The organism is Flavobacterium arsenatis (assembly GCF_031456785.1).
Lineage (GTDB): Bacteria > Bacteroidota > Bacteroidia > Flavobacteriales > Flavobacteriaceae > Flavobacterium > Flavobacterium arsenatis.
Map to the genome: position 1 here is coordinate 57,672 of NZ_JAVDVI010000009.1, position 106,747 is coordinate 164,418.

Sequence of the window (106,747 nt, forward strand, 5' to 3'; positions counted from 1 at the left end):
AAGTAACCATCAATAATATTCCAGATATCATTGATGTCAACAAATTGATTACTTTATTGGGTAATCTTGGTGTGAAAATCCAAAGAAATGAAAGAGGTTCGATTACCTTTCAATCGGATGAGGTGAATGTTGGTTATCTTGAAACAGAAGCTTTCAAGAAAGAAGGTGGTTCGTTGAGAGGTTCGATTATGATTGTTGGTCCGCTTTTGGCTCGTTTCGGAAAAGGATATATCCCAAAACCGGGTGGAGACAAAATTGGAAGAAGAAGATTGGATACCCATTTTGAAGGTTTCATCAACCTTGGAGCGAAATTCAGATACAACAGGGAAGATCATTTTTATGGTGTAGAAAAACCAGAAGAAGGTTTGCAGGGAACCAATATGCTCCTTGACGAAGCTTCGGTAACAGGAACGGCAAACATCGTGATGGCGGCTGTTTTGGCAAAAGGAACCACTACAATCTACAATGCAGCTTGTGAACCATATTTGCAACAATTGTGTAAGATGCTGAACTCAATGGGTGCTAAAATCACAGGAGTTGGTTCAAATTTATTGACGATTGAAGGTGTTGAAAGCCTTGGAGGTTGTACTCATAGAATCCTTCCTGATATGATTGAAATTGGTTCTTGGATCGGACTTGCTGCCATGACAAGAAGCGAAATCACAATCAAAAATGTAAGTTGGGACAATCTTGGGGTTATTCCAAATACCTTCAGAAAATTAGGAATTACGCTTGAAAGAAGAGGTGACGATATTTATATTCCAGAACATAAGGACGGATATGAAATCAAAACCGATATCGACGGATCAATCTTGACAGTTGCTGATGCACCTTGGCCAGGTTTTACACCGGATTTATTGAGTATCGTTTTGGTTGTGGCAACTCAGGCAAAAGGAGATGTCCTAATTCACCAGAAAATGTTTGAAAGCCGTTTGTTCTTCGTGGACAAATTGATTGACATGGGGGCCAAAATTATGTTGTGCGATCCACACAGGGCTGTAGTTATGGGACATAATTTTGAATCGCAGTTGAAAGCAACAGTAATGTCCTCGCCAGATATTCGTGCGGGAATTTCCTTGTTGATTGCTGCACTATCTGCAAAAGGAACAAGTACCATTCAAAATATCGAGCAAATTGACAGAGGTTATGAAAACATCGACGAACGATTGAGAGCTTTAGGAGCTAAGATTGTTAGAGAGTAATTTAATTTTAGATTTTAGAGTTCAGATTTTAGATTACAGAAATAAAAAACCCGAAGACTTGATAGTTCTTCGGGTTTTGTTTGTTTATTTAAATTCAGAATATACAATTTTATCTTTTAATTGTAACTGTGTTAAGTGTTTGCTTGTTGTTCCAAGTGGAGCTAATGGTGTCCAGTTTTTAGCATAATATAAAGTTACTTTCTTACCAATGTATTCTTTTTTGGACAAAATAATCCCTTTTTCAAATCCACGGTTGATATAATAGGTTGTTTTGTCATTCTCTAATTCGAACAAAATGTCTTTTGCTCCAGCTTCAGTGATATTTTTTACAATGCCTTCAACTTTTACTGAATTTTCTAAAGAAATATCAATTGGTTGAAAGGCGAAGAATAAAAGGACTAAAAAGAGGAATATGATAGAAACGGTTTTTCTCATTATATATCGTTTAAAGGTTGATTATTAGAACGATAGTAAAAGAAATAAAGTATGGATTATATTCAAAAAAAAAATTAGGATAAAAATTCAGATAGTAGTCCTAATTTGGATGTTAAGCAAAAAATGCCTTTTCAATCGAAAAGGCATTTTTTTATGATAGAAGTTTTGCTTTTTATTTTACGAAGCTATCAATAATTTTATCTGATTCTGCTTTTGCAGCAGTTGGTTTCAAATCGAACAAGTGCATGAAAAGTGGTTTTTTGTTTACGGCAGCCTCAAGATTCAAATCTTTGTTTCTGTCGAAGATTGTCTGCCATTTTGCACGAACGTTTTTCCACAATGCAGCATTTTCTTTCCAGTATTTCTGACCTGCAACACATTTAGAGTCGGCCACTTTTTTGTAGTAATCTGTTCCTTTTTCTTTCGCTAGCAAAACATCTTTTCCGCTGTCGTCTCTAACGATTTTTTCATTGTCCTGATCGTGAGTCCAACCCGCTTTTGTAATTTCATGAACATTTGTTCTTTTCGTAACGTTATAATCCTCTCTGATCGTGTGTTCTCTTCTTGGAAGTGGAGCATCCGTGGTGTTTTCCCAGTAGTGTCTTCCGTCAACGTGAACCCATGTTGCTGTTCCTTCATATCTCGGACTATCATCAACCTGAAACACTCTTTGGGTCCATTGTCCTTTAACGGCATCTTTTGGCAACGTCTGGAATTTCCAGGTTTTATCTTTGAAAAATTGATAGAATTTTGTGTTTTCAAATTCCCAATCCTGTCTCCAGTGCTTGATGATCATCGTGTCGCTCACAATCAAAAGATGTTGCATCACAATTTTATTTGGCGTGTCTTCCACCAATTCAACCCATTCCAAAGCTGTTTCGTGTTTGGTTTTTGACGGTTTGTAGTTTTCGTCTTTCGAGTAGTTAAATGTTTCAGCAAAGTTGAATTCTACTTCATAACAGCCACACATCGATTTGATGGCCTTGATGTCTTCTTTTTTCTTGTCTTGAGCATTTCCGCTAAACGATAATAGGGCAAGAGCGGCTACAGCAATCAGGTTTTTCATTTTATAGATGTTTTAAAAATTTCTGATGCAAAAATATTAAATTTATTTAGAACAAGTAAAAATAACTTATATATTTGCAAAAATATTTTATTAAGATTAAATCTAAATAATGCGAAGCAAATTATTCCTCTTATCCTTTTCATTTTTGTCTTTCTCGGTTTTTGCCCAGGAAAAGGAGCAAGATTCCCTAATAAACAATCTTTCGGAAGTAGTCATAACAGGTCAATATAATGCCCAATCGGTAAAAAAATCGGTATTTCAGGTAAAGGTGATTTCTCGTGAAGACATCGACAGACAGGCAGGAAATAATTTAGCCGATTTATTGAACCAAACTTTAAACATCAATATTATTCCGAATGCTTCATCCGGAAAATCAAGCGTTCAGTTGTTTGGTTTGGATGCCCAATATTTTAAAATTCTAGTGGATAATATTCCAATCATAAACGATGAAGGTTTAGGGAATAACACCGATTTGACGCAAATCAATTTGGATGATATCCAACAAATCGAAATCGTGGAAGGTTCTATGGGGGTTGAGTACGGAGCCAATGCCGTTTCGGGAATCATCAACATCATCACTAAGAAAAATTCAAAATATAAATGGGAAATCACACCTTATATTCAGGAAGAAACGATTGGAAAGGAATATAATCTGGTGGATAGAGGAAGGCACATCCAATCTTTGAAAGTAGGTCATAATTTTAATGAAAAGTGGTATGCAAATGCTTTAATCACTACAAATGATTTCAAAGGTTTTCTGAATGATAAAAAAGGAAAGAATCATATTGAAAATGATGGTTTAAGAGGCTATGAATGGTTGCCAAAAGAGCAACTTAATGTAAAATCCTTAATCAGTTATAACCTAAAAGATCATCGCTTTTTCTATAAATTCGAATTTTTCAAAGAAACTACCGATCGTTTTGATTCTTTCGTTGATGATGGTCATCATACTCAAACTCAAACTACAAGACCAAGATCTGCTGATGAAATTTTTGAATCGGAACGTTTTTTCCATCATTTGAATCTGACCGGAAAGTTCAATTTTATGAATTATGATGCTTCGTTTTCCTTTCAACAACAAAAAAGAAATGTAGAAACTTATAATTATTGGATAAGAACGGGTGAAAAATTCGACGTCAAGAATTTTGAATATGAATCGAGAGACGGTTTTTATTCGAAAGCTAATTTCAGTAATTTCTTGAAAAGCGAAAACGTTGATTTTCAATTAGGTTATGAAATCAGTGAAATCAATGGTTATTTGTCTAGCATAGCCGGATTGTTTCAGGATAATATTGACAGGCGATTAGGTTCGTATGATGTTTACGGTTCAACCGAAGTGAAAATCAACGACAAAATTTCCATTCGTCCAGGAGTCCGAGCTTTGTTTTCTTCTCAATTTTCTACCCAAACGGCTTTGTCTTTAAGCAGTAGATTTTTCCTCAAAAACGATTATGAATTAAGAGCCATTGTGGGAACATCGCCCCGTTTGCCGAATTATGAAGAAATGTACACCTATTTGGTTGACGTGAACCATAACGTTCAAGGAAATCCGGATTTGAATCCAGAACAAGGCGTTTCGGCATTTTTACATTTGAACAAGATATCGAAATTTAAAAGCGGCATTCAATTGAGCAACAAGTTTTCGGCTTGGTATATTGATGTGAAAGATAGAATTGAGCTGATAATTGTAAATCAAACACCATTACAATATCAATACAGAAATATTGATGTGTATAAAACTATTGGAACTTCTTTTACAAGCTCGCTAAACTACAAAAATTGGATTGTAAACGCTGGAGTAACTTTTGCAGGAGTTTCAAAAGTGTTGGACAGTCAAGAAAATCACAGTGATGACTTTTTATATGGCTTTCAATTGAATGCAAATCTCTCGTATAGAGTTGAAAAAATCAATACTGTTTTTTCTGCTTTTGTAAAGTATAACGGACCACAATATCAGTTTGTGAATCAGGAAAATGAAAATGGCGAAAGCATTTTGGTTAGAGGAAAACAGGACGGATTTACTTGGCTTGATGCAACTGTGAAGAAATCATTTTTCAAGAATAATTTTGAAGTTACCGTTGGAGCAAGAAATATCCTTGACATCACAACCATCAATACAACCTCTGTAGAGGGTGGAGCACATTCTGGTCCGCCAACCAATATACTAATGGGATACGGAAGATCCTATTTCATGAAATTATTATACAAACTAAACTTTTAAAGAGATGAAACGCCCAGACCAAATGTCCTATAAAAATAGAATTGAAATTTGGGCGTTCCATCTGACAATTAAAAAACAATAAATGCTTACAGATGAAATTTAGACTTTACGCAACAGCCCTATTTTTTATTCTTTTCGGAATAAACGCTTGCCAAACTGACGATTCAATTCCGTCACAGCCTTTTGTTATTGCATTCGACAAGCTATCGTATGATTTTTCAAAGATTGAAGATATACAAGAAATAAAGCTTGTTTTTTCTGAAAAGGCAAAGACTTCCGGTTCGGTTGTAGTTCGGCTTACGCCAATAGATGCAACTTATGGAACTGATTTTTCGACGCTTCCAATTGCTCAAGATAATAAAGTTGAAATTCCGTTTCAGGCTGGTCAGGAAACACTTTCGTTTACTTTCAAGAATCTTATTTTTCCATTTGACAACGATACCAAATCGATTGAAATGGAAGTAATTGAAATCAGATATGATTCGGAAACTTCCATTCAAGGCTATACAAAATCGGTTATTTCATTTGAGCGTTCCATTGGAGCCGTGGTTTTTCCAGAAGTCGGAGGTCCAAATCAAGGTAATCAGGTTTTTATAGATTTAAGTACCGAGGAAATAACAACAGCCAGAAGAGACAGTTGGGATTTGGGCTTTTATGGTGGAGATGCATTCCGTGTAACCATCAACGGGTCGCTTTATATGGCGGTTAAGCAACTTGAGTCAACGAATATTGATGCTGTTACCCAATCCAGTGTACAGCAATTTCTGGCGACTGTTGCTGTTGGAACTTTTGATCCTACAAATGAAAATTATATCGATAACCCGAACGGACATTTGGACCAAACGGCTATTGCAGAAATTTCGGATACTCCGGAAGATAACAAAGTGTATTTGGTTAATATGGGATACACTGTAGGGACATCAACTCCTCCTGTAGGAAGTGTAGCTGTAGCTGGAGATCCAAGAGGTTGGAAAAAAATCAGGATTTTGAAACAAGGCGAAGGCTATCTGCTTCAATTTGCCGATTTGAACAGTGCAACCCACGAAGAAGTTTCCATTTCAAAAAATGAAGCTTACAACTTTACTTTCTTCAGCCTTGCTACAAAAAATATAGTTCAGGTTGAACCTGAAAAAACAAAGTGGGATTTGAGTTTCACGGTCTTTACCAATATAATCGAAGGGGCAGGTTCCTATGGTTATTCAGATTTTGTATTAAATAATTTGAAGGCTGGAGTAAAATTATATCGAGTAAATACAAGCGTAAAACCTTATGCAGATTATAGTTTTTCAGATGTAAACGATGCCAGTTTCGAAAACGACCAACGTGTCATTGGAGCCGATTGGAGGGATGTTTTTACAGGAGGAGCCTATACCGATAGATATTACATCATCAAAGACATCGACAATAATTATTACAAGATACGAATGCTCGGTTTCCTCAATGATAGTGGGGTTAGGGGCTATCCTAAATTTGAATATCAACTTTTACAATGATTCAATTAAAAATTAAGAATTAAAAATTATAAATTTTAAAAACCCAATATAAATCAATTTAATACTTTATCATTATGAAAAAAGGTTTACTTTTTCTTTCGTCCATATTTTTTAGTGTTGTAATGACAGCACAGGTCACAACCAGTACGGTTACCATGTCGCCAAGTTATGCCAATCAGGTGTATTTTAAATTGGCTACACAAACTTCAACTCCTTTTGCCAATACGCTTTGGGATATCGCTTTCTACAGAAAAAGCAATATGAGCATGGCCATCAGAACCAACGATGCCAAAGGAATTGCCACTTATGAAGCATCCAATAATTTAGCCGATTGGGCAACTATCGATGTTGCCAATGAAGCTAACTGGACTCGTCTTTACAACAGCGAAACCATTTGGGAAAGAGGTGCATTTGATAATGGTAGCGAGACTTCATCTCCTTTCGGATACGGATGGGGAGTGTATAATATGGCTACTCACAAAGTGACGGGAACCATCATCTTTGTTTTGAAGTATGCCAACAACACCTACAAAAAAGTGAAAATGGTTGAATTCTTCGGAGGTTATACGTTCATCTATTCAAGCTGGGACGGAACGGCTTGGAGTGCAGACCAAACTGCAGTCGTGCCAAATACATCAAATCCAAACAATAATTTCAACTACTATTCTTTGGAAACCAATGCTCAAGTAGTGGCGGAACCAGCAAGTACAGATTGGGATTTGTTGTTTACAAAATATATGGCGATGCAACCAAGTGATGTTATGTATTCTGTAACAGGAGTTTTGCACCATCCAGATGTTCAAGTGGCTGAAAATGCTTCTGGAGCAAGCACAGATTTGACGTATTCTGAAGACATCAACACCATCGGTTTTGACTGGAAAACTTTGGATATGGCTACTTTTGCCTATGTTGTAGATACTCAAAAAGCATTTTTTGTAAAGTTGGCAAACGGTACCATCTATAAAATCAACTTCCTAACATTTGCAGGAAGTAGCACAGGTGTAATCACGTTCAATCAAGAAGATGTTACGGCACAACTTGGTAGCGAAACCTTTGAAAACAAAGTAACGTTCGGGGTATATCCAAATCCATCAACCGACAAGAAAATCAATCTGATCTATGAAATGCCTTCTGGAAATAGCGATAAAAACTTGGTGACAATTTATAGCATCACAGGTGCTCAAATGTATCAAACTACAATCGACAGCAACAGCGGATTTTTCAGTAAAGAATTAGATTTGAATTTCTTGAATTCAGGAATGTATCTTTTGAAATTTGATTCAGGAGATTATTCAACCACTAAAAAAATCATCCTTAAATAATAAGGTAAAATATAGAAGACAGTTTTTTTTGTTTGAATTATTTATTGTTTAGTTAGTTGCCAAAAGCCTTCGCCACCCAGCGGAGGTTTTTTTTATGACATTAGATTTCCTTTGATAATCGTTACAATCGCACTCACGATATATTGAATTCCGATGGCAATTACAATAAAACCAACAATTCTAGAAATAGCTACAATTCCCGAAGCTCCAAGGATTTTAGACAAATAATGGGCACTTCTTAAAATAATAAAAATAGAAAACGCTACCGCCAAAATTGCTAAACTTGCAATGATGATTTCATGTGTTTGCTGATGGTCCTGGTAAAAAGCAATCAAGAGCGAAATTGATCCCGGACCTGCTAACATCGGAATTGCAAGAGGCGTCAAGGCGATATCGTTTCGGTTTTGAACATCATCTTCTACTTTTTTATTGATACCCCTAGTTTTTTTGAATTTTCCCGTTAGTAAAGAAAATCCCGAACTCACGATAATCAAACCACCGGCAATTCGCAATGCCTCGATGCTTATTCCGAAAAAATCCAACACATATTGACCCACAAAAAACGATATAATCAAGATTAGGAAAACATCAATCGCCGTCCATAAGGAAATTCTGGAACGTTCCTTTTTATCGTCGTGTTGGGTTAGTCCAACAAAAATCGGAACGGTGCCAATTGGGTTTAATACAGAAAAAAGGGCCGCGAAAATGTAAATGAATAATTCCATAGTTTTTTTGCAAAATTAAGGTTGGATGTTTTGGTTACTCGTAAAGTTATGAATAAATAATTATTACGATATAGGAAAACAACTTTTTTAAAATTATATATTTGTAGAAAGTCATTTACAAAATGAAAAAACACTACAATCCCCTAATTTTTTTCTTGATGATGATGTTTGCAATTCCGTTGCATGCACAAATAATTCAAGGCGTTGTTTTGGATAGCAAAACACAGGAATCCCTTCCCGGAGCTACGGTTTATCTTGATGGGACTACCATTTCTACCATAACCGATGAAAACGGTAATTTTAGCATCAACACCAAAAACAGCAATGCCACTTTGGTGGTGAGTTTTGTTGGCTACACAACAAACAGATTGGAAAATCCTTCACAATATTTCAATAAAAAACTCAAAGTGCTTCTTGAAGAGCAATCCATAAATCTCGATGAGGTTGTGGTTGGCAAGGGGCCTTTCAGCCGAAAGCAAATGATGAAGGTTTTCAGGGAACAATTTCTGGGCGAATCAAGAGCAGGAAGTTCCTGCAAGATTGAAAACGAAGACGATATCGTTCTCTACTACGATGTTTCCAACAATACCCTGAATGCATCGGCAAGAAATCCATTGAAAATAAAAAACAGTTATCTGGATTATGAGGTGAATTTTGATCTTCAGGAGCTAGTGGTTCAATACAATTACAAGAGTCTGGACAAGCACAACCAAAAGCAAAGCTTTTTCTCCGGCACCACTTTCTATACAGACATTTCAAAGAACAATAAAGCCGACAAGAAAAGGAGGGAAACGTTCTACGGTTCGGCAATACATTTTGCCCATACGCTTGCAAATAATGCTTGGGAAAAAGAAAACATCCGGCTTTTTGTGAATGGATTTCAAGTAAACCCAGCCGACTATTTTAAAGTGAAGGATACTTTGGGATGGAAAAAAGTAACGCTGATAAAAGAGCCACAAAAATCAGTTAAGAAGCTCAAAAAAGAAAAAGGTTCGTCAGGTCATATCTTAATATCTGAAACCAATGAATTCGAGATGAAGCCAACCAATTTCAACATCCTCTATAAAAAAGACAAGCAATCGGTGGTAGATTTTGTTCAAAAGGAGATTTTTGTTGACGAAAACGGGAATTACAACCCCATTTACGGCATACTCTATGGCGGTTACATCGGCACCCTAAAAGCCGGCGACATGCTTCCGATAGATTATTATCAGACTATTAAAGAAATGCAAAAACAGTAAATACTTCCATAAGGAAACCCTAATTTTACAAAAAAAAATAAATATGAAAAACAAGAAAACTCTGGTACTCGGTGCTTCCGAAAATCCATCCCGATATTCCAACATGGCCATCAAAAGTCTTCTCGGAAACGAACAATCTGTAGTAGCAATCGGTCAAAAAGAAACCGAGGTAGAAGGCGTGAAAATCCAAACCAAGCAAATTCCTTTTACCAACGTTCACACCGTGACACTTTACCTCAATCCGCAACGTCAAAAAGATTATTACAATTATATTGTCGGGCTTCAACCCAAACGCGTCATCTTTAATCCCGGAACCGAAAACCCAGAATTCTATCAATTATTGAAACTCAACAACATCCAAGTCGAAATCGCCTGTACACTAGTTTTGCTTTCAATGAAGCAATATTAATCAAGTATTTCTATAAGAATTAGGAGCGAATCTTGGTTTTGTGTTTGGAAACCATGTTCCTGCCTTCCTTCCTCTCGTCCCAAAAGACGAGATCCTCCAGTCAGGGCTAGTTAAAAATCCCTGTCTGCCGACAGGCAGGCATTTTTATCCCAGAAACTCAAAACCTCGTTTGCTCGGTAGCCTTTCTGCTAATCAGCATAAGTCCAATAAAAGTCAAGGCTCCATTCAAAATAATCAACTCTTCGGCAAATTCATAATTCCCAAAAATTTCCTTCGAATAAGCACTGATCACGAAAGTTATTGTAGGAGCCAACACGCAAATAATCGGAACAAATTTATCCTTCACGGTTTTGGTTTTCATAAACAATCCAAAGGCATACAAGCCCAAAAGCGGCCCATAAGTATAGGAAGCAATCTTAAAAATCAAGCTCACCACCGAATCGCTGTTCAGCAAATAAATCACCAAAATCACCAAGAACATCAACCCCGAAAAGCCAATATGAACCAAATGGCGTGTCCTAACCATATTTGGATTCGAAGCATTTTCGGCCTTGTCCATTCCTAGAAAATCTACACAGAAGGAAGTCGTCAGAGCCGTCAAGGCAGAATCCGTTGTGGCAAAAGTGGCGGCCGTCAATCCCAAAAGAAAAACAATTGCAGGAATCAACGTCAGGTAATTGAAGGCAATTTCAGGAAAAAGTAAGTCCGTTCGTGGCTTCCCTGTAAAACTATCCAAAGGAACAGAGATTCCATTTTTTTCGGCATACATATAAAGTAGGGCACCAACACTCAAAAAGAAAATGTTGATGATCACGAAAATTCCCGTAAAGGTGAACATGTTTTTTTGTGCCTCGCCAATGTTCTTGCAACTCAGGTTTTTCTGCATCAAGTCTTGGTCGAGTCCAACCATTGCTATCGTTACAAAGATTCCTCCCAAGATTTGTTTTACTACAAAATTGCTCTTGAGCCAATCTTCATAGAAAAATATCTTCGAATAGTTGCTGTTTTTCACGGCTTCAAATGCCTGTGGAATATTGTAATCCAAGCTGTCGCAGATAAAATAAATCGTAAAAATTACCGACGAAACCAGAAAAACAGTCTGTAAAGTATCGGTAATGATGATGGTCTTCAATCCGCCACGATAAGTATAAGCAAAAATCAAAGCCAATGATCCAAAAACGGTAGCCCAAAACGGAACGCCAAAAGCATCAAAAACATAGCGTTGCAGGACAATTACCACCAAATACAATCTCGCTGCCGAACCAATCGTTCTACTTATTAAAAAGATGGAAGCGGCCGTTTTATAGGAAATGGTTCCGAGACGTTGCTCGATATAACCATAAATAGAAGTCAGGTTCATCCTGTAATAAAGCGGAAGCAGTACTTTTGCAATCAAAATAAAACCGATGGCATTCCCCAATACAAACTGAAAATATTTAAACTGAATGTCGGGCGAACCCACCTGACCCGGAACCGAAATAAAAGTAACCCCGGAAAGTGCGGTTCCAATCATCCCGAAGGCCACCAGATACCATTTTGAATTTTTGTTGGCTTTGAAGAATGCGTCGTTTCCGCTGTCCTTTTTGCTTACAAAATGTGAAATCAGGAACAAAACTCCGAAGTATATGATAATTAAAATTAGGATTGAAGTTGGTGTCATCAGCTATTTTTTATAGGAAGCCAAAGTAGAAAAAATATTTTGATAATTTATGGAATCAACAAATTAACAAATCATCTTATTTTCAAATTGATTACTTTTGCAGCTATGGAATTTTCTTCAAAGCTTTTAGAGAAAGCAGTCAACGAAATGTCGCAATTGCCAGGAATTGGTAAACGAACCGCGCTTCGTTTGGTATTGCATTTATTGAAACAACCAAAAGAACAAACTACGTTCTTGTCCCAATCTCTATTAAATATGAGGGAGGATATAAAATTCTGCGAAAGCTGTCATAATATTTCCGACGTTGAGGTTTGCGAAATCTGCTCGAATAAAAACCGCGACCACCAATTGATTTGTGTTGTGGAGGACATCCGGGACGTGATGGCAATTGAAAACACCGGACAGTTTAAAGGAATCTATCATGTTCTGGGAGGGAAAATTTCTCCAATTGATGGTGTTGGTCCGAGCCAGTTGAAGATTTCCTCGTTGGTAGAAAAAATAAAAAGCGGTAACGCCAGGGAATTGATTTTTGCCTTGAGCTCAACAATGGAAGGCGATACAACCAATTTTTACATCTATAAGCAAATTCAGGATTGTGATATTATTACCTCTACAATTGCTAGAGGGATTTCCGTAGGAGACGAATTGGAATATGCCGACGAGGTTACTTTAGGACGAAGTATTCTGCATAGGGTGCCGTTTGAGAACTCCTTCAAAAGCAATTAATTAATTTTATAACACCGATGAATTTTATTATTCTAAATGAAAAACTATATTTGCTAGCTTAAAAAGATAAAAAGACAAAAATGAAGAAATACACAGTGCTTTTTTTGTTAACCATGGGGCTTTTCTTTACCTCTTGTGTTCCTACGAAAGACTTGATATACCTACAAAATAAAAACAAATCTGCTGAAAACAATATAAACCCCGTTGTTCTCAAGCCCTACAGATTGCAAACCAACGATGTTCTAAATATTACTATAAAAGCCATAGACCCTAAACTGGTGGCAATTTTTAATCCAACAACTACTGAAAATTCCAATCCTATGCAAGGACTCAGCGAACAGGGTTTGTATTTTAATGGATTTACAGTCAATGATCACGGGAATATTAGAATTCCTGTTATTGGTGAGATAAATGTTTTAGGATACACATTGGATGAAACCAGAATTAAAATCGAAAAAGAATTATTGGAGAATTATTTCAATAAGGAAGCAAATGTTTTTGTTAGTGTAAAATTATCAGGATTAAGGTTTACGGTTAATGGAGAAATAAATTCTCCAGGAACAAAAATGCTATTTCAAGAGAAGGTAAATGTTTTGGAAGCAATTGCCAATGCAGGGGATATCACAGTTATTGGAGATAGAAAAAAGGTTACCATAATCAGACAATTTCCTCACGGAACAGAAATGCACGACATTGATCTTACCGATGTCAATGTAATGCAATCGCCATATTACTACCTCCAACCTAACGATTATATTTACATAAAGCCATTGCCACAAAAATCTTGGGGAACTGGGAAAACAGGTATCGAATCTCTAGGAACAATCATCACATTGCTAAGTTTGGCAAGTACTACTTATTTACTACTTACAAGATAATAAAATGCTCGATACTAAAGATTTTACATTTTTTGAAGGTCAAAATAATTTTGATTTTAAAGGCTTTCTGCTTAAAACCGCTGGCTATTGGAAGTGGTTTCTTGCCAGTTGGATACTTGCCTTCACTATTGCCTACCAGGTAAATATTAGAAAGGAAAAAATTTACGGGATGTCGAATATGATTTCTGTAAAGGAAGAAACCAACCCTCTTTTTAGTGGTAGTACTAATTTAGTATTCAATTGGGGAGGAACATCCGATCAAGTGCAGACCGTTTCTACAACCTTGAGATCGCGATCCCATAATGAAGTTGTAGTAGAGAAATTAGAGTTCTACATCAATTATCAGAAACAAAGTGAATACAACATTGTTGATGCTTATGGAGAAGTTCCTTTTTACGTAAAGATCGATAAAAAACAAGGCCAATTGTTGGGTCAATTAATAGGCATCAAATTCATAAGCGAATCTGTTTATGAAATCAGTATTCCTTTTGAAACCGAGAATGCTTCATTGATTCATTATGCTGATAATACCTTTAGCAAAACTTCAGTTCAAAATGAAACTTTTACAAAAAAATATAGAGTTGGAGAGCAAGTTGAGTTGCCTTTTTTGAACTGGAAACTAGAAATTATCGATAAGCCCGGATTCTACAAAGGCAATTCATATTTTGTAAGTTTTAATAGTTTTGACGGGACGGTTTCTCAATATCAAAATCTTAGTGTAGTGCCAAATGCACAAGGTAGCTCCATCCTCTCACTTTCTATGCAAGGAACCAACAAAGCCAGACTTGTTAAATATTTGAATACTACCGTAGAAGTATTGAGAGAAAATCAGCTTGCGGCCAAAAATCAATTTGCTCAAAATACCATTAAATTCATTGACAGCACAATGCTGAAAATGGAAAGGGAATTGAACAATAATGGCGATGAGTTGAAAAATTTCACAAAGGATAAAAAAATATTCGACATAGAATCTGGGGGTGCCAAAATTGCAGAAAGGCTAACGCAATTTGATATAGAAAGAGATTTAATAACAAGGAAGATAGCCTACTATGATTTGTTGAAGAAATATTTGACAGAAAGTGTTGATTTCTCAAAATTGCCAGCTCCATCAGTGGCGGGAATAGACGATCCAAATATCGTTGGGAATGTTTCTAAATTGATTCAGCTCTCTACCGAAAGATCAGAAAAGAAATATGCAGTTAAAAACGAGAGGCTTTTTCAAGAGTTTGACAACCAGATGGAAGCCATAAAAAAAGTTCTATTAGAGAATATCAATACAGCAAAGACAGTAATACGATATGATCTAAATAGAATCAATGAGAGGATTGGTGAGGCAGAATTTTCCATAAAAAAATTACCAGAAGAGCAGCAGGAGCTTGTAGGTATACAGAGAAAATATAACCTAAATAGCAGTATTTATAACGATCTTCTTGCCAAAAGAAGTCAGGCCGATATTGTAAAAGCGGCAAACGTTTCCGATATAAAATTCATAGATCCCGCAAAAGATGTAGGTGGTGGCTTGGTTGGTCCTAAAACAGGAGTTAATTATGTATTGGCCATGTTTTTAGGATTTTTAATTCCTTTAATTGTTGTTTTTGGAATTTTCTTTATCAATGATTCTATACAGAATACAGATGATATCAGCAAAATTACAACATTGCCATTGATTGGTGTTATTGGGAAAAAGCACAATGAAACTAACCTTTCGGTATTTGAAAAACCAAAATCAGCATTGGCGGAATCCTTTAGAGCAATTCGATCCTCGTTGCAGTTTTTATATAAAAAACAAAATGTTGATGGAGCAAAAACCCTAATGATAACTTCATCTGTGAGTGGTGAGGGAAAAACATTTTGCTCAATAAACATTGCCACCGTTTTTGCAATGAGTGAAAAGAGAACAATTATTATCGGGTTGGATTTGAGAAAGCCAAAAATATTTGATGATTTTAAAATTTCAAATGAAATTGGAGCAGTAAACTATTTAATCGGTCAGAAATCATTAGAAGAAATCACTCAGAAAACTCAAATATCGTTTCTAGATGTCATAACCTCTGGACCAATTCCTCCAAATCCTTCAGAACTTATAATGAGTGATGCCATGAAAGAAATGTTGGATGAACTCAAGACTAAATATGATTATATCATTCTTGATACACCACCAGTAGGATTGGTTTCGGATGCACTTGAATTAGTGAACTATGTAGATTTGACGCTTTACATTGTTAGACAGAACTTTACCAAAAAAGGAATGATAACACTTTTAAACAATAGAGTTAAACGTGGAGAGCTAAAAAATGTTAGTGTTATTCTTAATGGTTTTGAAAGTAAGGCAAAATATGGCTATGGTTATGGCTACGGTTATGGCTACGGAAATTATTCATCAGGATACCATGAGGAAGACGAAAAGAAAAGCTCAATAAAGGCAATAAAGAGTATTATAAAAAAGAAGTCAGATAAACGAGATTAGATATTTGGCATCATTTTAAGGATATTGGCAATTTTAAGAAAAAAGCAAGGTAGTTCAAGTAGTATTCAAGGGGTTTGAGAAATATAGAATCCTAGTAGAATTATAAATTCTATCTTTGCCGCTGATTTCTAATATTGCGATAAAATCATAACACGGAATTAGGTTTTAAGTATTAGTAATATAAAATTAAGTAATGAAAATAAATAATATTTGCTGTATAGGTGCTGGATATGTTGGAGGTCCCACGATGTCCATTATTGCTCAAAAATGTCCAGACATAAAAGTTACTGTTGTTGATCTTAATGAACAAAGAATAGCATTATGGAATGATGCAGATGTAAATAATATTCCAATTTACGAGCCTGGTTTAAGTGATATTGTGGCAGAAGCTAGAGGAAGAAATTTATTCTTCTCTACTAATGTTGAAAAAGCTATCGATGAAGCTCAGATGATTTTTATTTCTGTAAACACACCAACTAAGACCTATGGACTTGGAAAGGGTATGGCGGCTGATTTAAAATATATTGAACTTTGTGCCAGACAAATTGCTTCAATTGCAAAAGATAATAAAATAGTGGTAGAGAAATCAACTCTGCCAGTAAGAACAGCCGAAGCAATCAAGAATATTTTGGACAATACAGGAAACGGAGTTCAGTTTCAAATACTTTCAAATCCAGAATTCCTTGCAGAAGGAACTGCAGTTACAGATTTGTTGAATCCTGATAGAGTTTTAATTGGTGGCGACAATACGCCAGAAGGAGCAGAGGCTATAAATGCACTTGTTGAAGTTTATGCAAATTGGGTTCCTGAAAAACAAATTTTGACTACAAATTTATGGTCGTCTGAATTATCTAAATTAACAGCAAATGCTTTTCTTGCACAAAGGGTGTCGTCAATAAATGCCATGTCTGAATTGTGTGAAAAAACAGGAGCTGACGTTAGTGAAGTAGCAAGAGCTATCGGAATGGACAGTAGGATAGGCTCAAAATTCCTCAAAGCATCTGTTGGTTTTGGAGGTTCATGCTTTCAAAAAGACATCCTTAACTTGGTTTATATAGCTAAATCTTATGGACTAAATGAGGTTGCTGATTATTGGGAACAAGTAATCATAATGAACGATCATCAAAAAAGAAGATTTGCAAGCAGTATTGTTACCACTTTATACAATACCGTTTCCGACAAAAAGATAGCTTTTTTAGGATGGGCTTTCAAGAAAGATACTAATGATACCAGAGAATCCGCTGCAATATATGTCGCTGATTATCTGTTGAATGAACAAGCAAAAATTTCGGTATTCGATCCACAGGTTAAAGAAAATAAAGTCTTAAATGATTTGAATTATTTAGAATCCAGATCTTCTGACTTAAATCAAAAAGGAATTACAGTTGTTGAAGATCCTTATGAAGCTTGCAAAGGAGCCCATGCAATTGCAATCCTAACCGAATGGGATGAGTTCAAAGAATACGACTGGCAAAAAATCTATGATAATATGCAAAAACCTGCTTTTGTTTTTGACGGTAGAAATATCCTAGATGCAAAAAAGATGGCAGGCTATGGATTTATATTTCAATCAGTAGGAAGTTCAAATTAAAAAGGAAGAACCTTTCATAAAGGGTAAAAAGTGCTACAAATAGAGCATTTAAGAGTGTGAAAAATATTTAATTTCAGCTAATTTAGTATAAAAAAATATTCACCTCTTGCCATGTAACGTATGTGATGATGCAAAGCTGAAAAAAAATAAAATGAAAATACTTGTAACGGGAGCTGCCGGTTTTATAGGCTATCATTTGTGTGAAAGATTATTGAGCCTAAACTATGAAGTCATAGGGCTTGATAACATCAACGACTATTATGATGTAAACCTTAAATATTCAAGACTTGAAAATTTAGGAATCTCTTCAAATGATATTGCATATAACGAGCTCATAATCGGAAATAAACACTCCAATCAATTTAAGTTTATTAAACTAAACATTGAGGACAAAGACAATTTGCCACTTTTGTTTGCCAAAGAAGGGTTTGATATGGTTTGCAATCTTGCAGCCCAAGCTGGTGTTAGATACAGCATTGAAAATCCATTTGCTTATGTAGAAAGTAACGTTGTAGGATTTGTAAATGTTCTAGAGGTTTGTAGAAATTATAAGGTTGGTAAACTTGTTTATGCAAGCAGTTCAAGTGTTTATGGAACAAATGAAAAAATTCCATTTTCAGTAGAGGACAATGTTGACAATCCCATCAGTTTATATGCCGCAACAAAGAAAAGCAATGAATTAATGGCCCATACCTATAGCCACCTATTCGGGTTCACTACAATAGGTTTACGCTTTTTCACGGTTTATGGTCCATGGGGAAGACCAGATATGGCTATGTTCTTGTTTACCGAAGCAATTCTAAACAACAAACCCATTAAAGTATTCAATAACGGAGAATTATCAAGGGATTTTACTTATATTGATGACATTATTAATGGCGTGGTTGCTACTATAGAACAAGAAACAGAAAAGAAATATGCAGTCTATAATATTGGCAATAACAATCCAACAAGGCTTTTAGATTTTATAGAGTTGATAGAAAAGAGCACAGGGAAAATTGTTCAGAAAAACTTTTTGCCCATGCAACCAGGAGATGTAGAGAAAACATGGGCCGATATAAAAGATTTGCAGAATGATTTCGGTTATACACCTTCAATAAATGTTGAATATGGTGTAAAAGAGTTCATCGAATGGTATAAAAAATATTATAATATAATCTAGGCTTACCACATGAATCAAATTACAAACAGTAAAATTTTAGTTACAGGAGGAGCGGGGTTTATTGGTTCTAATCTCTGTGAACATTTACTACAATACCAAAACGAGGTAGTTTGTCTGGATAATTTTGCAACCGGTAGAACTCAAAACATCCAGCATTTATTCGAAAATCCAAACTTTACTCTTATAGTGGGTGATATTCGGAATTTAGCAGATTGCCATAAAGCTGTACATGGGGTTGATTATATACTTCACGAAGCAGCACTAGGTTCTGTTCCACGTTCAATTAACGATCCAATAACCAGCAACGATGTTAATGTTTCAGGTTTCTTAAATATGCTTGTGGCGGCTAGGGATGCTAAAGTCAAGAAGTTTATATATGCTGCAAGTTCTTCAACTTATGGAGATTCTGAAGCTTTGCCAAAAGTAGAGGACAACATTGGAAAGCCATTGTCTCCTTATGCCATAACAAAATATGTAAATGAATTATATGCTGATATTTTTTATCGCACCTACGGGTTAAATACAATTGGATTAAGATATTTTAATGTTTTTGGCAGGAAGCAAGATCCAAATGGAGCTTATGCAGCCGTTATTCCAAAATTCGTAATGCAGTTGATGAATCATGAAAGCCCTATTATTAATGGCGACGGAAACTATTCTCGTGATTTCACCTATATTGATAATGTAATACAAATGAATGTCTTGGCTATGTTAACGGAAAATCCTGAAGCCATGAATACAGTATATAATACTGCTTTTGGTGATAGGACAACCTTAAATGATCTCATGGCTTCTTTGAAAAAATATTTATCAATTTATGATACCAAAATAGGCACTATTGAAACTATATATGGACCAAATAGAGCAGGAGACATTCCGCATTCTTTAGCAAGCATCGATAAAGCAAAACGATTACTGGGCTACAACCCAAAATATTCAATGCAGGAAGGATTGGAACAGGCAGTCAAATGGTATTGGGAAAATTTGAAGTAAATAAAATAAAACATCAGTATAATGAGTATAAAAATAGCCGTTATTGGTTTAGGATACGTTGGACTTCCTCTAGCAAGATTATTTGCTACTAAGTATCCAGTTGTTGGATTTGATATTAACCAAAGCAGAATTCAAGGATTACGCTCGGGAACAGACAGCACTTTGGAAGTTTCGGATGAAGTTTTACAAGAAGTTTTGGTCGAAAACCTAACAGGCAATCAAAATGGATTACTCTGTTCTGATGATCTAAACGATATTGCTGATTGTAATTATTATGTTGTTACAGTTCCTACACCAGTAGACAAAAACAATCGGCCAGATTTGACACCTTTATACAAATCCAGCGAAACCGTTGCAAAAGTTCTAAAAAAAGGAGATATAGTGATATATGAATCGACTGTTTATCCCGGTGTGACCGAGGAAGAATGTGTTCCTGTTTTAGAAAAAATATCAGGTTTGAAATTTAATGTTGATTTCTTTGCAGGCTATTCTCCAGAAAGAATTAATCCGGGCGATAAAGAACATACTGTTGAAAAAATCCTTAAAGTTACAGCAGGATCAACACCAGAAATTGGAATAAAAGTTAATGATTTATATAAATCAGTAATTACAGCCGGAACACATTTGGCACCAACAATAAAAGTAGCCGAGGCGGCAAAAGTAATTGAAAACTCACAAAGGGACATCAATATTGCTTTTGTCAATGAATTGGCTAAAATATTCAATTGTATGGATATTGATACCAATGCTGTATTGGAAGCGGCAGGAACAAAATGGAACTTTTTACCCTTTAGACCAGGATTGGTTGGAGGACATTGCATAGGTGTAGATCCTTATTATTTGGCCCAAAGGGCTCAGGAATTTGGCTATCATCCAGAAATTATCTTGGCAGGAAGAAGGTTGAACGACTCTATGGGAGAATACGTTGCTTCCCAGGTTATTAAATTGATGATCAAAAAAGGAATTACTATTAATGGTGCAAAACTATTAATGCTAGGCATCACATTTAAGGAAAATTGTCCGGATGTTAGAAACACTAAAATTGTTGATGTAATTGCAGCTTTAAAAGATTATGGAGTTGAAATCACAATTTATGATCCATGGGCAAATCCAGATGAAGTGAACCATGAATATGAATTGACCACTACAAAAGAATTGCCATCTTCACAATATGATGCAATTGTTTTAGGAGTTGCCCATAAAGAATTTTTAAGTATTCCATTGGATAATCTACGAAACAGCAATAGTGTTTTGTATGATGTTAAAGGTATCTTGAAAAAAAATGTTGATGGTAAGTTATAATTTAAGATAAATAAAATGAAAAAAATACTTATAACAGGTGGAGCAGGATTTATTGGTTCTCATGTAGTACGCAGATTTGTATTGCAATATCCAGAATATCATATTTATAATTTAGATTCCTTGACATATGCAGGAAATTTAGAAAATTTAAAAGATATTGAGACGGCACCAAATTACACCTTCATTAAAGCCGACATTACAGATGGGTCAAAAATTCAATCCATATTCAATGAATTCAAGCCAGATGGCGTTATTCATTTGGCAGCCGAATCGCATGTAGATCGCTCCATTACAAATCCCTTAGATTTTGTAATGACCAATGTAATTGGAACGGTTAACCTGTTAAACGCCGCCAAGACCATTTGGAAAGATAACTTCGAAGGCAAAAGATTTCACCATGTTTCAACAGATGAAGTATTTGGTGCCTTGGGAGAAACTGGATTCTTTACAGAAGAAACCTCCTATGATCCCCATTCGCCTTATTCAGCCTCAAAAGCATCATCAGATCATTTCGTTAGGGCTTATGCAGATACTTATGGTTTGCCAATGGTTATTACCAATTGCTCCAATAACTATGGTCCAAATCATTTTCCAGAAAAATTAATTCCATTATGCATTCATAACATCATCAATAATAAACCATTGCCGATTTATGGAAATGGAAAATATACTCGCGATTGGTTGTTTGTAATTGATCATGCAATAGCTATCGATTTGGTTTTTCATCAGGGAAAACAAGGAGATTGCTACAATGTTGGTGGATTTAACGAATGGCAAAACATCGATTTGGTGAAAGAGTTGTGCAAACAAATGGATGAAAAATTAGGAAGAGAAACAGGAACAAGCGAAAAATTAATTACGTATGTCAAGGATCGTCCAGGCCATGATTTGCGTTATGCCATCGATGCAACAAAAATAAACAAAGAGTTAGGATGGTCGCCAAGCGTAACTTTCGAACAAGGTTTATCAAAAACGATAGATTGGTTTTTGGAGAATCAAAAATGGCTAGATAATGTAACCTCTGGTGATTATCAAAAGTACTATAACAAACAGTATAATTAATGAAAGCAACTCAAACCAAACTAGAAGGATGTTTCATTCTTGAACCTACTGTTTTTGAAGATGAAAGAGGTTATTTTTTTGAATCATACAACGAAGTTAAAATAGAGCAGATTTTAGGCTATAAACCAACATTTGTTCAAGACAATCAATCAAATTCTGCTTATGGAGTTGTTCGTGGCTTACATATGCAAACAGGTGAATATGCCCAAGCAAAATTAGTACGTGTAGTAGAAGGAACTGTAATAGATGTTGCTGTTGACGTTCGTCATAACTCGCCAACGTATGGTCAATCGATTACCGTTGAATTGTCTGCCGATAATAAGAGGCAATTATTTATTCCTCGTGGATTTTTACATGGTTTTTCTGTTATATCAGAAAAAGCAACTTTTTTTTATAAATGCGATAATGTCTATAATAAAGCTTCAGAAGATGGTGTTTATCCTCTGGATGAAACATTGAACATTGACTGGCTAGTTCCTAAAGAAAAAATGATAATTTCTGAAAAAGATCAAGAAGCACAATCATTTGAAATGTTTACAAATAAATAATATAAAATGAAAGGAATTATTTTAGCTGGTGGCTCGGGTACCCGTTTGCATCCATTAACCTTAGCAGTTAGTAAGCAGTTAATGCCGATATATGATAAGCCAATGATTTATTATCCATTGTCAACCTTAATGTTGGCAGGGATAAACGAAATATTAATTATTTCAACGCCTCATGATTTACCTCATTTTGAAAAATTATTAGGAGATGGTTCTCAAATAGGTTGCAAGTTTTCCTATGAAATACAGCACGAACCAAATGGTCTGGCACAAGCATTTGTTATAGGAGAGCAATTTATAGGCAAGGATAAAGTAGCTTTAGTTTTAGGAGATAATATCTTTTACGGAAGCGGTATGTCGAAATTATTGCAGGACTGTACAAAAGTAGATGGAGGCGTTGTTTTTGCTTATCCTGTTCACGACCCTGAGCGTTATGGCGTTGTAGAATTCGATGCTGATAATAATGTTCTTTCGATTGAGGAGAAACCATTGAGCCCAAAATCAAATTATGCTGTACCGGGATTGTACTTCTATGATAATTCTGTAGTTGAAATAGCAAAAAATATTCAACCCTCAGCTCGTGGTGAGTATGAAATAACCGATGTCAATAAAGAGTATTTAAGACAAGGACGACTCAAAGTGGGAGTCTTTGATAGAGGTACAGCTTGGCTCGATACAGGAACATTTGCTTCATTAATGCAGGCAGGACAGTTTGTTCAAGTAATCGAAGAACGTCAAGGTCTGAAAATTGGAGCTATTGAAGAGGTTGCATATCGGATGGGCTACATTAATAAAGCTCAACTTGACGAAATTGCAGAACCTTTGCAAAAAAGTGGATATGGGAAATATTTAAAAAATTTGCATTAGTGGAATTAGGAAAAACATTAATTATATATGAATCTATACAATATTTAGTACCCTTTATTGAGGAAAAGGGAGTAAAAGTTTTTCATGTTTACAAGCAATTAAATATTTTTGAAAAATTATTGAGAAGGATATCGTTGAAATATGAATTTCATTTTCCTTTTCTTTTTGATCGATGGACCAAAAAAATCGCACAAGTAGATACAGTTATTATATTTGCAACAGCTGTTGACTCTCATATCGCTTATATTATAAAAAACTACAGTCATAAGAGAATAATAATTTGGTATTGGAATCCTGTTTCTAAAAGTTTTGTGCCGTCAAAATTTCAGGGTAATAACGTAGAATTTTGGTCATTTGATCAAGAAGATTGTGAAAAATATAACATACGGTTTAATTCTACCTTCTATATTAAAGATATTCATCCGGCTCAAGATGATAGCTTAAAAAGAGAGATAGATGTTATTTATCTAGGTATGGATAAAGGAAGAAAGAAGAATTTGAAGGATATTGAAAATCAACTAAATGCTCAAAATATTACCACTTATTTTCACATCATTCCTGATTTTAAAGCTCCAAACCCAGAGAATATTAAATCTATGGATTATGGAGTTTATCTATCCCACGTAAATAATGCTAAAGTAATTTTAGATTTTTTGCAAGCAGGTCAAGCAGGACAAACTATTCGGCCAATGGAAAGTATATTTTTAAAGCGGAAGCTTTTGACAAATGATACCACTATTGTGCACATGCCTTTTTATGACCGAAATAATATATTTATCCTTGGACTAGATAATTTGGATGATTTATATAATTTTATAAATTCTCCTTATAAAGACATTGATAAGAGTATTTTAGATTATTATAATTTTGAAAATTGGATAAAGCGCTTTGATCATGAATAATTTCTTTAAATCATTTTTATCATTCGGCTTGGCAGTATCTATTGAAAAATTATTAGGTTTTATTGTTTTACCTATCTATACAACATATTTTAATACTGAGGAATATGGTATCATTGATTTAATTAGCACAATGATGATGGTTGTTGTGGTTTTTGGAATCCTACAATTAGAAACTTCCCTACAGCGATATTATTATGAATTTAATGAAAGCAGAAAAAAATTATTGATATCCACAATATATTTTTGGATAATAGTAGCATCTGTTGCAGTAGCCCTAGTACTATATTTTTTTTCGGGTTTTTTATCTTTCAAGCTCTTTGGATCTTCTCAATATGTAGTACTAATAAAGCTTATGTCTTTGCAGGTACCTCTACAGAATTTAAGTGTTATTGGGCTCGTTATCTTGAGATATGAACGATCAAATTCAAAATTTCTGGGGGTTATCATAACAAAGGTTTTAACATCTTTGTTGGCAATATATATATGTGTTATTTACTTTGAAATGGGTATGAGGGGTGTTTTTATTGCACAATTAAGCTCCATTTTCTGTTCAACATTTTTAGTAACTTGGTTCATAAGAAAATATTTTGTTTTTAAACTGCCAAAGTGGGTTTCTGCAAAAAGTTTTCGGTATGCATTACCAATGTTTCCAGCCCGTGTTGGTAGTATGATTTTAGGGCAGTCTAACAGATTTTTTATATTAGGGTTTTTGTCTATCTCTGCAATAGGAGTATATTCAGTATCCATCAAGTTAGCCTCTATTATCCAAATATTTAATATGGCTTTTAATATGGCTTGGGCACCATTTATGCATCAACAATTTAAAAATGAGCAAAATAAAGATGTTTTTTCAAAAGCCTTTATAATTGTCTGTTCAGTAACATTTTTATGTGTATGTCTTATTAGCTTGTTTTCAATTGAAATGGTCAAAATCTTAACAGCGTCAAGTTTTTACGAGTCTTATAGATATGTTGGAGGACTAACATTATTTTATGCTTTATACATTATTAAAGAAACGGTTGATATAGGGCCTAAATTAAAAGAAAAGACAAAATATTTGTCTTTTACTTTTTTTGTTTCCGTAATTGTGAACGTAATTAGCTTGTATTTTTTAGCACAACATTATGCATTAATCGGAGTTGTTATCGCTATGGTTGTTACTAATTTAGTTTTAGTGATGTTATCATGGGCTGTGTCAAATAGATTGTATTATATTCCTTTCAGTATCTCTATTTTTATAGTATTGCTAATTCCTGCAATTGTTATAGCTTTGGCAATAATGATGTTTGAAATAACCTTTCTATATCGTCTATTAATAGCTCTACTAATATTGACATTTTATATAACTATCCTTTTGAAATATATCAAGGAAATAAAAAAAATAGTAAAATGATTTATTTTTTAGTCTTGTTTTTCTTGATAATTCTGATAATGATTTTCGATATTGGAGGAAGGAAACAAGGACGTAACTTTTTTTATAAATTAACGGGAATAATTTTTGTTTTAATTGCTGGGCTCCGCTGGAAAGTAGGTGGTGATAGTTTGATATATCAGAATGTTTTCGAAAATAATTTAGCCCCAATTTATGATTTTAAGTCTAATTTCATTATTCTTTTGGATTGGAATGTGGGATTTACAGGATTGATGTCAATATGCAAAACTGTAGTGGATGAATTTTGGTTTTTTCAATTTATACAAGCAATAATTGTAAATATTGTGCTATTTAAGTTCTTTAGGAAATATACTGATTATATCTTTACGGCTGTTTTTCTTTATGGTTATTTTTATTTTTTTAATTATAATATGGAGATACTGCGTGAGGTATTGGCTATATGTATATTTTTATTCGTCTATAAATTCTTAGAAGAAAAGAAATTAGCAAAATTTTATATTGGAATATGTATTGCGATGCTTTTTCATACCTCTGCCTCAATCTTATTGCTTTTTCCCTTGTTAAAGCAATTAAAATTAAATGTTTTTGGTATTGGTATTCTTTTGTCCTTATTTATTGTCTTGATGACTTCTGTTGCTTTATTTCCTGTTATACTGGATTTTCTCTCTTTTTCAGAAAATACTTCTAGCAAAATAGCATTCTATTCAAGTCGGGAATTTAGTTTTTTTGGTACGGTATACAATTTTTTATGTTTTGTAGGTTTTCCTGCTTTTTTATATTACTTTAATAAAATAAATAAAATTGATAATAAATTTGACGTACTTGTTTTTCCGTATTTTTTCATTGCTCTTCTTTTGGTTGCAGTGCCAGGATTTGGCAGGTTTATAAATTATTTCGGACCTTTTCTTATAGTTTATTTTGCCAATACTATCTGTTTTGTTATGCGTTCTAAACGTCTGGTAAATGTTAGAATGTTGTTATGCTCAATTTTCTTCTTCTTTCCTATGTATTATAAAACAGTATACTATTTTTCAGAAATCCAAGGTGGATTTTCGGGCAATGTGTATAAAAGATATGAGGGATGGTTGCCCTATTCATCTGTTTTTGATAAGGAAGAAGACGATCGTAGATTAGATATTCACAGTGGAACATTATCTAGGGAATGATATTGATAAAGATGGTTCTTTTAAAATTTGCAAGAATATGAAGTATTTATATAGAACAACAAATTACAAATCATTAATAATTTTATTGATATATCTTTGGAATCCAATGATTTCAATGGGTCAGAATATAGATTCTTTTAAAAATTACGGCTGGGCATCATCTGTAAAAGGAGGAAAAGGAGGGAAAGTAGTAAAAGTGACGACACTTAATGCTAACGGTCCTGGATCATTTTTGGAAGCTTTGGAAAAGAAAGGGCATAGAGTGATCGTGTTTGAGGTTGGAGGAGTCATAGATTTGAAAGGAAAGGCATTTTTTGTAAAAGAACCCAACATAACTATTTTGGGACAGACAGCTCCTTCGCCAGGTATTACTGTTGTAAACGGTGGTTTTATACTTGAAACACATAATTTGATCCTCCAACACATCCGCTTTCGAACAGGGACAGAAATTGTTAAAGGCGATTTGGATGTATTGACAACTTCCAAAAACTCCTACGATATCATTATTGATCACTGCTCTTTCATGTGGGGAATCGATGAAAATTTATCTGCATCTGGCCCAAGATTTGAAGGAAAAGAGCCTGATGAATGGAGAAATAATACTTCACATAGAATTACATTTAGTAATAATATTATTGGTGAGGGACTATCAAAATCTCAACATATGAAAGGTGAGCATTCCATGGGAACACTTGTCCACGATAATGTATCCGATATATTAATTATGAGAAATCTTTTCATCAGCAATAATGATCGTAATCCTTTATTCAAAGGAGGTGCAAGAGGAGTTGTATTGAATAATTTGATATATAATCCAGGGATTCGCGCCATTAGTTATGCCTTGTCTGAACAAGAATGGAAGGGTAAGGAGAAGCAAAAAGGTATGATGACAATTATTGGTAATGTTTTACAGATGGGAAAAAATACAAAACAAGATATTGCAATTTTTGAAACTCTCGGTGGTGAGATAGAACTTTATTTTGAAGATAATATATTGTATGATCAAGCCGGCAAGGAATTAAAAAGAAATTTAAAAGGAAATAATATAATTCTGAAATCAATTAAGCCTATTTGGAATTTTAATATTGCTACAATGCCTTCTTCAGAAGTAAAAAACTACATCTATGAAAATGTGGGGGCTCGTCCTTGGGATCGGGATGAAACCGACTCTAGGATTATTAATGATATTAAGAATAAAAAAGGGAAAATAATTAATTCTGAAAAGCAAGTTGGCGGCCATAAAAAGGTTAAGGCTACATTTAAGGAGTTCGACTTTGTCAAATGGAAATTAAATGATTAGAAGTAAATCCTGAAGTAGATTACTTATGATATATAAACTATATAAATTTTGACTAGCATCCTAATATTAATTGTTGAAAGTATTTCAAATGCCAAATAAAAAAGTATGTCTTATAATTCCTTCTCTGCGGCATGGTGGTGCGGAGCGAGTTATTAGCGTTTTAGCAAATCAATGGGCACAAAATCCCAATCTAGAAGTGTTCCTTCTATTAATGACTAAACAAGATCAATTTTATACTATTGATGATAGGGTTAAAATCATTGAACCAGAAAAAGGATACCAGTCCACACTCCTGGGCAGAGGACTATACTCTTTATGGATATTGTATTTTCTTAGAAAAAGTGTTAACCAGATCAAACCCAATACTATATTAAGTTTTTGCGAACGTTATAATAATATTGTTTTATTATCTTTATTGGGATCCCGCTATCCAGTTTTTGTTTCAGATCGAAGTAATCCAGAGGGTAATCTGGGCTCGTTACATGAAAATCTCAGGAAAACGCTATACAAAAAAGCAAAAGGAATTATAGCACAAACTGATACGGCAAAAAAAGTCATATATTCCAAAACAAAAAATAAAAATATAGAAACCATTCCCAATCCTTTGAGAGATATAAAAGATTTTTCTATAGTACAAAAGGAAAATATTATACTAAATGTGGGTCGATTTGAATGGCAGAAAAATCAAAAAGGGCTTGTAGAGGCTTTTTCAAATTTACAGAACAGAGAAAATTGGAAATTGTTATTGGTAGGAGTAGGATCTTTGAGAGGAGAGCTGGAACAACAAATCCGACAGAAAAATTTAGAAGATCAAGTAATTCTATTGGATTTTCAAAAAGACATAGATAGTTATTTCCAAACGGCTAAAATTTTTGCTTTTACCTCAATTAGCGAAGGATTTCCCAACGTTTTGTTAGAAGCAATGGCTAATGGTTTGGCTTGCGTTTCTTACGATTGTCCAACAGGGCCGTCAGAATTGATACAAAACGAAGAAAATGGTAATCTGATACCATTACATGATCAAGAATTATTTTCGGCTAAATTACAGCTCTTGATGGATGACAACGATAAGCGTATAAAATTTGGAACAAAAGCAGTTGTTGTGAAAGAAGAATATTCTGTAGCAGTCATCAGCGATAAATATTTAAAATTTATTTTAAAATGAAATTAATTATTAATACAGTCAATCTTAGAATAGGAGGAGCTTTTCAGCGATCGATATCTTTCTTGAACGAAATTAAGGAGTTTACCAAAGACGAGTTTCATGTTTTTTATAATGATGAAATAGCAAAGCAAATAGCAATAGACACATTTCCAAGTAATTTTAAGTTTTATTATTTTGATCAAAGCCCTGCATCTTTAAAACACAGAAAAAGAATTATAAAGGAATTTGATAGGATCGAAAAAGAAGTTCATCCCGATGCAGTGTTTTCTTTTGTAGGTCCTTGCTATTGGAGAGCTTCAAGCCCTCATTTAGTAGGTTACGGTATTCCGCATATAGTTTACGATGAATATAAGTATGTAAAACAATATTCTTGGAAAACAAAATTGGAAATGATCTATAAAAAATGGTGGACAAAATATGAGGCAGATTATTGGGTTGTTCAGACAGAAGACGTAAGACAACGTTTAAGTAAAAGACTTAATGTTGATGTAAATAAAGTTTTTTTAGTTTCAAATGGTATAGGTCAACAATATAAAAATGCAGTTCCGCAAAAGAGAAACGATTCTAATGTGAAAAAATTATTGATGATAAGTACATATCGTCCAAGTAAAAATTTTGATATAATAAAAGAAGTAATTCCTTTTTTAGAAAATGATACTTTTCAATATGAATTTCATATAACAATTAATAAGGAAGATTACGATAAAAATTTTAAAGGTTTTGAAAAATCAATTATAAATCATGGGCACGTAAAGGCAAGTGATTGTCCAGCCCTATACAATATGTCAGATGCTATGTTTTTGCCTTCTCATTTAGAATGTTTTTCTGCATCCTATCCAGAAGCAATGAAAATGCAACGGCCTATTTTAACTTCAAACCTATCATTTGCTACCACGGTTTGTGAAGATGCAGGATTATATTTTGATAATACTAATCCTAATGATGTGGCAGATAAAATCAAAAAGCTCTTTCATTCTCCAGAATTATATGACGATTTAGTTATGAAAGGAAATAAAAGATTGAATTTCTTTGATAATTCACGCCAGCAAGCCGAAAAATATTTACATATTTGTGATTTAATTAGAAAGCGACCATGAGAAAAACCTTTAATATTTATGGATTAAGCGGTATAATTCAATTAATTTACTTTAAAGTCAGGACCTTCTTTCTATTCCCTAAAGCCAAAATTGTTCGTTTCCCTATAAGGATTAGGGGAAAGAAATTTATAAAAGTAGGCCATAACTTTACAACAGGATTTAATTGCAGATTAGATGCGTTTTCAGAGTCAAATAAAAATGAGACACTAATCGAAATAGGAAATAATGTTCAGATAAATGACTACGTTCATATTGGAGCAATAGAAAAAATCGAAATACACGATTCAGTACTTATTGCCAGTAAAGTATTCATAACCGATCATAATCATGGAAGTTATACCGGTAAAAATGCAGATTCACCTTTAACATCTCCAAGTTCTAGACCTCTACATTCTTCCAAAGTCGTTATTGAGAAAAATGTATGGATTGGAGAATTTGTTTCAATCCTGCCAGGAGTACGAATTGGAGAAGGTTCAATAATTGGTTCCATGTCAGTAGTAAACAAGGATATTCCTCCTTTCAGTATTGCGGTAGGTTCTCCTGCCAAGATAATCAAACAATATGATTTCAATAAAAATGAATGGATTAAAATTCTGTAAAATTAGTTTATCAGTAGTTTTGTATAACACAAAACAAGAAGATATAGAAAATATTTTAAAATCACTAGAGTATGTTAAAGCCGCTTATCACCTTTATATAATTGATAACTCTTTGACAAATGATTTAAAAATAAACTTTGAAAATAAAGTAAACGTTGAGTACATCCATAATCCGTCCAATCCAGGTTTTGGAGCATCACATAATATAGCAATTTTAAAAGCTATAGAGGCTAATAACAACTATCATTTTGTGATTAATCCAGATGTTTTCTTTGTTGAAGATGTCATTTCTGAAATGGTAAATTTTATGCAAGAACATCCAAGAATAGGCATGATGATGCCTCAAATTTTAAATCTGGACGGCACTATACAGAATTTACCTAAATTACTACCATCGCCCTACAGTGTTTTTTTAAGAAAAATTAAAAAACCAAACTTTTTATATGCCAATTTTATTGCTCAGTATGAATTAAGAGAAGTCCCAAGGGAAAAAATCTATGACGCACCGATCCTTTCGGGATGTTTCACCATTTTAAACCTTGAAGCAATCAAAGAAGTAGGTACCTATGATGATAATTATTTTATGTATTTTGAAGATTGGGATCTTTCACGCAGAGTAAACCAAAAATACCGAACAGTTTACTATCCACTTGTTTCGGTCTACCATGGTTATGAATCAGGAGCAAACAAAAACAAAAAATTATTTAAAATATTTATAAAATCCTGTATTCATTATTTTAATAAATGGGGTTGGATTTTCGACAGGGAAAGGATTAAAATTAATAGAAAAACTTTGAAACAGTTTAAATGAAAATCATTATTACAGGCTCATCTGGATTCGTTGGTCAGAATCTTTCAAAATATCTCATAGAAGAAAAATTAGAGGTATTCTCATTATCAATGCGAAATGAAAAATGGAAAAGCCAAATAGAATCTGGGGCTAATGCCATTATTCATCTCGCCGGAAAAGCTCATGACACCAAAAACGCAGCAAAGCCAAATGAATATTTTAGCATAAATACAGATTTGACAATTTTATTGTTTGATGTATTTTTAAAATCAAAAGCCAAAGATTTTTTTTATTTTAGTTCAGTAAAGGCAGTGGCGGATACTCTAAATGAAGCATTGACAGAAGATGTAGAAGGAAATCCTCAAACCCCATACGGCAAATCTAAATTTGAAGCAGAACAGTATTTACTATCGCAAACTTTACCAGAAGGAAAGCGTTTGTTTATTATACGACCTTGTATGATTCATGGCCCGGGTAATAAAGGAAATCTTAACCTGCTATATAAAATCGTGCAGAAAGGTATCCCTTGGCCTCTAGGAGCCTTTGAGAATCAGAGGTCTTTTTTGAGCATCGATAATTTATGTTATTTAATGAAAGAGATGTTAAAAGATAAAAGTTTAGCTTCAGGAATTTATAATTTTTCCGATGATATTCCCCTTTCGACAAATGAATTAATAATAGCTATCAATGAGGCATTAGGAAAAAAAGCAAAATTTTTGCCAATCAACAAAAAAATTATTGAAAAAGCAGCTTTATTGGGCAACATGATTTATTTACCGCTTAATTCTGAAAGATTGAAAAAACTGACCGAGAGTTATGTTGTTTCTAACCAAAAAATCAAATCGGCATTAGGGATTAAAGAATTACCTTTGACGGCACAAGAAGGAATTATAAAGACAATTAAAAGTTTTAAAAACAAAAAATAATGACACGCATTTTCGATCTTCTATTTTCATTTTTAGGTATTTTATTTTTATGGCCAATTGGGTTGCTTTTATATGTCATCGGTTTGTTTGATACAGGGTCGCCCATTTTCGTGCAAGTAAGAGTAGGTAAAAATAAGAAACCTTTTAAATTGATCAAGTTCAGAACCATGAATGTGGATACAAAATCAGTAGCTTCACATTTGGCCAGCCAAGCTTCGGTTACTAAATTTGGTGGTTTTTTAAGAAAGTCTAAATTAGACGAGCTTCCTCAATTAATCAATGTCTTAATTGGCGATATGAGTTTAGTAGGGGCGAGGCCTTGTTTGTTCAATCAAGAAGAGTTGATCCAAGAACGTGATATAAGAGGGGTTTTCAACTATCTTCCAGGAATAACAGGCCTAGGGCAAATCAACAATATTGATATGTCAACTCCAGTTAAGTTGGCAAAATTAGATGCAGAAATGCTTCAAAATCTAACATTGATCAACTATTTTAAGTATATTATCGGAACCGTCAGTGGCAAAGGACAAGGAGATAGAGTTGGCAAATAGATGATTTTATAAAGATAAAAAAAGTTGTTGCTTAAAGTTCTTAACATTTTTTTTAATTTAAATCTAAATGAGTAAAAGGATTTTTTTATCATTAGCCCATGAAAGCGGATTCGAAATGCAGTTTATTGAAGATGCATTTTCTTCCAATTGGATAACATCCGAAGGCCCAAATATAGTTGGATTTGAAAAAAGCCTTGAAGACTATCTAGGTAAGGACATGTTTGTTGCAGCCCTAAATTCTGGAACAGCTTCAATCCATCTAGGACTTGTAGTTTTAGATGTAAAAGCTGGAGATGAAGTGATCTGTCAAAGCATGACTTTTTCCGCATCGGCAAATCCGATTTTGTATCAAGGAGCAACGCCTGTTTTTATAGACAGCGAAAAAGAAACATGGAACATCTGTCCTATAGCTTTAGAAGAAGCGATTGTAGATAGAATTTCAAAAGGGAAAAAGCCAAAGGCAATCATAGCCGTTCACCTTTATGGAATGCCCTTCAAGATCGAAGAGGTTAGAGCAGTTGCCGATAAATATGAAATTCCAATTCTAGAAGATAGTGCAGAAGCATTGGGAAGCTCCTACAAAGGACAAAAATGCGGTACTTTCGGCGACATCGGAATTCTATCCTTTAACGGAAATAAAATAATTACAACATCGGGAGGTGGAGCTGTGGTTGCCAAGTCCAAGATTCAAAAAGATAAAATTGTTTTCCTCTCAACACAAGCTCGTGACAATGCCCCACATTATCAACATAGCGAAGTAGGCTATAATTATAGAATGAGTAATATTTGTGCAGGGATTGGTCGTGGTCAAATAGAGGTTTTAGACAAGCATGTTGCATTACGAAGAAGTATGCATGATTTCTATACGTCTATCTGTTCCCAAATCGAAGGAATAACTGTTTTTGAAGAACCAAATCAGGATTATTTCTCCAACTATTGGCTAAGTGCAATTCTGATTGATCCTGCAAAGACAAAAAATAATACAACACGAGAAGATTTTCGTCTATTCCTAGAATCTTCTAATATTGAAAGCCGTCCTCTTTGGAAACCAATGCACTTGCAACCCATTTTTGAAAAATATCCATACTATGGCAACAATGTTGCCGAAGAATTATTCGAAAATGGTTTGTGCTTGCCTTCAGGGTCTATTTTGAGTTCCGAAGATAGAGATCGAATAAAAGAAGCCTTTCATAAGTTTTTTTAGACCTTTCATAGCTAAAACGTTTGATTCTACAACAATTGAAATTGAAGAGTTTGTTTTTGAAGTAACTTTGCAAAAAATTTGCTGTATAAATTAATAAATCTTATAAATGCACTCCGATAAAAAAATGAATTTTCTTTCATTTCTCACTGAACTCGTTAATCGTTTTAAATCGGTTGGTAAGGTCAGAAACTTAAGCTATTTGCCTAGATGGGTTATTCTAACTATTGATATGTCGATAGTGATTTTTGCAGCATTTCTTACTATGGAAATGCTCAATAGTATGGGGCTCCATTATGTAAACAGGGATTTCCTTTATATCATAACTCCAACTTTTTTATTTTTAAATCTTTTTTTCTTTTGGCTTTTTAGAACCTATTCAGGAATTATTCGCCATTCGGGTTATATAGACGCCGTTAAAATATTCATTGCCTTGTTCTTTTCGTTGTTAATATTAATAATCATCAACCTTTCTTGTTTTTTTCTAAATGGAAAAAAACTTTTCATGAATACAGGATTGTTCATCAATTTCGTTCTTTCCTTCTCGGGTCTTTTTGTTTATAGAATAATTGTAAAGCAAACCTTTGAAACGTATTTCTCCGAAAGTAAATCTACAGATTTGATGAGGGCATTAATATACGGATCAGATGCAAATGCAATATCGGTTGCAAATGCATTAAAATCAGAAAAGCCATCACGTTTCAAGATTATTGGTTTTGTTGATAAGCAAAATCAAAATACTTCTAAGAGAATATTGGATTTACCTATTCTTAATTTAAGAAAGAGAATTCCAGTAATCATGCGTTCTGTTGAAGCCGAAGCATTGATTATGGCCGATAAAAGCCTTTCTAAAGATGAAAAGATGCAAATTGTAGATGAATGTCTGGAATTTAATTATAAAGTATATACTGTTCCGCTAATTTCCGATTGGGAAGATCGAAATGAAATTTCAAAGAAAGTTAAGAATTTTCAAATTCAAGACTTGTTGGAGCGAAAACCAATTGTATTGGACAATAAGTCGATTTCAGGTCAGCTTAATAATAAAACAGTTCTTATTACAGGGGCAGCAGGTTCTATTGGAAGCGAAATCGTCAGACAGGTTATTGGGTTTAATCCTAAAAAAGTAATCATGCTTGATCAGGCAGAAACACCACTTCACCATCTTAGTTTGGAGATGAATAAATTACTTCAGACCAAGGTGAAAATCCGTACAGTAATTTCCGACATACGAAATAGAGAAGCAATAGAGGAAGTTTTCAGAAAGTTCAAGCCAGAAGTAGTCTTTCATGCAGCCGCATACAAACACGTTCCCTTGATGGAAGAAAATCCTTCACAAGCCATATTTGTTAATGTACAAGGAACAAAAAATCTAACAGATTTGTCCTGTAAATACAATGTAGGGAGTTTTGTAATGGTTTCTACAGATAAAGCTGTGAATCCAAGCAATGTTATGGGGGCCAGTAAGCGAATCGCAGAAAAATACGTTCAATCACTTCATTATAAAATGAATGTCGAGCAAAATCTTTGCAAGACTAAATTTATTACAACTAGGTTTGGAAATGTACTAGGCTCTAACGGATCTGTGGTGCCTTTATTTACCGAACAAATTGCAAATGGAGGACCCATAACAATTACACATCCAGAAATCATACGCTATTTTATGACCATTCCCGAAGCATGTCAGTTAGTACTAGAAGCTGGAGCAATGGGCAATGGGGGAGAGATTTATATATTTGACATGGGCAAACCGGTCAAGATTATAGATTTAGCCAATAAAATGATTCGACTAGCAGGATTCACTCCCGAAAAGGACATCAAAATTAAAATTGTCGGACTAAGGCCTGGCGAAAAATTATACGAGGAATTATTGAATGATTCATCCAAAACATTGCCAACACATCATGAAAAAATCATGATAGCACAAGAGCAACATGATGATTTTGAAAATTTATTTGAAAGTATAGATGATTTGATTACAACAGCAAAAACCTACTCCAGTACCGATATAGTTACCAAAATGAAAGTAATAGTGCCAGAATTTATAAGCATGAATTCTGATTTTGTAACATTAGATAAATAAGAAAGACAATGGTTAATAATGTATATTTGCACCTTTAAAAATTTTTACGATTTAAAATACCATTTATTATGATAAAACGATTAGCTATCATTGCAATTTTGGGAATTCTTTTTATTTCTTGTGCATCAAGGGAAAAACTTGTATACTATCAGAATATAAAGAACCTTCCAAGTTCAGAAATGACTAATTACAATCCGACTTTAAAAGAAGATGATCTACTATTGATTTTAGTTTCTGCACCAATTCCAGAAACAGCTAAAGATTTTAATCTTACCACCTATAATATGACAGGGGGTACGGGTTTAGGGGCTCAGAATTTGGATATTGCACAAGGACAAATCAGACATCAAACTTATTTGATTGATAATAAAGGATTTATTCAGTTCCCTGTTATTGGCAGCATTAAATTAGGAGGATTAACCAGGGAAGAGGCTTTAAGAGTTTTAAATACATCTTTAAAAAAGTATATTACAGATCCTATTGTAAATTTACGAATATTAAATTACAAGGTCACAGTTCAAGGAGAAGTCATGAGACCCGGCACTTTTAATATCATTTCAGAGAGGATTACCTTGCCAGAAGCTATTAGTATGGCAGGAGATATGACAATTTACGGAAAAAGAGACAATGTCCTGGTGATTAGGGAAATGGATGGTAAAAAAACGCATAACTTCGTAGACATGACCCAGTCAGATTTTATCAATTCTCCATTTTATTATCTTTCTCAAAATGATTTAATAGTGGTAGAACCTAATAAAACAAGAATTAACGCTTCTGCTGTTGGACCTAATATTTCGGTAATTATCTCTTCATTATCCCTTTTAATAACTGTTATCGCTTTACTTGTCCGATAAGATGCAAAACAATAATGTTCCAATGATAGAAAATACCGAAGATGCTTCGTTCAGCATTAAAGAACAGATAGAAAAATACATCATCCATTTAAAATGGTTTGTTTTAAGTGTGTTTATATTTTTAATTGGAGGCTTCCTGTATTTAAGATATTCAACTCCTGAATATAAGATAGAGGCAACCGTGTTGATAAAAGACGATAAGAAAGGAGGATTATCTGAACTTTCAGAAAGTTTTGCAGACCTTGGTATTTTAGGAGGGGGAAAAAGTAATGTTGACAACGAGATTGAAATATTAAAATCTAGAACCTTAGTAGAAAATACAGTTAAAGATTTAGAACTAAATATCTCTTACTTTAGAGATGGAAGATTAAAAACAACCGAAGCTTATAAGCAATCACCAGTAAAAATAAGCTTTTTCGATAAATCAGAAGATTTTTTTGAAAAAGATACAACATTTGTTATCGAGAGCCTATCCTCCTTAAAATTCAACTTATTAGATGTTGAAAAAAATATCATTGGAGAATTTAGCTATGGTAAAACAATAAAGACTACTCTTGGAAAAATGGTGGTGCTTTATAAAAGCGAAAATGTTAAATCGGGTATTAAATTTACGACTGTTAGGCTATCATCACTTGAAAAAGTTACAGATACCTACAGGAAAAAACTTCAGGTTACTCCTGTGAATAAGATGACAAGCGTATTGACATTATCTATAGTTGATCCGGTTAAAGATATAGGTGTTGATTTTCTAAACAAGCTTATTGAAAAATATAATGAAGATGCTATAAATGACAAGAACCTTGTTGCCAAAAATACAGAAGCCTTCATCAATAAAAGGCTCGAAAGCATTGTGGTTGAATTGGATACTGTTGAAGGCGATATTGAAAAATTTAAAAAAGTTAATAGGGTTACGGATATTGTTTCTGAAGCACAAATATTTCTACGAAGCTCAAGCGAATATGAAAAAAATTCAATTGATACTGCAATTAAATTAAAAGTAGTTGAAGATGTTTTGAACTTAATTGGTAAAAGTACGAATCAAGATTTAATACCCGTTAACATTGTTCCTGACGGAGGTAATACTTCAGGACTAATCCAAGAATATAACCAATTGGTATTGGATAAGAGTAGGATTGCAAAAGGAGCTACAGCTGAAAATCCATTAGTAATAAATCTAGAACAGCAGTTGAGTGGTTTGAGGCAAAGCATAACAGAAAGCCTTAAAAATCTCAAATCATCTCTAACAATTTCCCAGAAAGATCTACGTAGACAAGGCGGCGTCTTAGGCGGAAAAATAGGAGAAATACCTAGACAAGAAAGAGAAGCAAGAGAAATAGGAAGAAAGCAACAAGTAAAAGAAGCACTTTATTTGTATTTATTGCAAAAACGAGAAGAGAATGCAATAGCGTTAAACGTGACTGCTCCAAATTCTAAAGTAATTGATGATGCTTATGCATCACCAATTCCGGTTTCTCCAAAATCAAAAATTATTTATTTGGCAGCTTTGCTTTTGGGAATATTAGTTCCATTTGGAATTATTTATATCTACGACTTATTAGATACAAAAATCAAAAATAGGGGAGATATCGAAGGCAAAGTGCAAGTTCCATTTATAGGAGATGTTCCACGTTCAGAATCCCACGAAGAATTGATCAAGGCAGAAAGTAGATCAAGTTCGGCTGAAGCAATGAGGATCATTAGGACCAACCTGGACTTTATTGTCAATCAGGTTCCCGACGGCATTGCAAAAACAATATTTATGACTTCCACTTTTCCTAAAGAAGGAAAAACATTTATATCCGTTAACCTCGCTGGTACTTTTGCCCTTTCTGGAAAAAAAGTACTTTTGATAGGAATGGATATTAGAAATCCAAAGTTGGATGAATATATGAATTTACCAAATAGAGGTGTAACGACTTATTTGTCATCCAAAAATGTAGAGCTGAATGATTTCCTAATTAAGCAAGAGGGATATGAGCATTTTTATGTATTGCCAGCTGGGGTAATTCCTCCAAATCCTGCTGAACTACTTATGGGAACAAAAGTTGAAGCAATGTTTGAAACTCTAAAAAAGCAGTTTGATTATATAGTAGTTGATACTGCTCCAGTAAGTCTTGTAACCGATACTTTATTGATTGCAAAACATGCAGATGCGTTTATATATGTTGTTCGTGCAAATTTCCTAGATAAAAGAATGCTCAGAATACCAGAAACATTATATAGAGAAAAGAAACTACCTAACATGTCGATTCTTTTGAATGATACAGATACTAAGAAAGGTTATGGCTATGGCTACGGTTATGGCTACGGTTACGGTGTAGATGTTGTAAAAGAGCCTTGGTATAAAGAAGTTTTTAATTCAATAAAAAAGAAGTCGTAAGACTTCTTTTTTATTGGTGTAATTCCTTAATTTATTTCTTGGGTTTTCCTATTTCAACTCTGCAATAAATTCCAAGATTGTAGAGGCAATCCTGCTTTGTTCATTCTCATCAGTAAGGTATTTTCGTTCATTGGCATTCGATAGAAAACCAAGCTCAACGGTTACAGCTGGAGCTTCGGATTTTTCAATTATATATATTCGTGCTTCTTTAATTCCTCTGGATTTCAAGCTATGGTTTTTAACCAACTTCTCATTTAATTTTTCTGCAATTGCTTTCGATTTTTCATAATTTGAATTTTCTTTATTGATGAAAAATTCAATACCCGAAGCATTCTCATTTTTTACAGCATTAACGTGTAAGGACAAAACCAGATCAGGCTTAATTTTGTTGATGTAATCCGTTCTGTCTTTTAGGGAAACAAACTCATCGTCGGTTCTCGTAAAATGAATCACAATTTCTTGATCCTCATTTTGAGCTTTTATATTATTTGAAATTTTCTGAATGATTTCTTTTTCCGAGAATTCCTCGGCAGTTATTCCGTGATCTTTTCCGCCGTGTCCGGCATCAATCACAACAGTAATTTGTTTCGATTTCGAATCTTTCGGATTGATGAAGGCACAAGAACCAACAACTACTAAAGCCAGGATAATCTTGAATGTGTTTTTCATATTATTTCGTTTTTTGTTTATACGTTGATAACTGCATTTTATCTTAAAAAAGTATGAAAAGATTAAAATCCTTTCAAAGCATCGAATAATCCTTCAGGCATTTCAATATACATGTCGGTTGCAAAAGCCCTCATTGATTTCGAATCTTTAAAATCTTTAGAAGCTTTTTCATCATTCGATTTCATCATTCTTGCATTGCCTGTAATTAAGCCTAAAGCCGTACTCAACAAAGGTTCTGTGGGATTTCCCAGTTGCCCTAAATTTCCGGTATCTTCCCTTAAAAGAACAGTCGGAGGCAAACCATCCTGATATTCTCCAAAACCATCCTTGTTGATCGTTTTGAAAACAAGAGGTTGCATGGCATATTTATGTCTCCTGTTTCGGTCTTCTCTTGAAAAATCTGGAGAATCATATAGTGTGATGGAACCAACGTTTTTTCCTGTTGTAACATCTCCAATCTGAACAACATTGATGTAGGGTTTCAAACCGTTAATTACCAACTCACTTGCTGAAGCCGTTCCCGAGGCTGTTAAAATATAAACTCTTGAAAGATTCATACTGTTTATAGGTGTATTTCCAATTGCATTAGTGAAATTATTGATAAACCTTGAAGGATCAATTGCCGCTTCGACTTTGCTATTCCATTGCTGTTTTGCAAAAAGCTGTCCGTTGAACTGTCCTGTTATCATGCTGGCCAAATAAGCAGATGTTTGAACAGAACCTCCGCCATTATATCTTAAATCCAAAACCAATTCAGTGGCTCCTTCAGATAAAAATGTTCCAAATGCTTGGTTGAGTTGCAGGTCAAAGTTTGCCGTAAATCCGTTATACATTAAATAGGCTACTTTGTGTCCGCCTGTTTCTATTACATCTGCTAAAAGAACAGGGTTTTCAGTAAGTTGTGTTTTGGTTAAGGATACTGTTTGTCCGTTTGGAGTAATTGCACCACCATCATATTCAGCGAGACTCAAGGTATAGTTTTGAGCACTCAATAAATCTTGAAAGTTGATATCGGTAAGAGAAGTTCCATTAACAGCATAAAAAATATCCCCACGTTGAATGTCTTTATTGGATGCATTCGATCCTGGAATTACATATTTTACCCAACCGTAAATTTCACTCGGATTGCTTTCTTTTCGGCGAAGACCAAATTCAATACCATTATGGGTACTGATTCCCTGAAAAAGATTTTCTAAATAAGTATAATCATCAACCAAGACACTAAACCGGTCAACAGCTTCTGGAACCGGAAATTGGCTTACGGGTTTATAAAGTAGGCTTTGGAATAAATTAGCGGGACCAGAAGTTGCCATCAAAAACTCATTCAATTCGCCTTGATTTGCAAAACGATCATCGGCCAAATCAGGAACATCTTCCTGCCATAAATAATAAAGATTAAGACCTTTCCAGATAAAGTCATCTATTTCTACTTCACTAGCAACACCTAGAGTGTCGTCCATATCTTCACAGCTTTGAAAGGCAAAAGCAGTTATGATAAATAAAATCAAGGCTTTATAAGAATTCTTCATAGTATAATGTTTATTTTACAAACGTAAATTTAATTACTTTAGTTTTATTTTCAATTCCTTTGTAACAAAAAAGATTGAGCCTCGTCTAGCTTATATAATCATCAATCAAGTGTTGGGAAACCAGCCAAAGAATCAAAAAACAATCAGATGCATCAAAATGAGTTTGTAAACCTGATCAACCCTTTCAAGGACAAGATCTTTAGAGTCGCCCGACGTTTGCTGGTGAGTACTGAAGAAGCGGAAGATGCAACCCAAGAAGTTCTGGTGAAATTATGGAATAAAAAAGATAGTCTAAACAACTACAACAGTGTTGAAGCCCTTGCCATGACAATGACAAAAAATTATTGTCTGGATCAGTTAAAATCAAAACGGGCTGGAAACTTAAAAATCGTTCACAATAATTTTACAGATAGGGAAGCAGGTTTGCAGCAAAAAATTGAAGATGTGGACAGTTTGAATTGGGTCGAAAAAATAATCGATCAACTGCCCGAACAGCAAAAATTGATTGTCCAGATGAGGGATATCGAGCAATATGAATTTGAAGATATTGCCAAGATTTTAGAAATGAATGAAACGGCCATTCGGGTAGCACTCTCAAGAGCCAGGAAAACGATAAGAGAATTTATGTTAAAAACACACAGCTATGGAATTGGATAAACTAGAAATACTATTAGAAAAATACTTCGAAGGAGAAACAAGTATTGCCGAAGAAAATCAATTGAAAGAGTACTTTTCTTCCTCAAATGTAGCGCAGCATTTGAAACAATACAAACCGTTATTTGGTTATTTCTCTGCCTCAAAACAGCAAGAGTTCACGCAAGAGGTTCCTTTAGTTTCGAATAATCAAACTAAAAAAAGAACGACAACTTGGTTATCAATTGCAGCATCAGTAACTGTTTTGTTAGGTGCCGGAACGTTCACTTACTTTAATTATGACAACACACAATCACAGGAATTAGGAACTTATGATGATCCAGAAGTTGCCTTTCGAGAAACCCAGAAAGCATTGTCGTTGTTATCTCAAAATGTAAATGTCGGGATGGAAAGTGTTCAGTACATTCAAGAATATGAAACCGCTAAAAACAAAGTATTCAATTAAAATCAATCAAAAAATTAATTAAATTTTAAAAATTAGAAATCATGAGAAAATTCATAATCACAACAGTTTTAGCTTTATTACCATCTTTATTTTTCGCACAGTCAGCATTTGATAAATTCAGCGAGATGGATGATGTAACAATGGTAGTCATCAACAAAAAATCATTTGATTTGCTCGACCAGTTGCAATTTAAAATGGATAAGAAAACAGAAAAATATGTAAGCCAAGTAAAAAATATCAAAAACTTCAAAATGTTTTCAACTTCCAGCAATAAGATATCCAATGACATGAAGCAAACCTTTGATACTTACAGAAAAAAACAAAATCTGGAACAATTGATGAGCATCAAGGAAGGCGGAAACAACATCAATATCTATGTGAAATCAAACGACGATTCATCAAAAGTTTCCGAATTGCTAATGTTCATCGAAGGTGGAGATAAAAAAGGAGACCAAACCGTGTTATTGTCTGTAACCGGAGATTTCGATTTGGCAGCCTTGAATCAATAACAAAAAACAAAAAATAAAAATAAAATGAAAAAGTTTATAATTGCAGCCGTATTTGCCTTTTTGCCAACGCTAATTTTTGCACAGCAATCGGTTTTTGATAAATTTGAAGACGTAGATGCCATTACAACCGTTGTGGTAACTAAAAAGATGTTCCAAATGATGGGGAATGTTCAACTGGATAAGAAAGACAAAGAAGCACAGCAGTTTTTGAGCCTCACAAAAAAGCTGAACAACTTGAGGGTTTTCACAACATCCAACTCAAAACATGCCAGTGACATGAAGGCCACTGCCGAAAAACACCTAAAATCAGCCGGTTTAGAAGAGTTGATGCGAGTGAAAGACGGAGGGCAAAACATCCGAATTCTGGTTAAATCTGGAGCAAAAGAAACTCAAATAAAAGAGCTTTTGATGTTCATTGAAGGAGGAAATGTAAGTACAGGAAAAGCAAACGAAACAATCCTTTTATCGCTAACTGGCGACTTCGATTTAGACGATTTATCGATATTGACTGAAAAGATGAATCTCCCTGGAGGTAGTGCTTTGAGCAAAGGATCAAAAGGTAAGAAATAATGAAAAAGATATATTTCATAGCCCTAATTTGCAGCTTGTTTCTAGCAAGCTGCAGTTCTGAACCCTCACTGCAAAAATACTTTGTAGAGAAAACAGAAAACAAGAATTTCATTGCAGTAGATGTTTCGCCTGAGATATTGAATATCGAAAAAACGAAACTCACTCCAGAACAATCGGAAGCATTGAAATCATTCGAAAAGATGAACATCTTGGCTTTCAAGCTGGACTCAACCAACAACGCTCAATACGATATTGAAAAGGCAAAAGTAAGTGCTATTTTGAAAAACGAAAAGTACCAAAAACTAATGTCATTTGGTTCAGGAAAAGACGGTGTAACCATCAGTTTTGTTGGAGAAGAAGAGAATATAGAGGAATTTGTAGTCTATGCCAAAAGCAAGGAAACAGGTTTTGCAGTTGTCCGGATTTTGGGCGACAAGATGAATTCGACCCACATCATGAACATGCTTTCGGTAATACAAAATTCAAACATGGATTTGGACCAGCTGAAACCGCTTCAGTCCATGTTCCCCAAAAAATAGATTTTAGGTTAATGTTAATTTGAGAAAAACGTTCAGGTAATTTATCTGGACGTTTTTTTTTGTTCAAGAACCAATCCCGCTCTCGTTATAAAAACGAGATCGGGTTAGCTTCGCCATCAGAATCAGAAGGCACGAATAAGACTATTGTCTAATTTATAAAAGTCAGAAACCATCGAAACCACACAGCTTTGCGTAGTTATATATCTACAAGTTCTGTAATACTATGTTTCTATGTGGTAAAAAAAATAAGCTCGAAGGCTTATTTCTTAAAATATTTAAACGGAACCAAAAGCATCCCAAAACATTCCCCATGTTCCTTTCCAATATGCTTGTGATGCATTTTGTGAGCACGTCGAACTGCTTTAGCATATCGATTATTCGCGTTTCTAAACAACTTAAAACGCTGATGGATAAAAATATCGTGCACCAAGAAATAAGCCAATCCATAAGCAAAAATTCCCAATCCAATAGCCAAACCAATCTCTAATATATTGTTTTGCCAAAGCAAGAAAAAACCAATACTGATAACGGCATAGATGATAAAAAAAGCATCATTCCGTTCAAACCAGGAGTCGTGGTCTTTTTTATGATGATCAGCATGCAAAGACCATAAGAAACCGTGCATGATAAACTTATGACTGAACCAAGCCATAAACTCCATAAAGCAGAACGTTAGAAAAAACACCAAAATATGAATCCACATAATAATTTTTTTAAATTCCAAAAAACAAAAAACAAATTACAATCTCCAAAAAACAAATAAATTCCAATTTTAGAAATTCAAAACCTATTGAAACTAATAACTTACAACCTATAACCTACAACGAATAACATACAAATTACAAAAAATTCAACCGGTACGTCACATAGCATTTTGCAAACAATCCCAATTTCTGATAATCGGAAACGCGAATCCTTGTGTTTTTTATTTCTGCCGAAGGTGTTTTCTTCAACTTCGAAAGTAATTTTTTATAATATACATAAGCCGTATAAACGCCAAATTTTGCTTCGAGTGGTAAATGCAAGATACCTTCGTAAGCTTCCTTAAAATCGGCCTCAATTTCATCAACAATTTTTTGCTTCGAAACCTCGTCGAGTTTGTTCAAGTCGGTATCTGGAAAATAGGTTCTGTTTAAATCTTCGAAATCAGCTTTTAAATCCCTTAAGAAATTCACTTTTTGGAAAGCCGAACCCAATCGCATAGCCGAATGTTTCAACTCTTCATATTTTTCATCATTTCCCTTCACAAAAACTTTCAGACACATCAACCCAACTACATCAGCAGAACCATAAATGTATTCCTGATATTCCTGTTTTGTCGTGTATTCATTTTTGATCAAGTCGAGTTTCATACTTTGCATAAAAGCATCAATAAGCTCCATCGGGATATTATATTTCGTAACGGTATGCTGAAAAGAATTCAAAATCGGATTCAAACTGATTTTATCTTTCAAGGCCAAATGCAGATTATCTTCAAATAACTGCAACAAATCGGCCTTGTCATAATCGTGAAAACTATCCACGATTTCATCTGCAAAACGCACAAAACCATAAATATTATAGATATCCTGACGGATACTTGGAGCAAGCATTTTTACCGCTGTAGAAAAGGAAGTGCTGTAGGATTTGGTGACATTCCTACTGCATTCAAATGAGACTTTGTCGAAAATAGACTTCATATACTAATAATGTTTCTCGATTAATTCGGCAACTAATTTTCCAGAAATCAAGGCTGGCGGAACTCCGGGTCCGGGAACTGTCAATTGTCCTGTAAAATACAAATGCTTTACTTTTTTGCTCTTTAATTTGGGTCTCAAAAATGCGGTTTGCAACAGCGTATTTGCCATTCCGTAGGCATTTCCTTTATAGGAGTTGTATTGTTCTACAAAATCATTCTTGCAAAACGATTCCTTAAATATAATGTTTTCTTTTAAGCTTTGCTGTGTCAATCGCTCCAATCTAGTTAAAATTTTATCGAAATATTGGTTCCTCAACGCTTCTGTATCTTCAATTCCTGGAGCTAATGGAATCAAGAAAATCGCTGATTCTTTTCCTTCTGGAGCTGAATTCGAATCTGTCTTCGATGGAAAACTTGCATAAAACAAAGGGTTTTCGGGCCATTTCGGATTATCGTAAATATCCGAAGCATGAACATCAAAATCTACATCAAAAAATAATGAATGATGTTCTACGTTTTTAATTTTCTTGTCAAAACCTACATAAAACAATAGGGAAGAAGGAGCAAAAACGCGACTTTCCCAATATTTTTTAGAATAAGCACGGTTTTGCTTTTCCAATAAAGTCTCGGTATGATGATAATCGGCACCACTCAAAATGATATCTGCTTCAACTGTTTCGCCATTCACAACCAAGCCGTAAGCCTGTTTTTCCTTTACCAATATTTTGGAGATATTGCTATCGGTTTTTATGGTAACACCTAATTCTTTAGCCAATTTTTCCATAGCAAGAATCACCGAATACATTCCATTTTTCGGATGCCAAGTGCCCAAACCAAAATCAGCAAAATTCATAAAACTGTAAAACGATGGCGTGTCCGAAGGTTTGGCACCTAGAAACAAAACTGGAAATTCCAAAATTTGAACGAGCTTCTGGTTCTTGAATTTTTTCCGGATGTTTTTTGAAATGTTCCCGAAAAATTGACCAACTTTCATCGCAGTTTCTATGGTAACCAACTCCAAAGGCGAAACTCCAGGACGATAAACCAAATCCTTGATGGCAATGTCATAATTGCTTTTGGCTTCCTTCATAAATCCTTCCAAAACTTTTCCGCTTCCCTTTTCGATTGCTTCGAATGTTGCCTTTATTTCTTCCAGATTATCTGAAATCAACACAAATTCATCGACTCCGAAATAAACCTGATAGGCTGGAGATAGTTTTGTCAACTCGTAATAATCCGATGGTTTTTTATCAAAATCAGCAAAGAAACGCTCGAAAACATCTGGCATCCAATACCAAGTCGGACCGATATCAAATGTAAAGCCGTCTTTTTTCAGTTGTCTGGCTCTTCCTCCAATTGTCGCATTTTTTTCATAAACGGTAACCTTATGTCCGGCTTTCGCCAAATAGCAAGCACCTGCTAACGATGAAAAACCCGAACCTATGACTTTTATATCTTTTTTCATATTGTTTAACAAATATAATTAAACGTTAAACAAAAAGCGTTCTTGTTTAACATATATTTAAAGTCTTTTTGTAAGGTTATCGATCGAACTGAAAACAGAGACTTTTGAAATTTCATTATTATGGTAAATGTGTTCCGTATTTCGGCCCAAAAGCCATAATTCGGATTGGGTGTCTTTCAGTATTTCGTTTTTTATTCTTTGTACATAATTTTCAACCTCTTCTTTTTCCGGCGAAACCGTCATATAGCTTACAAACACAATTTCATGAAAAATCTGTGCAATATCTTTCAAATCTTCAATTGGAATATTGGCACCAAGGTAGATGCTTTTATATCCGTTAAGGCTTATTTCATAATTGATGTACATTAACCCCAATTCATGAATTTCATTCATTGGAAGGAATAAAACAAAAACTTTATCGTTGTTTTGAGGCTCTTGAATTTGAACTTTTTCCGTATTGATCACCAGTTTCTGAAGGATCAAATTACTTATAAAGTGTTCATGAGCAGGTTTTATGGTATCGGTTTGCCACAATAATCCAATTTCGTTGAGAAGCGGAATGAAAATTTCGTTGAAGATTTCCCTGAACGATTTTTCAGAAAGCAAATTGTTGTAAGTTGTTAGAAATAATGCTTGGTCAAAATTAATCATGGCCATTTTAAAAGCATTGATGGCATGAATCTTTACACTTTTTTCAGAAATTATTTCCCGAACCAGAACGGGAATTTTCTCGGCAGGGTATTTTGAAATGGTCGAAATTTTATATCCATAATTATGAAGCAAAGTGATGTTGAGCAATTTTTGCAAATTGGAAATGTCATAAAACCGTATATTGGTTTCAGTTCGCATCGGTTCCAAGATGTTGTATCTTTTTTCCCAAATCCTGATAGTATGTGCTTTTATTCCCGAAAGGTTTTCCAAGTCTTTTATGCTGAATACACTTTTGACGCTTTGCATGATTTTTATTTTGTTTAACAAAAGTAGTTATTTAATTAAACAAAAAAATAAAATCTTAAAAATATTTATCACCAATAACTTTATGAATCTACTCTTGTGTTTTGTTTGTACATTTGAAGAACTTGGGTTTTAAAAAACAATATGGAATCGTATTGCATAAAGCTCCAATTTTGAAAACAGCCTTCATGAAAATTAAATCTATATTCATCAGTTTTATATTTATAGGATTTTTTGCCTGTAATGATTCGGAAAAACCTCTTTCGTTAGAAGGTGAATATGCTGATAATCAAACAAATATAAAGAAAACGGATTTAGAAGCTGATTCAGTAAGAAATCAGGATTTAAAATATTCACTTGAGCAATTGGACAACACAAAAGGTTTGTCGAACAGCTCTGTGAATTGCATCTTCCAAGATTCTCAAAATTTGCTTTGGATTGGAACCTGGGACGGATTGAACCGTTATGACGGTAGTAATTTTAAGATATTCAGATCCGAACAAGACAATAAAAAATCCTTGAGCAACCAAGTTATCCTTAAAGTTGGAGAAGATAAGGAAGGTCAGATTTGGGTTTTAACGATGCACGGCATCAACCGTTACAATAAGAAAACCGATACGTTCGAGCATTATTATTTTTCAAGAAAAAACAATCCGCCATTATCGGAATCTGAATTCAATATGGCACTTGATGCTTCGAAACAGGTATTTTGTGCGGTTAAAGATTGGGGAATTGGCTATTTTGACGGAAAAGAATTCCAATCGATAGAAAGTAAAGAGTTTTCAGCGAAAACGGTTCGGAAAATGGAGTTTTCTGCAAATGGAAAGCTGTTGGTTTTGTTTGATGATAATGAGTTGTATTCGGTGCATTTTTCAACTGAAAACGGCAAAAAAAGTATAGCAAAAACAGAATTAGTTGCAAATAATGTAAAGACTTTTGAGGTGCTTCCGAATCAGGATATTTGCACGGTTTTTACAAGTGGAGCAGTTGAATTATATTACTCAAACTATAAAAGCAAAGCTATTTTTCCTCAAAAAAATATAGAAAACATCGTTGGTCATCTTCCCGAAGGTTTGGTTTTATCGGGAAAATCAGGCTATTCAATTGTTAATTTTGAAGGAAATACGATAGTAAAACCATGGTCAAAATACCTAAAAAATCAAAAGATAACCACTTTAATTCAAGGAAGCGAAAACATCATTTGGACGGGAACTGATGGCGACGGCGTTTTCAAAATGTATCCGCTTAAAAAGTCGTTTAACCTGATTTCAAAGGCTCAAATGCCGGAACTTGATGGCGGGATTGTGAGGACTTTTCTTGAAGTTGACGGTAATTCGTTTTGGGTGGGAACAAAGGGGAAAGGATTGTTTCGCTTTTCGTCCGATTTTTATCTGAATCCAGAAAAATCTTTGGACTATCAAAATTTTAATGAAAGTAACAGCATCATCAACAATGCGGTTTTTGCTTTAAGCGAAGGAAAAGACAACCTTGTTTTTATTGGAACCGATGGCGATGGAATTGCGGTTTATGATGTAAATAATTCAAAATTAATAAGTTGGCGAGATATTGAAGGAAGTGAAAAAGCGGGTTATTTTAAATCGATTTATGCCATCCATCAGGACAAAAACGGATTTATTTGGCTGGGAACCAATGGCTACGGAATGATTCGATGCAAGATAACACGTTCGGGTTCTAAATTGAAAGTGACCGATTTTCAGAACTATATCGCGGGAAATAAAGGCGAAAATTCGTTGAGTAGCAACATCATCTTTTCGATTGTTCCAAGGAATGACAACCAGCTTTGGATTGGGACGCGTTTGGGAGGTTTGAACCTTTTTGACAAATCTACTGGCAAATTTCAGATCTATAAAAATGATGCAAATAATCCCGAAAGCCTTTCCAATAATGATATTTTGTGCTTGGTTACAGATGCCAATAACAAGCTTTGGATTGGAACCAGTTTTGGTTTGAATGTCTTGGAAGAATTGAAGAACGATGGAAAAGCGATCTTCAAAACGTATACTGCCAAAGACGGTTTGCCCAACAATACCATCCACGGAATTGTTTCGGACAAAAAATCAAATCTTTGGATAAGTACAAATTTTGGGTTGTCGAATTTTAGCATCAATCCCGAAAAATTCATCAATTATACTAGAAATGAAGGCTTGCAGAACAATGAATTTGCTGATGGAGCTTTTTATAATGACCCGGAATCGGATTTTATTTTTATGGGAGGAATCAAGGGATTTAATTATTTTCTACCTCAAAAAATAAAAGAATCGGCCGTTGTTCCCGATCTTTTGATTGATAAAATAAGCGGACAAAATCAGGCCATTCCTTATTATCAAGGCTTGGTTATTTCGCCAGACTCTAAAACCTATCCGTCGATTGTTTTAAAACACAATCAGAATTTTTTCGATATTCAGTTGGCTTCTCTAACCTATATCAATAACGAAAAATGCCAATATGCTTATCAATTAGAGGGTTTTGACCAAGACTGGAACAGTATCGATAATCGTAAAATTATTTCCTTTACGAATGTGCCACGGGGAAATTATTCGCTATGGTTGAAATGGACCAACAGCGACGGCGTTTGGAGCGAACCTGTTCAAGCCATTGATATCCGAGTGAAACCTGTTTTTTGGCAGTCGAACGTGGCACTTTTAGTATATGCCATTTTGCTGGTTTCGTTTCTATTATTCGTCAGAAGTTATTATTTGAAACGTCAATCGCTCAAACAAAATATCCTTATCCGACAAAATGAGGAAGTGTTGCACGAAAATAGGCTGACTTTCTTTACCAACATCGCACACGAATTTTTAACGCCGTTGACGTTGATTGTTGGTCCGATTCAGAAATTATCGGAAACCACCAATTTGAATGAGAAGAACCAGAAATTCATACACATGATTCAAAGAAATAGTTCGAGATTATTATTTCTGACACAACAGTTGTTGGAATTCAGAAAGGCCGAATATGATTATCTGGAAAATACCGTAAAGAAATTCGACCTTGTAAATCTAGTGGAGCAAATTGCAGAGCTGTTTGATGATTGGGCTTTGGATAAAAATATTGATTATCATGTGGAAGTTCCATCAACATTACCGGGATGGTTCGACAAGGATAAATTAGAGAAAATCGTTTTCAATTTAATGTCGAACGCTTTCAAATACACACCTTCAAAAGGAAATATCCATCTTAAATTTAAAATAGAAGACAAGAATTTCAAGACCTTGAACATCACGATTACCAATTCAGGAAAAGGCATACCAAAGGAAAAACTGGAATCCTTGTTCGATCGTTTTTTCCTTTCGGATACCAACCAAACTTCTGATACGGAAATGTTTCGAACAGGAATCGGATTGGCCTATATCAAAAAATTGGTGACGGTTTTGAGAGGTGAAATTCAAGTTTCGAGTATCCCGAACGAGCAAACCACTTTTACAATCCTGATTCCGTGCGAAAAAGAAGCCTTTACGGAAAAGGAAATCGATATGGAAAAATCGCCCGTTTTGATTTCGCACCATCTTAAAAACATCCTTGAAGAAATTACCGAAAAAGCAGACGATATTCCAGATAAAATTTCAGCTTTGGATAATATCGAAAACAATCAAAAAAAGATCCTCATTGTAGAAGATGAGAAAGAAATCCATTTATTCCTGAACGATTTATTGGCCGATAAATACAAAATCATCACAGCCTATAATGGTGTTGAAGCTTTGGAAAGTATCGAAAACGAACTTCCAGACATCATAATAAGTGATGTAATGATGCCATTGATGGATGGAGTAGAACTTTGCAAAAGAGTAAAAACCGATTTACGAACCTGCCATATCCCGTTTATTATGTTAACAGCTAAAGATTCGGTCATTCACAGGATTGAAGGATTGGAGAGTGGAGCAAATTCTTATATTCCCAAGCCGTTTTATCCCGACCATTTGTTGGTTAGAGTTCAGAAACTTTTGGAAGAAAAAGAGCTGATACTGCAACATTTTACCCAAGATGCAGTTGTGGGAACGTTATCGGATATTCCAATTAACAACGAAGAAAAGGCATTTATCAAGCAAGTTATCGACCTTATTCGCAAAAATATCGACAACGAAAACCTTCAAAGTTCGTTTCTTGAGAAGACTTTGGGCATCAGTACCTCACAATTGTACCGAAAAACGAAGGAAATTTTCGGACTTTCTCCTGGCGATTTGATTCGAACGATTCGCTTGAAACATTCGGCCGAACTTTTACGAAGAAACCAATTAACGGTGTCAGAAGTATGTTATGCATCGGGATTTAACAACCGATCCTACTTTTACAGGGAGTTTAAAAAGGTCTATAATACCACTCCTAAGAATTATCAGCTTCAATATAAATCCAAGAATTCTTCCTTTTCAAATAACTGAAAATCAACTATATCGTTATAGTGTACACTTTTGAAGAAATAGTGTACACTCTTTTTTGTGCCGTTGACCTAAATTTATGAAATCATTTTAAAGGTTAAAAAAACGATTATCACAATTAACTCAACCAAAATTTTATTAACATGAAAAAAAAGGTACACATTATTAACAAATCAGCATTATTGGTATGAAAAACAAAATTATTTACAATCTTGTTCTGATATGGACAATATTGACTGGAAGTGTTATGTATGCACAAACGGTAACAGGAACAGTTTCTGATGCAAACGGTCCATTGCCAATGGTAAACGTCAGTGTGAAAGGAACCACAAATGGTACAGCAACAGATTTTGATGGAAATTATTCAATCAACAATGTGGCACCGGGTTCTGTACTGGTTTTTACTTATATAGGATTTGTTTCAAAAGAAGAAATTGTTACAGGCACTACGTTGAACGTTGTTCTGGCAGAAGATTCACAGACCTTGGATGAAGTTGTAATTACAGGATATGTAGGGCAACGAAGAAACTCTATTTCTGGAGCAGTTTCGGAAGTGAATATGGAGAACTTCTCAAAAACTAGAGTTGCCGATGTTTCTCAAGCACTTCAAGGACAAGTTGCCGGTGTTTTTGTAGCAGCAAGTACAGGTGCTCCAGGCGATGGAATTCAATTGAGGATTAGAGGGGAAGGGACTTTAGGGAATAATAATGCCTTGTATGTAGTTGACGGTGTTCCAACTCGTGATATTACATTTCTTAGTCCATCGGACATCAAAACGATGACGGTATTAAAAGATGCAGCATCAGCCTCTATTTATGGTTCTAGAGCCGCGGGAGGTGTAGTTTTGATTACAACTAAAAAAGGAACTGAAGGTAAATCAACTTTAGATGTTGATGTTTTTACTGGAGTTCATTTTGCAGTCAATCTTCCAAAAATGCTGAATGCATCACAATATTTGGATATGGAAGAAAGAGCTTGGAACAACAGTACAAAAAATGTTCCAGGAGCTACAAATCCTTACACTCGTGACAGAGGCGAAAGAGTTTTTGCTGATACGGACTGGCTTGATGAGCTTTTCACAACAGGATTATCGACTAGTTTTCAAGTTTCGGCAAGTGGCGGTAATGAAAAAACACAATATATGATTTCGGGAGGTTACTACGGAATTGATGGAATTGTAACAGAGAAAAATGACAAATACAAACGTGTAAATTTTAGAACAAATGTAAATTCTAATCTTTCTGATCGCTTTTCTGTTGGAACAAATTTACAATTGAATTATATTACTCAAGACCGTTTATCGTCAAGTGGAGATGCTCCTGGAGTAATCAGACACGCTTTGATTCGTCCGCCAGTTTTAAGTGTATATAAAGATGTAAATGATCCAACCTATTCCATAAATGATCCTTATACTGATTTACCTTTTTATACAGGGCCAGATCAAAATGGAGGATGGAGTCCAGATTATGAATACAGTTCAAATCCGTTGGCGATTGTTCATTTTACTGATGACAAAAGGAATACATTCCAAGCTTTTGGAAATGTGTTTGCTGAATATGCAATCTTGAGCGATAAATCTTTAAAGTTCAGAAGCAATTTAGGAGCCGACATTAAATTTTTGCACAATAAAGTTTTTGCAGAAAATTATGGAGATCCAAATATTGCTAATACAAGTGATATTTATTACGGTTTTGGAAGAAACAATCGTCCAAATAGTTTGAATGAAAATAGAGGTGAGAATATAACCTTTACATGGTCCAATACGTTGAATTATGTAAAAACATTTAACGATTCTCACAGTCTGAATGTTTTAGTAGGTACAGAATTAATAAAATCTAAAGAAGCCTCAATTGGTGGTGCAAGATCTAATTTTGACAATACATCAGATCCTTTTCGCTATTTAGATTATGGTGGATTAGGAAGTGATAGCTTTCCTTATCCTTATAGTTCAGGAAATGAACTTAGAGGAAGCTTGTTTTCGCTCTTTGCTTCGGGAACCTATGGTTATAAAAACACCTATTTTGCAACTGCCACAATTCGTGCTGATGCTTCATCAAAATTTGGGCCCAACAATAAATGGGGATATTTTCCATCATTGGCAGGAAATTGGATCATTACCAATGAAGAATTTATGCAAGATGTAAGCTGGCTTTCAAATTTGAAATTCCGTGCTAGTTGGGGTGTAAATGGAAACCAAGAAATTCCAAATGATGCGTTCCAAACTCTTGTAACTACTAATATAAATGGTACTGAAGTCATCCGATACGGAAATCCAGATTTGAAATGGGAATCAACTACTCAAACCAATTTTGGTATTGATATGGGAATATTGAGAAACAAACTTTCCTTCTCTGTGGATTATTTCAAAAAGGAAACCGATGATATTTTATTGACTTTAGGATTGCCAGGTGTTTCTGTTGGAGATATACTACCTAGCTACGTAAACGCTGGTTCTGTTACAAACGAAGGTTTTGAATTTGCAGTAAATTTCCAAAACAATGACAACGAATTCAAATATGGCATCAATGCTAATATGGCTACTTTAACCAATGAAGTTACGGGTCTTCATTCTAATGTGAGACTTTTAGAAAATACATTTGCCAATACAAGAACTGTTGTCGGACAGCCAATTAATGCATATTATGGGTATCAATTTGATGGAATTTATCAAAACACAGCTGAAATCAATTCACATTTGTATACAGCTCCAGGAACAACTCAACCCGGAGATATAAGATTTAAGGATCTTAACGGTGATGGCGAAATAAATGCTGATGACCGAACGTTTATCGGTAATCCTATTCCAAAAATAACGTATGGTTTAGCATTTAATGCTTCTTACAAGCGTTTTGATCTTTCTTTTTTATTCCAAGGTGTAGAAGATGTTGATCGTTACAACGATTTAAAACAAATTCTAGATTATGATGGACGTCCATTCAACTCAACAACAGCAGTTTTAAACAGTTGGAACGGAGAAGGAACAAGCAATACCATTCCAAGGGTAACACAGAATGATAATGGAGGAAGCAGAATTTCAAGCATTTTTGTAGAAGATGCATCTTACTTAAGATTAAAAAACATCGAAATCGGATATACTTTTAATGAAAACATGGTTGCCGGAATTTCAAATCTCCGAGTGTATGTTTCAGGTCAAAATTTACTTACTTGGACAGACTATACAGGTTTAGATCCTGAATCAACGAATTTGAAAGATCAGGGAACCTATCCACAAGCAGCGGCTGTAATGTTTGGAGCTAGAATAAAACTTTAAAAAAAAGATTATGAAAAGATATTATAAATTAGTGTTGTTACTGGGAGTTATTTCTTTTTCAAGTTGTGAAGAAGTTCTTGAGTTGACTCCTGTTGGTTTAGAGACGCAAGAACAAGCAGATAATACGCCAACAATTACTATAATCGAAAACCTAACGCGTTCTTCTTATGAGTTGTTATCCAATCGATTAAACATCATGGGAGAATGGAACTGGCCTGGTGGTCTGGTTTTTCAGAACGACTACATCATGCAAGACATCGCTTCGGATGATATGGAGAAGAAATGGAATCCAGATGGTGATCAGCCGTGGATCGATGAAATAAATAATTTCACTTTTACTTCAGAAAATGGTGGTCCAAACGGATTATGGAAATACAATTATGAAGGTATCAAAAGAGCTAACACGGCAATTGAACATCTAACCAATCCAGAAATAGAAACGATTACAGGAATTTCTGAAGCAAGGAAGAATCAATTGCTTGGTGAAAATTATTTTATCAGAAGTTATTATTACTTTTCTCTTATAACCAATTTTGGAGATGTTCCCTTGATTTTAAGACCTGTTAAAACTTTTGAGGAAGCATTTGAAGTTGCGGTAAGACAAGACAAAAATCTAGTTTGGGAACAAATCCAGTCTGATTTGCTTCTTGCCAAAGATTTATTGCCAAATTCAAAATATTCTTCTGACACAGAAAGATGGAGAGCTTCAAAAGGAGCTGCATTAGCACTTTTGGCAAAATCACATTTGTATAACGAAAATTGGAGTGCAGTTCCGCCTTTGGTAGATCAAATTGCTGGATTAGGATTTAGTTTGAATGCACACTATTTCCAAAATTTTACAGCAGAATACAATGACAACGAAGTTATTTTTTCGTTCGATCATCAAACCAATGCAGTTCCTAGAAGAGGAAACGGTATTTGTGCACCACTTGGTTGGGGATTTTTCGCACCAAGCGAAGATTTCTTGAATGCATTCGAACCAAATGATCCGAGAAAATCACTTACTGTAAATGTTGCAGATCAAAACGTAAACAAAATGTTAGGAAGTCTCAATGGAGCAAACAAAGGGAATGATGATGCTCCAAATAATAAAGTTTACATCCGTTTTGCAGATGTGCTTCTTTGGAAAGCCGAAGCACTTTTAGAAACTGGAGATACCGCTGGAGCCATAGCTATTATCAACCAAATTAGAAATAGAGCAAGAACATCAACCGATGCTGAAGGCGATCTTCCGCCTGCTGGAACCTTGCCAGATCGTCCAGCTTCAAACGATCCTGCAACAGTTAAAGGATGGCTGATTTCTGAAAGAAGAGTTGAACTTGGGTTTGAAAACCAAAGGTTACTCGACTTAAAAAGATGGGGAATTGCCAAACAGGTTATGACAGCCCATGGAAAAAACTTTCAGGACAAGCACATGTTGTATCCAATTCCGCAATCAGAAATTGATGCATCAGCTGGAACATTAACCCAAAATGACTACTAAAGAATAGAGAAAAGGTTGGCTCAGAGTTAGTTTGAGTTAGTTCCGGGTCAACCTTTCTTTTTTACAATTACAATACCATCCCGAATTATGAAAGACATCGCAAAACGCTTTGTAGAAAATCCATTATTGTCTCCCAACGATATTCCTGCCAGTACAGAAGGTTTGGAAATTACCTGTTTGCTTAATCCTGGAGCTTTTCAGTTTCAAGGAAAAACATGGCTAATTGTTAGGGTTGCCGAACGTCCAACACAAAAAGAGAATATAATTTCGTTTCCTATTTTAACCGAAACAGGAAGCATTTCCATCATAGAAATCAAAAAAGATGATCCAGAATTGGTTGCCACCGATGCAAGAGTCATCAACTATAAAGGAACCGATTATTTAACCACATTGTCGCATCTTCGATTGTTGTGCAGTGATGATGGCGTTAAATTCTATGAACCTGAAGATTATCCGTCATTGGTTGGAGAAGGAATTTTGGAAACTTTCGGAATCGAAGACTGCCGTGTGGCTACAATAGATGGAAAATATTATTTAACGTTCACTTCGGTTTCAGATAATGGAGTAGGAGTGGGATTAAGAACTACAACCGATTGGAAAAACTTTGAAAAACACGGAATGATTTTTCCAGCCCATAATAAGGACTGTGCCATTTTTGAAGAAAAAATAAACGGACTTTTCTATGCCTTGCATCGACCAAGCAGTGTGGATATTGGCGGAAATTATATCTGGATTGCCTCTTCGCCTGATGGAATTCATTGGGGAAATCACCATTGCATTGTCAGAACCCGAAAAGGTCATTGGGATTCAAAACGCGTTGGTGCTGGAGCGGCTCCAATCAAAACCGAAAAAGGCTGGTTGGAAATTTACCACGGTGCCAACGAAAACCACCAATACTGTTTGGGAGCTTTTCTTTTAGATTTGGAGGATCCAACAAAAGTGTTGTCAAGAACCGAAGAGCCAATTATGGTTCCAACAACCGAATACGAACTAAGCGGTTTCTTCGGAAACGTAGTGTTTACAAACGGCCATATCGTTCAACCTGATGGTGATACAGTAACGGTTTATTACGGTGCTTCAGATGAATTTGTTTGTGGTGCTACCTTTTCAATCAAAGAAATTCTTTCACTTTTAAAATAAATGCAATGCTAAAGAAACTCAAATCCGAAGTAGATCATTTTAAAAGTCAGACGCATAATTTTCGCATACTGGTTTTTACAAATCTGGTTTATGCTCTGGTTTTGCCTGTGATTGACATTTTTGTCGCAGCCTATATCATGAGGAATTCAAATGACACTTCGAAAGTTGTGATTTATCAATTGGCGATTTATACAGGAATTCCGCTCACTTTTTTACTGAATGGTTTTCTGCTAAAACACTTCAATATCCGAAAATTATATTCCACTGGAATGATGTTGAGTGGTGTTTCAATGATCATCATGATGTCGCTCAAAACCTTGGATTTAACCGGAATTGCCATTGCAGGAATCACGATGGGACTTTCTTTTGGATTATATTGGTCCAACCGCGATTATCTGGCATTGTCCATTACAAATGACGAAAACCGAAATTATTATTATGGTTTAGAAACGTTCATCTACACCATTATTGCCATTGCTGTTCCCGCCACGATTGGTTGGTTCATTCAATCAAAAGTAGGTGAAACAGAGAAGCATACGGCCTATTTAATTATTACAGGAATCGTATTTTTAATCACCATTGCTGCATCAATAGTATGTTTTAGGGGAAGATTTGAAAATCCGATTCAAAAAAAATACATCTTCTTTAAATTTCACCCGCTTTGGAACAAGTTATTATCATTGGCCATGTTCAAGGGATTGGCACAAGGATTTTTAGTCACCGCTCCAGCCATGCTGATTTTTAAACTTTTAGGAGAAGAAGGAGCTCTCGGAAAAGCACAATCAATAGGTGCAATTCTAGCAGCAATCATCATCTATTTTATCGGACGTTTTTCTAAACCTGAAGATCGAATCAAAACGTTTTCCGTAGGATTAATTCTTTTTGCAGTTGGAGCTTGCTTGAACGGATTTTTATACAATCAAACCGGAGTAATCATCTTTTTATTGTTATTATTGATTGCAAAACCTTTGATGGATTTGGCCTATTTTCCGATTCAATTGAAAGTAATCGACATTGTTTCCAGAATTGAAAAAAGAGGAGAATTCACGTATATTTTGAACCACGAAGCAGGTCTATATCTCGGAAGACTTCTCGGAGCCGGAACTTTTTTAGTTTTATATTATGCTGTTTCGGAGGATTTTGCACTTCGATATGCCATCGGAATAATTGCTTTGCTTCAACTGTGTTCGATTTTTATCAGTAAGAAAATTATCGCTCAAGGAAATAAATTAGCTCCTGAAGATGAAGACGAAAAAATTGATCCGAAAGCACTCGAAGAAACGGCCACAAACATCGTTTAAAAATTAAAACCATTACGAATGAATACTTTTTTTAAAGCCACAATAATTTGTTTTCTATCAGTCAACTTGTCCGTTTTTGCACAAGTAAAGCAACAGTCAATTCCGAGAGTTGATTTAATGGCCGATGTCCCAAAACCTTTTGGAATTATCGATTACAACAAACTTGCAAAAGATTTTGATGCAACTGTTTTTGATTTTGATGCCAAAGGAAAACTCTGGCCATTGGTCTGGATCGATAAAAGTCAGAAGAACTTCCCGCAGGATGTTGTCGGATTATATACAGCAATGGGGGATGTCCGTCAAGGCGAAGCCAACAAAGGAATGTTCCATGAAGCTTTGGCAACTATGGGAGCCACTTTAGGAGCCAGTTTGGTTGGAATTGACAAGACCAATCAGGACAAACTCAATTATGTGGCAATGCTGAAAAACTATTTCAACAGCGAAACCGGTTGGGACATTATGATGAACAATACTTGTCCGGAAGTTGCCTTGCTAGGTGGCGGATATGGCCGTGATTGGTGGTATGATGTCTATCCGAATTTGTTGTTTTATGCCGTTTATGACTTATATCCGAATGAACCAGGATTCGAGGAAATAGCCCGAAAAATTGCCGATAAATTCTACGAAGCCGATGTAATCTTGAACGGAAATTATGATTATTCCTATTTCGATTATGCGAAGATGACACCGATGAAAAACAATATTTGTGCTCAACCCGATGCTGCAGCAGGACACGCTTGGATTCTTTATTCAGCATATAAAAAATTTGGCGATCAAAAATATTTGAAAGGAGCTCTTTCGGCACTTTCGGCTTTAGAAGCACAACCGATAAACCCAACGTATGAATTATTGATGCCGTTTGGAGCTTATTTAGCTGCGAGAATCAATGCCGAAGAAGGAAAATCATACGATACGGCAAAAATGCTAGATTGGACGTTCGACGGAACCGCAATTTGCCGAGAAGGTTGGGGTTTTTTAGTCGGAAATTGGAACGGATATGACATTTCGGGAACTGTTGGAAGTACGGTTCACAACGGAGGCTATGGTTTCTTGATGAATACTTATGATGCCGCCTGGCCTTTGGTGCCAATGGTTCGCTATGATCAATCCTATGCAAATGCCATTGGAAAATGGATGTTGAACGCTGCAAACGCTTCAAAATTCTTTTATCCAGAGCACATGCCAGACGAGCACGAAACAATTCCAGAATTGGCTCATGTTGGAAAAAATGTGATTGCTTATGAAGGAATTATCAAAAAATCGCTTTATCCTGAAAATGAAAATATTCCAGCTCCAGTTGCTCAAGGCGACGGACCACTTTGGGTTCCGGGACAAAATCCTAAAGAATCACAATTGAGTGTTTACGGAAGTGGTCACGTCGGGATTTTTGGAAGCATCATCAAAAAAACAGATGTTGAAGGAATCCTTCAATTGGATTTATTGGCAACCGATTTCTTCAACGACAAAGCCTATCCATCTTATTTGTATTATAATCCGTATAACGAAAATAGAACGGTTACTGTAACTTTTGAAAAAGGAAAAAAAGTCGATTTATATGACACGGTTTCGGGAAAATTTTTAGCCAAAAATGTTTCATCTTCATCAAAAATTAAATTGGATGGAAAATCTTCGGCAGTAATTGTGATGGTTCCTGCTAAAGGCAAAATATCACATTCAGGTTCAAAAATGCTTGTAGATAATATCGTTGTGGATTATAACATTCAACCTAAAAAATAAATCTTCTGTCTAGATTATTCAAAATTATAACGGTTTCTTTCTGCTTAACTTTTTGTTTTTTCGCAACTGCACAAGAGGCTGAAAATTCAAAAAAATGGTGGAAAGAAACCGTTTTCTATCAAATCTATATGCCAAGCTATGCAGATAGCAATGGCGATGGTTATGGCGATTTTAAAGGCATCACAAGTAAATTGGATTATTTGCAGGATTTAGGAATCAAGGGAATTTGGCTGACACCTTTCCTGAAATCGCCAAAAGTAGACAACGGTTATGATGTTGCCGATTATTACGAAATTGACCCCACTTATGGGAACAAAGCTGATTTCGATATTTTCCTAAAAGAAGCCCATAAACGAGACATCAAAGTGATAATGGATATGGTTTTAAATCATACTTCCACCGATTGCAAATGGTTTCAGGAAGCCAAGAAATCAAAAGACAATCCGTACCGCGATTATTATATCTGGAAAGACAAACCTAATAATTGGGAGTCATTTTTTGGTGGAACAGCTTGGGAATTCGATGAAACTACCAACCAATATTTCTATCATAAATTTGATAAAAAAATGGCCGACCTCAATTGGTCCAACCCAAAAGTCGTTGATGAGGCTCAAAAAGTGCTTCGATTTTGGTTGGATGCTGGAGTGGATGGTTTCAGACTAGACGTCATCAATTTCCTTACGACAGATGGAATTACAAAAGATAATCCTATGAAAGATGAGAATCAAATACATTTGTATGACATCGATCAATCTGGAGTGAAGGAAGCGATGAAAACAATCAAATCGACAGTTAATGCTTATGAAAATCGTTTTATCGTAGGCGAAATTGGAAGCGACAAGATTGAGGTCTTAAAACAATATCAGTCGGAAGAATTATTGGATGTGGTTTTTAATTTCAATTTCGGAAGCATTCCAATATTTTCATCCGAAAGGATTTTCAATGAGTTGCAAAGCATGGAAAAAAACATGAGCAATTATCCAACTTTATTCTTCGGAAGCCACGACATGCCTCGAATGATTGATAGATTGGCCGATGGAAATCCTGAAAAGGCGACGGCATTGGCAACTCTAATTTTCACGGCAAAAGGAGTTCCGTTTGTTTATTATGGAGAAGAAATTGGAATGCAAAACATTCTTGCCGAAAGTCTTGAAGAAATGATGGACATTCAAGGAAAAACGCACTATCAATTGGCATTATCAAAGGGAAAAACACCCGAACAAGCTTTGTTGGAGGGAAATAAAAACAACCGCGACAAATCCCGAAGTCCGATGCAATGGAATGACAATAATTTTGCAGGATTTTCAATAGAAAAATCGTGGATAAAAGTTGGTCAAGATTATAAGATAAACAATGTAGAAGATTTGAAAAAGGACAAAAAATCCATCTTTTACAACTACAAAGAATTGATTGCATTACGAAATAAGGAAAAAGTGTTGCAGTATGGAAAATACGACAGGTTGGGACACAAAGACAATCAAATCCTTTATACTCGAAGTTTTGAAGGCGAAAGCATCACAGTGATCGTTAACTTTGGAGATTCAGTTAAAATAAAGCTTCCAAAAAAAGCTAAAATTCTTTTAGGAAACAAAGAACTCAAGACCAACAGCTTTATCATTTATAAGAAGTAGATTTTCTAAAAAGAAAAAAACTAATTATTATTTCTACGGTTTGAACATAAATATTTTAAAAAAAGAAGACACAAATTCCACTAATTGTCACGAACGAATTTGTGAAAATCAGTGAAATTTGTGTCTATTTTTATCTAAACTGAAAATGAATTTATAGTTTTAGACAGATATTAAAGTTCGTATCCGAAATTCTGTGAAAATGCTTTCGTGACGTCCATAGTTTCTTGCGGAATTGGGAATATCCTTCTGTAAGGTTGCGAAACCGGTTTTGCAGAAAAAGGCAATTCATATTTTCCAAAGCGAATCATTTGAGGACGTCGGTACATTTCCCAATACATCTCGAAACCTAATTCTTTGTATAATGTTTCGGCATCCAAAGAAACAATTGGTGTTCCCGGAACATTGTTGAACAATGCTTCTCTAGTTCTGCTGGTTCTCAAGGCATTTACATCTGCAAGAGCAAGGCCAATATCGCCTTTACGGAAATAGGCTTCGGCTCTCATCGTGTAAATTCCACCTAACCTGAACAACGGAATATCTACATTGCTTGAACCATTTCCTTCTTCAGGATCAAATTCATATTTGAAAACACGGGCTCCTCTGTTGATTTGATTTTGAGCAAAAACAGCAACAGTTGGATTGTCAAAGTTTAATTCTGGGGTGAAATCCATTGGCGTTGTCGTGCTTTTTTCCATCACCAAAGGGAAAACCTTGATCCTGTTGTCTTCGGTCATTTCAAAAGCTCCTGAAGATGTTAGCTTTGGGCCGTATTGTGGACCAGCCATAATTCCGTAGTTGAAGTGAAACCAAGGCAATCCGGCACTTCCCGGAACAATATCAGTTGCAGGAACGCTTGTTGTGGTTGCATTGTTCATGAACCAGGTTCCATCGCTGTATTGAACATAACGGTGAAATCTTGGATCGTCGTGATTTCCATTCCAGCTTGCATAAAATTCTGGCGAAATACAAGAAGCATTCGTTCCTCTGTTGGCTGATGAAACTCTCTGGTTACGTTCCATCGAAACATAGGCAAAATCATTATCGCCGTTTCGGATGTAATCGATTTTTTGAACCACAGCAAAAATCATTTCAGAACTTGATGCATTATCAAGAGAAAAGTTTTTGAAATAATTGCTTTCCAAGTTGAATTTCCCAGAGTTGATTAAAAGGGAAGTGTAATAAATAACCCTGTCCATATCAGAACCAGAACCACTAACGGCAGCTTCATTAAAATTGAAGCTTGAAGTTGGATTATAGCGGTCCTTGAAAACAGCTCTGTTCAAATACATGTTGCTCAACAAACCATAGGCGGCTTCTTTTGTAAAACGCCCCACATGTGTAGATTGCTGTCCTAGTTCTGCAAGTTCTGGCAACAAGGCTTCTACATCTAAAATCAAATTGTCAATGGCTGTATCGGCTTGAAGTATTTCCAATGGAGCATTTAAATTCAAAGGATCGCGATAGGGAGCCTGACCATACAAGTCCAAAGTGGTAAAAGTATAGAAAGCCAAAAGTCCTTTGGCTTCAGCCAAATAAAGATTTTTTTGTGGAATATCGCTTTCATCTATAGATTTAATTGCTGTTAAGGATTTAGTGATTCCATTCGTTAGCAAGTTCCAGTTATCGGTTACAATTGCATTGTTCGAAGTCCAAGAAAACTCATGCATCGAACGCCATTTTCCTCCATCTCCCCAGTCGCTTCCTCTTGTTGGCAACAAAGCCACATCGCTTGTATATTCCTGCAAGGCAAAAACAGCTCCGTGATCTACAAACGTTCTGTCGCCCAATCGGTCATAGGCGGCAGCCAAAGCGGCGGCGGGATTTGCACCAGCTTCTCCAAGTTCTTCATCCAGAATCACTTCATCCAAATCAGTACAGCTGATGGATAGAAGGGCTAGAAATGCAACAGTTGCATTTTTAGTATTGAATAATTGTGTTAGTTTCATAATAAAGAAATTTATTTTATTTTTTATTTTTAAAATGTCTTCTTGCTGAATTTTATTGGCTTGAAGCCAAATTCTTCCAGGTGATTTTCAGGTATTATAATTTTAAAGTTGCACCAAAAAGAAATGTTTTTGATGTTGGATAACTTGAATAATCAATTCCTATTGATTGATTTCCACCGCTCGATTTCGGACTGTTGATCAAAGGATCAAAACCAGAATAATCGGTTATTGTTAGAAGGTTCTGTCCCGTTACAAACAGCGTCAATCCTTTCATCCATTTAAAATTATCGGTATTGAAATTGTAACCCAAACGAACACTGTTCAATCTAATGAAATCAGATTTTTCTAAAAACAATGTTGAGAGTTGAGGTGCATTTGCAGGATTGGCTCCCGAGTTGTAATAATCCGAAGCAACATTTCTGTCCGAAGCAAGGTTGTTGATGTTTAAGGCGTTTAGCCCAGTATTATTAACCAAATAACCTCCAGTTTGTCCTATGATTGAGAACGAGAAATCAAAGTTTTTATAGTTCATCTGGCTGTTGATGCCGTAAGTGAATTTTGGCAAAGCTCCTTCTATGATTTTACGGTCGCTGCTGCTGATAACACCATCTCCGTTGTTGTCCTTGAAGATGTTTCCACCTTCTTCATCAAACCCGATGTGTTCCAGTAGATAGAACGATCCTGCGGCATATCCACTTTTGTAGATGTTGGCCAAAACGCCTGATTGGCCTGGTCCAGAAATGGTTCCCGATAAAATTTCGGATACAGGAAGGTTTTTGATTTCATTGTCTAAAGTTGCTCCATTCACATCAACCGTCCAAGAAAAATCCTGTGTGTTGATGATTTTTGATCCCAACATGAACTCAAAACCTTTGTTTACGATTTCGCCATCAATGTTTAACCAAATCGTAGGGGTTGGACTCAAAACTTGAGATGGAATTTGCAAAATAGCATCTGTCGTTGTTTTGTTGAAATAATCTAAAGTTCCAAAAAGTTTATCGTTCCATAAACTGAAATCCAAACCAATGTTGTATTGTGTTACAACTTCCCATTTTAAATCAGGATTTGGCGTTCTGTTTACCGTAATTCCGTTCACCAATTCCAAATCATCGTTAAGATAATAGCCATCTGCACCAGATAGTGAGTAACTCGCTTTTGTAAGCTTGTTGTCAACTTCTTGGTTACCCGTTTGACCCCAGCTCGTTCTTAGTTTCAAACTCTGAATGGCTTTGGATTCCTTTAGAAAACCTTCATTGGCAATATTCCATCCCACTGCAAATGATGGGAAATAACCGTATTTGTTGTTTTCTCCAAAACGTGTTGATCCATCGGCTCTCATCGAAGCGGTTAGAAGGTATTTTTCATCGAAAGTATAATTTACCCTTCCAAAATAGGATTGCAATTCATTTTCTTGAGCATAACCAAACACTCCCGACTGACGTCCTGAAATACCTGGATTGTGTTCTGGCGAAACCCCAACTTCTTCTTGATCTGGATTTCCATCAATGCTAAAGTTGGTTCCCGATCTTTCAAATTTTTGATAAGAGAAACCCCCAAGCACTTCCAATTTGTGCCTTTCGGCGAATAAATTATACGTCAGGTAATGTTCTATAAGTGAATTTTTAGATTCCATATTGTTCTGAACATATTTCCCCGAAGGATTTAAATCGGTAAGGTTTCGGAAAATAGTCGTATTCCTTTCGGCCATCGATCGGTCATAGCCAAAGTTTAATTTGTATTCCAATCCGTCCACAATCCTGAACGATGTTTCCAAGTTCCCTAAAACCCTGATGGTTCTAGTTTCATCGTCATAAATACTCAACAAATAAGCCGGATTGTAATGGGCATTCATGTTGAAATTGGTGTATTCTCCGTTTTCATCAAAAACCGATCGCGTTGGATTTGCCATCAAAGTATGGATGATCAACTGTCCGTTTGAACCTCCATCATCACTAGTAGGAACTCCTTTATCGATGGTTTCACTTGCCGTAAGATTCACTTTCACTTTCAAGCGTTTGTTGTCCAGGAACGATTCAGCGGCATTGATTCTACCTGAAGTACGCGAAAAATTACTTTCGTTCACGATACCTTCTTGTTCCATATTGGCCAAGGAAACATAATAGTTACCCGAATCCGTTTGCTTGGCAAAAGCCATCGAATTGTTTTTGGTAACCGCCGTTCTAAAGATCACATCTTGCCAATCGGTATTTCCACCATGGTCAAAAGCAGGATCGATGATGGCGTTCCTGTATTCGCTTGCCGAAAGAACGTCTAGTTTTTTAGTAACAGTTGAAAATCCCAAATAGCTGTCAACTGTAAAAGTAGCGTCACCTTTTGAACCTTTTTTAGTGGTGATGATTACAACACCATTCGAACCTCTGGCTCCATAAATAGCTGAAGCAGATGCATCTTTCAAAACCGTAATCGATTCGATATCGCTTGTGTTAAGGAAATTCAACGGGTTTTTTGCAGCCGTAGCACCAAAACCAACATTCGTTCCTCCAGGACTTACACCATCATTCGATAACGGAACACCATCTACAACAAACAAAGGCGTACTTCCGCTTCGGATCGATCCTACTCCACGAATCGTTACATTCACTCCAGCTCCAGGTTCTCCGCTTGTACTCACTACTCGAACACCGGCAACTTTTCCTTGAAGCAAGTTATCGGCAGAAACATTTACACCTTGTCTGAAATTCGCTTCACTGATTTGGGAAACTGCTCCTGTAACATCCGATTTGGATTGTTTTCCATATCCAACCACCATGACTTCGTTCAATTCTGAAGCATCAGATTCTAATTTGATGTTCAAATTATTGCCTTCAACAATGATTGTTTTGGTTTTATATCCCATATATGTAATTTCCAAAGTTTTCCCTTGGGCTACCGTAATTTCAAATTCCCCATCGAAGTTTGTGATTACGGCATTTGAAGTTCCAGCTTCAACTACCGAAGCACCTGGAAGCGGCACTCCATTTTCGTCAACAACCTTACCTTTTACGGTTTGTTGAATAATTACGTTTTTTACATTTTCCGTTTTTTTGATCAACACCAATTTATTGCTGATGCTGTAGCTGAAATGGGCTTTCTGCGACAAATCTTGCAAAACCTGCTCCAATTGATTGTTTTTGTAATTGATGGAGTAACTGGTTTGGTCCTTAATTACAGCTTCGCCATAACTGAATTTGTAATTGGTTTGTTTGCTTAATTCTGAAAAAATGCTCACTAAAGTTGCTTTTTCTGAAATAATTTTTACTTTTGGAGAATCATTGGCAATTTCTTTAGAAAAAGCCGTGTTGATGGACATTAATGTTGCAACTAAAAACAATGCATTTTTTAGTTTGAACGATGTAAATTTTAAATTCATAATTTAAGTTATTGATTTATACGATGCTTAATTTTCGGCCGTAGTTGTTCGTAGCAACTGCGGCTTTTTTAATTCACGGTTACGGTATCCTCATATAGTTTGAATTTTAAGTTGGTGATGTAATTTATTTGGTTTAAAATGCTTTCCAAGGAAGCTTTTCGTTCGATAAAAAGTGTAAGTCGGGTGTCCAGAACACTTTTGTTTTTCACCTTCATATTGATGCCGTATTTGTATTCCAAAAGTTTGAATACTTCTTTCAGGGAAACATTATTCAACTCGGTATTTTCTTTATAAAAGCTTGAAATTGATGTGGTTTCTGATTTTTCCTTGAATAAATTTCCAGCTATAAGTGATACTTCTTCATTTGGCAACAAATCGATGCTTTGGTTTTTGGAAGAAACATTTACTTTTCCGGTTACAACCATCACGTTGCATTTTGCTTTCGATAATTGGATATGGAAAGAAGTTCCCAATACTTTTGTTTTTACCGCTCCAGATGTAATGATGAAAGGATGTTCGGGATCTTTGGTTACTTCAAAAAAGGCATTTCCTTTCAGGAGTTTTACAGCTCTTTCTTCCTTGTCGAAGGTTTCAGGATATTCAAAAACCGAATTGGCGGCCAGATAAATTATTGAGCCATCTTCAAGTTGGATGGAATCTGATAATTGAGCTGTTTTGAATGTGACCATTTCGGGAGAACCATCGCTTAAAAAGTAGCCCAGACCAAATAATAAGGCGATACTTGCTGCAACAGCATATCTAAAATAAAGTGGCAACACTTTTTTCTTGTTGATGTGCTTTTGGATAGAAGTGTATATTTTCTCCGAAGCCTGATTTTTTTCTCCCATTGCTTCAACCCATTCCGATTTCTCGTAGGCTGATTGCATAAAATCATTCAGCAGTTGCTCTTCGGAATTAGAGGTTTTCTTTTGCTCGCTTTTTTCAAGGAGACTTTCCAGATTGTGTTTCAATTTTTTTACCATCCATACTTATTGTTCAACTATAAGTACCAAGATTCCAAAATCGTACTATCCGGAATTATTATGAGATTGTTAACCGAAAGTTATTATAAAAATATACTCAAAAACAAGAGTAAAACCAGCATCCAGTTTAGGTTTTTGAGTCCGATCCGTAACTGCTTCAAACCCATGGAGATTTGGTTTTTTACAGTTTGTTTTGAGATCGAAAGTTCTAACGCAATTTCATCAATGTTCATTTCCTGAATTTTGTGCATCAGGATTATTTCTCTTCTTTTTTCAGGAAGTGAATTCAAAAGGAGGTGAAGCTTGTCGGATATTTCAGTGTCAAAACTTGAAAAATTGTCAATCAGATAATGCTCAAAATGATCTTCTAAAATAGTTTTGTCAAATTTCTCGTCCCGATAATTTTTGAAGATTTGATTTTTTACGGCTCTAAAAAGATAATTTTCTACCGATGAAATGTCAATTTTTTTTCGTCGTTCCCAAAGGTCGATAAACACGTCCTGCACTACGTTTTGTGCAAGATGTTGGTCTTGGGTTATTTTAAATGAAAAGGCATTTAGTTTTTCCCAATATGCAGCATATATCTTTTCAAAATTCTCTGTAGTATCCATTTCAAAAATCGGGGTAGGGTAAGGTGCGAAATAATGAAATGTATCCTGATTGTGTTTTTCCTGAAAGTTATTTTTTAATTAATTTATGATATCAAATGAATCAAAAAATTAATAGAAAGTATTCTATTTATTCGTTTTGTGCTAACCTGTACTTAACCTTTGGAATCTAATTTTGCATTTGTGAGATTTCTAGATTTCACGTTCTGAAAGTTCCCTAAATCCCTTATCAAAAAGTATATTTTATATGAAATCAAATTTAAAGATGGCTTTTTTGCTGTCAGCTTCATTATTTTTTCAGGCGAAAGCCCAAGATAATCTACGTCTCAACCAGCTTCAAGTGATTGGTTCCCACAACAGTTATAAAATGGCGATTGAACCTCAATTGTTTGATTTCTTGCAAAGCAAAGACCCATCAAACGGAATGAAAAGCCTTCAGTATGAACATATCTCGATTACCGATCAATTGAATCTTGGGCTTCGAAATCTCGAAATTGATGTGTATGCCGATACAAAAGGCGGACAATATGCCCATCCGAAAGGCTTGGATTTGGTTCAATCGAATATTCCTTATGATCCGGAAGGAAAGATGAAACAGCCAGGTTTTAAAGTATTTCATGTTTTGGATATTGATTTTAGAAGTTCGACTTTGACGTTTCAGGATTGCCTGAAGGAAATAAAAAACTGGTCGGATGCTCATCCGGGCCACACGCCAATTTTTATTACATTGGAACCTAAAGACGGCGAAACCAACCGATTTGGAACTACCCCAGAACCGTTTACACCAGCCTTATTTGATGCCGTGGATGAAGAAATCAAGAAAGGTTTGGGTGCTGATAAGTTGATTACACCTGACATGGTAAGAGGAAAATACAAAACGCTGGAAGAAGCCGTTTTGAAAAATAATTGGCCAACTTTGGAAAAAGCCAAAGGAAGAGTTTTGTTTGTCTTGGATGACAGTAAGAAAAAGAAAGAAATGTACATGCAAGATCATCCTTCGTTGAAAGATAGGATTGTTTTTGTAAATGCCGAACCGGGAACGCCTGAAGCAGCCGTGCTGTTTAGAAACGATCCTGAAGATGCAACGATTTCAGATTTAGTAAAGAAAGGTTATATCATCCGAACAAGAGCCGACAATAGTACGGAACAAGCCCGAAACAATGATTACAGGCATTTTGAATTGGCACAAAAATCAGGAGCTCAAATCATTTCAACCGATTATTATCAGCCAAGTGCTCTTTTTGAATCGACTTATAAGGTGCAATTTGAAGATGGGAAATATGAAAAAATAAATCCGGTTAACGGAAAGAAGAAATAAGAATGTTGTTATTCTTTTAGTTGACCTAACAGGTTTTCAAAACCTGTTAGGTCTTTGTTTTGAAATTGAATTATTTTTTCAAGTTCTCAATTACACCCGTTTTTAAATCGATACTGAAATAATCAGCCGGAACGCCATTTAAAAACTTATGGAGGATGGTCAAAAACAAACCGAGATATACTCGATTTTGGTCATCATTAGTTGTGTTGTTATTGATAAAAGCTTGATAAAGCTCTTGGTATTTCTGGATTCTTTCTTTTCCAATGTCTGGAAGGGCAACTTCATCGGCACTTCGGATTCTATAAAAATCTAAAATAATATCAAATCCCGACCAACTTTTAAACTCGTTGAGGTTTAGATTTTGGTTCTTGATTTTCTGCTTTGCTTTTTTGAATTCATCCTGGAAATCTTTTTTATTTTTTAGAATGGTCTCAAATGAAGCATTGGTTTCGATAGTACTCAATAGTAGCAAATCTTCTCCTGAAACATTCAGCATGAAATTTTTAAACGATTCTGGCCAATCTTCAGGTAAAAATCGAAGTCTAACCAATTCCTTCAGATGCCAATCGGTAAAGGCGTGGTAATTTTTTGTTTTCAGAATTTCAGAATCCCAAATGTTTTCAGGATTTTGTTGCTTCAAAAAGGCATATTCCATTTTATAAAGTTCAAAAAGTTCGTCAAATTGAGGCACTTCGTTGATGGTAATGGTTTCGACAGTTACTTTTTCTGGAGATTGAATCGTCAGCAATTTATAAGCCGGAATGTAAGCGGCCAACGAAGGCGTTTGAATGTTGACCAAGAAGTTTCCGTTAGGTGTTGTTCGTAATCCGGTATCATTAATGTGCATATGGCCTCCAAAATGAATCTTCAATCCTGCATCGGCAAAAGTTTGGGCCACTTCTTCTTCGGGAACACGGTTCAGTTGCCATTTTCCGTTGCCCATCAACGCTTTGATTTCTGCGGAAGCATCATCGTTAAACTCCACCATCGGATAATGGCTGAAGGCAATTAGGGTCCTGTTTTTGGCTTTCGCTTCAAGCGTAATTTTTTTGATCCAATCTATAAGGTGTTTTTTATGAGAAAATACATTGTTGTAACCAATGTCGGCTCCTTTGTAATTCTTAGAGTTTTGAGGGTTTTCGTCGTTCTTTTCTTTCGGAATATAGACATTTCCGTCTATTGCCAAAAGCCATAAACCTTCTGTAGGTTCTACCAAATAACTTGCATCAGGAATGATAAATCCGGGAGCGACTTCATAATTTCTGTTCTCCAATTTGGCCTCCTGTGTTGCTTTTTGATAATTATAATTTTCAGGTAAATAAGTTGCAAAAGGAGAACTCCAGAACAAGTAGTTTTCTTTCGGAAAAAAACCAAAATCTTTCAGATGATTTGTAATTTCAAGATAGCCCATTTTGGCAATATCTTTTGTTATAACCACAGGAAGTTCTTTTTCAGGATTGGCTTTGTATAAATTTACTTTACTATAAATAGGTTGAGGTTTTCCGCCTTCTCCCAAGAAATCATTTTTCCCAGCCTCTTGGGCAAATGGACCCACAGGATCGTGGTTTCCTGTAGTTATAAAAAAAGAGATGTTGTGTTTTTCGGTGTATTGATTCAATATTTTCTGCAAACCCCGAATGTGTATCGGTTGACCGTCGTCACTGTAATCGCCAGGCAATGCCACATATTTGATGCCTCTATTTGTAATGTCATCCAAAGCTGTTAGAAAGGCGAAGTAGTTTTCATTGAAGATTCTGGTGGAATGCAATTGGGATTCCATCGTTCGAGCAAGCGTGAATTTTCCATTTTTCGGATTTAGAATTCCCTTGTAATCGTTGTCTTCAAAATTGCCGTACAAATCTTGCAGATGAACATCTGCCAGAAAGGCAATTTGAACATTTTTTATTGGATTTTGATTTTTTTGAGAAAACGAAAAAGAGGTAAATAACAATAGTAATATTTGGGAAAATCGGCTCATTTTATTTTTTCACAAAAATGAGGAACCCAATTTAAGTTAAGGTTAAATAAAAGTGATGGTTGAAAGTAGGAAGCGATTAAAATAAAAAATCCTAAACTACAAAATATGTAATTTAGGATTTCTGTGACCACGGTGGGATTTGAACCCACACGCCCTTTCGAGCACCACCCCCTCAAGATGGCAAGTCTACCGTTTCTCCACGTGGCCTAAAATAAGTAGAGACGTTGCACTGCAACGCCTCTACATTTGTGACCCGACTGGGGCTCGAACCCAGGACCCCATCATTAAAAGTGATGTGCTCTACCGACTGAGCTATCGAGTCAATGCTTTCAAGAAAATTTTGTAAATGACTGGTCATTTTGTGACCCGACTGGGGCTCGAACCCAGGACCCCATCATTAAAAGTGATGTGCTCTACCGACTGAGCTATCGAGTCATTTTCTTTTCTTGAACGCGGGTGCAAATATAAGGCGTTATTATTTATTTTTCAAAGCAATTTTCCTTTAAATTTGTCTTTTTTTAATAATTACTCTTAATGCCTTAATTCATAAGGTTTTATTCTGATGCGAAAAATAATAATATTGGGTTATATGGGTTCGGGCAAGACCACAATTGCAAAATTATTGTCTGAAAAAATAAATTTAAAGGTCTTGGATTTGGATAAAATCATCGAGGAACGTTTGAATTTATCGGTGAAAACAATTTTTGAAACCAAGGGAGAAATTTATTTCCGTAAAATAGAACATCAAATTTTTTCAGAATTGATGAAGAATGACGAAAGTATGATTTTGAGCCTTGGAGGCGGAACACCATGTTATGCAGAAAATCATTTGCTGTTGAATGGGGAAGGAGTAACATCCATCTATCTTAAAGCATCGATTGAAACTCTTTTTGAGCGTTTATCAGATGCAAAATCTGAAAGACCGCTTCTTTCGGAAATGGAGGAAGAGAAAATGAAAGAGTTTATAGCAAAACACCTTTTTGACAGGATTTTTTATTACAATCAAGCAACCATCAAATTATCAGTTGACGGAAAAGATACTGCAACAATCGTGAAAGAATTGGAAGATTTATTAGCTTAAAAAAGCCACATTTTTCCCATCTTCAAAAACAACCTGAACATGTTCCAGCAAAGATGTTGAAAGCGAAATCCCTTTGAAATCCGCTTTCACTGGGTATTTTTTGTGATTTCTATCTACCAGAACGGCTGTCTTAAATTTAGTTAAGGGAACATCTAAAAAATGACGGACGCCATAAACCAAAGTTGTTCCGGAATTCAATACATCATCAACCAAAACCAGACCTTTGTTTTGATAGTCTTCCTTTTTTAGAGAAGTGGCGATGGGCAAAGTTGGATTTTGCTTGTCGATAAAAACTTCGCAAAGCGATACTTTCAGGGTCGAAATCTTTTCTAAGGCTGATGCTATTTTTTTTGCAAAAACGAAACCATTTTGGGCTATTCCGGCAATTACGATTACTTCTTCGTCTACGAAAGTTTCATAAATCTGATAGGCGATTCGGGTAATTTTGTGTTCGATTTCCTGATTGTTCAGTATGATGTTTTGGCTCATGATTAGGGTTTTTGAAAATGCTGTAAATTTAATTCTTTAATTGTTTTAATCCTCATCCTCTTCTAAAAAATCGGTGCTGTAATCTTCAAGATCACGACGGTCTTTTTTAGTAGGTCTTCCTTCGCCTGTTTTTCGATAATGTTCCTTTGATAATTTCAATAATTCTAAATGAGCAAAAACTTCTGGCGGTGTTTCATCTTTTCGATAGATATCAACCAATTTGGCTCCAACACGATTTGGCGGAATGTCCAAAACCGTGATGATTTGGGTAATCTGATCTTTTCTAAACGTAATTTTATCAGTTGGAAAAACTTCTTTTGACGGCTTGGCAACTTGTCCGTTTACCGTGACGTGATTCTTCTTGCAAGCCTCTGTAACCATGTTTCGGGTCTTGTAATATCTAACACACCATAAATATTTATCGATTCTCATATCTTTTCTAAAAACGTAGTTAATTATTTGTTCAAAAATAAATCAATATTGTATCTTGCGGGACTAAAATTCCAACTAATAATGAACAAATTTAGGCTTTATTTTACTTTGCTTTTAACCAGCGTCATTTTATTTTCTTGTAATAAAAATGATGATGATGCTTCAGTGGCACCACCAAGAGATTTTGCAGAACAATATGCAACTGATATTGATTTGATTGAAAAGTATTTGAAAACACATTCTCTTGTTAAGGTAGAAGTAAATGGATTGATAGATGTTGTGATTGATTCAATTCCGGAAGAAAACCCTCAAGGGCTTATTTCTATCTGGGACAATACGGAGTTTCCGTTGCAATCCAAAATCATTAAGAATGATTCGAGAGCATCAAACTTAGTGGATGGTGTATCACTTGATCCAGTAGAGTATAAGATGTATTATGTGATGTTGAGTGAAGGTGTTGGGGAACAAGCCACTACCGTAGATTCAACTTTTGTGACCTATAGAGGTTGGAGACTTGACAACACTCAATTTGAGGTAGCAAATATACCTGCTTGGTTCACTTATCCCGCAATTACAGCTAATGAAGTACAATCTGTTCCGGGGTTTAGGCAATTTATATCTTTATTGAAAAAAGGAGATGATCCGGTTATTGGTCCTGACGGTTCGATAATTTATAGTAATTACGGTTCAGGAGTGGTTTTTATTCCTTCCGGATTGGGGTATTTCAATAGAAGCACAGGGTCACTTCCAGCCTACTCACCTATTGTTTTCACTTTGAGATTGCATGCAATTAGAGAAAGGGATCATGACCGAGATGGTATCCTGACTAAATATGAAAGATTGAATAGCGAAGATCCTTACACTGTTGATACAGATGGCGATGGTATTCCAGATTTTTTAGATGTTGATGATGATGGAGATGGATTCCTAACCCGAGTAGAGATTAAAAATGCAGCTGGTGTTAGGTTGCCTTATGATGAAGTTCCTACTTGTCCGGGCGGTAGTCTAAAATTATATTTAGATCCCAGCTGTCATAAAATAGTTGAACAATAAAACTATTTAAGCATAAAATACAAAAAAACGTCCTGAATTTTCAGGACGTTTTTGTTTTATAAAAGGAGGGGGAGAAGATTATTTTCTCTTCATCACTCTTTCAACAGCTTCAACAATCGCTTGATTGTTCAGCTTGTATTTTTCCATTAGTTGTTCTGGTGTTCCAGATTCGCCAAAGCTATCATTAACTGCTACAAACTCTTGTGGAGCTGGGCTGTTTGCCGATAAAACCCTTGCAACGCTTTCTCCTAGGCCACCAAGAATATTGTGCTCTTCGGCAGTAACGATACATTTTGTTTTAGCCAATGAATTCAAAATAGCTTCTTCATCCAGTGGTTTAATAGTGTGGATGTTGATTACCTCTGCAGAAATACCCTTTTCTTCCAAAGCTTCAGCAGCGATTAGAGCTTCCCAAACCAAATGTCCTGTTGCAACAATTGTTACATCTGAACCTTCATTTAATAAAATGGCTTTACCGATTACGAAAGGTTCATCAGCAGGCATGAAATTAGGCACAACCGGACGACCAAATCGTAAGTAAGCTGGACCGTGATGATCAGCTAAAGCAAGAGTTGCGGCTTTGGTTTGATTGTAATCGCAAGTATTGATTACCGTCATTCCTGGCAGCATTTTCATCAAACCGATGTCTTCAAGGATTTGGTGTGTAGCTCCATCTTCTCCTAAAGTAAGACCTGCGTGAGAAGCACAAATTTTTACGTTTTTATCAGAATAAGCAACTGATTGGCGGATTTGATCGTAAACTCTTCCTGTAGAAAAGTTGGCGAAAGTTCCTGTAAATGGAATTTTCCCACCAATTGTCAAACCAGCTGCAATACCAATCATATTGGCTTCTGCAATCCCGATTTGGAAAAAACGCTCTGGATGGTTTTTCTTGAATTCATCAAATTTTAATGACCCAATTAAATCTGCACAAAGTGCCACAACATTTTCGTTTTTCTGACCTAATTCTGTCATTCCCGCTCCAAAACCTGAGCGAGTGTCTTTACTTCCTGTATTTATATATTTTTTCATGTTGAATTTAAAAATTGAAAGATTTAAGAATTAAAAGATTATGAAATTTATTCCTAACTTATAATTCGAAATTCATGATTAATAGTCGCTTTCGCCTTCACAATAGTTTTGAGATAAGGCATTGGCCAATTGCTCATCGTTTGGAGCTTTTCCGTGCCAAGCGTGGCTGTACATCATATAATCTACACCGTTACCCATTTCTGTATGCAGCAAAACACAAACAGGTTTTCCTTTTCCTGTTCTTGATTTAGCATCGGTCATACCAGCAATAATAGCTTCGATGTTATTTCCTTCTGTAATATCTATCACATCCCAATCAAAAGCTTCAAATTTAGCTCGGATGCTTCCCATGTTCAAAACTTCGTCAGTTGTACCGTCGATTTGCTTTCCGTTAAGGTCGATTGTGGCAATAAGGTTGTCCACTTTTTTTGCAGAAGCATACATGATTGCTTCCCAGTTTTGTCCTTCTTGCAACTCTCCATCACCGTGAAGTGTATAAACCAAATGGTTGCATTTGTTCAATTTCTTTGCTTGAGCGGCACCAATTGCTACAGACATGCCTTGTCCTAGCGATCCTGATGCGATTCTCACTCCAGGCAAACCTTCGTGGGTTGTTGGGTGTCCTTGAAGGCGAGAATTTAGCAAACGGAAAGTCGCCAATTCCGAAACTGGAAAATAACCGCTTCTTGCCAAAACGCTGTAGAAAACAGGCGAGATATGTCCGTTTGAAAGAAAAAATAAATCTTCGCCGATACCGTCCATATCAAAACCTTCTTTTCGATCCATCAGATTTTGATAAAGTGCTACAAGAAATTCCGTACAACCCAAAGAACCTCCCGGATGACCTGAATTTACTGCGTGAACCATTCTAAGAATGTCTCTTCTTACTTGAATGCTTAAATTGTTTAGTTGTTGTGTGTTAGGCTTCATTTTATGAATTAAAGTTTAAACTGTCGCAAAGATAATCAGATATTTCGGTTTTTAGTCATTGGATTTTTTAGATTTTCAAGAAGTTGTTAAGGGTTTTGTTAGCAAAAAATAAAATCCTCAAATTGAATTTAATTTGAGGATTTTATTAATTGGTTTCTACTAAAAGGATGAATTTCTCTTTGATAAGGATTTATAATTTCAAGATTTCGTCCGTAGTGTTGCAACGAATATTAAATTCAGAAGCAAGTTCTTTAATTCGAGCAACATCCTTTTTTAAAACTAATAACAACTGAATTGAATCGCCAAAACTATCACCAAATTCAATCAGTTCTAAATCAGGATAGCTTTCGTCAATTTCTTTCGAAACCCATTCTAAATATTCTTGTGTATTGAGTTTTAGTTCATAAGGATATTCAGGAAAATCGCCTTCAAATTCATCCACAATCAATTCGTGGATTTCGTCAATCTTATCGCCAACAATTATAAAATCATAAATTTCATTGGTGATGGCAAATTGCAAAGCATCTTCTGGAGCAAATTCCTCCAACCATTCTGCATCATTTTCTTTTAGATATTCTGTCGGATTTTCTTTAGCTAAAGCTAGATTTGCAATGATTTCTTCTTCGTTTTCTAATTCGAAATCTGCCAGAAGTAATTTTATAAGTTCTTTTATTTTTTCCATTTTTTTATTTTTTATCTTAAAATCGAAACACCAATTTAATGTCTGTTATCGCAATAGATTCCGATGTGGGTTGGTTTTTTGCCTAAAACTGTAATTTCGGGGCAACTAAACGAATGATATTCGAATCCAAAAATTACAGTTTCTTTGTTGTTAAAGAGTTTTCCCGTCCATTGATTTGGAGTGTTTCCTTCTTCTTTATTTATGAAATTTAATGGAGCAAGCGAATCACTTTCGTTTTCGCAGAATAATTCATCATAAATAATTTCGTTTGTTTTTGTGTTTACAACCAATAATCTTCTAGCAAAAGTTGATTTATTGCGTATAAGATTTTGAATAAAATATTCTAAATCTTCAAATTTAGAAAGGTAAGAATCTCCGATTGTATATTCTTGCTCAAGATATCCAAATTCATCCTTTATTTTCTTTGAAGGAAACTCTTTTGAGTTGATTTTCTTCCAAACAATGGCTGTTAGTTGCTTTCCAGCAAATGGATTTTTTTTCCCAACGGCTACCAAAATCTCATAAGAATTATCACCAAATACTTTTGTCAGTTTTTTATCGATTTCGAAACCAATCATATAGTCATATTGGGAAAAAGGTGTTTCATCGCCACTTTTATAAGGACTGATATTTGCAACGACATTTAAGTTTTTTACTGTGAATGACAGAAGTTCATTTTGTACATAATCATAAAGAAAAACTTTGTCGGTTTCGGCAATTTTTGTCTTGGTTAAAAAGCGTTTTCTATATTTTGAGTTCAATGTGAAATGTTCTTCGCTACTTTCTTCAGGAATCGCCAGTGAATCAATGTGGTCACTCAAGGGATAAATGTCAGAGAGTGATATGAAAAGCGTCTTGTTATTAGAGTCTGATATGTTGAACAACATAATTTCTTGGGCATAAATTGTTGAACTGGCTAACACCAGATAGAAAATGGCAAGCGTAAATGTTTTCATAGGTTTTGGATTTGAATTTCTCTCAAATATAAAAAATCCCCAATTACAAATTGCAATTGAGGATTTGGTATTCTTTTAGACTAGATTATTCGTTAACGATAACCCATTCTCCGCTAGATAAAAGTGTTTCGGCTTTCTTGTATTTCATCGTTTCGGTTTTACCACTCATAATATGCTTTACAGTAACATTATCATTACGATTGATTTTTGGCATATCGCGAGTGATGGTTTCCGTAACCTGACGTTGTTGTGTTTGTCCAGCTTCGTGATTTTCAGCAGATGCTTGATCACTGTTTGGAATTTCATCTTTTGAAATCGTCAATTTTTCTTTCGGACGAACAACTTCTTTTGCTTCTTGAATTGCTGGAGCGGTTTGTTGTTGAGGCAAATCTCCTTTGAACAAGAATGAAACTACTTCTTTATTCACACCATTCAACATGTTGCTGAACAATTTAAACGCTTCGAATTTATAGATAAGCAATGGGTCTTTTTGCTCGTGAACCGCCAATTGAACAGACTGTTTCAATTCGTCCATCTTACGCAAGTGTTTTTTCCAAGCTTCATCAACAATGGCAAGCGTTATGTTCTTTTCGAAATCGGCAAGCAATTGTTTTCCTTCGGTTTCATAAGCTTTTTTCAAATCGGTAACCACATTCAAAGTCTTGATCCCGTCTGTAAAAGGAACTACTATTCTTTCAAATTGGTTGCCATCGTTTTCAAAAACATTTTTGATGATAGGGAAGGCTTCACGTGCACTTCTGGCTGTTTTTTCTGTATAATATTCTAATGTAGCTTTATATACTTTTCCAGCGATATCATTAACTGATAATTTGGTAAAATCACTTTCGGAAATTGGTGATGTAATCGAGAAATAACGGATCAATTCAAATTCGAAATTCTTGAAATCGTTTACTTCCTTGTTTGAAGATGCGATAAGTTCACAAGTATCATATATCATATTGGCGATATCCACTTTCAAACGTTCACCGTGCAAAGCGTGGCGACGACGTTTGTAAACTACCTCACGTTGAGCATTCATCACGTCATCATATTCCAAAAGACGCTTACGAACTCCAAAGTTGTTTTCTTCTACTTTTTTCTGTGCTCTTTCGATCGACTTGGTCATCATTGAATGCTGGATCACTTCTCCTTCTTTCAATCCCATTCTGTCCATCACTTTCGCTACTCTTTCTGAACCAAAAAGACGCATCAAGTTGTCTTCAAGCGAAACATAAAATTGAGAACTACCAACATCTCCTTGACGTCCCGCACGACCTCTCAACTGACGGTCTACACGACGAGAATCGTGACGTTCTGTACCAACGATTGCTAAACCACCTGCTGCTTTTACTTCTGGTGTCAATTTAATATCGGTACCACGACCAGCCATGTTTGTTGCAATCGTTACAACTCCTGGTTTTCCTGCTTCTTCAACAATTTGTGCTTCTTGCTTGTGCATTTTTGCATTCAAAACGTTGTGGGTTACACCTCTCATTTTAAGCATACGGCTTAATAATTCTGAGATTTCAACCGAAGTTGTACCAATCAAAACGGGTCTTCCTGCTGCAGAAAGTTGGGTTACATCTTCAATTACCGCGTTGAATTTTTCACGGGTAGTTTTGTAGATCAAATCTTCCTTGTCTTTTCTTGCCATCGGACGATTGGTTGGAATTTCAACAACGTCCAATTTGTATATTTCCCATAACTCGCCGGCTTCAGTAACTGCTGTTCCTGTCATACCGCCCAGTTTTTTGTACATTCTAAAGTAGTTCTGTAAAGTAACTGTTGCAAAAGTTTGCGTTGCAGCTTCAATTTTCACATTTTCTTTGGCTTCAATTGCTTGGTGCAAACCATCAGAATAACGACGACCGTCCATGATACGACCTGTTTGCTCATCAACAATCATGATTTTATTGTCCATGATTACATATTCAACATCTTTTTCAAACAATGAATACGCTTTAAGCAATTGAGTTAACGTATGGATTCTTTCGCTTTTGATGCTGAAATCTTGGAAAAGCTTTTCTTTTTCTTCCGCTTCAGCGTCTTTTTCTAATTTCAATTTTTCGATTCTGGCAATTTCAGTTCCGATATCTGGAAGAAGGAAGAAATCGCTATCGGTATCTCCCGAAAGGAATTTGATTCCGTTATCCGTCAATTCAACCTGATTGTTTTTTTCTTCGATTACAAAATACAACGCCTCATCAACCTTGTGCATTTCACGGTTGTTGTCCTGCATGTATTGGTTTTCTGTTTTCTGAAGCAATTGCTTGATTCCTTCTTCGCTTAAGAATTTAATCAATGCTTTATTTTTTGGTAAAGCCCTGTAAGCTCTCAATAATGTGAAACCACCATCTTTAGTATTTCCTTCCTTGATTAATTTTTTTGCTTCCGCTAAAAATCCATTGGCCAATTGTCTTTGAAGGCTTACTAAATTTTCAACTTTTGGTTTCAATTCGTTAAACTCGTGACGGTCTCCTTGCGGAACTGGTCCTGAAATGATCAATGGCGTTCTAGCATCATCAATCAAAACCGAATCGACCTCATCGACGATAGCATAGTTGTGTTTTCTTTGCACCAAATCGGCTGGCGAATGAGCCATATTATCTCTCAAATAATCGAAACCAAATTCGTTATTTGTTCCATAAGTAATGTCTGCTTCATAAGCTTTTCTTCTTGCATCAGAGTTGGGTTGGTGATTGTCTATACAATCAACTGTAATTCCGTGGAATTCAAAAAGAGGTGCTTTCCAAGTGCTATCACGTTTTGCTAGGTAATCATTCACGGTAACCAAATGCACTCCGTTTCCTGTCAAAGCATTCAAGTAAAGGGGCAAGGTTGCTACAAGTGTTTTTCCTTCACCTGTTTGCATCTCGGCTACTTTTCCTTGGTGCAACACCATACCACCAATCAACTGAACATCATAATGAATCATGTCCCAAGTGATTTCCTTTCCTGCAGCATTCCAAGAATTTGCCCAAACGGCATCGTCACCTTCAATAGTGATGTATCCTTTTGTAGCAGAAAGTTCAAGGTCTTTTGGAGTAGCTTTCACTCTGATTTGAGTATTTTCTTTAAATCTTCGAGCGGTTTCTTTAACAACGGCAAAAGCTTCTGGAAGTAAATCCATCAAGGTTTTTTCAGAAATATCGTAGGCTTCTTTATCCAAAGCATCAATTGAAGCATAAATATCTTCTCTTGCATCGATGTCTTGCGTTTTTTCGACCTCAAGTTTCAACGACTCAATTTTGTTGTCCTTTTCCAGTCGTGCTTGTTTGATTTTTTCTTTGAACTCAACTGTTTTTGCTCTTAAATCATCATTAGATAATGAAGCAAGGCTACTTTCGAACGCTTTGATTTTAGTTAAGTAAGGTTGTAAAGACTTTACGTCCTTTTCAGATTTGTCGCCTACAAAAGCTTTAAGTATGCTGTTTATGAAACTCATATTGATTTAGGAATTATGAATTACGATTTAGGAATCTTCTTTCGAGGATTCATTTACGTAGCAATTATTGTTATTTTTTGTCGTTTTAAACGTGTGCAAATTTAACCAAAAAAAAAGCCTCAATCGAGACTTTTTCATTGGTTTATTTTTTAATATTCATCCTCGTTCCAAAGATAATCTTCGTCGGTTGGATAATCAGGCCAAATTTCTTCCATTGATTCGTAAATCTCGCCTTCGTCTTCTATAGATTGTAGGTTTTCAACCACTTCAAGTGGAGCTCCCGCTCTAATAGCGTAGTCGATAAGTTCGTCTTTGGTTGCTGGCCACGGGGCATCGCTTAAATAGGATGCTAATTCTAATGTCCAATACATCTGCTATCGATTTTTAGTTTATGCAAAAATAAATTTTTTACTGAAATAGTCAAGTAAAATTTAAGTTATTTTCAGAAAGTTAAGAACGTGTTTGCAATATTTAGGGCTCAACAGCTGAAAACAGTGCATATTATACCTAAAAATTCACATAAGATTAACATAAAAGGGTTTAGACTATAATTTAGTCGGAATCCATTTTACTTCCTCTGCTTGAAGGTCAAAGGACAACTTCCGTGCCAAGACAAAAAGGTAGTCAGAAAGTCGGTTCAGGTACTTCATAACGTAGTCATCAGTAGCTTCTAGCTCGTTTAAATGTACGGCTAATCGTTCCGCTCGACGGCAAACACAACGTGCGATGTGACAATATGACACGGTTGTATGGCCGCCTGGTAAAACAAAATGCGTCATTTGAGGAAGACTATTTTCCATTTCATCAATTTCATTTTCAAGTAATTGAATGTCGCCTTCGATTATTTTTGGAATATTCAATCGTTGTTTTCCGTTTTTTAAAAGTTCTTTTTCGGGTGGAGTAGCCAATATGGCACCAACAGTAAAGAGCCTGTCTTGGATCTGAATCAAAATATCCTTATAATGAGTGTCCATTTCTTGGTCACGTATTAAACCGATATGGGAATTGAGTTCGTCAACGGTTCCATAACTTTCTATTCTTATATGATGTTTCGGAACCCTGTCGCCTCCAAAAAGTGCTGTTGTTCCTTTATCTCCTGTTTTAGTGTATACTTTCATAAAATTTGAGGTTGTTTTGCAAAGGTTGTAAGTTTTTTTAAATCTGACTTCATAACAATAATTTTATTTACTGGTAATTTAGCTAAAATTATACGTTTTAAAATACACATACTATTATAGCATTTAATTTAAAAGTTATATAATTTGTATATTTTAAGATAAAAAATGATAAAGTATTAAATTATTCATAAAAAATTAACTCAATTTAAGTAAATTGCTATCTTTGAAGTGAAATTATAAACATTAAAATCAAAAACTAATTATTATGAAAAAGATCAATTTATTATTAGGAGCGGCAGTTGTTGCCGTAAGTTTTACATCTTGTAAAAGCGAAGCAGAAAAAAATGCTGAAGTAACTTTTGACAAATATGAGAAATATGTAGATTCAGTTAACAATATTGCCGTAGCTGATGCACAAGCAAATTGGGAATCAATTGATGCAACTTATAACGAGCAAACTTCTAATGCAGAAGCGGCACTTGTAGATGCAGGAGATAAATCGAATGCTGAAAACAGAGTTGAAAAAGCAAAAGCAAAATATGCTGAATTGAAAGCAAAAATGGAAGCTGAAGCTGCAAAAGCAACAGAAGCATCTGCAAATAATCCGGCAAACAGAAAACAAGCATTAAGTTCTGCTTATTTTAAGGCTGGAAATATTGGAGAGAACATGGATTTTTCTTGGGTTAACAAAGATAATATCTTGACAGTTTACAATGATTTTTATAATGAATTTGAGAAAAACAAGGACACTTATTCAAGAGAAGATTTTGATTATATCAAGGCAATGTATGAAGCTTTGGATGCTCATAAAAATACAGTAGAGAAAGAAGGCTTGTCTTCGAAAGATAACAGAAAAATTGCAGAATTGAAATTCAAATTTGCCCCAAAATTCAAATGGGAAAGAATGGGTGCTAAGGCAGAAGAAAATGCTGATGCTAAAAAATAAGCATTCTTAATGTTTGAATGGAAAATGACTGTCAGAAATGGCAGTCATTTTTTTTATTTTAGTAATCCCCACAGGTTTTTAATTCCTAAAAAGTTGTCTAAAAAGAATGATTTTGAAGTTCTGACTATAAAATGTTCTTTGACTTGTTCTTTCCTAAAAAACACCAAACCCCATTGAAAGGTATCTATTGTGACGGTTACTTTTGGATGTTTTTTTATGATTTCCCAAGCTTCTTCCATTCCTTCTGACCAATGAATGTCGTCGAAAATCCAAACGGTTTCATTGGAAATTGTGGGTAATAATAGTTCGAAATAATTTAGAGTTGCTTCTTTGGAATGATTTCCGTCGAAGTAAATTAAGTTGTAGGTTGTAGGTTGTAAGTTGCATGTGTTGAAATGTTTCGAAAATTCCGTTACAATAGAATTTACATTGAAGTTGAATTTTTGAAATTGAAATTGAGCAACTTTTGCAGTTTCTTGGCAACCTTCTAAAGTAATGATTTCTGCAGAATTATTTACCGCTAGGGCAGAAGTGGCCAACCCCAAAGACGTTCCGATTTCTAAAACTTTTTCAGGTTGAAAATAATGGACAACTCTAAATAAAAGCTTTGCATCTTTAGGAGAAATCCCAGCATTTTCGGCAATCTTATTTATAGGTCGTGCATTAGATTTAAAAATCCTTGAACCGGCTCCAAAATCAGTAACTTCAATAGTGCTTTTATTTTGTAAAAACGAATTTCGATAGTCATCCAAAATCTTGTATTCTGCATAATCAGTCTTATCATAAAAACAGTTCCGAACCAAATCAAATACAAACGGCGAATGGACTCCGTGTGCGTTTGTGGAGTTCCAAAGGAATTTCAGATAGGATTTGAAAATATGTTGCATAATTATAAAGTCGTGCGAAGATACAAATAGAATTGCAACTAGAAAATTGCCACACCTGTCTGCCGAAAGGCAGAGATTTGGAGGATTTAAATGATTTTAAAATTTTACAGAAAAAAATCTGTGCTAATCTGTACAATCTGTGGCAAAAAAATACAAACTTTTAAAGCTATCTTTGCAACGTTGAAATTTGCACCAAAAGCAATTCCAATCAAATGATAATGAACGAAGAAATAGAAACACAAAATATACTTTCAGCTGAAGATATCAACCGCTGTATTTCCGTTTTAGAACAATTAAATGAAGATACTTCTCAAATTTTTGAAATTCCAAAAGACCAAAGAACGGCTTTAATAAAAGCTGCGGGAAAATTTTCCAGACCCGATCGTGATGAATTTTCCCGGAGAAAAAAAGATGCGAAAATTTTAGCGAAGCGAAAAGAGGAAAAAAAAGACAGAACTGCAAGAAAAGAAACCGGAATCCGTTCGGCTCGTGAGGCAAGTATCTTTGTAGCTCCAAAATTATTGGCATCAAATGAACTTCTCAACAAAGAAGCTTTGGAACTAAAAATCCCAAAAATATGTTACATCTGCAAAACGAAATTCACGAAAATGCACCATTTTTATGATACGATGTGTACGGATTGTGGCGATTTCAATTATGCCAAACGTTTTCAAACTGCTGATGTAAATGGTCAAATTGCCGTAATCACAGGTTCTCGTTTGAAAATTGGTTATCATATTACCTTGATGTTGTTGCGAGGTGGCGCGACTGTTATTGCAACTACGCGTTTTCCAGTAGATTCCGCTATTCGCTTTGCAAAAGAAGAAGATTTTCAAGAATGGGGACATCGTTTAAAAATTCATGGATTAGATTTGCGACACATTCCGAGCGTGGAGATTTTCTGTAATTTCATCGAACAAAAATACGGTCGATTGGATATTTTGATTAATAATGCTGCACAAACGGTAAGACGTCCGGCTGGTTTCTATACGCATTTGATGGAAAACGAAGAGCGACCTGTTTCATCGTTTCATCCAGATGTTCAAAGCTTGTTGAATGACCATTTGAACTGTCTCGAAGAATTGAAAGTACTGACCATCGGAGCTTCTTCCAACCAAAATATGCCGGTAACTTGGCACGGACCCGAACCTGGAATTGGTTTGAGGGCTTCCGCCAAATTATCGCAGATTCCGTATTCGTTTGACAATACTTTAGTTGCTCAAGAAGTTTTTCCAGAAGGAGAATTAGACGCAGATTTGCAACAAGTTGATTTAAGAAAAACCAACAGCTGGCGATTAAAATTAGGTCAGATTGAAACGACAGAAATGATTGAAGTGCAATTGGTGAATTCGGTAGCACCATTTGTTCTTTGCAACCGACTTTCGGAAGTGATGAAAAAAGATAATACAGGAAAAAAGCATATCATCAACGTTTCTGCAATGGAAGGCAAATTCTACCGAGATTTCAAGGAAGACCGCCATCCACATACCAATATGGCGAAAGCGGCTCTAAATATGTTGACCCACACTGCAGCAGGAACTTTAGCCAAAGACGGAATTTTCATGAACGCCGTTGACACAGGTTGGGTAACGGATGAAGATCCAGCAGAACTAGCAAAAAGAAAACAAGAAGAACAAGATTTTCAGCCGCCATTGGATATTGTGGATGGTGCAGCACGAGTAATGGATCCTTTATTTGACGGTATCAACACAGGAAAACATTGGTGCGGGAAATTCTTGAAGGATTATAATCCGATTGCTTGGTAGGTACTTTTTACAAAAAAAACCACAACTGAATTTAATTCAGTTGTGGTTTAATATTTCTCAACGTAACTTAATTGCTTAATGGTTCAAAAAATCTGTGAGAATCCGTGAAATCTGTGGCAAAAAATTAACCTTCCATTTTAGCACTCAACTCAAACCATCTTTCTTCCTTATCTTCCATCTTTTTAATAATTACTTGAAGCTCATTCGCTCTTTTCTCAATCTCTGCATCAGCGACTTTTCCTTCAGAAAATAACAACTCAATTTTAGATTTTTCAATCTCCAAATCCTTAATCTCACGCTCAATTTTCTGAAATTCTTTTTGCTCGTTAAAAGTCAAGTTCCCAGTAGGATTATTTTGCTTCCAAGCTTTTTTCTCGGTTTTATTGTCTTCCTTTTGTTGCACATCGGCACTGTCTTCATAAGCTCTGAAATCCGAATAATTCCCAGGGAAATTCTCAATCACACCATCGCCTCTAAATACAAAAAGCAAATCGACTATCTTATCCATAAAATATCTGTCGTGCGAAACCACCAACAAACATCCAGGATAATCCAATAAAAAGCTCTCCAAGACATTCAACGTCACGATGTCCAAATCATTCGTTGGCTCATCCAGAATCAAGAAATTCGGATTCTGAATCAAAACCGTACACAAATACAGTCGTTTCAATTCACCTCCGCTTAATTTCTCAACAAAATCATATTGCTTCTTGCTGTCAAAAAGAAAACGCTCCAGCAATTGCGAAGCCGAAATAATCTTCCCTTTCGTCAGCGGAATATATTCGCCGTATTCCTTAATAATATCAATCACACGCTGTCCCGGTTTCGGATTAATCCCGCTTTGGGTATAATAACCAATCTTGATCGTCTCTCCCACAACCACTTTTCCAGAATCCAACGGAATCGTTCCAGTCAATAAATTCAAGAAGGAAGATTTCCCCGTTCCATTCTTCCCGATAATCCCGATTCGTTCGCCACGCTGAAAATCAAAACTGAAATTATCCAAGATCACCTTATCGTCAAACTTCTTCGAAATCTTATGAAGCTCAATGATTTTACTACCCATTCGCTCCATATTGATTTCCAATTCGACTTTATTTTCCTTTCGTCGGCTTTCGGCTTTTTCCTTGATAACATAAAAATCATCCTGACGCGATTTCGATTTTGTCGTTCTCGCTTTTGGCTGTCTTCGCATCCACTCAAGCTCTTTCTTGAAAAGGTTCTGAGCCTTATCAACACTAGAATTTTCCGAAGCAATTCGTTCCTCTTTTTTTTCTAAATAATAAGAGTAATTCCCTTTATATTGGTATAATTTTCCGTTGTCCAGTTCAATGATTTCATTGCAAACACGCTCCAAAAAGAAACGGTCGTGCGTCACCATAAACAACGTAATATTTTCTTTTGCAAAATAACTTTCCAACCATTCAATCATCTCCAAATCCAAGTGATTCGTAGGCTCATCTAAAATCAGTAAGTCTGGTCGGTTAATCAAAATGATCGCCAGCGACAACCTTTTCTTCTGTCCACCCGAAAGATTTTTTACCTTCAATTTAAAATCCTCCAACTTCAATTTAAACAAAATCTGCTTAAACTGAGTTTCAAAATCCCAAGCATTATGTTGGTCCATTCGGTCAAAAGCCCTTTGGTAGGCCTCTTCATCTTCAGGATTTTCCAACGCTTTTTCATATTCCTGAATCACCTTCAGCGTCTCATTATCAGAAGCAAAAATACTCTCCTCAATCGTCAACTCTTCCTGCAACTTATTATCCTGCGACAAAAACGACATTTTGATGTCTTTCCTAACCACAACCTGCCCAGTATCCGATTCGTCCTCACCGTTGATAATCTTCATGATCGACGTCTTCCCCGAACCATTCTTGGCGATAAAAGCAATCTTCTGGTCCTTATTGATTCCAAACGAAATGTCTTTGAAAAGCGTTCTTTCGCCAAAAGATTTCGAGATATTTTCTACTGATAAATAATTCACTATGGTAATTTTTTTGCAAAAGTAAGCTTTTAGATTTGAAAACGTGTTGTCACAGTTTACAGTCGTTAAAAGTTTAATCAAAAAAAATCCATTCGTGAAGGCGAATGGATTTTACTATTTCAAACTCCGAGGAGTAAATTTTATAATTCAAATAAAAGCGTCAACGAAATATTGTTGTTTTTTTGGTTTATGGTTGCTGTGTCGATCATTCCTTGAGCGAAAAACGCCTGCTGGAAATCTCTTTTGGCAAACGTGTAGGACATGTCCAGTTTTACATCGCCAAAATTATAACCAAATCCTCCAGAATAACTAGTTAAATCGCCCATGGTAGTTCCATTTTTATATGGACTTTCTTCAAAACGGTAACCGGCTCTCAAGCTCCAAGCCTTGATTCTGTATTCGCCACCAATTCTAAATTCGTTTGTAGTATCCAAAAGATTCGAAAGTTGCGTATTTACATCTGTCGAATGTTTGAACTTGGTGTTGCTATAGTCTTTCAGGCTATAATCAAAACTCAATAATCCTTGAGTTCCGAAAACATACGCCAAACTCCCAGTCCATTTCCCAGGTGTATTCAGTCTGTAAGTTGGATAAATCACAACCAAATCAGGATCGGCATAAAAACTCGTAGTGTCGTCAAAACAATCAGCACAATCCACTAAAAGTGTTTGTCTTTGTTCGTCATTTAGCCTGTACCAAGTTGGGGATTCATAAGCCACACCTACACGAAATTCGTTGGTAATTTTTGCAATCGTACCCAATTGGAAGGAAAATCCAGTTCCGTAAGTGTACAATTCATTCGTAAATCGTGAAGCTTGAACACCAGTATTGGAGTCGTGGTTCGGAGAATCCAGATAATCTTCATAGAAACTTGTAGTTTGATTGAAATCAACAAAATGACTGTTCAAATTCAAACCAAAATAAAAGCGTTCGTCATATTCAGCAGCGGCATTAAAAGAGAGTTTGCCATTGTATCCAGTGGAAGAAATAAAGTTTTCTTGGTAAAAATTCCCAGTTCCGGTCAAAGCTGAAACATATTGATTGCCGCCGGGAACTGTTGGATTGATAAAGAAGCCTTCATATCCTAGATAGGCTTGCTGTCCTGCATAACTTAAACGTTCAAAATTATTGTTGGTTATGGTGCCTTCAGGAATTCCATTGGCATAGCTGATAAAATAATCGGCTACAGAATTTGTTGGGTTGATTCCTTGAGAGTAGATCCTGTTGTCGAAATCATTGCTGTTTTCATACGTAAGTGCCAAGGTCATTTTTTTCCATTTGCTTGTTTCAGCATAATCTCTAAACACCCAAACGGCACCCAATTGGTTCAAATCGAAAGAATTGTCCTTTTCGGAAGTAGTTGTGCCAAAATAATTGGAATTGTTTTTAGTGCTGTAATTGCTCAATGTAATAGCTACGGCATTATTGGCAAATACTGCAGAACCAGCTGGATTTACAGAAATTGCTGAAAAGTCGCCACCTAATGCTCCAAAAGCACCACCCATTGCTCTAAATCGGGCTGTACCGTTGAGGTTGGTTTGGCTGTATCGCAAGGCATCTGAAAATTCTTGGGCTTGTAGCGAACTTATTGAAAGCCCGATGATAAAAAGGGATAAAAATTTCTTCATTTCTTTTAATTTTTTGATTCAAAAAAATACCTATGCCATAACATTTCAGTCAAAACATAGGTAAATAAACTTTTAAGAACGGATTATCTTCTTCCTCCAGAAGATCTTCCTCCGCCACCTCCAGATGAACCACCGCTTCTTCCGCCACCCATGCTAGATCCAGATGAACGTGTTGGAGCAGGAGAGTAGCTTCTCGAAGGAGTTGATGTTCTTGTTGGAGCTGCATTAGAATTGTTGTTTCTTGATGGGGCTACATTTGAATTGTTTCTAGTTTCATTTCTCGTTGTATTGAAATTACTATTTCTAGTGGTATTTCTTGAGGAATTGAAGTTGCTGTTTCTGTTGCCGTTAGTTCGAGTTGTAAAAGTATTTCTAGATGTGCCATTTGCATTTCTTCTAACAGAAGTTCCATTGTTGTAGTTTCTTGCACCTCTTACAGAACTTTCAGAACGACCTAGATAATTTCTTCCTCCGTTGTTATAGTTGGATTGACCTCTTCGACCGTTGCTGTAGGCATAATTGTTATGGTAATATCCGTTATTCCATCCCCAATTGTTGCCATACCAGCCATTACCATACCATCCGTTCCAACCCCAAGCGTTTCCATACCATCCGCCCCAGCCCCAGCCCATTCCCCATCCAGGACCGTACCAGTTGTTCCAGCCAAATCCCCATCCAGGACCATACCATCCGGCATAGCCCCAGTTGTTCCATCCCCAATTGTTGTCGTAAACATTTACGGTAACATTTTGAGAATCGCTACCCCAACCTGCATAGCCATTGTTGTAGTCAGCTTCGTTTTGATAGTTTGAAGAATAGCTTTCAACATCGGTGAAAACTTCGGTAGAATCATTTTCAGGTTCTATTCGAGACTCGAAATAATTCTTGTATTCTTGGCTTGAAGCCGATGAAGCAACTTGATTTTCGTTATTTCTATTTGAACTTGTATATATACCGTCCCTGTCATAATAAGAAGTATTCTGATAAGAACCGCAAGACGTAACTAGAAGGCCAACCAATCCGATTAGTGAAAATACGGAAAATGATTTTCGTGAAATATAATTAGTTTTCATATCTGTGGGTATTTTTATTGTTGGACAATACAAAAATAGTTAGTTTTGCTGAACTATTTAGTTAAAATAAGTTAAACAATATTTGTGCCAAACTATTCAATATGGGGAAGAACTTAACAACACGATCAGAAGATTATTCAAAGTGGTATAACGAACTGGTTGTCAAGGCAGATTTAGCCGAAAATTCAGGTGTTAGAGGCTGTATGGTAATCAAGCCATATGGCTATGCAATTTGGGAAAAAATGCAGGCTGAACTTGACAGAATGTTCAAGGAAACAGGACATCAAAATGCCTATTTTCCGTTGTTCGTTCCCAAGAGTATGTTTGAGGCCGAAGAGAAGAATGCAGAAGGGTTTGCAAAGGAATGTGCCATCGTAACTCATTATAGATTAAAAAATGATCCTGATAAGCCAGGGAAATTAATGGTGGATCCAAATGCAAAATTGGAGGAGGAGCTTATTGTTCGTCCAACAAGTGAGGCTATTATTTGGTCTACTTATAAAGGGTGGGTTCAATCTTATAGAGATTTGCCTTTATTGATCAATCAATGGGCAAATGTTGTTCGTTGGGAAATGAGAACCAGGTTGTTCTTGAGAACGGCTGAATTTTTATGGCAAGAAGGCCATACGGCTCACGCTACAAAAGCAGAAGCAATTGCTGAATCAGAACAAATGATGAACGTGTATGCTGATTTCGTTCAGAATTTCATGGCAATTCCGGTTATAAAAGGATTAAAAACGGAAACTGAACGTTTTGCTGGAGCAGATGAAACCTATTGCATTGAAGCTTTGATGCAGGATGGAAAAGCCCTTCAAGCAGGAACTTCACATTTCTTGGGGCAGAATTTTGCAAAAGCATTTGATGTGAAATTTGCAACTGCCGAAGGAAAGCAGGAATACGTTTGGGGAACTTCTTGGGGAGTTTCAACACGTTTGATGGGGGCTTTGGTTATGACGCATTCCGATGATAACGGATTGGTTTTGCCTCCAAATTTAGCTCCAATTCAAATTGTAATTGTTCCAATCTATAAAACAGAGGAAGAATTCAAGGCAATTTCTGAAGTAGCCCATACATTGGTTACGCAATTCAAAAAACTAAGAATTTCTGTAAAATTCGATGATAGAACAACTCAAAAACCAGGATTCAAATTTGCTGAATGGGAATTGAAGGGTGTTCCAGTTCGAATTGCAGTTGGTCCAAAAGATTTGGAAAATGGAACTTTTGAGGTGGCTCGAAGAGATACTTTGACAAAAGAAGTGGTTTTAAAAGATGGAATCGTAAATTATGTGAGCGATTTATTGGAGAAAATCCAAGAAGATTTGTTCAACAAGGCTTTAAATTATAGAAACGAACATATTACGGAAGTAAACTCATTTGAGGAGTTTAAAGACGTTTTGGAAAATAAAACAGGCTTTATTTCAGCACATTGGGACGGAACTCCAGAAACAGAAGAGAAAATCAAGGATTTGACCAAAGCTACTATAAGATGCATTGCTTTGGATCGAGTAGAAGAGGCTGGAAGCTGTGTGTTTACTGGAAATCCTTCGAAAGGAAGAGTTCTTTTTGCGAAAGCATATTAAAAAAAATAAAAAAAGATAAAAAAATAGTAAGCAACTATTGCACGAATAAAAAATAGTTGTATTTTTGCATCCGCATTAGAGAAGCAAGGCCCGTTCGTCTATCGGTTAGGACGCATGGTTTTCATCCATGTAAGAGCGGTTCGATTCCGCTACGGGCTACTACTTTTTGCAGATATTGAAATATTGAAAATGGCCCGTTCGTCTATCGGTTAGGACGCATGGTTTTCATCCATGTAAGAGCGGTTCGATTCCGCTACGGGCTACAATAATCTATTTTAAATAGATGAAAACTTAGAAGAAAATGGTCCGTTCGTCTAGGGGTTAGGACTCCAGGATTTCATCCTGGTAACAGGGGTTCGATTCCCTTACGGACTACTAAAATTAGTTGTGAATAAGTTTTATAAAACAAGAATTGGTGTCTCGATTTTTGTTTTATTAGTTAAAACCAAAGTGATTGTTTTGCAATTGTGGGAGGTTTTTCTTTTTTAACTAGTATCTATAAATAATTATTACATCTAAAATTAAAAAGAAATGGCAAATCATAAGTCAGCATTAAAAAGAATCAGAAGTAACGAAAAAAGAAGAGTATTAAACAGATACCAGCATAAAACTACTCGTAATGCAATCAAAGCATTAAGATTAGCTACAGATAAAGCTGATGCTACTTCTAAATTATCTGCTGTTATTTCTATGGTTGACAAGTTAGCGAAGAAAAACATCATTCATGATAATAAAGCTTCTAACTTGAAATCAAAGTTAACAAAACACGTTGCTAAATTGTAATTGAATTACAACTTACCTTATAAATCAAAAAGCTCTCATTCGAGAGCTTTTTTTTATGTCTCTATTTTTTCTGAAATCAATTCAAGCATTTCCTTCGTGAGTGGTTTAGGCAGAAAATCTACAACCATAGAAAAATCTTTGGATTTCTTTATATCGTTCGGGTCTATTGAGGAGGATAACAAGATGATTTTAGTGGTGGCATATTGTTCTTGCAATTTAGTACTGAATTGTTCTAGGAATTCCCATCCGTCCATTACCGGCATATTCAAATCCAAAAGGATTAGAAGTGGTTGCTTTGAATTTGAATTTTCCTCTATCGTTTCAGGTTTTTCCAAGTATTTCATTGCTTCTTCGCCATTAACACAAGTTATGATTTGGGAAGCAAAATTGACCTTGGAGATTACCAGTTTTGACAATAACAACGCTATTGGGTCATCGTCTACACAGATTACTTTTTGGAGCATTAGTTTTCTTTCTTAAATTTTATAGTAAATTTGGTGCCTTTGTTTACTTCGCTTTCAACCGTGATTTCGCCTCCCATGCTTTCTATTTGGGATTTAACCAAATAAAGTCCCAATCCCTTGCTGTCGGGATAATTATGAAACCTTTGATATAATCCGAAAAGCTTTTCACTATACTTCTTTAAATCAATTCCAATTCCGTTGTCTTCAAAAACGAGTTCAGTGAAATGGGTTCGGTCAAAGATGGAAATTGTAATGGTCAGTTCTCTTTCAGTTGATTTGTATTTTATTGAATTTGTAAGTAGGTTCAGTAGGATGCTCTCAAAATAGGACTTATTGGAATAAATGGAAAGATTTTGGTCATTGTTCACTACTATTTTAGGATTGTTATTGTCTACTAAAATATTAATTTGTTCGATGACATTGTTGAAGGATTCTTCAACAGAAATGTTTTGTTTCTCTATCGACGGATTGTCTCTTATGATAACCACCCTTCCTAAATCGGAAATTGTTTCATTCAACAAATAGGTAGATTTTGAAAAACCGTCAATAATTAGTTTTAATTCTTCGTTTGGAATATCAATATCATTGGTTAATTTCAATAAGCCAATCAAATTTGACAAAGGTGCTCTCAAGTTATGAGAAGTGATGTAGGAAAACTGCCTTAAATCTTTATTGTTTTGCGTCAACTCATTAATAAGTTGCTCTTTTTCCTTCTCCTGTTTTCTTTGCTCGGTTACATCTCTTTGAATTGAAATCCAGTGGGTGTGTTCCTTTTCACTGTTAAAAACGGGAACCATTGAAAAGCGAACCCAATATTCTTCGTTGTTTTTCTTATGGCTGATGGTTTCAACTTCGCATTCCTGTTTGGCTTTTATAGAAGCTGTAAATTTTTGAAATTCAGCATCATTGGATTCTACTCCAATAAATGCTTTTAGGGATTTGCCTAAAACATCTTCGTAATCAAATCCTGACATCCGAGTAAACGCCTGATTAGTAAAGACTATTTTAGGAATTTCAAATTCTGAAATATCAGAATCGGTAATAACCACAGCGTCTTTTGTGTTTGTAATAACAGTTTCCAGAAGCTTTAGCCGTTCCTCTTCTTCCTTTTTCTTGGTAATATCCTGCATTGCCCCAATCATCCTTGTTGGTACTCCATGGTCGTCAATTACCAAAAAGCCTCTATCTAAAACATATTTATAAGAACCGTCTTTGCATTTAAACCGATATTCATCCTGCCATTTTTGGGTTTTTTGTTCCAAGAACGAATAAAGCTTAACCGACATCCGAATACTGTCTTCAGGATGAATCCTGTCAAACCACCATTTGGATGTGTTTTCTATATCTTCTTTGTTATAACCATAAACACCTTGGATTCCTTTGTTCCATGAAAATTCGTTGTCAACAATCTTCCAGTCCCAAACCGTGTCGCTGGTTGCTTTTGCTACAATATCATATCGTTCTTTTGCTTCTTGAATTTCGGCATTGACGATGTTTTGTTTTTCAATCCGATAAAAATTTCCTTTGTTGTTTTTTACAATAAAATATTTGAGTATCAGTCCGGTAGATAGTATGAAAATTAAATCGGTAATGATTAGATAGGTAAGCAGATTTTCTGAATCGTTATTTTTTTTAAACAAAACAATGCTTGCAATAGCAAAAACAGTAGATACAAAAATGAAGATATAGGTTATTTTGTCTGCTTTATTTTTCATTACCTCAAATATATGAAATTATAATTATCTTTTTAATTTTCCCTAAAAACTAATCCTAAAACCTAAATCATTAATTATATAGCAGTTATTAAAATGTTAACCCAATTATTTTCGTTTTTTATATCAAAATAAAGTGTACTTTTGCAACTTCTAAAAAAATCGAATGGAATCTATAAGAAACATTGCAATTATTGCCCACGTCGATCACGGTAAAACTACTTTGGTTGATAAAATTATGTACCACTGTCAACTTTTTCGTGACAACGAAAACACGGGAGACCTTATTCTTGACAATAACGATCTAGAGCGTGAAAGAGGTATTACCATTACTTCAAAGAACGTTTCAGTTCAATATAAAGGAACAAAAATCAACATTATCGATACTCCTGGTCACGCGGATTTCGGTGGAGAAGTAGAACGTGTATTGAACATGGCCGATGGTGTTTGCCTTTTGGTGGATGCTTTCGAAGGACCAATGCCACAAACGCGTTTCGTTTTGCAAAAAGCGATCGATTTAGGTTTGAAACCTTGTGTTGTAATCAATAAAGTAGATAAAGAAAACTGTACTCCGGAAGAAGTTCATGAAAAAGTTTTCGACTTGATGTTCGAACTTGGAGCGACTGAAGAGCAATTGGATTTCCCAACTGTTTATGGTTCTGCAAAAAACAACTGGATGTCTGACCACTGGGAAAACGTAACTGATAATGTTGAAGCATTATTAGATATGGTTATTGAAAATGTACCAGCTCCTAAAGTTTCAGAAGGAACACCACAAATGTTAATTACTTCTTTAGATTTCTCTGCATTTACAGGTCGTATTGCAATTGGTCGTTTAGAGAGAGGTGTTTTGAAAGAAGGTATGCCGATTTCTTTGGTAAAAAGAGATGGTTCAATAACAAAATCTAGAATTAAAGAATTACATACTTTTGAAGGCCTTGGTCGTAAAAAAGTAACTGAAGTAATTGCTGGAGATATTTGTGCTATTGTTGGTGTAGAAGGTTTTGAGATTGGTGACACAATTGCTGATCATGAAAACCCAGAAGGTTTGCAAACCATCGCCATCGATGAGCCAACAATGAGTATGTTGTTTACAATTAATGACTCTCCTTTCTTTGGAAAAGAGGGTAAATTTGTAACTTCTCGTCACATTAGAGAAAGACTTACGAAAGAATTAGAGAAAAACTTAGCAATGAAGCTAGGTGAAACTGATTCTGCCGATAAATTCATGGTTTTTGGTCGTGGAGTATTGCACTTGTCAGTTCTTATTGAAACAATGAGAAGAGAAGGATATGAGTTGCAAATTGGTCAACCACAAGTTATCATCAAAGAAATTGATGGTAAAAAATGTGAGCCAATTGAGGAATTGACAATTGATTTACCAGAAACACTTTCTGGAAGAGCGGTTGAGTTCGTTACGCTTCGAAAAGGAGAAATGTTGAGCATGGAAACAAAAGGAGAACGTATGATTATCAAATTCAACATTCCATCACGTGGAATCATTGGATTGCGTAACCAATTATTGACTGCTACAGCTGGTGAGGCTATTATGGCACATCGTTTTATCGGATATGAGCCTTTCAAAGGAGAAATTGCTGGACGAAACAAAGGTTCATTGATTTCTATGGAAAAAGGAAAAGCGATTCCATATTCTATCGATAAATTGCAGGATCGTGGTAAATTCTTCATTGAACCAAACTCTGATATTTATGAAGGTCAGGTAATTGGAGAAAACTCTCGTGCTGATGATATGTCAGTAAACGTAACAAAAGAGAAAAAGCAATCTAACGTTCGTTCTTCTGGAAACGATGAAAAAGCGAGAATCATCCCGCCAGTCATTTTCTCTCTTGAAGAAGCTTTAGAATACATTCAAAAAGATGAGTATGTAGAGGTTACACCAAAATCTATTCGTTTGAGAAAAATATATTTGACAGAAACCGATAGAAAAAGATTTAAAGTTTAATCAAAATATTGTCATCCTGAGCTTTGCGAAGGAACTAAAAGCCATTCTGAAAAGAGTGGCTTTTTTTATTTGAAGCTATTTCCTGCTTTTCATTTCAATCTTGTTCTTGAAAATGTTTTTTTCCAAGACACAAAAGGAGCTTCCTCTGGTCGCTCTTTTCGGTCAGGAAAAAATACATTTTCAAGAACAAGGATTTTCATTTCAATCAGGGCTAGGACACCCTGCATTCGAATCATGTTAAGTAATTACGAAGCGAATATTTCCAAATCAACAATAAAAAAAGCCCGAAGATAAACTCCGAGCTTCCATAAAAATATATAAAAGATTTATACTATAGTTTTCTTTTTAGCTGTAAAAACAAAATACAATCCAATCAATACAAAAGGAATACTCAACCATTGTCCTGTAGAAAGCAATCCGAGTTCTTCTTCAAAACCACCTTGGCTTTGCTTTACGAATTCAACTATAAATCGAACCGTGAACAGCATTACCAAGAACAACCCGAATAGAAATCCTTGTTTTTCCCTAACATCCGTTTTCCAATAGGCATAAAATAAAATAAGGAAAACAAAAACATAACCGAATGCTTCATATAATTGTGAAGGATGTCTAAACGGAATTTGCGATAAAATATCCGAAAATTGCGGATCATTCTGAATCATTTTATAGCCTTCTTTTTCAGTAGCAGCTTGCGTCAAATCCTGAACATCTTTTCTTTCCCAAAATTCTTCTTCACGAATAAACTTCACAGCATAAAATGCATCACCAGAAGTTTCGTGACCATAAATCTCTGAATTAAAAAAGTTTCCAAGTCTAACGAAAATGGCACCACTTGCAACAGGAACCACAATGCGATCTAAAATCCAAAGCATCGAACGTTTCATCACTTTTCTGCTGAAATAATACATGGCAATGATGATTGCAATTGCAGCTCCATGACTTGCTAATCCACTGAAACCGGTAAATTTAAATTCAGGTACAGTTCTTATCGGTAATAAAACACTTAAAGGATCTTGGAAAATAAGCTCAGACTGATAAAAGAAAACGTGACCCAAACGGGCTCCAACCAAAGTGGCTAGAATTGTCCAGATGAATAAAGAATCCAATTTTTCAACAGGTTCATTTTCTCTATCAAAAATCTTTTTGGTGATGTACCATCCTAAACCAAAGGCTACAACCCACATCAGGCTATAATATCGAATAATAAAAAAGCCTAAATCGATTCCTTCTGATGGATTCCAAACAATTCCTAATGTGTGTGTCATAGTTGCTTTATGAAGTTAATGGTGTGTAAAAATAAAGATTTGAGTTCAACTTTTTCAAAAAAAGCCGTTAATTAATGTTTGTGATTGCAGTTTTTTTGAGGAACGGGATCATAACCCGTTTTACCCCAAGGATGACAGCTCAAAATGCGTTTCGTTCCTAAATAGCCACCTTTAAACAATCCGTGAACTTGCAAAGCTTCCAACATATATTGAGAACAAGTAGGTTGAAATCTGCAAGCAGAGGGTAAAATAGGCGAAATCACCAATTGATAGAATCGGATTAAAAAGATAAAAGGAAAAAGAATTATTTTTTTAAGCATTCCTACAAATATAAAACCCAATTATTTAATTTTCACCACTGACCACTGCGACTGAAAACAGCAACTGTCCACTGATTACTGCACACTAAAACTAGTCCCATCTTTTCCGTCTTTCAACTGAATTCCCAAAGAAATCAACTGATCGCGAATTTGGTCAGACATTGCAAAATCCTTATTGGCTCTGGCGATATTTCGCATCTCAATCAGCATTTCAACAGTTCCTTTTAATTTTTCAGTAATAAACGCCACTCCATTTGAAGAAGCTTCGTTATTGATTCCTAGAACATCAAATAAGAAACTGGCAATTGTAGTTTTCAAAAGTTCTATGTCTTCTGCAGTCAATGTTTCTTTTCCATCATTTACAATATTGATAAAACGAGCACCTTCAAATAATTGTGCAATTAAAATCGGAGTATTAAAATCATCATCCATTGCATCATAACAACTTTTTCTCCAAGATGCAATATCTAATGAAGAAGTAGGGGATGCCTTTAACGATTCAATCAATTTATAGGATTCCAATAATCGGTTGCAACCTTTTTCGCTTGCCACCATGGCGTCATTGGAAATATCCAAAACACTTCTATAATGTGCTTGTAAAAAACAAAAACGAACGATGTTCGGACTGAAAGGCTTTTCAAAAAACGTATTGTCGCCCGAAACCAATTCCATCGGCAAGATATAATTTCCAGTCGATTTGCTCATTCTCAAGCCATTCATCGTCAGCATGTTGGTGTGCATCCAGTAATTTACAGGCGAAGTACCGTTGCAGGCTTTTCCTTGAGCAATTTCACATTCGTGGTGCGGAAATTTCAAATCCATTCCACCTCCATGAATGTCAAAGGTTTCGCCTAAATACTTGGTACTCATTGCGGTACATTCCAAATGCCAACCTGGAAAACCATCTCCCCAAGGCGAATTCCATCGCATGATATGAGCTGGAGAAGCACTTTTCCACAATGCAAAATCCTGTGGATTTTTCTTTTCGCTTTGTCCGTCAAGGTCTCTGGTGTTGGCCATGAGTTCTTCAATATTTCTATTGCTCAATTCGCCATAATTCAAGCCTTTCTCGTTATAAGCCATCACATCAAAATAAACCGAACCATTGCTTTCATAAGCAAAACCAAGGTCGATTAATTTTTGTGTAAGCTCGATCTGTTCAATAATATGTCCTGTAGCAGTAGGTTCAATCGTTGGAGGAAGAAAATTAAAATTGTCCAAAACCTTATGAAAATCAACCGAATATTTCTGAACGATTTCCATGGGTTCCAGTTTTTCTAATTTGGATTGCTTTACAAAACGGTCGTTTTCAACATCACCATCATCGGTCAAATGGCCTGCATCGGTAATATTTCGCACATAACGAACCTTGTATCCAATATGAATCAAATACCTGTAAATCACATCAAAAGACATAAAAGTCCTTACATTTCCCAAATGCACATTGCTGTAAACTGTTGGCCCACAAACATACATTCCAATCGCTCCTTCATGGATGGGTCTAAACGTTTCCTTTTCTCCCGAAAGGGAATTATAAATCTTCAACGGATGATTTTTATATACTGGCATATTTATTTTTTTAGGAGCTAATCCTGCTATCCGTTGCAATCTTTTATTTTTTTAAAGAAAAAAAATAAAAGGATTTCCACTTCTATCAGGGCTAGGGGTATCTGCAATAAAGGAAATTTTGTTTTTAGAATTTCGTTTCCAACTTTATATAATCCAAAAATTCTCTTCTGGTAGATTCGTCTTTAAATTTACCACAAAATTCAGAAGTTACCGTACTACTTTCAATATCACGGATACCTCTTGAATTAACACATAAATGTTTTGCATCAATCACACAGGCAACATCTTCAGTGCCTAAAACTTTTTGCAATTCCTGAACAATCTGCATCGTCAAACGTTCCTGCACCTGAGGTCTTTTGGCAAAATAATCTACAATTCGGTTCATTTTAGATAATCCAACAACTCTTCCGCTCGAAATATAAGCGATATGAGCCCTTCCAATAATAGGCAACAAATGATGTTCACAGGTAGAATAAAGCGTGATGTTTTTTTCCACCAGCATTTCACCATACTTATAATTATTGTCAAATGTTGAAGCACTTGGCTTTTTTGCTGGATTCAAGCCTCCAAAAATTTCCTTGACAAACATTTTGGCGACACGGTTTGGTGTTCCTTTCATGCTGTCGTCTGTTAAGTCCATTCCAAGTGTAAGTAGGATATTTTGAACGTCTTTTTTTATTAATTCAATTTTTTGGTCGTCCGTAAGTTCGAAAGCATCATCTCTGATAGGATTTTTCGCACTGGTAGCTATATGATTGTTTCCAATTTCGTCTTGAAAATCTTCGCTGTTTGTCATTAAAAGTAGATATTATATTAGGTGTAAACACTAAAGGCACAAAGATAAATAATAAAATTCAAAGTAATTCCATAGCTGTTAATTTTTCAAATAATTTAAACTTAGTCATAATTATATGTTATTTTTACGTAAATTTCGCTGCCTAAAAATTTTAAAAATGAAAAATAAATATCTAATAATTGTCTGCTTATTCCTAGTGAGTAGCTTTGGTCTATTTGCCCAGCAAGCGCCAATTGCGGAAGTGGTTATTCCTGAGCCTGAAGTAGTTTGTATGCCTGGGGATTGTGTAACTTTATCGGCAGAATATTTTAAAATTAAGCCGACAAATACCTATACGGTGGAACCAATAATTCCTCAAAATTTGTTTTCTTTTACAGGAGGTACTGTTTTGGATGTTACGGGTGATGATACTTGGTCGCCAATTTTTAATTTGCCATTCAAATTCTGTTTTTATGGAGAAACATACGATAAAGTGTTAGTTGGACCAAATGGTCTTATTACCTTTACAACGAATGGGTCTTATCCAAATGGGTCTCCTGGAGGAGGAACAGGTTACGTATTAGGTACTCCTATTCCTAATACGGGGCCTAATCCACCCAAAAATGCTATCTATGGAGTTGGTCAAGATACTGATTTACGTATTTTTGGAAATGGTGGTGGGCAAATCACAAATCCATTAATCCAAAATGTTAATTATTATGTAGGAGGCGTGGAGCCTAACAGGTTTTTTGTTGCAAATTTTAATAGATTGCCCTTATACGATATTAATTCATGTCCTGGTAGTTTAGGGGCAACAGTTAATGAGGATGTTAATTTGCAAACATCTCAGATTGTGATTTATGAGACTACCAACATTATTGATGTGCAAGTTAGAAAGCGTACAGCATGTACCAATTTTAACGGAGGACATGGTGTGATTGGTATTCAAAATGCAACTGGCACAGCTGCAGTTACTCCTCCTGGTAGAAATATGGGAAGTTGGTCAGCATCTAATGAGGCTTGGCGTTTTATTCCTGCTAGTGCTGATCCGAATCCGCCTTTGGTTACTTTGGAATGGTTTAATGGGGCAGGTACTCTAATTGGTACAGGAGATTCTGTGCAAGTCTGTCCAACTGGAAATGAAACCTTTACTGTTGAAGCAACTTATTTTAGATGTGGGAGTACAGAAAAAGTGGTTGTTGATGATGAATACGAAGTTATTATCGCTCCGGATTTACCTGTGTTAGATCCACTTGATTTAGCTTTGTGTACTTCAGATCCTGCTCCTTATGTTTTTCCAACAATCAACCAAGATACTTATATACTAGATGGTGCATCTGAGTTTGATTACGAAATTTATTATTTCAGACAAGAAAATATGGCGGCTGCTTACAACAAGCAAACCTCTCAAGCATTAAGTACTGCCCAACAAACTAATTTTTCAGTTCCAAATAGTGATCCATATACCATTTATGTTTTAATCATTGATACTATGGGTTCTGATTGTCATAATGTTAGACCTTTTACGCTTCAAGGAGGAAATCCTTCAGGCGATTTTTCTTATCCTGATGATGGTGGCGATCCAGGATATTGCATATCTGGTGTCTCTGTAACTCCAATCTTAAATGATTTAACTGCAGGAGGAGTCTATACAATCGCTCCAACAACTGGTTTAACTATAGATCCTGATACGGGAGTTCTTGATTTAGCAGGTTCTACACCTGGAACCTACACAGTAACTTATACCATTCCAGAAGTTCCAGGCTCATGCCCTGAATGGAGTGCTCCTCCGGTTACGGTTTTAATTGAAGGTTGCGTTAGTACCACTCCTGTAGCTCCTGGTCCAGTTTGTCAAGGAACGCCAACATTTAATTTAGCTACTTCTGACGCAGGTGCTGGAGCTACTTATACTTGGAAAGACAGTAGCGGAACGGTAATATCAAACGTTCAAAATCCAACGGGAGTGCCAGTGCCTTCAGGTTTTGGAGATTTTCCTTATACGGTTTTTGCCACTAATAATGGTGTAGATTCTGCAGTTGAAAGTGTAATTTTAACAGTACATCCAACTCCAATTGCAGAGTTTGTCGGAACTGCTACGACTATTTGCAGTAATAATTTTACTTATTTAACACTGACAGGAACGCCAGGCGCCACTGTTGAAATTAATGATGGTTCAGGAAATAGCAATGTAATTTTAGATGCAACAGGTAATGGGCAATACACAACAGGTGTATTAACAGCTGAAACTACTTACACTATAATAAATGCAACAAGTAATACAATTCCAGTTTGTAGCAATGCGATAGCATCTGGAACTCCAAATTCAGTTGCGGTTGTTTCCGTAGGTCTTCCAACAGCTACCATGGTTGGATTTACCAATCCAATAATCTGTTCTGGGACAGCCGGAAGCTTCACGATACAAGGGACACCTGAAGCTACGGTAACTTATACAGTTAATGGAGGAAATCCCCAAGATGTGTTATTGCCAACTTCTGGACAATTATTGGTTAATACACCCATTCAAAATGCAAGCCCTACGACAGTTTATACCTATGAGCTTACAAATATTGTGAGTGGAGGGACAGACCCATGTCCAAATGACATCAGTGGAACAGGCGAAACGGCAACCCTAACGGTAAATGCCTTGCCAACGGCAACCTTCAGCACAACAACGCCAACAGTTTGCCAAAACACACCTGCCACGATCCAGTTTACAGGAACGCCAAATGCTATCGTTACTTATAACTATGGAACAGGAGATTTGTCTGTAACCTTGGATGCTTCAGGAAGCTATGTCCTGACAACAGACAACCTTCCAGATCCGCAACAGAGCTATACCTTCACCTTGGTATCTGTGGAGGAGACATC

Annotated in this window: 85 protein-coding genes and 6 tRNA genes (1 of these 91 running past the window's edge); 54 read left to right on the forward strand and 37 right to left on the reverse strand. The window is 35.5% G+C overall.

The window, feature by feature from the left end:
* Window positions 1–1,202, forward strand: partial view of a UDP-N-acetylglucosamine 1-carboxyvinyltransferase gene (gene murA / locus J2X31_RS11145; RefSeq protein ID WP_310026782.1) — the 3' portion only. 112 nt of this gene lie to the left of the window's left edge; the window shows 1,202 of its 1,314 coding nt (coding positions 113–1,314); the start codon falls outside the window, past its left edge; it ends in the stop codon at window positions 1,200–1,202.
* 84 nt (window positions 1,203–1,286) lie between these two features.
* On the opposite strand, the gene J2X31_RS11150 is transcribed toward murA, so the two are convergent.
* Together J2X31_RS11150 and J2X31_RS11155 are read right to left on the reverse strand one after the other, a co-directional pair.
* Window positions 1,287–1,637, reverse strand: a complete 351-nt coding sequence (locus J2X31_RS11150) for a hypothetical protein (protein ID WP_310026783.1) — start codon at window positions 1,635–1,637, stop codon at window positions 1,287–1,289.
* 172 nt (window positions 1,638–1,809) lie between these two features.
* Window positions 1,810–2,703 (reverse strand): DUF6607 family protein, encoded by an 894-nt coding sequence (locus J2X31_RS11155; RefSeq protein ID WP_310026784.1) that lies wholly within the window; start codon window positions 2,701–2,703, stop codon window positions 1,810–1,812.
* A 109-nt stretch (window positions 2,704–2,812) separates the two neighbouring features.
* On the opposite strand from J2X31_RS11155, the gene J2X31_RS11160 reads away from it, so the two are divergent.
* The 3 genes from J2X31_RS11160 to J2X31_RS11170 all read left to right on the forward strand — a co-directional run bounded on the left by J2X31_RS11160 (window position 2,813) and on the right by J2X31_RS11170 (window position 7,739).
* Window positions 2,813–4,924: a TonB-dependent receptor plug domain-containing protein gene (locus J2X31_RS11160; RefSeq protein WP_310026785.1), complete on the forward strand. Its 2,112-nt coding sequence runs from the start codon at window positions 2,813–2,815 to the stop codon at window positions 4,922–4,924.
* A 92-nt stretch (window positions 4,925–5,016) separates the two neighbouring features.
* On the forward strand, window positions 5,017–6,417 hold the full coding sequence (locus J2X31_RS11165) for an HmuY family protein (RefSeq protein WP_310026786.1): 1,401 nt from the start codon (window positions 5,017–5,019) through the stop codon (window positions 6,415–6,417).
* 74 nt (window positions 6,418–6,491) lie between these two features.
* Entirely contained in the window at window positions 6,492–7,739 is a 1,248-nt protein-coding gene (locus J2X31_RS11170) for a T9SS type A sorting domain-containing protein (protein WP_310026787.1), read from the forward strand.
* Between the two features lie 92 nt (window positions 7,740–7,831).
* Here J2X31_RS11170 and J2X31_RS11175 read toward each other — a convergent pair whose 3' ends face one another.
* A complete protein-coding gene (locus J2X31_RS11175; RefSeq protein ID WP_310026788.1) occupies window positions 7,832–8,464 on the reverse strand; it encodes a MarC family NAAT transporter in 633 nt (210 codons plus the stop codon).
* A 122-nt stretch (window positions 8,465–8,586) separates the two neighbouring features.
* Here J2X31_RS11175 and J2X31_RS11180 point away from each other — a divergent pair, with 122 nt between their 5' ends.
* Both J2X31_RS11180 and J2X31_RS11185 read left to right on the forward strand, forming a co-directional pair.
* On the forward strand, window positions 8,587–9,705 hold the full coding sequence (locus J2X31_RS11180) for a carboxypeptidase-like regulatory domain-containing protein (protein ID WP_310026790.1): 1,119 nt from the start codon (window positions 8,587–8,589) through the stop codon (window positions 9,703–9,705).
* A 43-nt stretch (window positions 9,706–9,748) separates the two neighbouring features.
* Window positions 9,749–10,114, forward strand: a complete 366-nt coding sequence (locus J2X31_RS11185; protein ID WP_310026792.1) for a CoA-binding protein — start codon at window positions 9,749–9,751, stop codon at window positions 10,112–10,114.
* A gap of 157 nt (window positions 10,115–10,271) precedes the next feature.
* Here J2X31_RS11185 and J2X31_RS11190 read toward each other — a convergent pair whose 3' ends face one another.
* Complete coding sequence (locus J2X31_RS11190) at window positions 10,272–11,774, reverse strand: sodium:solute symporter (RefSeq protein ID WP_310026793.1); 1,503 nt, start codon at window positions 11,772–11,774, stop codon at window positions 10,272–10,274.
* Window positions 11,775–11,879: 105 nt separating this feature from the next.
* On the opposite strand from J2X31_RS11190, the gene recR reads away from it, so the two are divergent.
* The 24 genes from recR to J2X31_RS11310 all read left to right on the forward strand — a co-directional run bounded on the left by recR (window position 11,880) and on the right by J2X31_RS11310 (window position 39,771).
* A complete protein-coding gene (gene recR, locus J2X31_RS11195) occupies window positions 11,880–12,500 on the forward strand; it encodes a recombination mediator RecR (protein WP_310026794.1) in 621 nt (206 codons plus the stop codon).
* A gap of 80 nt (window positions 12,501–12,580) precedes the next feature.
* Window positions 12,581–13,378: a polysaccharide biosynthesis/export family protein gene (locus tag J2X31_RS11200; RefSeq protein ID WP_310026795.1), complete on the forward strand. Its 798-nt coding sequence runs from the start codon at window positions 12,581–12,583 to the stop codon at window positions 13,376–13,378.
* Between the two features lie 4 nt (window positions 13,379–13,382).
* The gene (locus J2X31_RS11205; protein ID WP_310026797.1) at window positions 13,383–15,845 is read left to right on the forward strand and encodes a polysaccharide biosynthesis tyrosine autokinase; all 2,463 of its coding nucleotides are present in this window, start codon (window positions 13,383–13,385) and stop codon (window positions 15,843–15,845) included.
* Between the two features lie 193 nt (window positions 15,846–16,038).
* Window positions 16,039–17,436 (forward strand): UDP-glucose 6-dehydrogenase, encoded by a 1,398-nt coding sequence (locus J2X31_RS11210; RefSeq protein ID WP_310026798.1) that lies wholly within the window; start codon window positions 16,039–16,041, stop codon window positions 17,434–17,436.
* 151 nt (window positions 17,437–17,587) lie between these two features.
* Window positions 17,588–18,598 (forward strand): NAD-dependent epimerase, encoded by a 1,011-nt coding sequence (locus J2X31_RS11215; RefSeq protein ID WP_310026799.1) that lies wholly within the window; start codon window positions 17,588–17,590, stop codon window positions 18,596–18,598.
* Window positions 18,599–18,607: 9 nt separating this feature from the next.
* Entirely contained in the window at window positions 18,608–19,591 is a 984-nt protein-coding gene (locus J2X31_RS11220; RefSeq protein WP_310026801.1) for an SDR family oxidoreductase, read from the forward strand.
* A 21-nt stretch (window positions 19,592–19,612) separates the two neighbouring features.
* Window positions 19,613–20,893, forward strand: a complete 1,281-nt coding sequence (locus J2X31_RS11225; RefSeq protein WP_310026802.1) for a nucleotide sugar dehydrogenase — start codon at window positions 19,613–19,615, stop codon at window positions 20,891–20,893.
* Between the two features lie 15 nt (window positions 20,894–20,908).
* Window positions 20,909–21,955 (forward strand): dTDP-glucose 4,6-dehydratase, encoded by a 1,047-nt coding sequence (gene rfbB / locus J2X31_RS11230; protein WP_310026803.1) that lies wholly within the window; start codon window positions 20,909–20,911, stop codon window positions 21,953–21,955.
* Window positions 21,955–22,503, forward strand: coding sequence for a dTDP-4-dehydrorhamnose 3,5-epimerase (rfbC, locus tag J2X31_RS11235; protein ID WP_310026804.1), 549 nt, complete (start codon window positions 21,955–21,957; stop codon window positions 22,501–22,503). The genes rfbB and rfbC overlap by 1 nt, the downstream gene beginning before the upstream one ends.
* Before the next feature lie 6 nt (window positions 22,504–22,509).
* Window positions 22,510–23,367, forward strand: coding sequence for a glucose-1-phosphate thymidylyltransferase RfbA (rfbA, locus tag J2X31_RS11240; RefSeq protein ID WP_310026806.1), 858 nt, complete (start codon window positions 22,510–22,512; stop codon window positions 23,365–23,367).
* Complete coding sequence (locus J2X31_RS11245; RefSeq protein ID WP_310026808.1) at window positions 23,367–24,269, forward strand: WaaS/CpsH family glycosyltransferase; 903 nt, start codon at window positions 23,367–23,369, stop codon at window positions 24,267–24,269. Before rfbA ends, J2X31_RS11245 begins: the two co-directional genes overlap by 1 nt.
* Window positions 24,262–25,662, forward strand: coding sequence for a lipopolysaccharide biosynthesis protein (locus J2X31_RS11250; RefSeq protein WP_310026810.1), 1,401 nt, complete (start codon window positions 24,262–24,264; stop codon window positions 25,660–25,662). Before J2X31_RS11245 ends, J2X31_RS11250 begins: the two co-directional genes overlap by 8 nt.
* Window positions 25,659–26,828: an EpsG family protein gene (locus J2X31_RS11255; protein ID WP_310026811.1), complete on the forward strand. Its 1,170-nt coding sequence runs from the start codon at window positions 25,659–25,661 to the stop codon at window positions 26,826–26,828. The genes J2X31_RS11250 and J2X31_RS11255 overlap by 4 nt, the downstream gene beginning before the upstream one ends.
* A gap of 37 nt (window positions 26,829–26,865) precedes the next feature.
* Window positions 26,866–28,128 (forward strand): hypothetical protein, encoded by a 1,263-nt coding sequence (locus J2X31_RS11260; protein ID WP_310026813.1) that lies wholly within the window; start codon window positions 26,866–26,868, stop codon window positions 28,126–28,128.
* Window positions 28,129–28,216: 88 nt separating this feature from the next.
* A complete protein-coding gene (locus J2X31_RS11265) occupies window positions 28,217–29,293 on the forward strand; it encodes a glycosyltransferase family 4 protein (RefSeq protein WP_310026814.1) in 1,077 nt (358 codons plus the stop codon).
* Entirely contained in the window at window positions 29,290–30,390 is a 1,101-nt protein-coding gene (locus J2X31_RS11270) for a glycosyltransferase family 4 protein (protein WP_310026816.1), read from the forward strand. The genes J2X31_RS11265 and J2X31_RS11270 overlap by 4 nt, the downstream gene beginning before the upstream one ends.
* Window positions 30,387–30,989, forward strand: a complete 603-nt coding sequence (locus J2X31_RS11275) for an LbetaH domain-containing protein (protein WP_310026817.1) — start codon at window positions 30,387–30,389, stop codon at window positions 30,987–30,989. Before J2X31_RS11270 ends, J2X31_RS11275 begins: the two co-directional genes overlap by 4 nt.
* The gene (locus tag J2X31_RS11280; protein WP_310026818.1) at window positions 30,967–31,800 is read left to right on the forward strand and encodes a glycosyltransferase; all 834 of its coding nucleotides are present in this window, start codon (window positions 30,967–30,969) and stop codon (window positions 31,798–31,800) included. The genes J2X31_RS11275 and J2X31_RS11280 overlap by 23 nt, the downstream gene beginning before the upstream one ends.
* Window positions 31,797–32,705, forward strand: a complete 909-nt coding sequence (locus J2X31_RS11285) for an NAD-dependent epimerase/dehydratase family protein (protein ID WP_310026820.1) — start codon at window positions 31,797–31,799, stop codon at window positions 32,703–32,705. The genes J2X31_RS11280 and J2X31_RS11285 overlap by 4 nt, the downstream gene beginning before the upstream one ends.
* Entirely contained in the window at window positions 32,705–33,256 is a 552-nt protein-coding gene (locus J2X31_RS11290; RefSeq protein WP_310026821.1) for a sugar transferase, read from the forward strand. The genes J2X31_RS11285 and J2X31_RS11290 overlap by 1 nt, the downstream gene beginning before the upstream one ends.
* Before the next feature lie 67 nt (window positions 33,257–33,323).
* A complete protein-coding gene (locus tag J2X31_RS11295) occupies window positions 33,324–34,460 on the forward strand; it encodes a DegT/DnrJ/EryC1/StrS family aminotransferase (RefSeq protein ID WP_310026822.1) in 1,137 nt (378 codons plus the stop codon).
* Window positions 34,461–34,584: 124 nt separating this feature from the next.
* The gene (locus tag J2X31_RS11300) at window positions 34,585–36,537 is read left to right on the forward strand and encodes a polysaccharide biosynthesis protein (RefSeq protein WP_310026823.1); all 1,953 of its coding nucleotides are present in this window, start codon (window positions 34,585–34,587) and stop codon (window positions 36,535–36,537) included.
* A 68-nt stretch (window positions 36,538–36,605) separates the two neighbouring features.
* Window positions 36,606–37,391, forward strand: a complete 786-nt coding sequence (locus tag J2X31_RS11305) for a polysaccharide biosynthesis/export family protein (protein ID WP_310026824.1) — start codon at window positions 36,606–36,608, stop codon at window positions 37,389–37,391.
* Between the two features lie 22 nt (window positions 37,392–37,413).
* Entirely contained in the window at window positions 37,414–39,771 is a 2,358-nt protein-coding gene (locus J2X31_RS11310; RefSeq protein WP_310026825.1) for a GumC family protein, read from the forward strand.
* A gap of 48 nt (window positions 39,772–39,819) precedes the next feature.
* On the opposite strand, the gene J2X31_RS11315 is transcribed toward J2X31_RS11310, so the two are convergent.
* A complete protein-coding gene (locus J2X31_RS11315; protein ID WP_310026826.1) occupies window positions 39,820–40,440 on the reverse strand; it encodes an N-acetylmuramoyl-L-alanine amidase family protein in 621 nt (206 codons plus the stop codon).
* A 62-nt stretch (window positions 40,441–40,502) separates the two neighbouring features.
* Window positions 40,503–41,969 (reverse strand): GFO_1087 family putative carboxy terminal peptidase, encoded by a 1,467-nt coding sequence (locus J2X31_RS11320; RefSeq protein ID WP_310026827.1) that lies wholly within the window; start codon window positions 41,967–41,969, stop codon window positions 40,503–40,505.
* Window positions 41,970–42,116: 147 nt separating this feature from the next.
* Between J2X31_RS11320 and J2X31_RS11325 the strand changes: the two genes are divergently transcribed.
* From J2X31_RS11325 to J2X31_RS11345, 5 genes are read left to right on the forward strand one after another with little or no spacing between them, the layout of a single operon-like run.
* Window positions 42,117–42,626: a GFO_1088 family ECF-type sigma factor gene (locus tag J2X31_RS11325; protein ID WP_310026828.1), complete on the forward strand. Its 510-nt coding sequence runs from the start codon at window positions 42,117–42,119 to the stop codon at window positions 42,624–42,626.
* Window positions 42,613–43,068, forward strand: coding sequence for a PG0215 family putative anti-sigma factor (locus J2X31_RS11330; protein ID WP_310026829.1), 456 nt, complete (start codon window positions 42,613–42,615; stop codon window positions 43,066–43,068). The genes J2X31_RS11325 and J2X31_RS11330 overlap by 14 nt, the downstream gene beginning before the upstream one ends.
* 41 nt (window positions 43,069–43,109) lie before the next feature.
* Window positions 43,110–43,577, forward strand: a complete 468-nt coding sequence (locus J2X31_RS11335) for a GFO_1090 family protein (protein ID WP_310026831.1) — start codon at window positions 43,110–43,112, stop codon at window positions 43,575–43,577.
* 24 nt (window positions 43,578–43,601) lie between these two features.
* Window positions 43,602–44,147 carry a GFO_1090 family protein gene (locus J2X31_RS11340; RefSeq protein ID WP_310026833.1) on the forward strand — a complete coding sequence of 182 codons (546 nt, stop codon included), beginning with the start codon at window positions 43,602–43,604 and terminating at the stop codon, window positions 44,145–44,147.
* The gene (locus J2X31_RS11345) at window positions 44,147–44,686 is read left to right on the forward strand and encodes a GFO_1091 family lipoprotein (RefSeq protein ID WP_310026835.1); all 540 of its coding nucleotides are present in this window, start codon (window positions 44,147–44,149) and stop codon (window positions 44,684–44,686) included. The genes J2X31_RS11340 and J2X31_RS11345 overlap by 1 nt, the downstream gene beginning before the upstream one ends.
* A 259-nt stretch (window positions 44,687–44,945) precedes the next feature.
* On the opposite strand, the gene J2X31_RS11350 is transcribed toward J2X31_RS11345, so the two are convergent.
* The 4 genes from J2X31_RS11350 to J2X31_RS11365 all read right to left on the reverse strand — a co-directional run bounded on the left by J2X31_RS11350 (window position 44,946) and on the right by J2X31_RS11365 (window position 48,786).
* Complete coding sequence (locus J2X31_RS11350; protein ID WP_310026836.1) at window positions 44,946–45,389, reverse strand: sterol desaturase family protein; 444 nt, start codon at window positions 45,387–45,389, stop codon at window positions 44,946–44,948.
* A gap of 136 nt (window positions 45,390–45,525) precedes the next feature.
* Complete coding sequence (locus J2X31_RS11355; protein WP_310026837.1) at window positions 45,526–46,365, reverse strand: phytoene/squalene synthase family protein; 840 nt, start codon at window positions 46,363–46,365, stop codon at window positions 45,526–45,528.
* Window positions 46,366–46,368: 3 nt separating this feature from the next.
* Window positions 46,369–47,829, reverse strand: a complete 1,461-nt coding sequence (gene crtID / locus J2X31_RS11360) for a bifunctional phytoene desaturase/3,4-desaturase (RefSeq protein ID WP_310026839.1) — start codon at window positions 47,827–47,829, stop codon at window positions 46,369–46,371.
* Between the two features lie 57 nt (window positions 47,830–47,886).
* A complete protein-coding gene (locus J2X31_RS11365; RefSeq protein WP_310026840.1) occupies window positions 47,887–48,786 on the reverse strand; it encodes a MerR family transcriptional regulator in 900 nt (299 codons plus the stop codon).
* A gap of 185 nt (window positions 48,787–48,971) precedes the next feature.
* Here J2X31_RS11365 and J2X31_RS11370 point away from each other — a divergent pair, with 185 nt between their 5' ends.
* From J2X31_RS11370 to J2X31_RS11400, 7 genes are all read left to right on the forward strand, one after another.
* Window positions 48,972–53,180 (forward strand): hybrid sensor histidine kinase/response regulator transcription factor, encoded by a 4,209-nt coding sequence (locus J2X31_RS11370; RefSeq protein WP_310026841.1) that lies wholly within the window; start codon window positions 48,972–48,974, stop codon window positions 53,178–53,180.
* Window positions 53,181–53,364: 184 nt separating this feature from the next.
* Window positions 53,365–56,448: a SusC/RagA family TonB-linked outer membrane protein gene (locus J2X31_RS11375; RefSeq protein ID WP_310026842.1), complete on the forward strand. Its 3,084-nt coding sequence runs from the start codon at window positions 53,365–53,367 to the stop codon at window positions 56,446–56,448.
* 10 nt (window positions 56,449–56,458) lie between these two features.
* Window positions 56,459–57,931 carry a RagB/SusD family nutrient uptake outer membrane protein gene (locus tag J2X31_RS11380; RefSeq protein ID WP_310026843.1) on the forward strand — a complete coding sequence of 491 codons (1,473 nt, stop codon included), beginning with the start codon at window positions 56,459–56,461 and terminating at the stop codon, window positions 57,929–57,931.
* A gap of 87 nt (window positions 57,932–58,018) precedes the next feature.
* Window positions 58,019–59,071 carry a glycoside hydrolase family 130 protein gene (locus J2X31_RS11385; RefSeq protein WP_310026845.1) on the forward strand — a complete coding sequence of 351 codons (1,053 nt, stop codon included), beginning with the start codon at window positions 58,019–58,021 and terminating at the stop codon, window positions 59,069–59,071.
* Window positions 59,072–59,076: 5 nt separating this feature from the next.
* A complete protein-coding gene (locus J2X31_RS11390; RefSeq protein ID WP_310026846.1) occupies window positions 59,077–60,372 on the forward strand; it encodes an MFS transporter in 1,296 nt (431 codons plus the stop codon).
* A gap of 18 nt (window positions 60,373–60,390) precedes the next feature.
* Window positions 60,391–62,109: a hypothetical protein gene (locus tag J2X31_RS11395; RefSeq protein ID WP_310026847.1), complete on the forward strand. Its 1,719-nt coding sequence runs from the start codon at window positions 60,391–60,393 to the stop codon at window positions 62,107–62,109.
* A gap of 128 nt (window positions 62,110–62,237) precedes the next feature.
* Window positions 62,238–63,740 carry an alpha-glucosidase gene (locus J2X31_RS11400; RefSeq protein WP_310026848.1) on the forward strand — a complete coding sequence of 501 codons (1,503 nt, stop codon included), beginning with the start codon at window positions 62,238–62,240 and terminating at the stop codon, window positions 63,738–63,740.
* 170 nt (window positions 63,741–63,910) lie between these two features.
* On the opposite strand, the gene J2X31_RS11405 is transcribed toward J2X31_RS11400, so the two are convergent.
* The 4 genes from J2X31_RS11405 to J2X31_RS11420 form a co-directional block, all read right to left on the reverse strand.
* Window positions 63,911–65,686, reverse strand: coding sequence for a RagB/SusD family nutrient uptake outer membrane protein (locus tag J2X31_RS11405; protein ID WP_310026849.1), 1,776 nt, complete (start codon window positions 65,684–65,686; stop codon window positions 63,911–63,913).
* A gap of 94 nt (window positions 65,687–65,780) precedes the next feature.
* Window positions 65,781–69,056: a SusC/RagA family TonB-linked outer membrane protein gene (locus J2X31_RS11410; protein WP_310026850.1), complete on the reverse strand. Its 3,276-nt coding sequence runs from the start codon at window positions 69,054–69,056 to the stop codon at window positions 65,781–65,783.
* Between the two features lie 68 nt (window positions 69,057–69,124).
* The gene (locus J2X31_RS11415; RefSeq protein ID WP_310026851.1) at window positions 69,125–70,039 is read right to left on the reverse strand and encodes a FecR family protein; all 915 of its coding nucleotides are present in this window, start codon (window positions 70,037–70,039) and stop codon (window positions 69,125–69,127) included.
* A gap of 83 nt (window positions 70,040–70,122) precedes the next feature.
* A complete protein-coding gene (locus tag J2X31_RS11420) occupies window positions 70,123–70,650 on the reverse strand; it encodes an RNA polymerase sigma factor (protein WP_310026852.1) in 528 nt (175 codons plus the stop codon).
* Window positions 70,651–70,894: 244 nt separating this feature from the next.
* Here J2X31_RS11420 and J2X31_RS11425 point away from each other — a divergent pair, with 244 nt between their 5' ends.
* Window positions 70,895–71,965: a phosphatidylinositol-specific phospholipase C1-like protein gene (locus tag J2X31_RS11425; RefSeq protein ID WP_310026854.1), complete on the forward strand. Its 1,071-nt coding sequence runs from the start codon at window positions 70,895–70,897 to the stop codon at window positions 71,963–71,965.
* Between the two features lie 70 nt (window positions 71,966–72,035).
* On the opposite strand, the gene J2X31_RS11430 is transcribed toward J2X31_RS11425, so the two are convergent.
* From J2X31_RS11430 to J2X31_RS11445, 4 genes are all read right to left on the reverse strand, one after another.
* Window positions 72,036–73,943 (reverse strand): metallophosphoesterase, encoded by a 1,908-nt coding sequence (locus J2X31_RS11430; protein ID WP_310026855.1) that lies wholly within the window; start codon window positions 73,941–73,943, stop codon window positions 72,036–72,038.
* Window positions 73,944–74,067: 124 nt separating this feature from the next.
* Window positions 74,068–74,150 (reverse strand) — tRNA-Leu (locus J2X31_RS11435).
* A gap of 42 nt (window positions 74,151–74,192) precedes the next feature.
* Window positions 74,193–74,265, reverse strand: a tRNA-Lys gene (locus tag J2X31_RS11440).
* 40 nt (window positions 74,266–74,305) lie between these two features.
* Window positions 74,306–74,378 (reverse strand) — tRNA-Lys (locus J2X31_RS11445).
* A gap of 127 nt (window positions 74,379–74,505) precedes the next feature.
* Between J2X31_RS11445 and J2X31_RS11450 the strand changes: the two genes are divergently transcribed.
* Window positions 74,506–75,024 carry a shikimate kinase gene (locus J2X31_RS11450; protein WP_310026856.1) on the forward strand — a complete coding sequence of 173 codons (519 nt, stop codon included), beginning with the start codon at window positions 74,506–74,508 and terminating at the stop codon, window positions 75,022–75,024.
* On the opposite strand, the gene J2X31_RS11455 is transcribed toward J2X31_RS11450, so the two are convergent.
* Window positions 75,016–75,513 (reverse strand): phosphoribosyltransferase domain-containing protein, encoded by a 498-nt coding sequence (locus tag J2X31_RS11455; RefSeq protein ID WP_310026857.1) that lies wholly within the window; start codon window positions 75,511–75,513, stop codon window positions 75,016–75,018. The genes J2X31_RS11450 and J2X31_RS11455 overlap by 9 nt on opposite strands.
* 45 nt (window positions 75,514–75,558) lie before the next feature.
* Window positions 75,559–75,945, reverse strand: coding sequence for an RNA-binding S4 domain-containing protein (locus J2X31_RS11460; RefSeq protein ID WP_310026858.1), 387 nt, complete (start codon window positions 75,943–75,945; stop codon window positions 75,559–75,561).
* Window positions 75,946–76,026: 81 nt separating this feature from the next.
* On the opposite strand from J2X31_RS11460, the gene J2X31_RS11465 reads away from it, so the two are divergent.
* Window positions 76,027–76,998 (forward strand): FKBP-type peptidyl-prolyl cis-trans isomerase, encoded by a 972-nt coding sequence (locus tag J2X31_RS11465; RefSeq protein WP_310026860.1) that lies wholly within the window; start codon window positions 76,027–76,029, stop codon window positions 76,996–76,998.
* A 78-nt stretch (window positions 76,999–77,076) separates the two neighbouring features.
* Here J2X31_RS11465 and J2X31_RS11470 read toward each other — a convergent pair whose 3' ends face one another.
* The 7 genes from J2X31_RS11470 to J2X31_RS11500 all read right to left on the reverse strand — a co-directional run bounded on the left by J2X31_RS11470 (window position 77,077) and on the right by J2X31_RS11500 (window position 85,161).
* Complete coding sequence (locus J2X31_RS11470) at window positions 77,077–78,030, reverse strand: transketolase family protein (protein WP_310026861.1); 954 nt, start codon at window positions 78,028–78,030, stop codon at window positions 77,077–77,079.
* A 78-nt stretch (window positions 78,031–78,108) separates the two neighbouring features.
* The gene (locus J2X31_RS11475) at window positions 78,109–78,960 is read right to left on the reverse strand and encodes a transketolase (RefSeq protein WP_310026863.1); all 852 of its coding nucleotides are present in this window, start codon (window positions 78,958–78,960) and stop codon (window positions 78,109–78,111) included.
* Between the two features lie 190 nt (window positions 78,961–79,150).
* A complete protein-coding gene (locus tag J2X31_RS11480; protein WP_310026866.1) occupies window positions 79,151–79,642 on the reverse strand; it encodes a hypothetical protein in 492 nt (163 codons plus the stop codon).
* Between the two features lie 35 nt (window positions 79,643–79,677).
* On the reverse strand, window positions 79,678–80,598 hold the full coding sequence (locus J2X31_RS11485; RefSeq protein ID WP_310026867.1) for an oxidoreductase: 921 nt from the start codon (window positions 80,596–80,598) through the stop codon (window positions 79,678–79,680).
* Between the two features lie 85 nt (window positions 80,599–80,683).
* Window positions 80,684–84,043, reverse strand: coding sequence for a preprotein translocase subunit SecA (gene secA / locus J2X31_RS11490; protein ID WP_310026869.1), 3,360 nt, complete (start codon window positions 84,041–84,043; stop codon window positions 80,684–80,686).
* A 149-nt stretch (window positions 84,044–84,192) separates the two neighbouring features.
* Window positions 84,193–84,414, reverse strand: a complete 222-nt coding sequence (locus tag J2X31_RS11495) for a DUF2795 domain-containing protein (RefSeq protein ID WP_022828503.1) — start codon at window positions 84,412–84,414, stop codon at window positions 84,193–84,195.
* 174 nt (window positions 84,415–84,588) lie between these two features.
* Window positions 84,589–85,161: a cob(I)yrinic acid a,c-diamide adenosyltransferase gene (locus J2X31_RS11500; protein ID WP_310026870.1), complete on the reverse strand. Its 573-nt coding sequence runs from the start codon at window positions 85,159–85,161 to the stop codon at window positions 84,589–84,591.
* A gap of 265 nt (window positions 85,162–85,426) precedes the next feature.
* Between J2X31_RS11500 and J2X31_RS11505 the strand changes: the two genes are divergently transcribed.
* A complete protein-coding gene (locus tag J2X31_RS11505) occupies window positions 85,427–86,107 on the forward strand; it encodes a hypothetical protein (RefSeq protein WP_310026871.1) in 681 nt (226 codons plus the stop codon).
* Between the two features lie 53 nt (window positions 86,108–86,160).
* On the opposite strand, the gene J2X31_RS11510 is transcribed toward J2X31_RS11505, so the two are convergent.
* Window positions 86,161–86,994, reverse strand: a complete 834-nt coding sequence (locus tag J2X31_RS11510) for an O-methyltransferase (protein ID WP_310026872.1) — start codon at window positions 86,992–86,994, stop codon at window positions 86,161–86,163.
* 212 nt (window positions 86,995–87,206) lie between these two features.
* Here J2X31_RS11510 and J2X31_RS11515 point away from each other — a divergent pair, with 212 nt between their 5' ends.
* Window positions 87,207–88,760 (forward strand): SDR family NAD(P)-dependent oxidoreductase, encoded by a 1,554-nt coding sequence (locus J2X31_RS11515; RefSeq protein WP_374725221.1) that lies wholly within the window; start codon window positions 87,207–87,209, stop codon window positions 88,758–88,760.
* 124 nt (window positions 88,761–88,884) lie between these two features.
* Here J2X31_RS11515 and J2X31_RS11520 read toward each other — a convergent pair whose 3' ends face one another.
* From J2X31_RS11520 to J2X31_RS11530, 3 genes are all read right to left on the reverse strand, one after another.
* Window positions 88,885–90,747: an ABC-F family ATP-binding cassette domain-containing protein gene (locus tag J2X31_RS11520; RefSeq protein WP_310026877.1), complete on the reverse strand. Its 1,863-nt coding sequence runs from the start codon at window positions 90,745–90,747 to the stop codon at window positions 88,885–88,887.
* 140 nt (window positions 90,748–90,887) lie between these two features.
* Window positions 90,888–92,375: an OmpP1/FadL family transporter gene (locus J2X31_RS11525; protein WP_310026878.1), complete on the reverse strand. Its 1,488-nt coding sequence runs from the start codon at window positions 92,373–92,375 to the stop codon at window positions 90,888–90,890.
* A gap of 83 nt (window positions 92,376–92,458) precedes the next feature.
* Complete coding sequence (locus J2X31_RS11530) at window positions 92,459–93,448, reverse strand: hypothetical protein (RefSeq protein ID WP_310026880.1); 990 nt, start codon at window positions 93,446–93,448, stop codon at window positions 92,459–92,461.
* A 101-nt stretch (window positions 93,449–93,549) separates the two neighbouring features.
* Here J2X31_RS11530 and proS point away from each other — a divergent pair, with 101 nt between their 5' ends.
* The 5 genes from proS to rpsT all read left to right on the forward strand — a co-directional run bounded on the left by proS (window position 93,550) and on the right by rpsT (window position 95,811).
* Window positions 93,550–95,028, forward strand: a complete 1,479-nt coding sequence (gene proS / locus J2X31_RS11535; RefSeq protein ID WP_310026882.1) for a proline--tRNA ligase — start codon at window positions 93,550–93,552, stop codon at window positions 95,026–95,028.
* Between the two features lie 87 nt (window positions 95,029–95,115).
* A tRNA-Glu gene (locus J2X31_RS11540) sits at window positions 95,116–95,187 on the forward strand.
* A 32-nt stretch (window positions 95,188–95,219) separates the two neighbouring features.
* Window positions 95,220–95,291: transfer RNA gene (locus J2X31_RS11545), tRNA-Glu, on the forward strand.
* Between the two features lie 40 nt (window positions 95,292–95,331).
* Window positions 95,332–95,403: transfer RNA gene (locus J2X31_RS11550), tRNA-Glu, on the forward strand.
* A 156-nt stretch (window positions 95,404–95,559) separates the two neighbouring features.
* Window positions 95,560–95,811 (forward strand): 30S ribosomal protein S20, encoded by a 252-nt coding sequence (gene rpsT, locus J2X31_RS11555; protein WP_310026883.1) that lies wholly within the window; start codon window positions 95,560–95,562, stop codon window positions 95,809–95,811.
* A gap of 53 nt (window positions 95,812–95,864) precedes the next feature.
* On the opposite strand, the gene J2X31_RS11560 is transcribed toward rpsT, so the two are convergent.
* Window positions 95,865–96,275 (reverse strand): response regulator, encoded by a 411-nt coding sequence (locus J2X31_RS11560; protein WP_310026885.1) that lies wholly within the window; start codon window positions 96,273–96,275, stop codon window positions 95,865–95,867.
* A complete protein-coding gene (locus J2X31_RS11565; RefSeq protein WP_310026886.1) occupies window positions 96,275–97,990 on the reverse strand; it encodes a PAS domain-containing protein in 1,716 nt (571 codons plus the stop codon). The genes J2X31_RS11560 and J2X31_RS11565 overlap by 1 nt, the downstream gene beginning before the upstream one ends.
* A gap of 163 nt (window positions 97,991–98,153) precedes the next feature.
* On the opposite strand from J2X31_RS11565, the gene typA reads away from it, so the two are divergent.
* Window positions 98,154–99,950, forward strand: a complete 1,797-nt coding sequence (typA, locus tag J2X31_RS11570; protein WP_310026887.1) for a translational GTPase TypA — start codon at window positions 98,154–98,156, stop codon at window positions 99,948–99,950.
* Between the two features lie 326 nt (window positions 99,951–100,276).
* On the opposite strand, the gene lgt is transcribed toward typA, so the two are convergent.
* From lgt to folE, 4 genes are all read right to left on the reverse strand, one after another.
* Window positions 100,277–101,215: a prolipoprotein diacylglyceryl transferase gene (gene lgt / locus J2X31_RS11575; protein WP_310026889.1), complete on the reverse strand. Its 939-nt coding sequence runs from the start codon at window positions 101,213–101,215 to the stop codon at window positions 100,277–100,279.
* Between the two features lie 71 nt (window positions 101,216–101,286).
* A complete protein-coding gene (gene yidD / locus J2X31_RS11580; RefSeq protein WP_310026890.1) occupies window positions 101,287–101,535 on the reverse strand; it encodes a membrane protein insertion efficiency factor YidD in 249 nt (82 codons plus the stop codon).
* Window positions 101,536–101,610: 75 nt separating this feature from the next.
* The gene (gene cysS, locus J2X31_RS11585; protein ID WP_310026892.1) at window positions 101,611–103,104 is read right to left on the reverse strand and encodes a cysteine--tRNA ligase; all 1,494 of its coding nucleotides are present in this window, start codon (window positions 103,102–103,104) and stop codon (window positions 101,611–101,613) included.
* Between the two features lie 124 nt (window positions 103,105–103,228).
* Window positions 103,229–103,900 carry a GTP cyclohydrolase I FolE gene (folE, locus tag J2X31_RS11590; protein WP_310026895.1) on the reverse strand — a complete coding sequence of 224 codons (672 nt, stop codon included), beginning with the start codon at window positions 103,898–103,900 and terminating at the stop codon, window positions 103,229–103,231.
* Window positions 103,901–104,057: 157 nt separating this feature from the next.
* Here folE and J2X31_RS11595 point away from each other — a divergent pair.
* Window positions 104,058–106,747, forward strand: a 2,690-nt coding sequence (locus J2X31_RS11595) for an NIDO-like domain-containing protein (RefSeq protein ID WP_510184079.1), incomplete at its 3' end; no start/stop codon positions are given.

Bases quoted from the DNA above. Each gene is read 5' to 3' on its own strand.
- J2X31_RS11150 (WP_310026783.1), bottom strand. From the start codon at position 1,637: ATGAGAAAAACCGTTTCTATCATATTCCTCTTTTTAGTCCTTTTATTC.
- J2X31_RS11155 (WP_310026784.1), bottom strand. From the start codon at position 2,703: ATGAAAAACCTGATTGCTGTAGCCGCTCTTGCCCTATTATCGTTTAGC.
- J2X31_RS11160 (WP_310026785.1), top strand. From the start codon at position 2,813: ATGCGAAGCAAATTATTCCTCTTATCCTTTTCATTTTTGTCTTTCTCG.
- J2X31_RS11165 (WP_310026786.1), top strand. From the start codon at position 5,017: ATGAAATTTAGACTTTACGCAACAGCCCTATTTTTTATTCTTTTCGGA.
- J2X31_RS11170 (WP_310026787.1), top strand. From the start codon at position 6,492: ATGAAAAAAGGTTTACTTTTTCTTTCGTCCATATTTTTTAGTGTTGTA.
- J2X31_RS11175 (WP_310026788.1), bottom strand. From the start codon at position 8,464: ATGGAATTATTCATTTACATTTTCGCGGCCCTTTTTTCTGTATTAAAC.
- J2X31_RS11180 (WP_310026790.1), top strand. From the start codon at position 8,587: ATGAAAAAACACTACAATCCCCTAATTTTTTTCTTGATGATGATGTTT.
- J2X31_RS11185 (WP_310026792.1), top strand. From the start codon at position 9,749: ATGAAAAACAAGAAAACTCTGGTACTCGGTGCTTCCGAAAATCCATCC.
- J2X31_RS11190 (WP_310026793.1), bottom strand. From the start codon at position 11,774: ATGACACCAACTTCAATCCTAATTTTAATTATCATATACTTCGGAGTT.
- recR (WP_310026794.1), top strand. From the start codon at position 11,880: ATGGAATTTTCTTCAAAGCTTTTAGAGAAAGCAGTCAACGAAATGTCG.
- J2X31_RS11200 (WP_310026795.1), top strand. From the start codon at position 12,581: ATGAAGAAATACACAGTGCTTTTTTTGTTAACCATGGGGCTTTTCTTT.
- J2X31_RS11205 (WP_310026797.1), top strand. From the start codon at position 13,383: ATGCTCGATACTAAAGATTTTACATTTTTTGAAGGTCAAAATAATTTT.
- J2X31_RS11210 (WP_310026798.1), top strand. From the start codon at position 16,039: ATGAAAATAAATAATATTTGCTGTATAGGTGCTGGATATGTTGGAGGT.
- J2X31_RS11215 (WP_310026799.1), top strand. From the start codon at position 17,588: ATGAAAATACTTGTAACGGGAGCTGCCGGTTTTATAGGCTATCATTTG.
- J2X31_RS11220 (WP_310026801.1), top strand. From the start codon at position 18,608: ATGAATCAAATTACAAACAGTAAAATTTTAGTTACAGGAGGAGCGGGG.
- J2X31_RS11225 (WP_310026802.1), top strand. From the start codon at position 19,613: ATGAGTATAAAAATAGCCGTTATTGGTTTAGGATACGTTGGACTTCCT.
- rfbB (WP_310026803.1), top strand. From the start codon at position 20,909: ATGAAAAAAATACTTATAACAGGTGGAGCAGGATTTATTGGTTCTCAT.
- rfbC (WP_310026804.1), top strand. From the start codon at position 21,955: ATGAAAGCAACTCAAACCAAACTAGAAGGATGTTTCATTCTTGAACCT.
- rfbA (WP_310026806.1), top strand. From the start codon at position 22,510: ATGAAAGGAATTATTTTAGCTGGTGGCTCGGGTACCCGTTTGCATCCA.
- J2X31_RS11250 (WP_310026810.1), top strand. From the start codon at position 24,262: ATGAATAATTTCTTTAAATCATTTTTATCATTCGGCTTGGCAGTATCT.
- J2X31_RS11255 (WP_310026811.1), top strand. From the start codon at position 25,659: ATGATTTATTTTTTAGTCTTGTTTTTCTTGATAATTCTGATAATGATT.
- J2X31_RS11260 (WP_310026813.1), top strand. From the start codon at position 26,866: ATGAAGTATTTATATAGAACAACAAATTACAAATCATTAATAATTTTA.
- J2X31_RS11265 (WP_310026814.1), top strand. From the start codon at position 28,217: ATGCCAAATAAAAAAGTATGTCTTATAATTCCTTCTCTGCGGCATGGT.
- J2X31_RS11270 (WP_310026816.1), top strand. From the start codon at position 29,290: ATGAAATTAATTATTAATACAGTCAATCTTAGAATAGGAGGAGCTTTT.
- J2X31_RS11275 (WP_310026817.1), top strand. From the start codon at position 30,387: ATGAGAAAAACCTTTAATATTTATGGATTAAGCGGTATAATTCAATTA.
- J2X31_RS11280 (WP_310026818.1), top strand. From the start codon at position 30,967: ATGAATGGATTAAAATTCTGTAAAATTAGTTTATCAGTAGTTTTGTAT.
- J2X31_RS11285 (WP_310026820.1), top strand. From the start codon at position 31,797: ATGAAAATCATTATTACAGGCTCATCTGGATTCGTTGGTCAGAATCTT.
- J2X31_RS11290 (WP_310026821.1), top strand. From the start codon at position 32,705: ATGACACGCATTTTCGATCTTCTATTTTCATTTTTAGGTATTTTATTT.
- J2X31_RS11295 (WP_310026822.1), top strand. From the start codon at position 33,324: ATGAGTAAAAGGATTTTTTTATCATTAGCCCATGAAAGCGGATTCGAA.
- J2X31_RS11300 (WP_310026823.1), top strand. From the start codon at position 34,585: ATGAATTTTCTTTCATTTCTCACTGAACTCGTTAATCGTTTTAAATCG.
- J2X31_RS11305 (WP_310026824.1), top strand. From the start codon at position 36,606: ATGATAAAACGATTAGCTATCATTGCAATTTTGGGAATTCTTTTTATT.
- J2X31_RS11310 (WP_310026825.1), top strand. From the start codon at position 37,414: ATGATAGAAAATACCGAAGATGCTTCGTTCAGCATTAAAGAACAGATA.
- J2X31_RS11315 (WP_310026826.1), bottom strand. From the start codon at position 40,440: ATGAAAAACACATTCAAGATTATCCTGGCTTTAGTAGTTGTTGGTTCT.
- J2X31_RS11320 (WP_310026827.1), bottom strand. From the start codon at position 41,969: ATGAAGAATTCTTATAAAGCCTTGATTTTATTTATCATAACTGCTTTT.
- J2X31_RS11325 (WP_310026828.1), top strand. From the start codon at position 42,117: ATGCATCAAAATGAGTTTGTAAACCTGATCAACCCTTTCAAGGACAAG.
- J2X31_RS11330 (WP_310026829.1), top strand. From the start codon at position 42,613: ATGGAATTGGATAAACTAGAAATACTATTAGAAAAATACTTCGAAGGA.
- J2X31_RS11335 (WP_310026831.1), top strand. From the start codon at position 43,110: ATGAGAAAATTCATAATCACAACAGTTTTAGCTTTATTACCATCTTTA.
- J2X31_RS11340 (WP_310026833.1), top strand. From the start codon at position 43,602: ATGAAAAAGTTTATAATTGCAGCCGTATTTGCCTTTTTGCCAACGCTA.
- J2X31_RS11345 (WP_310026835.1), top strand. From the start codon at position 44,147: ATGAAAAAGATATATTTCATAGCCCTAATTTGCAGCTTGTTTCTAGCA.
- J2X31_RS11350 (WP_310026836.1), bottom strand. From the start codon at position 45,389: ATGTGGATTCATATTTTGGTGTTTTTTCTAACGTTCTGCTTTATGGAG.
- J2X31_RS11355 (WP_310026837.1), bottom strand. From the start codon at position 46,365: ATGAAGTCTATTTTCGACAAAGTCTCATTTGAATGCAGTAGGAATGTC.
- crtID (WP_310026839.1), bottom strand. From the start codon at position 47,829: ATGAAAAAAGATATAAAAGTCATAGGTTCGGGTTTTTCATCGTTAGCA.
- J2X31_RS11365 (WP_310026840.1), bottom strand. From the start codon at position 48,786: ATGCAAAGCGTCAAAAGTGTATTCAGCATAAAAGACTTGGAAAACCTT.
- J2X31_RS11370 (WP_310026841.1), top strand. From the start codon at position 48,972: ATGAAAATTAAATCTATATTCATCAGTTTTATATTTATAGGATTTTTT.
- J2X31_RS11375 (WP_310026842.1), top strand. From the start codon at position 53,365: ATGAAAAACAAAATTATTTACAATCTTGTTCTGATATGGACAATATTG.
- J2X31_RS11380 (WP_310026843.1), top strand. From the start codon at position 56,459: ATGAAAAGATATTATAAATTAGTGTTGTTACTGGGAGTTATTTCTTTT.
- J2X31_RS11385 (WP_310026845.1), top strand. From the start codon at position 58,019: ATGAAAGACATCGCAAAACGCTTTGTAGAAAATCCATTATTGTCTCCC.
- J2X31_RS11390 (WP_310026846.1), top strand. From the start codon at position 59,077: ATGCTAAAGAAACTCAAATCCGAAGTAGATCATTTTAAAAGTCAGACG.
- J2X31_RS11395 (WP_310026847.1), top strand. From the start codon at position 60,391: ATGAATACTTTTTTTAAAGCCACAATAATTTGTTTTCTATCAGTCAAC.
- J2X31_RS11400 (WP_310026848.1), top strand. From the start codon at position 62,238: ATGCCAAGCTATGCAGATAGCAATGGCGATGGTTATGGCGATTTTAAA.
- J2X31_RS11405 (WP_310026849.1), bottom strand. From the start codon at position 65,686: ATGAAACTAACACAATTATTCAATACTAAAAATGCAACTGTTGCATTT.
- J2X31_RS11410 (WP_310026850.1), bottom strand. From the start codon at position 69,056: ATGAATTTAAAATTTACATCGTTCAAACTAAAAAATGCATTGTTTTTA.
- J2X31_RS11415 (WP_310026851.1), bottom strand. From the start codon at position 70,039: ATGGTAAAAAAATTGAAACACAATCTGGAAAGTCTCCTTGAAAAAAGC.
- J2X31_RS11420 (WP_310026852.1), bottom strand. From the start codon at position 70,650: ATGGATACTACAGAGAATTTTGAAAAGATATATGCTGCATATTGGGAA.
- J2X31_RS11425 (WP_310026854.1), top strand. From the start codon at position 70,895: ATGAAATCAAATTTAAAGATGGCTTTTTTGCTGTCAGCTTCATTATTT.
- J2X31_RS11430 (WP_310026855.1), bottom strand. From the start codon at position 73,943: ATGAGCCGATTTTCCCAAATATTACTATTGTTATTTACCTCTTTTTCG.
- J2X31_RS11450 (WP_310026856.1), top strand. From the start codon at position 74,506: ATGCGAAAAATAATAATATTGGGTTATATGGGTTCGGGCAAGACCACA.
- J2X31_RS11455 (WP_310026857.1), bottom strand. From the start codon at position 75,513: ATGAGCCAAAACATCATACTGAACAATCAGGAAATCGAACACAAAATT.
- J2X31_RS11460 (WP_310026858.1), bottom strand. From the start codon at position 75,945: ATGAGAATCGATAAATATTTATGGTGTGTTAGATATTACAAGACCCGA.
- J2X31_RS11465 (WP_310026860.1), top strand. From the start codon at position 76,027: ATGAACAAATTTAGGCTTTATTTTACTTTGCTTTTAACCAGCGTCATT.
- J2X31_RS11470 (WP_310026861.1), bottom strand. From the start codon at position 78,030: ATGAAAAAATATATAAATACAGGAAGTAAAGACACTCGCTCAGGTTTT.
- J2X31_RS11475 (WP_310026863.1), bottom strand. From the start codon at position 78,960: ATGAAGCCTAACACACAACAACTAAACAATTTAAGCATTCAAGTAAGA.
- J2X31_RS11480 (WP_310026866.1), bottom strand. From the start codon at position 79,642: ATGGAAAAAATAAAAGAACTTATAAAATTACTTCTGGCAGATTTCGAA.
- J2X31_RS11485 (WP_310026867.1), bottom strand. From the start codon at position 80,598: ATGAAAACATTTACGCTTGCCATTTTCTATCTGGTGTTAGCCAGTTCA.
- secA (WP_310026869.1), bottom strand. From the start codon at position 84,043: ATGAGTTTCATAAACAGCATACTTAAAGCTTTTGTAGGCGACAAATCT.
- J2X31_RS11495 (WP_022828503.1), bottom strand. From the start codon at position 84,414: ATGTATTGGACATTAGAATTAGCATCCTATTTAAGCGATGCCCCGTGG.
- J2X31_RS11500 (WP_310026870.1), bottom strand. From the start codon at position 85,161: ATGAAAGTATACACTAAAACAGGAGATAAAGGAACAACAGCACTTTTT.
- J2X31_RS11505 (WP_310026871.1), top strand. From the start codon at position 85,427: ATGAAAAAGATCAATTTATTATTAGGAGCGGCAGTTGTTGCCGTAAGT.
- J2X31_RS11510 (WP_310026872.1), bottom strand. From the start codon at position 86,994: ATGCAACATATTTTCAAATCCTATCTGAAATTCCTTTGGAACTCCACA.
- J2X31_RS11515 (WP_374725221.1), top strand. From the start codon at position 87,207: ATGATAATGAACGAAGAAATAGAAACACAAAATATACTTTCAGCTGAA.
- J2X31_RS11525 (WP_310026878.1), bottom strand. From the start codon at position 92,375: ATGAAGAAATTTTTATCCCTTTTTATCATCGGGCTTTCAATAAGTTCG.
- J2X31_RS11530 (WP_310026880.1), bottom strand. From the start codon at position 93,448: ATGAAAACTAATTATATTTCACGAAAATCATTTTCCGTATTTTCACTA.
- proS (WP_310026882.1), top strand. From the start codon at position 93,550: ATGGGGAAGAACTTAACAACACGATCAGAAGATTATTCAAAGTGGTAT.
- rpsT (WP_310026883.1), top strand. From the start codon at position 95,560: ATGGCAAATCATAAGTCAGCATTAAAAAGAATCAGAAGTAACGAAAAA.
- J2X31_RS11560 (WP_310026885.1), bottom strand. From the start codon at position 96,275: ATGCTCCAAAAAGTAATCTGTGTAGACGATGACCCAATAGCGTTGTTA.
- J2X31_RS11565 (WP_310026886.1), bottom strand. From the start codon at position 97,990: ATGAAAAATAAAGCAGACAAAATAACCTATATCTTCATTTTTGTATCT.
- typA (WP_310026887.1), top strand. From the start codon at position 98,154: ATGGAATCTATAAGAAACATTGCAATTATTGCCCACGTCGATCACGGT.
- lgt (WP_310026889.1), bottom strand. From the start codon at position 101,215: ATGACACACACATTAGGAATTGTTTGGAATCCATCAGAAGGAATCGAT.
- yidD (WP_310026890.1), bottom strand. From the start codon at position 101,535: ATGCTTAAAAAAATAATTCTTTTTCCTTTTATCTTTTTAATCCGATTC.
- cysS (WP_310026892.1), bottom strand. From the start codon at position 103,104: ATGCCAGTATATAAAAATCATCCGTTGAAGATTTATAATTCCCTTTCG.
- folE (WP_310026895.1), bottom strand. From the start codon at position 103,900: ATGACAAACAGCGAAGATTTTCAAGACGAAATTGGAAACAATCATATA.